Genomic DNA, 115,343 nt, shown 5'->3' on the forward strand with positions numbered 1-115,343 from the left:
TTTTGCCTGTGGAAAGCCGCGGTTTCCGGCCGACGGGTGATGATGTCGCCGGCTTTGACCATTTCCCGGGTGGCATCGGTGAGCGTTGCCCATGCACCGCTCGCCACAGCGCCGCAAATGGCCGCGCCGAGAGTGACGGCATCTTCTTCGGCTAAGAGATGAATATCGCAGCCCGTGGCATCGGCATACTCCCGCAGCCAGAGCCGGTTATGGGTGGCTCCTCCACAAATGACAATGCGCGACAAGGTGTGCCCGTGATGTTTCAGGGTATCCATAATATGTCGTGTGCCATAGGCTATGGCCTGTAGCGTGGCCAGATAGAGCCTCGCCAGCGCACGTTCACCGGTTTCTAATGTCAGACCGACCACGCTGCCCCGCGCATCCGGACGCGAACGCGGCGAGCGGTTGCCGTGGTGATCGGCCAGAATGTGCAGGTTGCGGGTGGGATATTTTTCTTCCTGTTCAAGCGCGGCTACCCAGTCGTTGAGCAGCGCCACCGGATGGCGTTGCGCCGCTTCTGCTTTTGCAAACAGGTCTGCGCTGGCTCCGTGCTCGCGCAACGTCCAGTCGACCAGCGCCCCGGCAGCACTTTGCCCGCCTTCCGTCAGCCAGTAGCCCGGCAGCATGGCGCTCCAGTAAGGCCCCCAGACGCCGGGCGTATGGATCTCCGTCTGACTGGCAAGCATATGGCAGTTCGAGGTTCCGCTGATGAGCGCCAGCGTGCCCTCCGGGTGTGAGCCCGTCAGCGCCACGCCACCCGCGTGGGCATCGATCATGCCGCTTGCCACAACCACCTCTTCGGGCAACCCCAGAGCTTGCGCTGCCTGTGGGCTGAGTTTCCCGACGCATTCAGCGACGTCCAGAATAGTATCGGGAATTTTTGTCAGTAAGGTCTCCAGCCCCACCTCCCTGAGCAGCGATTCGCTGAACTGCGCCTCATGCGCAAGGTAGTTCCATTTGCAGGTGAGGGTGCACAGGCTGGCGGCGTCCTGGCCCGTTGCTTTCCAGACCAGAAAATCGGCAAGGTCGAAAAAGCGCCAGGCCTGATTCCATGTTTCAGGATGATGTCGCTGCAACCACAGCAGTTTTGGCAGTTCCATTTCAATACTCACCTCGCCGCCCACGTAGCACAGGGCCGGATCGCGTGTGGCATTGATGCGAACAGTTTCTTCGTGAGCACGATGATCCATCCACATAATGATGTCCTGCGAAGCCGGACTGTCGGGGGACACGCTCAGGCCGTTACCCTCAGCATCCAGCGCGACCAGCGAGCAGGTGGCGTCGAAGCCAATCGAACGAATGGCGTCGGGTGAGATCCCAGAGGAGTCGACGGCTTCCCGCACCACCGCGCAAACCTGCTGCCAGATCTCCGCGGAGGACTGTTCCACGCGCGCGTTGCTGGCGTGAAACTGCGAAATCGGACGGGTCGCGAAGCTCAAACGCTCGCCTTGCGCAGAGTAAAGCCCAGCACGAACGCTGGCTGAACCCACATCGACCCCGAGGAAATAGCCGTCACTCATCATGAACTTCCTTATTTTTTACCAAACGGATGTAACAGTTTATCAATTTCAGGGGTGTTGATATTCTGCGCATTGACATATTTCACTGGAATATCAATTTCTTTAGCCACCGTCTGTCCGGAAATCACCGCGTTCAGCGCCTTTATGCCCTGATAACCAATCTGGTACGCGTCCTGCACCACGAAGCCCTGAATCACGCCGTTTTTGAGGAAGTTAATGATGGCTTCGGTGCTGTCAAAACCGATGACTTTCACTTTGCCCTTCAGATTCTGGCTGTCGATAGCGTTCGCAACGCCCAGGGTTGAGCCTTCGTTGGTGGCATAAATACCGGCGATATCTGGGTTGGCCTGAACCATATCAATGGTTTTATCCATCGCTTTTTGCGGGTCGCCATCGCTATATTGCACCGGCAGTACCTGAATATTCGGGTACTTCTCTTTCATTCGCTCGCTGAATCCTTCAGAGCGCTCAATGGCGGACGTCGTTCCGGCTACGTGGGCGATAATACCCACTTTCCCCTTCTGGCCTACCTGCTCCGCCAGCGCATCCGCAGCCTGTGCGCCCGCCTTACGGTTATTGGTGGCGACAAAGCTGGCCGGGATATCGGAGTTCACGCCCGAGTCGAAGGTCACCACTTTGATCCCCCGGCTGTTGGCGGTTTCGACCAGCGGGGCAAGGGCGTTTGCATCAAGCGCGGCCAGCAACAGGCCGTTTGGCTTTTGTGCCATGGTGTTTTCGACTAACTGGATCTGCTCGGCGATTTGCGTTTCATCGGCAGGGCCAACGTAGCTGGTTTTGTCACCCAACTCTTTTGCGGCAGCTTCCGTCCCCATTTTGACCGTCTGCCAGAATTCGTGCTGGTAACCTTTACTGACTACCGGCAGGTTCAAATCTTTTGCCAGCGCGCTGCTGGACAGGATGGCAACGAGCGACAGGGCGCTCAGGATATGGCTGGTTTTCATTATTTTGCTCCGTTGTAGGGTTGGCAGGGCTTGTTGTATCGAGAACCTAACGCATTCTTTTACGTAACGTGTCCAGGTAGACGGCGGCAACGACGACCACGCCCATCGCCACCATCTGCCAGAACTGGGACACGCCCATGAGATTGAGGCCGTTTTTCAGCACGCTCATAATGAACGCGCCTATGATGGTGCCGCCAATCGTGCCCACGCCGCCCATCAGACTGGTACCGCCGATCACTACCGCCGCAATGGCTTCCAGCTCATAACCCACGCCTACGGTTGGCTGGCCTGAATTGAGACGAGAGGCGAGGATCACCCCGGCCACGCCGGTTAACAGGCCGCATAAGGCGTAAACGAAAATTTTCACTCGCTGGACTTTGATCCCGGAAAGATGTGCCGCCGTTTCATTGCTGCCGACAGCGTAGATATAGCGGCCCATCACCGTTTTCTTCAGGATCCACATGGCGATCAGTGCCACGATGACCAGGTAGAACACCGGGTAAGGCAGGACGTCGAACAGGCGACCCTGCGCTAGCAGCTTGAACTGCGGGTAGTCAGAAAAATAAATCGCGCGGCCATCGGTCATCACCATATTGATGCCGCGTACCGACATCATTAAGCCGAGGGTGGCAATAAACGGGGGTATGGTCATTTTGGTGACCAGAAACGCGTTCACATAGCCGCAAAGCCCGCCGGCGAGCACGCCTGCCAGAATACAGACCGGCAGCGGCATACCAAACCCGGCGGCGATGCCCACCGCAACCCCTGAGAACGCCACCACCGATCCGAGCGACAGGTCGATCCCGGCGGTAATAATCACAAAGGTTACGCCAATGGCCATGATGCCAATCACCGCCGTTTGCAGGGCGATAGTCATGATATTTTCAGTATTAAAGAAGAACGGTGAGCTGAAGCTGAAAAACAGAACCAGCAATACCAGGCTAAAAAGAGGCGCCAGACGCATCAGGAGCGCTTTATTTATTTTCATCGTATGACTTCCGCTTTGCGGCGATGGAACGGTAACGGACATGATTAATCCTCCAGCGTGGCGTATTGCATGATTTTTTCCTGGGTGGCGTGCTCAGCCTCTATTTCGCCGGCAATGTGGCCGCTGCGCATCACAAGTATGCGGTCGCACATTCCTAATACTTCCGGCAGTTCGGATGAAATCATGATGATCGATTTACCTTTAGCGACAAGGCGGTTCATTAGTTCATAAATTTCCAGCTTGGCGCCAACATCAATTCCCCGGGTTGGCTCATCAAAAATTAAAATATCGGTATCTTTACAGACCCAGCGGGCAATAATGATCTTCTGTTGATTACCGCCGCTTAAATTCAGTGCCGCCTGTTCCAGATGCGGCGTTTTTATTCGCAGCGCATCCACCAGTTTCTGGCTGGACTCCCGGCAGCGTTTTTCATCGACATTACCCGCGGCGCCGGCGTAGTCCGGGTAATTGCCGAGCATAATGTTCATCTCAACGGAAAGGCCGAGGGCGAGTCCCTCTTTTTTGCGGTCTTCTGTTAAATAGCTGATGCCTTTCTCAATGGCGTCAGCCACGTCTTTAATCCGTGTGGGGGTGCCGTTCAGCGTCAGGGTACCGGCGTCGATCGCATCGGCGCCAAACAGGGCCCGGCCCAGTTCCGTTCGGCCTGCGCCCATTAAGCCAGCGAGGCCGAGGATCTCACCGCGCCAGAGGGTAAAGTTGATGTCGTGCAGTACACCATTTCGCGTCAGGCCATTCACCTCCAGCACTTTTTCTCTGCGCTGATGCGGCGGGCGTTTTGGGTAGATGTTATCGAGATTGCGGCCAACCATCATGGCGATAAGCTCGCCGATCTGAACCGTTTCATAATCTACGGTGGCGATGTATTGTCCGTCGCGCATGACGGTCGCGCGATCGGCGATCAGCGCCAATTCTTCCAGACGGTGCGAGATGTAGACTATCCCCGTGCCCTGAGCCTTGAGCATCCGCGTGACGTCAAATAAACTCTCGATTTCACTTTCGGTCAGCGCGGCGGTGGGTTCATCCATGATTAGCACTTTGGCATTGACCGAAATCGCTTTGGCAATTTCCACCATCTGCTGCTGGGCTACGGTTAATTCACTGACGCGGGCGTCCGGGGCGATTTTTAAATTCAGCGTGTGCAGTATTTTCTCAACCGCCTGTCGCTGGGCGCGTTTATCTAACTGCCAGCGACTATTTTTGCAGAATTCACGGCCAATAAAGATATTCTCTTCCACGGTTAAATCGGGAAAGAGATTAAATTCCTGATGGATAATCGTAATACCTGCGTGCTGAGCACTTAGCGGATCGCTGAATGATACGGATTGCCCTTCAAAGCGAATTTCACCGGAATCGGGTTGGTAAACACCGGATAATATTTTCATCAGCGTCGATTTGCCGGCACCGTTTTCACCTAACAGGGCATGAACTTCGCCGCGGCGTAAATCGAAATCAACCTGATTCAGCGCCAGCACGCCGGGAAAGCGTTTGGTGATGCGCGTCATCTGAATAAGAGTCTCTGACATTGCAAAATTCCTGTGTTGGAAAGGCAATGAATCACAAGCCACAGTGATTTAGTTATTAAGCTAACTCGACTTAGCTTTCGTCCTTAAAAGCTATTTTAGGGTCATAATTTAGCCAAATCATTTGTATTCAAATTGTGACGTCGTGCAAAGGTATTTTGTTATTTAATTGAATTCAAACGATATGTTTAGATTTTGCTGAATCGTAATACCTGACACTGATCGAATTTTGACTTCTCATCGTGAAACTGCTCACAGATCCTGCACATTTATCTTGTCTCATTTTTAGTGAAAACCCTAAGCTAATTCGAGTTAGCAAATTTCACCGCTTTCCGTTCACGGTGCTGCCCGGGCGCTTTTTCACGGCTATGCCCCTGAGACGGATAGGTTAACCAACGTGAGGAAGGGCTATGAAAACGATAAAAGCGTTACCCCGGATTGGCATTCGACCTGTTATTGATGGCCGCCGAATGGGCGTACGCGAGTCTCTGGAAGAGCAGACCATGAACATGGCGAAAGCCACGGCGGCGCTACTCAGTGAAAAATTACGCCACCCCTGCGGTACGCCCGTAGAGTGCGTAATTGCCGACAGCTGCATTGCCGGAATGGCGGAATCCGCCGCTTGCGAAGAGAAGTTCAGCACGTGCCACGTTGGTCTGACGATCACCATCACCCCCTGCTGGTGTTACGGGAGTGAAACCATTGATATGGATCCGCTGCGCCCGAAAGCGATCTGGGGCTTTAATGGCACCGAGCGTCCGGGGGCGGTATACCTCGCAGCGGCGCTGGCAGCGCATAACCAGAAAGGGATCCCGGCGTTTTCCATTTACGGCCACGATGTACAGGATGCGGGCGACGAGACCATCCCGGCAGACGTTGAGGAAAAATTGTTGCGCTTCGCCCGGGCGGGCCTGGCGGTCGCCAGCATGAAGGGGAAAAGTTATCTGTCGGTGGGCGGTGTCTCAATGGGGATCGCGGGCTCGATTGTCGATCACAACTTCTTTGAATCCTGGCTGGGGATGAAGGTGCAGGCGGTGGATATGACCGAACTGCGTCGCCGCATCGATCATAAGATTTACGACGAGCAAGAACTTGAGCTGGCCCTGAGCTGGGCGAAGGCACATTTCCGTTTCGGCGAGGATAAAAACGCAGAGCAGTATCGTCGCAATGAACAGGAAAATGCTGCGATCCTGCGGGAGAGCCTGCTAATGGCGATATGCATCCGCGACATGATGCAGGGCAACCCTAAACTCGCTGCGATGGGCCGCGTGGAGGAATCGCTGGGCTATAACGCCATTGCGTCCGGTTTCCAGGGGCAGCGCCACTGGACGGATCAGTATCCAAATGGCGATACCGCAGAGGCGCTGCTGAACAGCTCTTTCGACTGGAACGGTATTCGCCAGCCGTTGGTAGTGGCGACGGAAAATGACAGCCTTAACGGGGTAGCGATGCTGTTTGGGCATCTGATGACCGGCACCGCGCAGATTTTTGCTGATGTACGCACCTACTGGTCGCCGGAGTCGGTTGAGCGTGTTTCCGGCCAGAAGCTCACTGGACGGGCTGAGCACGGCATTATTCATCTGATCAACTCCGGCTCGGCGGCGCTGGACGGTACAGCGGAGCAGAAAGACGCCGAGGGGAAACCGACCCTGAAACCACACTGGGACATTACTGAGCAGGAAGCCAACGCGTGCCTGGCCGCAACCCACTGGTGTCCGGCGGTGCATGAATACTTCCGCGGGGGCGGTTTCTCATCAAACTTCCTCACCCGGGGTGGCGTGCCATTTACCATGACCCGCGTAAACCTCATCAAGGGTGTGGGTCCGGTATTACAGATAGCGGAAGGCTGGAGTGTTGAGCTGCCGGAACACGTACATGACATTCTGAATAAGCGCACCGATTCAACCTGGCCCACCACCTGGTTTGCCCCACGCCTGACCGGTAAAGGCCCGTTCAGCGACGTCTATTCAGTGATGGCGAACTGGGGCGCTAACCACGGGGTATTAACCGTCGGGCACGTCGGTGCTGATTTCATCACCCTGGCGTCCATGCTGCGCATCCCTGTATGCATGCATAACGTACCGGAGGCGCTGATTTATCGGCCGACGGCCTGGGGCGCTCACGGTATGGATCCGGAAGGGCAGGATTACCGCGCCTGTGAAAATTACGGACCGTTATACAAACATTAATCCGGCCTGCCAGCCTGCTCCGGCGGGCTGGCAGCCTGTGGGGACCGCGATGAAAAAATGTTTTCTGGTTCTCGATTGTGGCGCGACGAACGTGCGCGCCATTGCGCTGGATCCCGAAGGGAATATTGTGGCGCGCGCCGCGGTGGCGAACGAAAGCGAAAGCGCCGCTGAAAATCCGGCCTGGCACCAGTGGTCGCTCGACGCCATCATGCAACGGTTTGCCGTCTGTTGTCAGAAAATCAGCGCAGCGCTGAGCGAGCATCACCTGTGCGGAATGAGTGTGACGACCTTTGGCGTGGATGGCGCACTGGTAGATGAGCGGGGAGAACTGCTTTACCCGATCATTAGCTGGAAGTGCCCGCGAACCGTGCCGGTGATGGAAGCGGTTGCCCGTTCATGCTCCCCGGCAGAACTACAGCAGATCACCGGCGTTGGGCAGTTTAGTTTTAACACGTTGTATAAGCTAGGCTGGCTTCAGGACAACCATCCCGATCTGTTACAGCGTGCTCACGCCTGGCTTTTTATCTCCTCGCTAATCAACCATCGCCTGACCGGAAAGATGACGACCGATCTCACGATGGCCGGTACCAGTCAGATGTTCGATCTGCATCAGCAGCGCTTCAGTGAAACGATCTTAAGCAAGATCGGCGTGCCTCATTCCCTTTTCCCGACGCTGGTTTCCCCCGGAGAAAGGATTGGTGAATTGCGGCCCGACGCTGCATCCAGGCTCGGATTGCCTTGCGGTGTGCCGGTGATCTCCGCCGGGCACGACACGCAGTTTGCCCTTTTTGGCGCCGGGGCGGGAATTAATGAGCCAGTTCTCTCTTCGGGTACCTGGGAGATTTTAATGGCGCGCACCACGCAGGTTGATACCGCTTTGCTGGGGCAATACCCGGGCGCAACCTGCGAACTGGATAGCCGGACGGGGCTCTATAATCCGGGAATGCAATATCTGGCGTCTGGCGTACTGGAGTGGATCCGCGCGCTGTTCTGGTCGCCTGATACCGACTGGGACACTATTCTGGCTCAGGCGGCGGCAATTCCGAACGGCGCGGATGGCGTCACGATGAATACCCAACTGCTCGATTCTCCACTCGCCGGCTGGCAGGGCGTAACGCTCACCACCACGCCAGCCCATTTTTACCGCGCAGCCCTGGAAGGACTCACGGTGCATCTGCAAGAAAAATGCCTGGCGCTGGAGGCGATCGCGCAATTTAAGGCGCGTGAACTCCTGCTGGTGGGGGGAGGTAGCCGCAATATGCTGTGGAATCAGCTCAAGTCCAATGCGCTTGGGATCCCGGTGAAGGTTCTTGAAGAGGCTGATACGACCGTGCTGGGGGCGTCTTTGTACGGATGGTGGGGCGTCGGAGAAACGGCCAGCGCTGAGGCTGCTCGCGATCGGGTCCACTATCGTTACCGTTATTTCTATCCTGAGGAGCAACCTTGTGCTTAAAACGATATCCCCTCTGATTTCACCCGAGCTGCTGAAAACGCTGGCAGAGATGGGTCATGGTGACGAGATTATTTTTGCAGATGCTCACTTTCCCGCGCATAGCCTGGGGCCAAAGACGATCCGCGCAGATGGCCTGCTCATCAGCGATTTGCTGGCCGCGGTGATACCGCTGTTTGAACTGGACAGCTATGCGCCACCGCTGGTGATGATGGCCCCTGTCGACGGGGATACGCTCGATATACAGGTAGAAGCGCGCTATCGCAACGCACTCTTTGGTGAGGCGGAAGGGGAGGGGGTTACGCGTATTGACCGTTATGCGTTTTATGCGCGGGCACAGAAAGCGTACGCCATCGTGGTGACGGGCGAGACCGCGAAATACGGCAATATACTGTTAAAGAAAGGGGTTACGCCGTACCAATAAAAAACGCCGGGCTAAACCCGGCGTTTTTACATCAGTCTTCTTACCAGACGTAAGTCAGCAGGTGTTGTGAATCTGGCACCATGAAGTCTACGGACATCATCACGGACAGTGAGGTGATGGCGACAATCGAGAACACAAACAGCTTGCGTGCCCAGACCTTGTCATCTTCCACTTTATAACCGCGCAGGGCCATGCCGAGCCACCATACGCTCACCGCAGCTGCTACCACCAGATATTTATATCCGGCGTAACCGCCCAGAGAGAGCATCAGCGTTGCCACGGCAAAAGCGATGATGTAGAGCGTGATGTGGTTCTTGGCAACCGAAATGCCTTTCACGACCGGCAGAACCGGAATGTTCGCCGCCTGATAATCCTTAAAGCGGAAAATCGCGATGGCGTAGGAGTGCGGCATCTGCCACAGGCTAAAGATAGCCAGCAGGATGAGCGCACCGCTGTCGAACTCGTTCGTGACGGCGCAGTAGCCAATCACCGGCGGCGCCGCGCCGGAGAGAGAACCAATCAGCGTGCCGTAGACGGAGTGACGTTTCATATACAGGCTGTAGACGCCCACATACACCACGAACCCCATCACCCCCAGCCAGCAGGCCAGCGGGTTAGCACCAAACCACAGCAGCATAAAGCCAGCAATACCCAGCAAGGTGGCGTACACCAGCGAGACGGAAGGAGCAATCAGGCCTTTAACCAGCACCCGATTTTTGGTCCTTTCCATCTTCTTGTCGATATCCATGTCGATGTAGTTGTTAAATACACAACCGGACGCAACCACCAGTGACACACCGACCAGCGTGTAAATAAAGAGGGTGTAATCAATGCTGCCTTTAGAGGCCAGCAGGAACCCTCCGATTACGGAGATCAGGTTGCCAAAGATGATGCCTGGTTTCGTGACTTGCAGGTATTGCTTAAACATACTCGCCGCTCTTAGTGAACCATCATGTTGTAGTTAAGGTTCCACATAATCCAGATGGAACCGACTACCAGGATAGCGATGATAATCACGGTAAAGATAAAGGCCGTCATGTTCCAGCCTTCATCGGACTTGGTGTTCATGTGCAGGAAGCAAACCAGATGCACCAGAATCTGAATCACCGCGGTCACCAGGATTGCGCCCAGGATAACCGGCTTAGATGCAGAACCGTTCATCACCATCCAGAACGGGATCACCGTCAGAATGATCGACAGGATGAAACCTGTCATGTAGGTTTTTACGCTGCCGTGGGAAGCGCCATGATCGTTAGAATGACTCATTACATCGCCCCCATCAGATAGACAACAGAGAACACACAGATCCATACCACGTCCAGGAAGTGCCAGAACAGGCTCAGGCACATAATACGGGTACGGTTAGTACTGGTCAGGCCGCGACGGGAGATCTGGAACATCAGCACCGCCATCCAGATCAGACCCGAGGTCACGTGCAGACCGTGGGTGCCTACCAGCGCGAAGAACGCTGACAGGAAGCCGCTACGATCCGGGCCGAAACCTTCCATGATCAGGTGATGGAATTCATAGATTTCCATCCCGATAAAGCCAGCACCAAACAGCCAAGTCAACGCCAGCCAGGAGACAACCTGGCTCTTGTTGTTTTTGTACATGGCGATAGCCGCCATGCCGTAGGTGATGGAGCTGAATAACAGCAGTGCGGTTTCAACCAGAACGAACGGCAGTTCAAAGATGTCCTTACCGGTCGGGCCGCCCGCTGTGCCGTTCACCAGAACGGCATAGGTTGCGAACAGACAGCAGAACAGGATGCAGTCGCTCATCAGGTAGATCCAGAAACCGAAGACTTTCGTCGGTCCTGTATCATGGTGCGCATGTTCATGCGCGTGGGCAGTTGAGTGCGCCAGAGTATCAGTTGCCATTTTTCAGCCCCGCTTTAGAAATCTCGTCAAAATGCTGGTTTTCCAGCTTTTCAACTTCACGGACTGGTACGTAGTAGTCCACGTCCTCGTCAAAGCTCTTCACAATCCAGCTGATTACGATGCCAGCGAAGCCAACAATCGCCATCCACCAGATGTGCCAGATCATTGCGAAACCAAATACCGTTGCGAAAGCGGCAATAACCATGCCCGCGGCGCTGTTTTTCGGCATATGGATCTCTTCGTAATGCTCAGGTTGCTTGTACGCTTCACCTTTTTCTTTCATTTCCCAGAATGCATCACGCTCGTGAATGTGCGGCACTACGGCAAAGTTATAGAACGGAGGCGGAGAAGAGGTCGCCCACTCCAGCGTACGGCCACCCCACGGGTCACCGGTCAGGTCGCGGTTCAGGTTACGGTCACGGATAGACACGTAGTACTGAATCAGCTGGCACAGAATACCGCAGGCAATCAGCGCTGCGCCGCCCGCTGCAACCATCAGCATTGGGTGGAACTGCGGATCGATCTGCTGGCTCAGACGACGGGTCATCCCCATGAAGCCCAGCACGTACAGCGGCATAAACGCCACGAAGAAGCCGATGATCCAGAACCAGAACGCGCGTTTACCCCATTTTTCGTTCAGGGTGAAACCGAACGCTTTTGGCCACCAGTAGGTCACACCAGCGAAGCAGCCGAAGACCACGCCACCGATGATAACGTTATGGAAGTGCGCAATCAGGAACAGACTGTTGTGCAGAACGAAGTCAGCACCTGGTACCGCCAGCAGTACGCCGGTCATCCCACCTACGGAGAAGGTCACGATGAAGCCGATGGTCCACAGCATAGCTGAGTGGAACACGATACGACCCTGGTACATGGTGAACAGCCAGTTGAAGATCTTAACCCCGGTCGGGATCGCGATAATCATGGTGGTAATACCGAAGAAGGCGTTTACGTTGGCACCCGCACCCATGGTGAAGAAGTGGTGCAGCCAGACGATGAACGACAGGACGGTAATACATACGGTTGCCCACACCAGAGAGGTGTAACCAAACAGGCGTTTACGCGAGAAGGTTGCCGCGATTTCGGAGAACACACCGAACACCGGCAGAACCAGGATGTACACTTCCGGGTGACCCCAGGCCCAAATCAGGTTGATGTACATCATCATGTTGCCACCCATATCATTCGTGAAGAAATGGGTACCCAGATAGCGATCCAGGGTCAGCAGCGCGATGGTGACGGTCAGAATTGGGAACGACGCGATAATCAGGACGTTGGCGCACAGAGATGCCCAGGTAAATACTGGCATCTTGAACATCGTCATACCTGGTGCACGCATCTTCAGGATGGTCACGAAGAAGTTAATACCGGTCAGGGTGGTACCGACACCGGAGAGCTGAAGCGCCCAAATCCAGTAGTCAACGCCCACGCCCGGACTGTACTCAATTCCCGACAGCGGCGGGTAGGCCAGCCAGCCGGTCTGAGCAAATTCGCCCACACCCAGTGACAGGTTAACCAGGATAACGCCGACAACCGTGAACCAGAAGCTCAGGTTGTTCAGGAACGGGAACGCAACGTCGCGCGCGCCGATTTGCAGCGGAACGACCACGTTCATCAGACCGATTACCAGCGGCATCGCCACGAAGAAGATCATGATAACGCCGTGGGCGGTAAAGATCTGATCGTAGTGGTGCGGTGGCAGGAAGCCGGCTTCGCCCGCAGACGCAAGCGCCTGCTGGCTACGCATCATGATTGCATCCGCAAAGCCACGAATTAACATGACGATACCGACGATGCAGTACATGATACCGAGTTTTTTGTGGTCAACCGAAGTCAGCCACTCATTCCACAGGTAGCTCCACTTACCGAAGTAAGTGATCAGGCCAACTAAGGCCGCGCCACCAATGATAATTGCAGCCACCGTAACCATAATAATCGGTTCATGGTAGGGCACTGCATCCAGTGTCAATTTTCCGAACATTTTCTTCCTCGGCCCCTTAGTGAGCGGTTTCCGCGTGGCTCATGTCCATGCCTTCCATACCCTGGTGCGTGTTGTGCTCGCCTTCAGGCTGGGTCATGTCCATGCTCATGCCGTGATCCATAAATTTGCCAATAACGTCTTTGAACAGATTCGGTTTCACGTTAGAGAAGTACTCCACCTTGTTGTATTCGCTAGGTGCAGCCACTTTTTCGAACGCCGCCATGTCAGACATGGTGTTTGGAGACTGCTTCGCTTTTGCAACCCACTGGTCGAAAGTCGCGCGGTCTGGCGTAGCGATAGCTTTGAACTTCATACCCGAGAAGCCCGGGCCACTATAGCTGGCGGAGATACCGTCGTAGGTGCCTGCTTCATTCGCGATCAGGTGCAGGTTAGTCTGCATACCGGCCATCGCGTAAATCTGGCTGCCCAGACGTGGGATGAAGAAGGAGTTCATTACGGAGTTGGAGGTCACTTTGAACTGAACCGGAGTGTTCGCCGGGAAGGCGATTTCATTCACGGTAGCAATGCCCTGTTCTGGATAGATGAAGAACCATTTCCAGTCCATGGAGACCACTTCAATGGTAATAGGTTTTTCATCGTGAACCAGCGGTTTGCTCGGCTCAAGTGCGTGAGTGGTTTTCCAGGTCAGTACAGCAAGGAACAGGATGATCAGAATAGGTACCGTCCAGACCACAGCTTCCACTTTATTGGAGTGTGACCAGTTAGGGCTATACTTCGCATCTTTATTGCTCGCACGATACTTCCAGGCGAAACCAACAGCCATCAAGATGGCAGGAATAACCACAATCAACATCAGGCCAAAAGCCGTCAGTATCAATGAACGTTGTTCCAGTCCAATCTGTCCTTTGGGGTCTAGTAGTGCAGAATCGCAGCCACTGAGTAATACAGTGCCTGCGAATAATGACAACCATCCCAAACTTTTATTGTATTTCCTGAGTCTCATTTAACGACCTCAATTCCACGGGAGTCTGGTGGCGTTTAAAGTGTGGGGGCATTTTACGGGAAGGTTACATTACTGTAAACATCATTAGCCCTGTGTCAGGAAGGTGTTACCGGGTTCTGCCGCACATGTCACAAGTGTTGCAAATTATGTCGCGTTTTCCGGGGGAAGCCGCACGGAGCGGGCGTTATAACGAAAGGGTGCCCCAGCATACCGCAAAAGGGATAATTGGTATAACCATTGTGAAAAACACACAAATAATTAACAATTAATTATCAATAAAAAGACAACTAAAAAACGAAAATTCAATCTTTCGAATGCTGAATCGTTTAACGGAAAATAGCGTATCGAAATAAGCTCCAATAATTTCCGAATGCTATCCCGCACAAAACAACAAATATTTTTTTTGCCGATGGCGGTTATTTCGCCGTTATAATTTCGTGTCGTTATTACAACGGGAAATAACCTTTCGCTTTTTACTTCATGTCATCTGCGTTTTCCGCAATGACATGAAATCCAGCATCCCACCGGTCAGGATACCCACAATGGCGAGTAACACCCCTGCATCAAGCAGCTGGGTTTCAAACGGAAGCGACAAGGTGGTCGTCGCATTCAAGATGAGTACCGCGAGCCACACTACCAGCGCAAGACAACCAGCCATCAGCAGACGCAGGGCAAACCGATAGGCAGCCTGATATTCCGTGCGCGGCATGAAGTGTTCCGTCCGCTGGGTATATTCCAGCGTCTGGCGACAGACCAGCAGCAATAAAATCCCCGGCACCGCCGCCACCACCGAGAAGAGATAAAACGTCGGCCAGCCGTGAGCTTCAACAAACCAGCCCGCGACGGGGCCAACGTATACGCGCCCGACGGCAGAAAGGGCAGATAGTAGCGCAAATTGGGTGGCGGAAAATGACTTATTGCACAGCGTCATCAGCAGGGCGACAAATGCCGCAGTACCCATACCGCCACACAGGTTTTCAAAGAATACCGCCGTCGCCATGCTGATCATATGCTTGTCGGTGATCGACAGCAGCCAGTAACCGGCATTCGATGCGCCCTGAAGGATGCCGAAGATCAGCAGAGCGCGGAACAGCGTCAGGCGCTGCATCAATACACCGCCGTACAGCGCGCCGACGATCGTGGCAAACAGCCCCAGGGTTTTGTTCACCACGCCGACTTCGCCCGCATCAAACCCGACGCCGCGGATCAGGAAGGTGGTGGTCAGACTCATGGCGAAAGCGTCGCCAAGCTTATAAAGGACAATCAGCAGCAGGATCAGCCAGGCATTATTGCGACCAAAGAAATCGCGGAGCGGTGCGGCGACGGCCTGCTCCAGCGAGCGGGGGACCGGAATCACATCGCTCGGTTCAGGCGCGAATAGCGTGGCAATAATGCAGGGGATCAGCAGAGCGGCCATCAGCCAGTACATTCCCTGCCAGCCGAGATAGCGGTCGGCAAGCCAGAGGGCCAGCCCGCCGGAAACCAGCATACCCAGGCGGTAGCCAAGCACGCTGATTGCCGCACCGGCGCCACGCTCTTCTGCTGGCAGGACGTCCGTCTTCCAGGCGTCAAAAACAATGTCCTGCGAAGCGGAGCAGAAGGCGATGACCACCGCAAGCGCGGCCATCCAGCGCAGCTGTGTTGACGGCTCAAGGAAACCCATTGCGGCAATGGCCAGCAACAGCAGCACCTGCGTCATCACTAACCAGCCGCGACGGCGCCCGAGGAACGGTGGGGTATAGCGATCCATCACCGGCGACCACAGGAACTTAAAGACGTAAGCCTGGCCGACGAGCGAGAAGAAACCAATGGTTTTAAGATCGATGTTCTCAACCGTCATCCACGCCTGTAACGTGCCGGAGGTGAGCGCAAGGGGTAAACCGGAGGCGAAACCAAGGATCAGCAGAATAGCTGATTTCGGTTGCTGGAAAATACGTAAGTAGTGACTGGACATGTTCTTATGAACTGACCCGGTGAAGCACCGGGTCAGTCAGCAGGATTAACGGGCGTTCTGCTTGATGAAGTCGTGAATGCTGGTGTCCTGTGCCATGTCGGCAATGGTGTCAGTCAGCACACTGTTAACCGCGTCAGCGATATTTTTGTTGGAGGCCTGGAATGCGCCTTCAACGGAATAGCTTGCACGGTAGTTTTTGTTCATTTTATTGCCGTTCTTCGCGGTAGCAATGAGGGCGATATCGGCTTTGGTCGCAATGTTGTAGCGAACGTTACCCTGGGAGACATCAGCGTACAGGTTGTTCACGATGATTTGCAGATCAACCGCGCCGCTTGGGCCAATCATGTAGCCACGGGAGGTCATCTGTTTTTCCAGCACTTCCTGCAACAGGAAGCGCAGGTCGCGGGAGGCGGTCAGCGTGACCTGCTGGTTGTCGCGAGTCACTTTCGCCAGCGCCTGGTCCTGACGCTGATCGGCGCCATTAATGCTGACTGTGACGCCCATCAGGCTTGGATCCTGCTGAGGCAGGGTAATTTTTGGTGAAACGTCAATGGTCGTCGGCGGAGTCGCGCAGCCGGCGAGCATAAAGAGTGCTACCAACGGAAAGAAGAGTTTTTTTAACATTTTCGGGTTCTCAACGAATCGTAAGCAAAGAGAGAAAAATTGCCGCCATCATAACATCGCTAACGGCCAGGGGAAGTGGTCAACGCATGTAAATTCATCGCCTTGTCCGAAAACTGACCACCTTTCCGCTTTTCTCTGCCTGTAAGTGACAAAACGTATGAACCTCATAGTGAACTTCATTCGTTTGGATGAGAAAATCAGACGAAAGCTAAATATTTGTTGTCAAGGTGTAATGGAACCGGTAAAAGCGGCTAATATTTAAAGGGATGGGTGACACCTTAGCGTTGTCGGAGGAGTGATTTCATGATGATACGTGAACAGATAGAAGAAAAATTAAGGGCAGCGTTCAACCCTGTGTTTCTCGAAGTTGTCGACGAAAGCTATCGTCATAACGTGCCGGCAGGTTCTGAAAGCCACTTTAAAGTGGTTCTGGTCAGCGATCGCTTCACGGGAGAACGTTTCCTGAACCGACACCGCTTGATCTACAGCACCTTGACGGAAGAACTCTCCACAACCGTACATGCGCTGGCGCTGCATACCTACACCATTAAGGAATGGGAAGGGCTACAGGATACGGTATTCGCATCACCGCCTTGTCGGGGTGCAGGCACCATCGCCTGATAAATCGGATTTGCAACCGCCGGAGTTTTTCCAGTATGTTGCTTACAGATTTCGTCAAAACGGCCTTCAGGCCGTTTTGTTTTGTCTGAGTTTTGAGCGGATGGCGCGTTTTTAAGGCTAAAAATAGCCTTAAAGTGTGAAAAAAGCCGCAGCAACATGCTCCAACCGTTCTCGACTCACCTAAGTGATGCCGCTATAATGCCGCGTCTTATTGAATGTCTTCGGGATGATTCTGGCGACAGGGAATGTGAATCTGCACATAAGAGAGCATCCCGGTATAACAGACAGATTCAGAGTTGACCGAGCACTGTGATTTTTTTGAGGTAACAAGATGCAAGTTTCAGTTGAAACCACTCAAGGCCTTGGCCGCCGTGTAACGATTACTATCGCTGCTGACAGCATCGAAACTGCTGTGAAAAGCGAGCTGGTCAACGTAGCAAAAAAAGTACGTATTGACGGCTTCCGCAAGGGCAAAGTACCAATGAATGTTGTTGCTCAGCGTTATGGCGCTTCCGTGCGTCAAGATGTGCTGGGTGAACTGATGAGCCGCAACTTTATCGACGCGATCATCAAAGAAAAAATCAATCCAGCCGGCGCGCCGAACTACGTTCCAGGTGAATACAAGCAGGGCGAAGACTTCACCTACTCCGTAGAGTTCGAAGTGTACCCGGAAGTTGAGCTGAAAGGTCTGGAATCTATCGAAGTTGAAAAACCGATCGTTTCCGTGACTGACGAAGACGTTGACGGCATGCTGGATACCCTGCGCAAGCAGCAGGCGAACTGGAAAGAGAAAGAAGGCGCTGTTGACGCGGAAGACCGCGTAACCATCGACTTCACCGGTTCTGTAGACGGCGAAGAGTTCGAAGGCGGTAAAGCGTCTGACTTCGTACTGGCGATGGGCCAGGGTCGTATGATCCCAGGCTTCGAAGACGGTATCAAAGGCCACAAAGCGGGCGAAGAGTTCACCATTGACGTGACCTTCCCTGAAGAATACCACGCTGAAAACCTGAAAGGTAAAGCAGCGAAGTTCGTTATCAACCTGAAGAAAGTGGAAGAGCGCGAACTGCCAGAACTGACTGAAGAATTCATCAAGCGTTTCGGCGTGGAAGATGGTTCTGTTGCGGGCCTGCGTACCGAAGTGCGTAAAAACATGGAGCGCGAGCTGAACGGCGCTGTACGTAACCGCGTGAAGTCTCAGGCGATTGAAGGTCTGGTGAAAGCGAACGACATCGACGTTCCTGCTGCCCTGATCGACAGCGAAATCGACGTTCTGCGCCGTCAGGCTGCACAGCGCTTCGGTGGCAACCAGCAGCAAGCGATGGAACTGCCACGCGAGCTGTTCGAAGAGCAAGCGAAACGTCGCGTTGTTGTCGGCCTGCTGCTGGGCGAAGTGATTCGTACCCACGAACTGAAAGCAGACGAAGAGCGTGTGAAAGGCCTGATCGAAGAGATGGCTTCTGCATACGAAGATCCATCAGAAGTGATCGAGTTCTACGGTAAGAACAAAGAGCTGATGGACAACATGCGCAACGTCGCGCTGGAAGAGCAGGCTGTTGAAGCGGTACTGGCGAAAGCGAAAGTGACCGAAAAAGAGACCTCTTTCACCGAACTGATGAACCAGCAGGCGTAATTTCGCCCCGACGGTTTAAAGTTTGAACAAAAAACCCGTTGCCCTCCGGCGACGGGTTTTTTTTATCACAGCTTTAGTCCTGGAAGGGTGCTAAAACGCCCTTTCAGTGTTAGCGTTACAACAAAACGTTGTTATGCTTGAAATAGGGCATGACGACCCCCATTAGTATGTAATCACGATGATTGAGACTGGCTGATAATCCGTCCATAAGGTTACAATCAGTACAGCAGGTGTTTTCAATTTTGAACCAGGAGACGGAAATGTCATACAGTGGCGAACGAGATAACTTTGTACCCCATATGGCGCTGGTGCCAATGGTTATTGAACAGACCTCACGCGGTGAGCGTTCTTTCGATATCTATTCCCGTCTGCTCAAGGAACGCGTTATCTTTCTGACCGGCCAGGTGGAAGACCATATGGCTAACCTGATCGTGGCGCAGATGCTGTTCCTGGAAGCGGAAAACCCGGAAAAAGACATTTACCTGTACATCAACTCGCCAGGCGGTGTGATTACGGCGGGCATGTCAATTTATGACACCATGCAATTCATCAAGCCGGATGTCAGTACCATCTGTATGGGGCAGGCGGCGTCCATGGGGGCTTTCCTGTTAACCGCAGGGGCGAAAGGTAAGCGTTTCTGCCTGCCTAACTCCCGCGTGATGATTCACCAGCCGCTGGGTGGTTACCAGGGCCAGGCGACGGATATTGAAATCCACGCCCGAGAAATTCTGAAAGTAAAAGCGCGCATGAATGAACTTATGGCGCAGCATACGGGTCAACCTCTCGAGCAGATCGAGCGCGATACCGAGCGCGATCGCTTCCTCTCTGCACCAGAGGCAGTTGAGTACGGCTTAGTCGACTCCATTTTGACCCATCGTAATTGATGCCCGCGACGCGAGTGTGCCGCTATACTAAGGTAGGGCGGAACGTTGCCTGTAAGCAGCTTGCGTCTGAGAATGGCATTTGCGTCGTCATGTGCGGCACATAGAACTTAAAAAGAGGTTTGGACTCATGACAGATAAACGCAAAGATGGTTCGGGCAAACTGCTGTACTGCTCTTTTTGCGGCAAAAGCCAGCATGAAGTGCGTAAACTGATTGCCGGGCCGTCCGTGTATATCTGCGACGAATGCGTCGATTTATGTAACGACATCATTCGCGAAGAGATTAAAGAAGTCGCGCCGCACCGTGAGCGCAGCGCGTTACCAACGCCACACGAGATTCGCCACCACCTGGACGACTATGTCATTGGTCAGGAGCAGGCGAAAAAAGTGCTGGCGGTGGCGGTATACAACCACTACAAACGTCTGCGTAACGGCGATACCAGCAATGGCGTAGAGCTGGGCAAAAGTAACATTCTGCTGATCGGGCCTACGGGTTCTGGTAAAACCCTGCTGGCGGAAACGCTGGCGCGCCTGCTGGATGTTCCGTTCACCATGGCGGATGCCACCACCCTGACCGAAGCCGGTTATGTGGGTGAAGACGTTGAAAATATTATCCAGAAGCTGCTCCAGAAGTGCGATTACGACGTACAGAAAGCCCAGCGCGGGATCGTCTATATCGATGAGATCGACAAAATCTCCCGTAAATCAGACAACCCGTCGATCACCCGTGACGTCTCGGGCGAGGGCGTGCAGCAGGCGCTGCTGAAGCTGATTGAAGGTACGGTTGCGGCTGTTCCACCGCAGGGTGGACGTAAACATCCGCAGCAGGAATTCTTGCAGGTTGATACCTCCAAGATCCTGTTTATCTGTGGTGGTGCGTTTGCAGGCCTGGATAAAGTGATCTCTCACCGTGTGGAAACCGGCTCTGGCATTGGTTTTGGCGCAACGGTGAAAGCCACGTCTGAAAAACCAAACGAAGGCCAGCTGCTGGCGCAGGTTGAACCGGAAGATCTGATCAAATTCGGTTTGATTCCGGAATTTATCGGCCGTCTGCCGGTTGTGGCGACCCTGAACGAACTGAGCGAAGACGCGCTGATTCAGATCCTGAAAGAGCCGAAAAACGCGCTGACCAAGCAGTATCAGGCGCTGTTTAATCTGGAAGGCGTTGAGCTGGAATTCCGTGACGAAGCACTGGACGCGATTGCCAAGAAAGCGATGGCGCGTAAAACCGGTGCCCGTGGCCTGCGTTCTATCGTAGAAGCAGCATTGCTCGACACGATGTACGATCTTCCTTCTATGGAAGACGTTGAAAAAGTCGTGATCGACGAGTCCGTCATTGGTGGCCAGTCCAAGCCGTTACTGATTTACGGTAAACCGGAAGCGCAGCAGGCATCTGGCGAATAATTCACCATTTCATACAATCAGTTAATCAAAAAGGGGGGATTTTATCTCCCCTTTACTTTTTCCGTATTCATGGCGTTGAATGTATGGGAAACATCCCCATATACTGGATTACATGTTAATGGTTGTGTGAAGCACAGTTACATGACCAGTTTACCTGGCGGACACTAAACTAAGAGAGAGCTCTATGAATCCTGAGCGTTCTGAACGCATTGAAATCCCCGTATTGCCGTTGCGCGATGTGGTGGTTTATCCGCACATGGTCATACCCTTATTTGTAGGGCGGGAAAAATCTATCCGTTGCCTCGAAGCCGCCATGGATCATGATAAAAAAATCATGTTGGTCGCGCAGAAGGAAGCATCAACGGATGAGCCGGGTGTAAACGATCTTTTCACCGTCGGGACCGTGGCCTCTATTTTGCAGATGCTGAAGCTGCCAGACGGCACCGTGAAGGTGCTGGTGGAAGGCTTACAGCGTGCGCGTATTACCACTCTGTCAGACGATGGCGAGCACTTCTCTGCGAAGGCAGAGTACCTTGATTCACCGGAACTTGATGAGCGCGAACAGGAAGTGCTGGTACGCACCGCGATCAGCCAGTTCGAAGGCTACATCAAGCTGAATAAGAAAATCCCACCTGAAGTGCTGACGTCGCTGAACAGCATCGACGATCCTGCACGTCTGGCGGATACCATCGCTGCGCACATGCCGCTGAAGCTGGCTGACAAACAGTCCGTGCTGGAAATGTCCGACGTTAACGAACGTCTGGAATACCTGATGGCGATGATGGAGTCTGAGATCGATCTGCTCCAGGTTGAGAAGCGCATTCGCAACCGCGTCAAAAAGCAGATGGAAAAATCGCAGCGTGAGTACTATCTGAACGAGCAAATGAAAGCCATTCAGAAAGAGCTCGGCGAGATGGACGATGCGCCGGATGAAAACGAAGCGCTGAAGCGTAAGATCGACGCGGCGAAGATGCCGAAAGAGGCGAAAGAGAAAGCCGAAGCTGAGTTGCAGAAGCTGAAAATGATGTCTCCGATGTCGGCAGAGGCGACCGTCGTGCGCGGCTATATTGAGTGGATGGTGCAGGTTCCGTGGAATGCCCGCAGCAAGGTCAAAAAAGACCTGCGTCAGGCGCAGGAAATCCTCGATACCGACCACTACGGCCTGGAACGCGTGAAAGACCGCATTCTTGAGTACCTCGCGGTACAGAGCCGTGTGAACAAAATCAAAGGCCCAATTCTGTGCCTGGTAGGGCCTCCAGGCGTGGGTAAAACCTCTCTGGGCCAGTCCATCGCCAAAGCGACAGGACGTAAGTATATCCGTATGGCGCTGGGCGGCGTACGCGATGAAGCGGAAATCCGCGGCCATCGTCGCACCTATATCGGTTCCATGCCGGGCAAGCTGATCCAGAAGATGGCGAAAGTGGGGGTTAAAAACCCGCTGTTCCTGCTCGATGAGATCGACAAAATGTCTTCGGACATGCGTGGCGATCCGGCGTCGGCGCTGCTGGAAGTGCTTGATCCAGAACAGAACGTGGCGTTCAGCGATCACTACCTGGAAGTGGACTACGACCTGAGCGATGTGATGTTCGTGGCGACCTCCAACTCCATGAACATTCCGGCCCCGCTGCTGGACCGTATGGAAGTGATCCGTCTCTCCGGTTATACCGAAGATGAGAAGCTGAACATTGCTAAGCAGCACCTGCTGCCGAAACAGATTGAGCGTAACGCGCTGAAAGCCAACGAGCTGACCGTCGAGGACAGCGCGATTATTGGCATCATTCGCTATTACACCCGTGAAGCGGGCGTTCGTAGCCTCGAGCGTGAGATCTCTAAGCTGTGCCGTAAGGCGGTGAAACAGCTGCTGCTGGATAAGAGCCTGAAGCACATTGTGATTAACGGCGACAATCTGCATGCGTACCTTGGCGTTCAGCGCTTCGACTACGGTCGTGCGGACAACGAAAACCGCGTTGGTCAGGTGACCGGTCTGGCATGGACGGAAGTGGGCGGCGATCTGCTGACCATCGAAACCGCCTGTGTCCCGGGCAAAGGCAAGCTGACCTACACCGGTTCACTGGGTGAAGTGATGCAGGAGTCCATCCAGGCGGCGCTGACCGTGGTGCGCGCGCGCGCGGAAAAACTGGGTATCAACCCGGATTTCTACGAAAAACGCGACATTCACGTTCACGTTCCGGAAGGGGCGACGCCGAAAGATGGCCCAAGCGCGGGTATTGCCATGTGTACGGCGCTGGTTTCCTGCCTGACAGGGAACCCGGTTCGTGCTGATGTGGCCATGACCGGTGAAATTACGCTGCGTGGTCAGGTACTGCCTATCGGCGGGTTAAAAGAAAAACTGCTGGCGGCACACCGCGGTGGGATCAAAACCGTATTGATCCCTTACGAAAATAAACGCGATCTGGAAGAGATTCCGGACAACGTTATTGCCGATTTGCAGATCCATCCGGTGAAACGCATTGAGGAAGTTCTGACTCTCGCACTGCAAAATGAACCGTCCGGAATGCAGGTTGTAACCGCAAAATAGTGACCTCGCGCAAAGAGCGCCAATAAAAACAAGGCTGGTAAGTCATTTCGTACTTGCCAGCCTTTTTTTGTATAGCTAATTTAGATTGCTGATTGGGTTAGCCATCAACAACGGGTGTTGTAAGGTCATAGCAGGACTGATATAACTGCTGCGCGGTCGCGCTGTGAAGGATTCAGGTGCGATATAAATTATAAAGAGAGGAAGAGAACAGTGAATAAATCTCAACTGATTGACAAAATTGCTGCGGGTGCTGATATTTCTAAAGCTGCAGCGGGACGTGCTTTAGATGCTTTAATTGCTTCTGTTACTGAATCTCTGCAAGCTGGGGACGACGTTGCACTGGTAGGCTTCGGTACTTTTGCGGTTAAAGAGCGTGCAGCCCGTACTGGCCGCAACCCTCAGACCGGTAAAGAGATCACCATTGCTGCCGCTAAAGTGCCGGGTTTCCGTGCAGGTAAAGCGCTGAAAGACGCAGTAAACTGATTGCTTTCCCGCTCTAGGGAAGCTGAAAAGTACAAGGGCGCATCGTTTGATGTGCCTTTTTTGTTTGTCCAGACCTGATTTGTGCGAGTTTATGCGAGTTGTGGGCTGACAATTGCCCTGTTTTCTTGTCACAATACGCCTTTACGCGCGACGGTCAGGATTTTCCGTCAGCGTCAGGTAACCAGTCACCTACAGCGGAGTGTTGTTACACCATGATGGACAGCTTACGCACGGCTGCTAACAGTCTCGTGCTCAAGATTATTTTCGGTATCATTATCGTGTCGTTCATATTGACCGGTGTGAGTAGTTACCTCATCGGCGGTGGCGCGAACTACGCCGCAAAAGTGAATGGCCAGGAAATTAGCCGTGGGCAGTTCGAGAACGCTTTTGCTGGTGAACGTAACCGCATGCAGCAGCAACTGGGCGACCAATACTCTGAACTTGCAGCCAACGAAGGCTATATGAAAAACCTGCGTCAGCAGACGCTGAACCGCCTTATCGACGAAGCGCTGCTGGATCAGTACGCGAAAAGCCTCGGTCTGGGCATCAGCGATGAGCAGGTTAAAAAAGCCATCTTCTCGACGCAGGCTTTCCAGTCTAATGGGAAGTTCGACAACGCGCGTTACAACAGCATTGTTAACCAGATGGGTATGACGGCTGACCAGTACGCTCAGGCGCTGCGTAACCAGTTGACCACGCAACAGCTGATCAACGCGGTGGTGGGCACCGATTTCATGCTGAAAGGCGAAACTGAAGAGCTGGCGGCACTGGTGGCGCAGCAACGCGTGGTGCGTGAAGCGACGATTGATGTCAACGCACTGGCAGCGAAACAGCAGGTTAGCGACGCTGAAGTTAATGCTTACTACGAGCAAAACAAGAACAACTTCATCTCTCCGGAACAGTTCCGCGTAAGCTATATCAAGCTGGATGCAGCTGCGATGCAGGAAAACGCGACTGACGCCGAGATCCAGTCTTATTACGACCAGCATCAGGATCAGTTCACTCAGCCGCAGCGTAACCGTTACAGCGTGATCCAGACCAAAACGGAAGCAGAAGCGAAAGCCGTGCTGGACGAGCTGAACAAAGGCGCTGATTTCGCCACCTTAGCGAAAGCAAAATCCACCGACATTATTTCTGCCAAAAACGGCGGTGATATGGGCTGGCTGGAAGAGTCCACTACCCCGGACGAGCTGAAAAATGCAGGCCTGAAAGAGAAAGGCCAACTGTCTGGTGTAATCAAATCCTCCGTTGGTTTCCTGGTGGCGCGTCTGGACGATGTTGTGGCGGCGAAAACCAAGCCGCTGGCTGACGTTCGTGATGATATCGCTGCGAAAGTGAAGCAGGAGAAAGCGCTGGACGCCTTCTATGCTCTGCAACAGAAAGTGAGCGATGCCGCAAGCAACGACAATGAATCACTGGCGGGTGCTGAGCAGGCTGCTGGCGTTAAAGCGGTTGAGACGGGCTGGTTCAGCCACGAAAACCTGCCGGAAGAACTGAACTTCAAACCAGTTTCAGATGCCATTTTCAATGGTGGTCTGGTCGGTGAGAACGGTACGCCGGGCAGCAACTCAGACATCATTACCGTTGACGGTGACCGTGCGTTCGTACTGCGCGTCAGCGAGCACAAAGCCGAGGCAGTGAAGCCCCTGGCGGAAGTGAAAGATCAGGTGGTGGCGCTGGTCAAACACAACAAAGCGGCACAGCAGGCAAAACTGGATGCAGAGAAAATTCTGGCCGATCTGAAAGCCGGTAAGAACGATGCGCTGAAAGCGGCTGGCCTGAGCTTTGGCGAAGCAAAAACGCTGAGCCGTACCGGTCAGGATCCTGTCAGCCAGGCGGCGTTTGGCCTGAGCCTGCCGGCGAAAGACAAACCTGTCTTTGGCACCACGACCGATATGCAGGGTAACGTGGTGCTTCTGGCGCTGGATGAAGTAAAAGCCGGTACGCTGCCAGACGCGCAGAAGAAGGCCATGGTTCAGGGAATTACCCAGAACAATGCCCAGATTGCTTTCGAAGCGATGATGAGCAACCTGCGTAAAGAAGCCAAAATCAAACTGGGTGATGTGGTCACTCAGGAGCAATAATTACGTATCTGCTCGCAGATTTTAGTAACGCTCTGCAAAAACTAAAGGCCGCTTTCGCGGCCTTTTCCATTTCTGCAATCTGTTGTTTGTCCCTGTTTTCCCGTGCGGTTATCGTGGCGTGGCTGTCAACAAACAAGGAGAAAACAGCATGAAATGTGGAATCAAAGCACTGTTAATTACACTGGCTATTGCCACTTCCGGGATGAGTGCGGGCGCGCTGGCGGCGTCCCCCTCGGTTAAAGCGCAGGCTGCACAAAACCAGGCCGATGCAACGTCACAAGGTCATGTTAAAGCCAACGCGACGGCCAGCACGAAAGCCATTGAGGACGAGGGTACGCGGGTCAGTATCAATACTGCCTCTGCGGACGATCTTGCTCGCGTTATGAATGGTGTGGGTCTAAAAAAAGCGCAGGCCATCGTCAGCTATCGTGAAGAGTATGGCCCTTTCAAAACCCTTGACGATCTCAAGCAGGTGCCGGGTATGGGCAGCGCGCTGGTTGAGCGCAATCTCGCACACCTGACGCTGTAATCGCGTAATCACTTGCACTGCGGCAAAAATTTGCCAGGATAAAGAGGTCATACCAGTTATGACCTCTAAACCTATAACAACGAAAGGCTATTGCGCTATGCAGACACAAATCAAAGTCCGTGGTTATCACCTCGATGTTTACCAGCACGTCAATAACGCCCGCTACCTTGAATTTCTTGAAGAGGCGCGCTGGGACGGCCTGGAGAACAGCGAAAGCTTCCAGTGGCTGACCGCACACAACATCGCGTTTGTGGTCGTCAATATCAACATTAACTACCGCCGCCCGGCAGTGCTGGGGGATGTGCTCACCGTGACCAGTGAGGTCCAACAACTGAATGGCAAAAGTGGTGTATTGAGCCAGGTCGTTACGCTGGAGCCAGAAGGGCAGGTGGTGGCCGATGCGCTGATCACTTTTGTCTGTATAGATCTCAAAACTCAGAAAGCGTTGCCGCTGGAAGGGGAGTTGCGCGAAAAGCTGGAGCTGATGATCGCGTAAGAAATGTTCAGGAATAACTGTGCTGTCGACACTTACCGTTCGACAGCACGGTCAGGTAGCCCTTATTTCAGCCCGGTCTTTTTCTGCATCGCGGCCATCACGCCCGCTTTATCCGCAAAATAATGATTCAGACCGTTCGCGCGCAGGTTACAGGCGGCACACTGCCCGCAGCCGTCCCCTTTAATGCCGTTGTAGCAGGTCAGGGTCTCGTTGCGAATAACATCCAGCTTGCCCCAGTAGTCGGCCAGGGCCCAGGTTTCAGCCTTATCCAGCCACATCAGCGGCGTTTCGAAGCGGGTCTCTTTTGCCATTCCCAGATCGACGGCGTGATTGAGTGCTTTCACGAATTCATCCCGGCAGTCCGGGTAGCCAGAGAAGTCGGTCTCACACACGCCCGTGATCACCGCTTCGGCTTTCACCTGGTAGGCATAGATCGCCGTCAGGGTCAGGAAGAGAATGTTGCGGCCCGGTACGAAGGTGTTCGGAATGCCGCTGGCATCCGGTTCGTAATCAGGCACCGGAATGCTGTCGCGGGTGAGGCTGCTGACGGCCAGTTCATTTAACAGCGTCACGTCCAGCACTTTATGAGCGCGGGCGCCCAGTTTGAGGGCCAGTTCACGAGCGACATCGATTTCAGCGCGATGACGCTGACCATAATCAAAAGTGACGCAGTGCACTTCATCATACTGGTGAAGCGCCTGAATCAGGCAGGTTGTGGAATCTTGTCCTCCGCTGAACACGACGACGGCACGTTTCATAGATCATCTCGACAGTTACAGTAAAAGCGTCATGTTAACGCCTGGCTAAAGCGGCGACCAGCTTCTTCACGCGTTTGGGGGAGGAAGCCAGGCTTCGGTGAAGTCAAACCAGCCGCGAGTGTTAAGGCGTATGCCGTTGACGCCCGGAGGCGCGCTGATTTGATACTGGTAGTTAAAGAGTGGCGTCAGGACGGCTGTCTCCATTAACCGGCTGAAGATAGCCTGAAGTCCTGCGTGTCGGTCACGTTCGTCGGCCTGCGTCTGCACCGCATCCAGCGTGGCCTGCAAATGGGCGTATGCCGGTGCGCTCAGCAGATGCGGCCAGAGCGCATCGCAGCGGAGCCACTGCTCAAGCGTGTACGCTGGCGCTTCGCCAATCAGTCTGTCTCCCATCATGATGTCTGCATCGGCAAGCTGCTGGCACCCGTCCCACGTTTTGGCGTCGTGAAAGATGACGGTCAGTTCACAACCCTGCCGCGCAAGGTATGCTTTTAACTGGCTGGCCATGGTGTGAAGCTCAACCGGCAGGTGGTAGACGAGCATCAATGCCTCTGGCAGCGCAACGTCGGTTAAATCAGGCCATTGGGGGATCGCCCAGCCGGGAAGCAGTTCCTCGGTAGGGGTGATGAGCCCTTCGTTCAGGGGAAGCGTGTGCAGCAGCGTTGAGAGGTGAATGATATTAATCAGCCGCTTTGCCTGAAGTTCGCTCAGACGCGGACTCTGTTTCAGCGTGAGGTAGCAGAAGCCCAGACTGGTGCTGTTACTCACCAGCCGCAGGCTGGCCAGCTCGTCGGCCTCGCCAATGGCGATTTGCACCGGGTGGCGACAGCTGGTGCCCAGACTGTAGTCAAAAAGCTGGGGCGTGATCCAGTACTCGATAGCCTTAAGCAACGGATGGCCAAGGTGATACTGCTCGTGGCTTTCCAGACGCACCAGTTCAGGCTCAAAAACGCTCAGCCGGAAGGGACCGCTACCCACCACGGGGTAATCGGGATGCGCCAGACGGCTACAGTAGGTTGCCAGCCTGTGCGCCAGCCAGTAGTCAGGTTGATGGAGAATAAACGTCAGGCACTGCGGATGCGTGGTTTCGATACGTAAGACGCTGCGGAAAAGCGTGCCCAAGCCGGGCTGCGATAACAGCGCCGTCAGGCTTTGCCGGAGCTGTGCCGTCTCTATTTTATCGCCGTTATGCCAGTGCAGGGTGGAGCGAATGTAGAAATGCCAGCGCAGGCCGTCAGCGGAGACTTCCCAGTGATGCGCCAGATCGCCCGTGGGTTCACTGCTGTTACCATTAAAACGCGTCAAACCAGAGAATACCTGTCCCGCCAGATGCTGCTCCGCCCGGCCAGGGAGAAACCCCGGCTGAAGCGGCTCCAGCGAGCGATAGTAGGGAATACGCAGCGTCGGCGTATCGTTCTGCCACTGCCCGCCCATAAACGGATGCAGCAGCGATCGCAAATCTTCAGGCGCGAGCTGGGCCAGCTCCAGCGCGTTGTGCTGCTGTCCACTTTTCAGGGCCTCTTCCATCATCGTATTACGCAACGAGTCCGGGGTGACGTGAAAGCGTAATTCCCCACGCTTACCTCGTCCGGAGCGGGCGTGCCAGCTTAGCCAGCCCGCCTCCTGCGCCTGGCGCAGCAGGGTGCGAACATGTCGCTCGCTGCAAAAGCAGCGGCTGGCAAGTTCACTGATGGTAACCTGCTGCGGTGCGCCGGCGGAGGGGTGCCACAGACGCTGATACTGGTTAAGACGATTAAGCTGGCGCATGAAAAACCCGGAACAATAATTATCATCTATTCACTATTACTTCCGTATATCTCACGTAATACTGATGCACAAGTTAACCGCATCACATTTCGGGAGTAATTATGGCTCGGCTCGCTGCATTTGATATGGACGGCACGCTGTTAATGCCGGATCACCGTTTAGGGGAGAAAACCCTGAACACACTTAAGCGCCTGCGCGAGCGTGAAGTCACCCTGACGTTTGCCACTGGTCGTCATGTTCTCGAGATGCGCCATCTGCTGGGAACATTTGCCCTCGATGCGTTCCTGATCACCGGCAATGGGACGCGCATTCACTCCGTCGACGGCAATATGCTGCACCGTCAGGATCTGAATCCGGAAGTGGCGGACATTGTCCTGCACAGCACCTGGGATACGCAGGCCAGCGTGCATGTTTTTAATGATGAAGGCTGGTTTACCGGGCGTGAGATCCCGGCCTTGCTGCACGCTCACGTTTACAGCGGCTTTAAATATCAGCTTATCGATTTGCGCCGCATTCCGGCACACAAGGTGACCAAGATCTGCTTCTGTGGCGATCACGACGATCTCTGCCGCCTGCGTATTCAGCTTAACGAGGCGCTGGGCGACCGGGCGCACCTGACCTTCTCGGCGGTGGACTGCCTTGAAGTGCTGCCGGTGGGCTGTAACAAAGGATCTGCGCTGGCGGTGCTGAGCGATCATCTGGGGCTGACGATGCAGGACTGTATGGCCTTTGGTGACGCCATGAACGACCACGAGATGCTGAGCAGCGTGGGTCGTGGACTGATTATGGGGAACGCGATGCCGCAACTTATCGCCGCGCTCCCGCATTTACCGGTTATCGGACACTGTCGTAACGAAGCGGTGTCCCATTTTTTGACGCATTGGCTGGACAAAAATAACCTCCCATATTCCCCCGAATAGTGAGACCCTTCCAGCAAGCCAGGCTAAAGCCTGGCTTTTTTTTATTTCACCAGCTGTGAAATCTGCGCTTTCCACGGTTCTACATCGCCAATATTGGCCTGTACCCATTCTGCGTTGTAATAGGTGTCCAGGTAGCGCTCCCCGCTGTCGCACAGCAGCGTGACGACAGAGCCGGTACGGCCTTCTTCGCGCATCCTCGCGGCCAGCTGTAGCGCGCCCCACATATTGGTGCCGGTGGAAGCCCCGACTTTACGGCCAAGCTGTGTCTCCAGCCAGTGCGCCGTCGCGACGCTGGCGGCGTCCGGCACGCGGAGCATCTCATCCACAACGTCCGGAATGAACGAGGGTTCGACGCGCGGGCGACCAATCCCTTCGATCTTGCTCCCCACGGGGCTGCGCAGGCTGGCATCGCGGGATTGCCAGTAATCGAGGAACACCGAGTTTTGCGGGTCAACTACCATCAGCTGCGTATCATAACCCTGACAGCGGATATAACGTCCGATGGTGGCGGAGGTTCCGCCCGTGCCCGCGCTCATGACAATGTAAGAGGGAACAGGATGCGGCTCGTGGGTCATCTGGCGGAAAATGCTGTCCGCAATGTTATTATTGCCGCGCCAGTCGGTGGCGCGCTCGGCGAAGGTAAACTGGTCCATATAGTGACCATTCAGTTCGCGGGCCAGCATTTCGGAGGCCGCATAGATTTCGCAGGCGCTTTCCACAAAGTGGCAGCGTCCGCCGTAAAATTCGATCTGTTCGACTTTACGTTTCGCCGTGCAGGAGGGCATCACGGCGATAAACGGGAGGCCCAGCAGGCGGGCAAAGTAGGCTTCGGAGACGGCAGTTGATCCGGACGACGATTCAATAATCGTGGTGCCTTCTTTAATCCAGCCGTTACATAAACCGTATAAAAAGAGTGAACGCGCCAGGCGATGCTTCAGGCTGCCGGTAGGATGGGTGCTTTCATCCTTCAGGTAAAGCTGAATGCCGGGAAATCCAGGCAGAGGCAGGCGGATCAAGTGGGTGTCTGCCGAGCGCTGATAGTCGGCATTTATTTCGCTGATGGCATGTTTAACCCAGGTGCTATTCATCGTAGTTATCCGTTTGTCATTTTGTGCCCAGCATAGCGAAAAGCACAGAAAAAATTGTTGCTATCTGACCTTTAAAATAGAATGTAAGGAGAATAATTTTCTCTTCGAGGTGGCTATGTTAGATAAAATTGATCGTAAGCTGCTTTCTTTGCTGCAAAGCGACTGCACCCTCTCTTTGCAGGCGCTGGCAGATGCCGTTAATCTGACCACCACACCGTGCTGGAAGCGCCTCAAGAAGCTGGAAGATGATGGCATTCTGCTGGGACGCGTGGCGTTGCTGGATCCCGAAAAACTGGGGCTTGGACTGACCGCCTTCGTCCTGATAAAAACGCAGCATCACAGTAGCGAATGGTACTGCCGCTTCGTCACCCAGGTTTCCGACATGCCCGAAGTGCTCGGCTTCTGGCGCATGGCGGGGGAATACGACTATCTGATGCGCGTTCAGGTGGCAGACATGAAGCGCTACGATGATTTCTACAAGCGGCTGGTCAATAGCGTACCAGGCTTGTCCGATGTCACCTCCAGTTTCGCCATGGAACAGATTAAATACACCACAGCGTTACCCATTGAATAACTTCTTAAAATACCTTCAGGAAAAGACCGCGTGCGATTATTTGCCCAATTAAGCTGGTACTTTCGTCGGGAGTGGCAACGCTACCTCGGCGCGGTGGCCCTGCTTATTATCATTGCCATTCTGCAACTGATCCCGCCCAAAGTGGTGGGTTACGTCGTGGATGGCGTTACGGAACAACATTACACCGCCGCACGGGTGATGATGTGGGGCGGTACGCTGGTGCTGACGGCCGTGGTGGTTTACCTGCTGCGTTATGTCTGGCGCGTGCTGCTGTTCGGCGCGTCCTATCAGCTTGCCGTTGAGCTGCGCGAGGACTTTTACCGCCAGCTGAGCCGCCAGCACCCTGAGTTTTATCTGCGTCACCGTACCGGGGATCTCATCGCCCGCGCCACTAACGATGTAGACCGCGTGGTGTTTGCCGCCGGTGAAGGGGTGCTAACGCTGGTGGATTCCCTGGTGATGGGCTGTGCGGTACTGATTGTGATGTCTACGCAAATTAGCTGGGAGCTCACGCTGCTGGCGCTGCTGCCGATGCCGCTGATGGCGCTGGCAATTAACCGCTACGGCGAGCAGCTCCATGAACGCTTTAAGCTGGCGCAGGCGGCGTTCTCGTCGCTGAACGATCGCACTCAGGAGAGCATGACCAGCATCCGCATGATCAAAGCGTTTGGTCTGGAAGACCGCCAGTCCGCGCTGTTTGCCGCCGACGCTGCCGATACCGGCGCGAAAAACATGCGCGTGGCGCGTATTGATGCCCGTTTCGATCCGACAATTTATATTGCGATTGGCATGGCGAACCTGCTGGCAGTGGGCGGCGGCAGCTGGATGGTGGTGCAAGGCACGATGACCCTCGGGCAGTTAACCAGCTTTGCGATGTACCTTGGGCTGATGATCTGGCCGATGCTGGCGCTGGCCTGGATGTTTAATATCGTTGAACGCGGGAGCGCCGCTTACAGCCGTATCCGCGCCATGCTGGCGGAAGTGCCGGTCGTGAACGATGGCAGCGAGCCGGTGCCGGAAGGTCCGGGTATTCTCAAGGCTGATATCCGCGCCTTTATCTACCCGCAAACGGAACATCCGGTGCTTGAGAACGTCAGTTTCACGCTGCGTCCTGGTCAGATGCTGGGCATCTGTGGCCCGACGGGTTCCGGTAAAAGCACCATTCTGTCACTGATTCAGCGCCATTTTGACGTGAGCGAAGGCGATATCCGTTTCCACGACGTCCCTCTGCCACGTCTGCTGCTGGATGACTGGCGCAGCCGCCTGGCGGTCGTCAGCCAGACGCCGTTTTTGTTTTCAGACACCATTGCCAACAATATCGCGCTCGGGTGTCCGACGGCGACACAAGACCAGATCGAGCACGTGGCGCGTCTGGCCAGCGTCCACGAGGATATTCTGCGCCTGCCGCAGGGCTACGACACGGAAGTGGGGGAGCGGGGCGTTATGCTCTCCGGCGGACAAAAACAGCGTATCTCTATTGCCCGCGCGCTGCTGCTGGACGCTGAGATCCTGATACTGGATGATGCGCTGTCCGCGGTTGACGGACGTACTGAACATCAAATTTTGCATAACCTTCGCCAGTGGGGAGAGGGGCGCACGGTCATCATCAGCGCGCACCGTCTGTCGGCCCTTACCGAAGCCAGCGAAATTCTGGTGCTTCAGCACGGGCATATTGCTCAGCGTGGTCAGCATGAGCAGCTTGCCGGGCAGACCGGATGGTATCGGGATATGTACCGCTATCAACAGCTTGAAGCCGCGCTGGATGAGGAGGTCGCCGATGCGTAAGTTTGGACAGATGTGGCCGACGTTAAAACGGCTGCTGGCCTATGGCTCACCGTGGCGCAAACCGCTTTCCATCGCCGTGCTGTTGCTGTGGATCGCCGCGATTGCGGAGGTGACCGGTCCGCTGCTTATCAGCTATTTCATCGACAATATGGTGGCGAAAAACTATCTGCCGCTGGGGCTGGTGGCGGGGCTGGGCGTGGCGTATGTCGGCCTACAGCTGACGGCGGCGGGGCTGCACTATGCGCAGTCGCTGCTGTTTAACCGGGCCGCCGTGGGCGTGGTCCAGCAGCTACGCACGGATGTGATGGATGCCGCGCTGCGCCAGCCGCTGAGCGAGTTTGATACCCAGCCGGTCGGACAGGTTATTTCGCGCGTCACCAATGACACCGAGGTGATCCGCGACCTCTATGTAACCGTTGTCGCAACGGTTCTGCGCAGTGCCGCGTTAATTGGCGCGATGCTGGTGGCGATGTTCAGCCTGGACTGGCGTATGGCGCTGGTGGCGATCGCTATTTTCCCGGCGGTGCTGATTGTGATGGTAATTTACCAGCGCTACAGCACGCCGATTGTTCGTCGCGTGCGCGCTTACCTCGCAGATATCAATGATGGCTTCAACGAAGTGATCAACGGCATGAGCGTTATCCAGCAGTTTCGCCAGCAGGCGCGTTTTGGCGAGCGAATGGGAGAAGCCAGCCGCTCGCACTATATGGCGCGGATGCAGACGTTACGGCTGGATGGCTTCCTGTTACGCCCGCTGCTGAGCCTCTTCTCTGCGCTGGTGCTGTGCGGGCTGTTGATGCTGTTTGGCCTGACGACGCGCGGAACCATCGAGGTGGGGGTACTGTACGCATTTATCAGCTACCTTGGACGCCTTAACGAACCGCTGATTGAACTCACCACGCAGCAATCGATGCTGCAACAGGCAGTGGTCGCGGGCGAACGTGTATTCGAGCTGATGGACAGGCCGCGTCAGACCTATGGCGATGACGAACGCCCGCTGGAAAGTGGATCCATAGCGTTTGATCATGTCTCGTTTGCCTACCGCGACGACCAGCTTGTCTTGCAGGATATTAACCTCGAGGTACCGTCGCGCGGTTTTGTCGCCCTGGTTGGGCATACCGGTAGCGGCAAAAGCACGCTCGCCAGTTTGCTGATGGGCTACTATCCGTTGACGCAGGGGGAGATCCGTCTGGACGGACGGCCGCTTGCCGCGCTTAGCCACAACGCGTTACGTAAGGGCGTCGCGATGGTGCAGCAGGATCCGGTGGTACTGGCGGATACCTTTTATGCCAACGTGACGCTGGGACGACCTTTCACGCCTGAGCAGGTATGGGAGGTGCTGGAAACGGTACAGCTTGCGGATCTGGCGCGCGGGTTAAGCGAGGGGATCCATACCCGGCTGGGTGAGCAGGGCAATAATCTCTCGGTCGGGCAAAAGCAACTTCTTGCGCTGGCGCGCGTGCTGATTGAGACGCCGCAGGTGTTAATTCTGGATGAAGCGACCGCAAGCATTGACTCCGGTACCGAGCAGGCGATCCAGCAGGCGCTGGCTGCCGTGCGGGATCGCACTACGCTGGTGGTAATCGCCCACCGCCTCTCAACCATCGTCGATGCCGATACCATTCTGGTGCTGCACCGTGGCCAGGCCGTTGAACGGGGGACGCACAGAGCGCTGCTTGAGGCAAAAGGACGCTACTGGCAGATGTATCAGTTGCAGCTGGCAGGCGACGAACTGGCCGCCAGCGCGCGCGAGGAAGAGTCACTCAGCGCCTGATGCACCATAACAAGGCAATGCGCTAACAGACTTAACCGTTGGTGCAAAACTGAAACGCACCCTGCACTGCCATGGTGCGTTTTTTTTCGCCTCTTCCCGGCGCATCCGCGCCGCGGCGCTTTCCTCCTCACCTTTCACTTCTGGCACACCCTTTGCAATATCCCTTTCGTGTTAGCTGCGGCCATTACCGAATTCTGACTGGAGGGGATATATGAAGCTGGTTACGGTGGTAATCAAACCATTCAAACTCGAAGACGTGCGTGAAGCGCTGTCTTCCATGGGTATTCAGGGACTGACTGTCACCGAAGTGAAAGGCTTTGGGCGTCAGAAAGGTCATGCCGAGCTTTATCGCGGGGCGGAATACAGCGTTAACTTCCTGCCAAAAGTGAAGATTGATGTGGCGATTGCCGACGATCAGCTTGATGAGGTGATTGATGTCGTCAGCAAAGCAGCCTACACCGGAAAAATTGGCGACGGCAAAATTTTCGTTGCCGAACTACAGCGCGTCATTCGCATCCGTACCGGCGAATCTGACGAAGCGGCGTTGTAAGTAACTCCTGGCACACAGTGATAGGGATCGAGAAAATGAAGAAAGCAACAATGAAAACAGGTCTGGGTTCGCTGGCACTGCTGCCGGGCCTGGCAATGGCTGCACCTGCTGTGGCAGACAAAGCCGATAACGCCTTTATGATGATTTGCACCGCGCTGGTGCTGTTCATGACGATTCCGGGGATCGCGCTGTTTTACGGCGGCCTGATCCGCGGCAAGAACGTACTCTCCATGCTGACGCAGGTTGCCGTCACGTTCGCGCTGGTGTGTGTGCTGTGGGTGGTTTACGGTTACTCGCTGGCCTTCGGGGAGGGCAACGCCTTCTTCGGCAACGTTAACTGGGCGATGCTGAAAAATATCGAACTGACCGCGGTGATGGGCAGTTTTTATCAGTATATTCATGTCGCGTTCCAGGGCTCATTCGCCTGCATCACCGTGGGGCTGATTGTGGGCGCGCTGGCTGAGCGTATCCGCTTCTCTGCGGTACTGATTTTCGTGGTGGTCTGGCTGACGCTCTCCTATATCCCGATTGCGCATATGGTCTGGGGAGGTGGTCTGTTGGCTTCCCATGGCGCGCTGGACTTTGCGGGCGGTACCGTTGTGCACATCAACGCCGCGGTAGCAGGTCTGGTAGGCGCATACCTGATTGGTAAGCGCGTGGGCTTCGGGAAGGAAGCATTTAAGCCGCACAATCTGCCGATGGTCTTTACCGGCACCGCCATCCTCTATTTTGGCTGGTTCGGCTTCAACGCAGGTTCAGCCAGCGCCGCTAACGAAATCGCCGCGCTGGCCTTCGTGAATACCGTTGTGGCAACCGCCGGCGCTATCCTCTCATGGGTATTTGGCGAGTGGGCCGTTCGCGGCAAGCCATCGCTGCTGGGTGCCTGTTCCGGGGCTATTGCCGGTCTGGTAGGTATTACACCAGCGTGCGGTTACGTGGGCGTGGGCGGTGCGCTGCTGATCGGTATCGTCGCAGGACTGGCGGGGCTGTGGGGCGTTACCGCACTGAAACGTGTTCTGCGCGTTGACGATCCGTGTGATGTATTCGGCGTACACGGTGTGTGCGGCATCGTCGGCTGTATCATGACCGGTATCTTTGCTGCCCAATCTCTGGGCGGTGTGGGTTACGCAGAAGGCGTGACCATGATGCATCAGGTGCTGGTACAGCTGGAAAGCATCGCGATCACCGTTGTCTGGTCCGGTGTTGTGGCCTTTATCGGTTACAAGCTGGCTGATATGACCGTTGGGCTGCGCGTGCCGGAAGAGCAGGAGCGCGAAGGCCTGGACGTCAACAGCCACGGCGAGAATGCCTATAACGCATAATTTGAGTGCCTTGCCGGGCGGCGGCTTCGCCTTACCCGGCCTGAAAAAGCACAATTCGCAGGCCCGGTGAGCGCAGCGCCACCGGGCTTTTTACATCACCCGCGATTACGCATCACACCTTCCTGCACGGTAGAAGCCACCAGCACGCCATCCTGAGTGTAAAACTCCCCGCGTACAAAGCCGCGCGCGCTGGACGCAGAGGTACTTTCCACGCTGTAAAGCAGCCATTCATTCATATCGAATGGACGGTGGAACCACATGGAATGGTCAATTGTGGCTACCTGCATCCCTTTTTCGAGGAAGCCCACACCGTGCGGCTGTAGCGCAACCGGCAGGAAGTTGAAATCCGACGCATACCCCAGCAGGTACTGATGCACGCGTAAATCTGCGGGTACGCTGCCGTTGGCGCGGATCCACACCTGACGGGCGGGCTCAGCGGTATGCCCCTTCATTGGGTTATGAAATTCGACCGGGCGGATCTCCAGCGGTTTATCGCACAGGAACTTCTCTTTTACCTGCGGCGGCAGCAGATGCGCGAGAGCGCGGGCAATTTCGGTTTCCGATTTCAGATCGTCCGGCGACGGGGCAGACGGCATCTTTTTTTGATGCTCATAGCCCGGCTCTGGCGCCTGGAACGAGGCGGTCATGTAGAAGATGGGTTTGCCATGCTGGATGGCCGCCACGCGACGGGCGCTGAAGCTTTGACCGTCACGCAGAACTTCCACGTCGTAAACAATCGGTTTAGCACTGTCACCGGGGCGTAAAAAGTAGCTGTGAAACGAGTGCACCAGACGGTCTGCCGGGACGGTCTCCTTGGCGGCATACAGCGCTTGCCCCACGACCTGGCCGCCAAAAACCTGGCGTAAGCCTAAATCTTCGCTCTGTCCGCGAAATAGCCCTTCTTCTATTTTTTCCAGGTTCAGTAATGTCAGCAGATTGTTCAGTGCCTGACTCATAGTGGTCCTCAATAAACGCCGTGGCGAAAGATACGCTGAGTATAACCCAGAAATGAAAGTGGTCCGATGGGTAGAATAATCTTAATATCCGGACGAAATTAGGCATAAATCCGTGATTTGTGCCACACTTGTATTCGTTATGTGAATAAAACGACATCAGATGGGATCGATCCCGCTGGTGCATTGATGATAAGGAGACTTCAATGAAACTCGTGCCTATGCTCAGTGGTGTAGCAATTGCGGTAGCGTTGTCCGCCTGTGCTGGTAAGAGTGCCGATGTACCGGTGCCAACAGCAAACGCAAACGGGATTAACACCCTTTCACAGCAAGCTATTCAGCAGCCAAATGTTTCCGGTACGATCTGGATCAAACAGAAGGTTGCGCTGCCGCCGGATGCGGTTTTAACGGTCACGCTGTCTGATGCTTCCCTGGCGGATGCGCCGTCCAAAGTGCTTGCGCAGCGCGCGGTTCGTACAGAGGGTAAACAGGCGCCGTTCAGCTTTGTGCTGCCGTACAACCCGTCTGACGTGCAACCCAATGCGCGTATCCTCCTGAGCGCGGCGGTAACGATCAACGATAAGCTGGTCTTTATCACCGATACCGTGCAGGAAGCGGTCAACAAAGGCGGCACCAAAATCGACCTGACCCTGGTACCGGTGCAGCAAACTGAAGTACCTGTTGCAACGCAGAACAATCAGCCGACTCTGCCTACACCGCCAACACAGCTGTAATTCTCTTTCGCCCTCTCCATGTTGACGGGAGAGGGCGTCAGTACTCCCAGCGATACTTCTGCATATCAATTTGTCCTGCCCCGGACACCTGCACCCCTTCTGAAAGTAAAGCCTGACGCTGGCGCTGCAAGTCTGGCCCGGTGAGGGAAATGGCGCCATGGCGATTGACGACCCGGTGCCACGGTAACGTGCTTCCTTCCGGTAGCCTCCTCAGCACGCCGCCTACCTGACGCGCCGCGCGCGGAGAACCCGCCAGCCGGGCGACTTCCCCATAGGTCGTGACACAGCCTTCCGGGATCGAGGCTACGATTTGCCACACTCGCTGTGGGAAAGTGTCATGTTCGTCCATTGTTTCTCCTGCGGGAAATCAGCGAAGGGTAATGTTATACGAAGATAAAGAAGATTGTCGGGGCAGTTTGCGCAATAATCCAGCATCCGGTTGCCAGCGGCTTGCAATTGAGGTGCTCCGCAGGGATAATGCGCCAGCGCGTTGGTTATCAACGCTCTCAATGGGGGCTCTGTTGGTTCTCCCGCAACGCTACTCTGTTCACCAGGTCAGGTCCGGAAGGAAGCAGCCAGGGCAGACGACGTGGGTGCCGGGATGTAGCTGGCAGGGCCCCCACCCATTTGAGCTCCTCTCCAGTCGTTCCCCTGAATAAACCTTCTAAATTATGTGACTATTGTATTTTTTGTAATGCAACCTTCATTTAACTGAAATAATAATGTCATAAACCTGTAATAATAGACTGTCATTTTATTTTTCGATGCCTTTATTCTGCCATAAGCTAAAAAATATATATCTGGATAACAAACTTATCTTCGTGTATTAAATTAAACACGTGTTCCGAAAGGATGTGACAATCATGGTTACTGCGGTTTTAAACGTTAAAATTGATGAAGCGCTAAAAGAAAGACTTCGCCACTATGCGGAAGACAATAATGAGAATTTAAGCGTGACCACAGAGAAACTGCTGCTGCTGGCATTTGAAGCAGTAGAAGAGGCGGGAGTATCGGAAGAGGATGTTGATAATCAGCATACGGAAGAAGAGAGCGTAACTCCATTTACTCCTAAAGAAATCAAAGCACTACGTAAACTTCTGAAGAAGAGAAAATGAAACAACAACTATCGACTGCCAGTGACTACAACGAGGCCTGCAATCTGTTACGTTCCGGCTACGTGAAACATGTTCGTCTTGGCTGGAATGTAGGAAGTGATGAGTTCTTTCGTATTGCGTCTGACTGGTGTGATACCGGTGCAAAAATAAAGAAAGAAGGGGGTAATTTCATTATTTCGCTGAAAGGCTTCCCGATTCCACCTCAACATTAAGTTGTTCTTCATGAAAACTGCTGACTGCATGCGATACAGTCAGCAGTTTTTATTGTTTCTGGCGAATAATTTACACCAGGCTCCGTTTTACTGGCGCTACACTTTTATTTAATGCACACCACAGCGGTTTGATCCGCAATAATGCCTCTTCAAGTTCTGGTGAACTGAGTGAGAAGGGCATACGCAGGTAGCGGTCAAACGCGCCTGATATTCCAAAACGCGTGCCGGTGCCCATAATGATGCCTGTCGTTTCGGCGCGTGCCGCCAGCTGTGTCGCCAGCATGCCGGGTAATTCAATCCAGTATGAAAGCCCTCCCTCCGCTTCCTGAAACCGCCATTCGGGGAAATGTTCCCGCAGCATCTGGCCGCAGCGGTCGCGCCGTTCTGCCAGCATTTGCCGCCGGGCAGGCAGGAAGGTTGCACTGTTTTCGATAAGCCACAGCGTGGCCAGCTGTTCCAGCACCGGAGAGCCCAGATCCAGCGTGTCGCGCGTTTGCGCGAGGGTGGCGATAGTGCGTGACGAGGCGCGGATCCAGCCGAGACGCAGCCCACCCCAAAAGCTTTTGCCTGCGGAACCCAGCGTCATCACCGTGGCCTCCGGGTTAAAGGCGGCCAGCGGCGGCGGCGGGGGAGCATCGAACCAGAGATCGACCATGGTTTCATCCACCACCAGCGTGGTGCGGGTCTGCGCGGCGATGTCGGTTATGGTCTGGCGCGTCACGGCATCCATGCAACGTCCGGTCGGATTATGAAAATCCGGCATCAGATAGGCCAGACGCGGGGCGGTCTGGGCAAGCGTTGCGGCAAAACCATCGGTATCCCAGCCCGTTTCAGGCAGCGAGACGCCCACGGGCCGGCATAGCGCCCCCTCAATAGCGGCTATCGCCAGCGGGTAGGTGGGATGATCCACCACCACGCGATCCCCGGGACCGGTCATCATTCTTAAGATCAGGGCGAAGCCGCTGACGGCGCCGTTCACCACCATCACTTCGTCTGCCCGGGTGGGCAGACCCCGTGCGGTGTAGCGGGCGGCGATAGCTTCACGCAACGCCGGAAGCCCAAGCTGATCGTACCCGGTCAGCGCCAGATTCGGCGTGATGGCCGTCGGCGCGTGGGCGTAGGCCTGGTGGATCTCTGGCCCCGCGTTGAGCGCGGCGGTTGAGAGATCCAGCGCCGCGCTGGCAGTAGAAAGCGTGGGCACGGCGCGGCTGTCTGGCAGGATCGCCCGCGAACCGCTGCCGTGACGGCTCTCCAGATAACCCTCTTCCCGCAGATGCGCCAGCGCGCTGCTGATGGTGGTGCGGCTTACGCTCAGAGCGGCGGCCAGTTCCCGCTCTCCGGGCAGGCGCGTGTTTAACGCCAGCCTGCCATCCAGAATTAACAGGCGTAACGCGTCAGCCAGCTGGCGCCACAGCGGGGTGCGGGAAGAGGCTTGCTGCCAGTGCCCTAACAGGCGTACCAGAGACTGGCTTCCAAAACGACGTGATGACATGTGCAGTCCACTATTTGAAAACTGGACATTAATCATAGTGCCATTTTCACCGAAGATGGAACCTGGTTCTTCGGAGAAGAGAAAATGGTACGTCGTCTGGTACAACTTTATGTCGGTTTAGGCCTGTACGGGCTTTCAACCGCGATGTTTATTCGTTCGGATCTGGGTGTCGACCCGTGGGATGTCTTTCACCTTGGCGTCGCCATCCAGACCGGGATGAGCATCGGCACGGTGATTATTTTAACCGGGGCCGCGGTGCTGCTGCTGTGGATCCCGCTGCGTCAGCTGCCGGGACTGGGTACTATCAGTAATGTGATTTGTATTGGTCTGGCGGCCGATGCGTCAATGGCGCTGATCCCTGAGCTCACCTCGCTGCCCGTGCGCATCACCCTGCTGGTTTCCGGCATTGTGGTTAACGCCCTTGCCACCGGGATGTATATCGGCGCGGGTTTTGGCGCAGGCCCGCGCGACGGTCTGATGACCGGCATACATGCCCGGCTGGGCTGGTCGATCCGCAGCGTGCGTACCGCGATCGAGGTGACCGTGTTGATCGTCGGCTACCTCCTCGGGGGAGCGTTTGGCGTTGGAACCGTACTGTATGCATTAACCATCGGCCCGCTGATCCAGCTCTGTTTGCCGTGGTTTCGTCAGGGACCGCGCATTCAGAAAGCCGCGCGGCCGGAGCGGATTGTTTAATTTTGCGAAGCGCTCACAGGCTATGATGGCGTAACTGTGTCAGAATAGAGACTTCTCTTTTTACGACGCCAGAATGTATGAAAGCGATCACTCTTTATGACGTTGCCCGCGTGGCGGGCGTTTCCTATCAGACCGTTTCCCGGGTGATTAACGACGCAGAACACGTTTCTGCCCGTACGCGGGAAAAGGTCCGGCAGGCCATGGCGGCGCTACACTATGTGCCTAACCGTGGCGCGCAGCAGCTGGCCGGGAAACGTACCCGCACGCTGGGGCTGATGACCAGCGATCTGGCGCTGCATGCGCCGTCGCAAATCGCCTCAGCTGTAAAATCCCGGGCAGTGGAGCAGGGGGCTAGCGTACTCATCTCCATGGTGGAGCAACCCGCGCAGTGTCAGGCTGCTTTGCAGGAATTACTGGCGCAGCGCGTGGAGGCGCTGCTGGTGAACGTTCCGCTGGAAGATGCACAGGCAGAAATGCTTCAGGAAATGGCCTCGCCGACCCCGGTTCTTTTTCTCGATGTTTCCCCCACAGCTCGGGTTAACAGCCTTGTTTTCAATGCCGAACAGGGCGCTGGCCTGGGGGCAGAGCATCTGCTTTCGCTGGGGCACCAGCGAATTGCGCTGCTCGCCGGGCCGGAAAGTTCTGTCTCTGCCCGGGCTCGTCTGGCGGGATGGAAAACCACGCTGGCCCGGGCCGGCGTGGAGGCGTTTGCGGTGGCGCAGGGCGACTGGAGCGCGGCCTCGGGCTATGAGAAAGGGCATCAGCTCCTGGCGGGCGCGCAGCTGCCGGAGGCGATCCTCGTCGCTAACGATCAGATGGCGCTTGGCGTTTTACGCGCCTGTGCGGAAAAAGGCGTTGCGGTACCGGGGCAGATCTCGGTTGTCGGGTTTGATGATACGGCTGACAGCGCGTGGTTTTCACCTCCGCTCACCACCGTTCGGCAGGCGTTCCGCGAGGCCGGTGAGCGCAGCGTGGAGTGGCTGATGGCACCTGACCATCACGACGAATGCTGGCAGGAACAACTTCCCGTTACGTTGATAGTACGTCATTCCACCGCGCCGCGCGCCGCACAGCAGGCCGATCGTGAAGATCTGGCGCAACAGCTCAGAACGCTGGCGCTGCTGGCGGAGAAACTGGCGCGCAGCTAGCACTTTTGTGATCGTGTTCGCCTGGTGACGATCAAAGTCTTTACCGCCACCGTTTACCAGGGCATGTTGGCTGAAATTGTGAGCGCTTCGCAAAGAGGTTGATATGTCTTCTACATTGCCGCTGACCCTCAGCGCACTTCTGGCGCGTCGTGACTGGGAAAACCCGGGCGTGACGCAGTGGAATCGTCTGGCTACACACGCGCCTTTTCATAGCTGGCGCGATGAAACCTTCGCCCGCGAGGATAAACTTTCGCTAAGCAAGCGTCTGCTTAACGGCGTCTGGCGATTCAGCTTTTTCCCGGCGCCAGAGCAGGTTCCCGAGGCATGGATAACGGACGATCTGGCTGACGCCGTTGGGATGCCCGTGCCGTCGAACTGGCAGATGGAGGGATTTGACACTCCCATCTATACCAACGTCACCTATCCGATAAATGTGAACCCGCCGTATGTTCCGGCTGAAAACCCAACTGGTTGTTACTCGCTCACATTTGAGATGAATGACGCCTGGCTGTGCAGCGGGCAAACCCGCATTATTTTTGACGGGGTGAATTCAGCTTTTCATCTGTGGTGTAACGGCCAGTGGGTGGGCTATTCGCAGGACAGCCGTCTGCCTGCGGAGTTCGATCTTAGCGCGGTGCTGCGACCGGGGCAGAACCGTCTGGCGGTGATGGTGTTACGCTGGTGCGACGGAAGCTACCTGGAAGATCAGGACATGTGGCGGATGAGCGGCATTTTCCGTGACGTCTCGCTGCTGCACAAGCCGGAAACGCGAATTGCCGATTATCAGATCGTGACCGATCTGAATGCCGAATGCGATCGGGCGATACTCCGGGCTGACGTTGCGCTGGAAGGCTCACGCTACGCCGAATGCGAGGTGGCGTTTACCCTGTGGCGTAACGACGAAGCCTGCGCGCAAACCACGCAGCAGCCCGGATCGGCCATCGTGGACGAACGCGGCAGTTGGGCAGAACGGCTCACGGTGGCGATCCCCGTGAACGCTCCCGCGCTGTGGAGCGCTGAAACACCGGAATGCTATCGGCTGACAATGTCGCTTCGGGATGCGCAGGGTAACGTGCTGGAGACTGAAGCCTGCGATGTCGGTTTCAGACGCGTCGAAATCAGCAACGGCCTGCTGAAGCTTAACGGCAAACCGCTGCTTATCCGCGGCGTGAACCGTCACGAACATCATCCTGAGAAGGGGCAGGTGATGGATGAGGCGACCATGCGCCGCGACATCGAACTGATGAAGCAGCATAACTTCAACGCCGTGCGCTGCTCGCATTATCCGAACCATCCTCTGTGGTACACGCTTTGCGATCGCTACGGCCTGTACGTGGTCGATGAGGCGAATATTGAAACCCACGGCATGGTGCCGATGAGCCGCCTGGCGGACGATCCGCGCTGGTTGCCTGCCATGAGCGAACGCGTAACGCGTATGGTGCAGCGGGACCGGAATCATCCGTCCATCATCATCTGGTCCCTGGGGAATGAGTCCGGGCATGGGGCGAATCACGATGCGCTGTACCGCTGGCTGAAAACCGCCGATCCCACGCGGCCGGTGCAGTACGAAGGCGGTGGCGCCAGTACGGCCGCTACCGATATTGTCTGCCCGATGTATGCCCGCGTCGATCAGGATCAGCCATTCCCGGCGGTGCCAAAGTGGTCGATTAAAAAGTGGATCGGCATGCCGGACGAAACCCGTCCGCTGATCCTGTGCGAGTATGCCCACGCGATGGGCAACAGCTTTGGCGGCTTTGCCAGCTACTGGCAGGCATTCCGCAGCCATCCCCGGTTGCAGGGCGGGTTTGTCTGGGACTGGGTCGATCAGGCGCTGACGAAAAAAGCGGAAGACGGCACGGCATACTGGGCCTACGGCGGCGATTTTGGCGATAAGCCCAACGACCGTCAGTTCTGCCTCAACGGGCTGGTGTTTCCCGATCGCACTCCGCACCCCGCCCTTTACGAGGCGCAGCGTGCCCAGCAGTTCTTTACCTTTACGCTGGTGAGCACCGTTCCGCTGGTCGTCGATATCCAGAGCGATTATCTGTTCCGTCATATTGACAACGAGCATCTGCGATGGTCAGTGGCGCGTGACGGTGCGGTATTGGCTTCCGGCGAAACCCCCCTTTCTGTTGCGCCTCAGGAGACGCAGCGCGTTGAGATCCCGCTGCCTGAGCTTGATGCTGAGCCGGGCGAGGTCTGGCTCAACGTGGAGATCGTTCAGCCGCATGCCACGCCGTGGTCGCCGCCCGGCCACCGTTGTGCCTGGGATCAGTGGCCGCTCCCGGCTCCGCTGTACCTTGCGCCACCGAAAGCAGGCGGAACCCCTCCGCAGCTAACGGTGCAGGACGAAGCGCTGGACATTACTCATCAGCAGCAGCGCTGGCAGTTTAGCCGTCTCACCGGAAACCTGACCCAGTGGTGGAACGAGGGCGCTGAAACGCTCCGTTCCCCGCTAACGGATAACTTCACCCGCGCGCCGCTGGACAATGACAATGGCGTCAGCGAGGCGACCCGCATCGATCCGAACGCGTGGGTGGAACGCTGGAAAGCGGCGGGGATGTATGAGATGTCCTCGCGCCTCCTCCAGTGTGAAGCGGAGCAGCATGCCCGTGAGGTGGTGGTGACCACGCAGCACGTCTGGGAACATCAGGGAAAAGCGCTTTTTATCAGCTGCAAGCTCTGGCGGATTGATGACCACGGGGTGCTGCACGGTGATGTGCAGGTGACGGTGGCGTCTGACATTCCTGAGCCCGCTCGCGTGGGCCTGAGCGTTATGCTGGCGGATATCCCGGAAACGGTGCGCTGGCTGGGGCTAGGCCCGCTGGAGAACTATCCGGACAGAAAACTGGCGGCGCAGCAGGGGCGTTGGGCGTTACCGCTGGAAGAGATGCAGACGCCGTATATCTTCCCGACGGAGAACGGTTTGCGCTGCGACACCCGCGAGCTGACGTTTGGCTCCCATCAGTTGCAGGGACAGTTCCATTTCTCCCTGAGCCGTTATAGCCAGCGGCAGCTGCATGAGACAACGCATCAGCATTTGCTGCGGGAAGAGGCTGGCTGCTGGTTGAATCTTGATGCGTTTCACATGGGCGTAGGGGGGGACGACTCATGGAGCCCGAGCGTAGCCCCGGCCTTCATTCTGCAAAACCGCCGGCTGCGCTACACGTTTAGCTGGCAGCAGAACGGCTGAGCCGACACGTGCGGCCACTGCCGTGGCCGCAATGCTTATCTCAGGATCCCGCTTGCGCCGTGAATGCTCATATAAATCCCGACTACCGCGATCAGTGCCGCTGAGATCCACGGCGCCTTGCGCGAAAAGGCGCTAAAGCCGGGCCAGCGCTTCGCCGCATGTTTCATGCTTAATGCGGCAATTGCGCCAGAGGCGACGAGAGTGAGCGCCAGTCCGATACTGAAACTGAACACCAGCGTGGCGCCGAGCGCGAAATGTTTCAGTTGCAGGCAGATCAGCAGCACCGTAATGGAGGCCGGACAGGGGATAAGCCCACCGATCAGGCCGAATAGCGCGATTTGCCCGGTGGTGACCTCTTTACCGTTGAAGCGTCGGTTAATGTCCTGGGCGTGTGCGCGCTGGTGGGCATCCTGCCACTCCTCTTCAACCAGAGGAGACATGTGGTCGTGATGATGCGCGTGGTCGTGATGATCATGATGGTGATGATGATCATCATGGTGGTGATGCGGCTGGCTCTCATGCCAGGTTCGCCACGCCATCCACAGGGCGATCAACACGATCAGAACCCCGGAAATCAACTGAAACCAGGGCTCAGAAGTATCTGCATCCCATCCCCGACCAAACCATAAACCCGCCATCGCAATGATCCAGACGACCGCCGTATGAGACAGCGTTGCGGACAACCCAAGCAACACAGCCTGTTTCAGCGTACCGCGGATCGCCACAATGAAAGCCGCCATCATTGTTTTTGAATGGCCTGGCTCAAGGCCATGGAGCGCGCCAAGCAGGATGGCGCTGGGGACAAACAGCCAGGCGTTACCCTGCTGTAGAAGAGAAGAAAAATCGTTCATTGAACATTCCGGGGTGGAAAACATGCCGAGAATACTACTCCCCCCCAGTAGTATAATACTACCCCCCAGTAGAAAAATACCCAGGGGGAGTAGAGCGTGATATGCTTTTTACGCCACCAAAGAGGAGCTAAGCGATGTCACACACAGTTCGTGATAAAAAGAAGTTATTGACCCGCCTGAAAAAAATACAGGGGCAAAGCGCTGCGCTGGAAAAAATGCTCAACAGCGATCATGAATGCGCCGAGGTGTTACAGCAGCTGGCGGCGATCAGGGGCGCGGTAAACGGCATGATGATGCAAGTAATTGAGGGACATTTAACCGATCACGTGGTGAAAGAGCCAGAGGAAGCGCAGCGCGAGGCCGATCTCGGGGTCGTGATGCAGGTGATCAAATCGTACCTTAAGTAATGTGCTTCTCCAGGTTGTGCCCGGCCCAGAGAATGAAATCCTCTTTAGGCAGTGCCTTGCTGAAATACCAGCCCTGGCCGTACTGCACGCCGTGGCGATGCAACCATTCAATCTGCCCTTCAGTTTCAATGCCTTCTGCGACCATCGCCAGTTTAAGCGATTTGGCCATTTCGATGATGTGGGGAGTCACGTTCTTGTACTCCAGCGCATCCACAAAGGATTTATCAATCTTCAGGGTATCAACATCCAGATCCTGCAAATAGCTCAGGCTGGAGTAACCCGTACCAAAATCATCAATGTAGATAGCGTGCCCGGCGCGGCGAAACGCAGCGATGGCAGGCACGCTGACGGCGGGATCGGCAAAGCCGCGCTCGGTCAATTCAAGGGCGATCTGGCGCGGGTGGACGCCCCATTTGTTGAGCAACTGACTCAGCTGGCGAGGCAGCTCGGGGGACGTTAAATCGGATGGCGCAAGGTTGACAGAAATGTGCAGTTCCGGGTGATGATGCAGCCAGGCGCCTAAATCCTCAAACACCTTATTCACCACCAGCTGCGTCAGCGTTGAAATAAGCCCCGTCTGCTCAGCCAGCGGCACAAAGAGATTGGGCGACAGGTGACTGCCATCTGGCTGCGGCCAGCGCATCAGCGCTTCAGCACCCACCAGTTTTCCACTGCACAGCGCCACGATGGGCTGATAGTAAACTTCGATCTCCCGGTTGTTGATCGCGTCGATCAGGCGGTTACGCGGGGATAACAAACGGCGGAGGATGCGCAGGACAATAAGGGCAGCAGCCAGGCTTAGCAAGATGCCAGCCGGTAGCCAGATGATCAGCTGCTGGTGCCAGGATTCCGCCAGCGGTTTTAACGACGCCCACGCGATCACCGTAAACCCCAGTTCGGGTACAGGTTTCAACACGTACATCGAGCCGTTGTATTGTACGCGCGTAACGTCCTGCTGCTCCTTAACGACAGAAAGAATATACGGGTCGACAATATTGCTTCTGGCAAATATCCGATGGGTTTCACTGCCCACCAGGGCGGCATCCATCGAAATTTCACCAAACGGGACAACATCCACAAGTGAGGCAGGATCAACCATCACCAGATAATGTCCTTTCCCCAGAACGGCCATATAGCGGTGAATGCCGAGGTCGTTTTGCGAGGTGAGCCACGCGCTATACCTGTCTGCGGTGATCCGCATCGGGGGCGGTAAGATCGCCGTATTACTGGATTGTTCAAGGGATGAGCAGAGCGGCTTCAGGTTATCGATATACATCACTTCCTGAATATAGCGCCAGGAGAACGCGACCCGGCGCATTTCGCGTAAATGCGGGGGAGTGCAGGGTGGGGCGTGGAATGTCTGTAGGTGCGTGAGCGCCTGTTTTGCCTGCGCAACGACTCTGTCGGTACGGATCAGGACGCGCGAGGCATAGCTGTCCAGAGCTTCCACAAATTTATCCTCTGCCTGACGATGCGCCAGCCAGATACTGAGGCACACAGGGACCAGCACAGAGAAGATCAGTATGCCTGTTACCAGGCTGACCAGATGTCGGGTTCGCATGCTGCTTTATCCTTTCCATATGCCCACCTTGGGCCTGGAGTTTGCGCGCCAGAAGAAAAAGTTTTTTATCGCTAAATGATATAGTTATAGCATGTGACAGTCTCAGGCAGGTATCTGAATCAACCTTTCAAAAACAGGCTGTGCGTGACAGGGGTTGTTTTTGCAGTAAAGCTCAGATAGTATTTTGTTATGTTATAACAATACATGAAGGCCAGAGATGAAACCGAATATCCATCCAACCTATCGCACCGTTGTGTTTCACGACACCACGGCGAATGAATACTTTAAAGTCGGCTCAACGATTAAGACAGACCGTGAAATTGAGCTTGAAGGGAAAACGTATCCCTACGTTACCCTTGATGTCTCCTCTAAATCACATCCGTTTTATACCGGGAAGCAGAAGACCTTCTCGACGGATGGCAGCGCGGCACGCTTCCGCAAGCGTTTTGGCGGCTTTCTTGATGCGAAGCGAGGCTAATCATGCAGGTGCTGAACTCATTGCGCAGTGCAAAACAGCGTCACCCGGATTGCCAGATAGTCAAACGCAAGGGACGCTTATACGTGATTTGCAAATCTAACCCGCGCTTTAAGGCGGTGCAGGGACGTAAAAAAAGACGCTAGACGCGCGTCTCTCGCCAGCTTTCCAGGGATCTTTTCTGTTTGCCATCGGCGGTAAAATTGTCGGTGGCAAGCCAGCTTTCAAACGCGCTCGCCAGCGCTGGCCACTCTTTGTCGAGAATTGAAAACCAGTCGGTGTCCCGGTTTCGGCCTTTAATGACCAGCGCCTGGCGAAAACGCCCTTCAAACTGAAAGCCCAGACGCAGAGCCGCTTTGCGGGATGGTTCGTTCAGGCTGTTGCACTTCCATTCATAACGCCGGTAGCCCAGGGTATCGAACACGTACCGCATCAGCAGATACTGCGCTTCTGTCGACATGGGCGTCCGGCTTAACAGTGACGAGAAGTGAACATGTCCCACTTCCACAACGCCGTTTTTAGGATCGATCCGCATCAGGGACAGCGTCCCGACAGGAGACTGGGTCTGGTTATCGATAACGGTAAAGTGGATGGGATCGGCTAATTCGCTCACGCTCGCCACCCATTCGGCAAACTCCTCTGCGGTGGCATCTGGTTCACGCAGCAGCCACGTCCAGCTTCGGGTATCTCCGGCCAGGGAATACGCAGAGAACAACGCCGGGGCATGCTCCACGCGCAGCGGCTCAAGCCGACAATAGCGACCCTGAAGTATCACCCGGGACGGGTGCGGGCGAGGCTGCCAGTCGAAAAGGCTTTCGCCTACAGGTTGTCCAAACTCATTGAATGTATTCATCTTTATTCCCGTCAAATTGAAAAGATCTCCAGATTAATGAATTGCTGGTTCCTTAAAAAGAACCACCAGGCTATGTTTTTCTGGTACCACGAGGAGGAAAGATGAATATACCGGGTGATGAGCTTTACACCTTGCTCCATGCTGCGCTGAAAAAACGTGGGGAAGAGACGCTCCAGCGTGCGCTCTATCTTGCTTTGCGGGAGGCCATACTGTGCGGAAGGCTCCGGTCCGGCAGCCATTTGCCCGGCTCGCGGACGCTGGCGCAGCAGATCTCGGTGTCCCGAAACACCGTCAATGCCGCGCTGGACCAGCTCACGCTCGAAGGTTATTTGCTGCGTAGCCGCCAGGGCACGCGGGTGGGGCAATTCGCTCCTCGTACGATTACCCGGACATTACCGGACCCGGACGTCAGGCTGACAAAACGTGTCGCCCTGCTGCCCGCGCCTGTGCCGCGCGACACTCCGGTGATGGCGTTTACGCCGGGAACGCCTGCCATCAACTATTTCCCCTTGCCGCTGTGGCGGCGGTTGTACGATCGCGTCCTGCGCGAGGAGGGAAGCGCCCTGTTAGGGTATGGCGACCCGGCCGGCGAGCCGACGCTGCGGGCCGCCATTGCCCGCCATCTTGCGCTCTCCCGCGGCATTGACTGCGATGCCAGCCAGATAGTGATAACCGAAGGGGCGCTGGAGGGCGTCAATCTGTGCACGATGCTGTTAAGCGAGCCGGGGGATGTCGCCTGGGTGGAAAATCCCGGCTATAGCGGCGCCAAAAGCGCTTTCGTCAAAACCGGCCTGGCGATGACCGGCATACCGGTGGATGACGAGGGGATGTGCTGGGAAGGGCTGTCTGCGCCTTCACCCACGCTGATTTTTACCTCGCCATCGCATCAGTTCCCTTGCGGAAGCGTGCTCAGCGCGCGGCGGCGTCTGGCGCTGCTGGAACTGGCCCGGCAGCACAGCGCGTGGATCATTGAGGATGATTACGACAGCGAATTTCGTTATACCGGTGAGCCCGTCCCGGCGATGCTCGGAATGGTCAACAATGCGCCCGTTGTGTATCTGGGGACGTTCAGCAAAACGCTGTTTCCATCGCTCCGGATGGGGTTCATGGTGTTACCGCCAGCGCTGGCGAAGGCGGCGCGTCCGGCCATCGGCTCGCTGCTGCGCGGCGGGCATCGCGCTGAACAGCGCACCCTGGCGCTGTTTATTGAGGAAGGCCACTATGCACGACATCTTGCCGCCATGCGCCGCCTTTATCGTAAGCGTTACCGCCAGCTGCGGGAGGTGCTGAGCGCAGAGCTTCATACGCCGCACCGTGTTCTTGCCGGGGAAGGGGGAATGCACCTGACGCTGGCGATTGACGGTATCGACGACCAGCGGCTGGTGGAGCAGGCGAGAGCGTTTCAGCTGGCACCCGCTGCGCTGAGCGGGTATTACCTTGAGACGAAGCAGGGGCAAACCGGTCTGGTTTTAGGTTACGGTAATACCTCTGCTTCGCAGTTTGCACCGGGTATCCGACGTCTTCAGGCGCTCATTACACAGCAGTGGGGCGGGAAAGGGTAAAGACATCATAAAAAGAGAGCTGGCCCTTAGTGATGACCATTTTCTGCAACTTCTCTTTTTGCCCGGCTTCGACGGCCGGCGAGAGCAGGATATTGTCGATCAGCTCCTTCGGCACGTAACGCGTGTTGTACCACTCCCCGTTGTAGCACACGCGGAAATCGAGTACGTCGATATCTTCATACCGGTAACGCGGATTGACGTCGAAAAAGAAAAACGCGTTAAACACCACGAACAGCACAACCAGTAGCCAGACGGAATCGACCAGTGTTTCAGACTTCAGCATGACGATAAGCGTTGCCAGCCAGGCGGCGTACATGGCGACGAACAATCCGGGGTGTTTGCGAATAAAGCTGATGCTAAAGCGCGGGCGATTGTCGCGCTTTTCGCGGGTATTGAGATCGTCGATGGTGGCGGTAAGCAGGCGCTGTATCTCTGTCATTTTTTGCCTTTATGATTGTTAAAAATACAGGTGATCTGCCTATTTTATGAGAGGGGTTTAGGCGATGAAAGTAACAGTTATGCCAGGAAAAAGCATAACAGTTACTCAGGATGCGCTTAGATCATTTTAATGATTTTCGCCGGATTCCCGCCCACTACCGCATTGGCCGGCACGTCTTTGGTCACTACCGCGCCGGAAGCGATAACCGCATTATCGCCAATGGTCACGCCTGGATTAATCACCGCGCGTCCGCCGATCCAGACATTATCACCAATGGTGACCGGTTTACCGTACTCCAGCCCGCTGTTACGTTCGGTCGCATCCAGAGGATGCGTGGCCGTATAAATGTGCACTCCCGGCGCAAGCATACAGTTATCGCCAATGCGGACAGGGCAGACGTCCAGCATGACGCAATCGAAGTTAGCGTAAAAATTGTTGCCCAGATAGATGTTATACCCGTAGTCGCAGCGGAAGCTTGGCTCTATATAGGCACCTTCGCTTTGACCCAGCAGGTCAGCTAATAAGGCGCGACGTTCGGCCTTCTCATCGGGTGCGGTATGGTTATAGCGGTGAACAAGATGACGCGCGCGTAAACGGTCAGCCCTCAGCGTGTCATCGCCAGGGCGGTAATATTCACCTGCAATCATCTTCTGTTTTTCTTCACTCATGGGAACCTCTCTGGAATCGTTTTACGCAGCGTAAAGAGGATTAACCAGAAAGGGAACGTTCCCTAAAAGTGGCTGTGACGGGAGTCACAACATTCTTGCGCATAAATACGTTTTATACGGGAACCTGGCGTTTGCATTTGAAGCGTAATTCGAAAGGTAAATTCAGCTTAACAACGGGCGTAATGCCTTTACAGTCTCTCTTCAACGATTAACGAACAAATTTCCACACCGAAGAGGGGATCTTGTCATACAGTTTATTCATGGTCAGCTCAGCAAGACGATGGTCGGCAGCTGAATAAAATACCGCCAGTTCATTATCAGACAGCTCGTATTTATTTTTCTCAATAACTCGTTCAAGGGTGTCAATTGACTGGCAGCGTCGCAGGCGCATCAAATAATCGACTTTTGTTAATGGTTTATCAGACATAAATTCACCTTAGTAATTGTAATAATTTTAACAGGAAAGACTAACCGGATTAGCTCTGCTGACATTAGTGAAGCAGCGAAATAGACGGTTTCCTGATTTACGCCATTTCTGCAAATCCTGTGCGTTAATGCCGTAGCTGCTGAACAACATAAAGGTGTCGTCCAGGTATTCATCAATTTGCTCTATCAACTTATTATCTTCATTGTACTTAATTTTATAATTAAGTGCGAAGGTGGCGATATGCTCGATCAGCTCGTTGAGCTGTAAATTGATAGCAGACGTTGGATCGTTCACCCAGCCATGGTTACTTTCTTCAAGATTGGCAAGGCAGTCATGGTACAAGGATTCGCAGAGAAATTTCAACTGCGCGATATCATGCCTTTTTGGCGAGTACTCGTCCATAGCGCATCCCCTTCTGAGTGATTTTTTACTCACCGAACATCATGTCGGGATGGATACAACTTGCTTAGCCACACGGGAGCTGTGTTCCTGATAACTCTAACTATAAGCCACTCTGATCAAGATTTCACCGCGCTATTACGAAAAATTACAATTAAATCGTTACTGTTCGAGCCTTTACGCAAATCTACCTTTTGCAGCGAACGCGTTAATCAATAAAAAAGACGATTTTTATCGGTTCCTTAGAATTCATTGAGTTAGCGCAAAGTTTCATGTGAAGTCCGAAACCAGATATCTTCAGATATTTTCCATTGCTTAGGAATAGTCCGAATAATTTACGTCACGAAATGATAATAAAAGAATGCTGAGTTCCTGGTGTAAGTTATCGGCCTATTATGATAGGCCTTATTAAAAAGGAGGAAAATAAATAGAAAGGCAATAGGTCTATTTTATGATTTTTTCTGAAAAAGAAAAAGGCCGCAAATGCGGCCTTTTTATCATGTGAAACCGGTATCAGTGATGTTCTACCGAATGATTGTGCTCAACGTCTTCATTCTTACGGCTGAAGCGGCGGCGAACCACCACGAAGAACACCGGTACGAAGAAGATCGCAAGAACGGTCGCGGTTACCATCCCACCCATTACGCCGGTACCTACTGCGTTCTGTGCGCCGGAGCCCGCGCCGGAGCTGATAACCAGCGGCATAACGCCGAGGATAAACGCCAGGGACGTCATCAGGATTGGACGCAAACGCATACGAACGGCTTCCAGCGTTGCTTCAATCAGGCCTTTTCCTTCTTTCTCCATCAGATCTTTGGCGAATTCGACGATTAGTATCGCGTTCTTCGCCGACAAGCCAATGGTTGTCAGCAGGCCCACCTGGAAGTAAACGTCGTTGGTCAGCCCACGGAACGTTGCGGCAAGCAGCGCACCGATAACCCCCAGCGGAACCACCAGCATAACGGAGAATGGAATCGACCAGCTCTCATACAATGCCGCCAGACACAGGAACACCACAATCAGTGAAATGGCGTACAGGGCAGGGGCCTGGTTACCGGACAGACGTTCCTGATAGGACATGCCGGTCCAGTCGTAGCCGACACCCGCAGGCAGTTTGCTGGCCAGTTCTTCCATCAGGTTCATGGCTTCACCGGTGCTTCGGCCCGGGGCTGCCTGACCGAGGATTTCCATCGATGGCAAGCCGTTATAACGCTCCAGACGCGGTGAACCGTATTCCCAGCGCGAGGTTGAGAAGGCGGAGAACGGCACCATCTGGCCATCGCTGCCGCGAACATACCAGTTGTTGATATCGTTCGGCAGCATACGGTATTGCGCTTCGGACATCACGTAGACTTTCTTCACGCGACCACGGTCGATGAAGTCGTTGACGTAGCTGCCACCCCAGGCTGCACCCAGCGTGGTATTAATGTCGCTGATGGAAACACCCAGCGCCTGCGCTTTTTCCTGGTCGATATCGATCTTGTACTGCGGCGTATCTTCCAGACCGTTAGGACGTACGCCCACCAGCAGGTCAGGGTGTTTTGCCACCTCGCCAAACAGCTGGTTACGCGCCTGAGTCAGTTTTTCGTGGCCCAGACCGCCCTGGTCAATCAGCTGGAAGTCGAAGCCGGTCGCCGTACCCAGTTCAACAATCGCTGGCAGGTTAAAGGCGAAGACCATCGCATCTTTAATCTGTGAGAAGGTGCCCATCGCGCGGCCGGTAATGGCTTCTACCTTGTTCTCTGCGCCCGGACGTTCAGACCAGTCTTTCAGAGAAACGAAGGCGATACCGGTGTTCTGACCACGACCCGCGAAGCCAAAGCCGTTAACCGCAAACACGGATTCGACGTTGTCTTTCTCTTTGGTCAGGAAGTAGTCGGTCATCTCATCCAGCACCTTTTGCGTACGCTCTTGCGTCGCACCGGCCGGAAGCTGCGCCATACTCAGGAACACGCCCTGGTCTTCATCTGGCAGGAACGAGCTTGGCAGACGAACGAACAGGAAAGCCATGCCCACCACGATGATGATATAGAGCAGCAGGTAACGACCGGTGCTGCGCAGGATGTTACCCACGCTGTCGGTGTAGTGGTGCGTACTCTTATCAAACATGCGGTTGAACCAGCCGAAGAAGCCTTTATGCTCGCCGTGACCGCCTTTCTGAATCGGCTTCAGCATCGTCGCGCACAGGGCTGGCGTCAGGATCAGTGCAACCAGTACCGACAGCGCCATCGCCGAAACTATGGTGATGGAGAACTGACGGTAAATCGCACCGGTAGAGCCGCCAAAGAAGGCCATCGGAATAAATACCGCAGACAGTACCATCGCGATACCGACCAGCGCGCCCTGGATCTGGCCCATTGATTTACGGGTTGCTTCCTTCGGCGGCAGGCCTTCTTCCGCCATGACACGCTCGACGTTTTCGACCACCACGATGGCGTCATCCACCAGCAAGCCGATGGCGAGCACCATCCCGAACATCGTCAGGGTGTTTATCGAGTAGCCAAATATCGCCAGCACCGCGAAGGTCCCGAGCAGTACAACCGGCACGGCGATGGTTGGGATCAGCGTTGCGCGGAAGTTTTGCAGGAACAGGTACATCACCAGGAAGACGAGAATGATCGCCTCAACCAGGGTTTTCACCACTTCGTGAATCGAAATTTTAACGAATGGCGTGGTGTCATACGGATAAACGATTTTCAGACCTGACGGGAAGAACGGTTCCATCTTCTTCAGTTCTGCACGGATAGCCGTCGCGGTGTCCAGGGCGTTCGCGCCCGTCGCCAGTTTGATACCCAGACCGGAAGCCGGTTTACCGTTGAACTTCGCAATGATGTCGTAGTTCTCACCGCCCAGCTCAACCTTCGCCACGTCACGCAGGCGAACCTGCGAACCGTCCTGATTCACCTTCAGCAGAATTTTGCTGAACTCATCGGCGGAGGTCAGACGCGTTTGCGCGATGATCGACGCGTTAAGCTGCTGGCCTTTCACCGGCGGTGTACCACCCAACTGACCGGCGGCAACCTGGGCGTTCTGCGCTTTAATTGCGCTGATCACGTCAACCGGCGTCAGCTGGAAGTTGTTCAGTTTATTCGGATCCATCCAGATACGCATCGCGTACTGGGAACCGAACAGCTGAACGTCACCCACACCAGACGTACGGCTGATGGCGTCCTTCATGTTGGCGCCCACGTAGTCGGAAATATCCTCCTGCGTCATGGTGCCGTTGGTGTTGATCACGCCGACAACCATCAGGAAGCTACTGGACGATTTCTCGACGCTCACGCCCTGCTGTTGTACTTCCTGCGGCAGCAGAGGCATCGCCAGCTGCAATTTGTTCTGCACCTGAACCTGTGCAATGTCCGCATCCGTACCGGATTCAAAGGTCAGGGTGATCTGAACCGTACCGGTTGAGTCACTGTTTGAGGACATGTACATCAGGTTATCGATACCGTTCATGTTCTGTTCGATAACCTGCGTAACGGTATCCTGCACCGTTTTGGCATCAGCGCCCGGATAGGTTGCGGAGATCGTCACTGCCGGCGGCGCAATCGTTGGATATTGCGCGACAGGCAGCTTCAGGATCGCAAGTCCCCCGGCCAGCATGATGATTATGGCGATCACCCACGCAAATATGGGGCGATCGATAAAGAAATTAGGCATGTCTTAACGGCTCCTGTTTAAGTTAAGACTTGGTTTGTTCTGACTGGCCAGCGGCCGACGCTTGTTGTTTGTCGTCAGATTTCACTTCCTGAGCTTTGACCTGCGCACCAGGACGAACTTTTTGCAAACCAGTAATAATTACGCGATCGCCATCTTTCAGACCTTCCGTTACCAGCCACTTGTCGCCAATCGCCTGCGTTGCAGTGATATTGCGTGTTTCGACTTTGTTATCGGCACCCACAACCAGTGCGCTCGCATCACCGCGTGGCGTACGGGTCACACCTTGCTGAGGAACCAGAATGGCGCTTGGGTTAGTCCCTTCCTCAAGACGGGCGCGTACGAACATACCGGGCAGCAGGGTTTTATCCGGATTGGGGAAAATGGCCCGGATGGTGATAGAGCCGGTGGTCTGATCGACGGTCACATCAGAAAATTCCAGTGTGCCAGTCTGTGAGAACTTGATACCGTCGTTGGTAACCAGTTCCACTTTGGCTTTACCGTTTTCCTGTTTCAGGGTGCCGTTAGCCAGCTCCTGTTTGAGACGCAGGAAATCGTTGCTGGACTGGGTGACGTCAACGTAGATCGGGTCGAGCTGCTGCACGGTGGCCAGCGCGTTGGTTTGACCGTTCTGCACCAGCGCACCTTCGGTGACGGCTGATTTACCAATGCGACCGCTGATAGGGGAGGTCACTTTGGTGTAGGCCAGGTTAATACGCGCGGTTTCTACCGCCGCTTTCGCCGCCACAACGGCTGCGTTGGCTTGCTGTGCATCGGCCAGGGCAGAATCGTAATCCTGTTGGCTGATGTACTGCGTGCCGAGCAGTTTCTTGTAACGATTCAACGTCAGCTGCGAGATTTTGGCTGCCGCTTCGGCTTTGGCCAGATCGCCCTTAGCGCTCTCATAAGACGCCTGATAGGTTGCTGGATCAATCTGATACAGAGACTCGCCTGCCTTGACATCACCGCCTTCGGTGAAGTTACGTTTCAGGATGATACCGCTCACCTGCGGACGCACTTCCGCAATGCGGTAGGCGCTGGTGCGGCCCGGTAGTTCTGTTGTCATCTGGAGAGGTTCGGATTTGAGCGTCACGACGCCAACTTCTGGCACCTGCTGAGCTCCTTGTTGAGCCTGTTTGTCGTCACATCCTGTAAGCGCTAAGCTGCCTGAGAGCATCAGAACGACCGCCAGAGGCGTTAACCCTCTGTTTTTGTTCATATGTAAACCTCGAGTGTCCGATTTCAAATTGATCAAGGGTCCTGAGTCTAAAAACCCATTGCTGCGTTTATATTATCGTCATGCTATGGTACATACATTCATAAATGTATGTAAATCTGACTCCTGTAAATTCATCAACGTATGGCACGAAAAACCAAACAACAAGCGCTGGAAACCCGACAACACATTCTGGATGTGGCAATGCGTTTGTTCTCACAGCAGGGTGTTTCGGCAACCTCGCTGGCACAGATTGCTCAGGCCGCGGGCGTCACGCGGGGAGCGATTTACTGGCATTTCAAAGACAAGTCCGATCTGTTTGGTGAAATCTGGGAGCTTTCAGAGTCCAGCATTAGCGATCTTGAGAGTGAGTATCGGGCAAAATTCCCTCACGATCCACTCTCAGTGTTAAGAGAAATTCTAGTATATATCCTTGAAGCGACGGTTGTTGAAGAGCGTCGTCGTCTGATGATGGAAATCATCTTCCATAAATGTGAGTTCGTTGGTGAAATGGCGGTGGTTCAACAGGCGCAGCGCGACCTGTGTCTGGAAAGCTACGATCGCATCGAACAGGTCCTCACGGAGTGCATGCAGGCCAAAATGCTTCCTGCCACATTACTCACCCGCCGGGCGGCGATCCTGATGCGCAGCTATATTTCCGGCCTGATGGAAAACTGGCTTTTTGCTCCGGAGTCGTTCGATCTCAGATCAGAGGCGCGCAGCTACGTCGAAATTTTTCTTGAGATGTGCCAGCTCTGTCCGACCCTTCAAAGTAAACTTAGCCCGCGCTCTGCCTGATCGGGCATGGGAAAAATCGTAGACCCTTTCCGTCGTACTATTCTGCTTCAGCCGGGCGTGATATCCTTCATGCCCGACTATTTCCGGTCATTTCTCACATCACATTCACAACTATGCTGCACATCAATCGCTCGCAACATCCTGTTCTGGCCCTGTTTTTGATCCTGCTGTTTTACTTTGCAGCCGCGCCGCTTTCATGGGCCCGTGCAGACAACGGCAGTGACATTCCCACGCGTGCTGATGTTCAGTCGCAACTCGACACCCTGAATAAGCAAAAAGATCTCTCCGCCCAGGAAAAACTCGTTCAGCAGGATCTGACGGAAACCCTGGAAACGCTGGACAAGATCGATCGCATCAAAGCCGAAACGGCCCAGCTACGGCAGAAGGTCGCTCAGGCGCCGGAGAACATGCGTAAGGCAACGGAGGCGCTGAGTGCGCTCAGCGACGTCGATAACGACGATGAAACCCGAAAAACGCTTGCCACGCTGTCGTTGCGCCAGCTTGAGTCGCGCGTGGCGCAGCTGCTGGACGATCTGCAAACGGCGCAATCCGATCTCTCAACCTACAACAGCCAGCTGGTTTCGCTGCAAACCCAGCCTGAGCGTGTGCAGAACGCCATGTACTCGGCGTCGCAACAGCTACAGCAGATACGTAACCGTCTGAATGGCATCACCGTGGGGGAAGGGGCGCTTCGTCCCACCCAGCAAACGCTGCTGAACATCCAGCAGACGCTGCTAAACGCGGAGATTGAACAGCAGCGTAAGAGCCTGGAAGGCAACACGGTGCTACAGGATGCGCTGCAAAAACAGCGTGACTACGTGACCGCGAATATCAACCGGCTTGAGCATCAGCTTCAGCTGTTGCAGGAAGCGGTGAACAGCAAGCGCCTGACGCTGACTGAAAAAACGGCGCAAGAAGCGGTTTCGCCAGACGAGACGGCCCGTATTCAGGCCAACCCGCTGGTGAAGCAGGAGCTGGAGATTAACCAGCAGCTGAGCGAGCGTCTGATTCAGGCGACTGAAAACGGCAGCGCGCTGGTGCAGCAGAATATTAAGGTCAAAAACTGGCTGGATCGCGCTTTGCAGGCCGAGCGCAACGTCAAGGAGCAGATTGCCGTCCTGAAGGGCAGCCTGCTGCTGTCGCGCATTCTCTACCAGCAACAGCAGACGCTGCCGTCCGCCGACGAGCTGGAAGACATGACCAACCGCATTGCGGATTTGCGTCTTGAACAGTTTGACGTTAACCAGCAGCGCGATGCGCTATTCCAGAGCGATACCTTCGTTGCCAAAGTGGAAGAGGGCCATTCAGGTGAAGTGAACGCTGAAGTTCACGACGCGCTGTTGCAGGTGGTGGACATGCGCCGCGAATTGCTCGATCAGCTTAACAAGCAGCTGGGCAACCAGCTGATGATGGCGATTAACCTGCAAATCAACCAGCAGCAGCTGGTGAGCGTTTCTAAAAGCCTCCAGGAGATCCTGACCCAGCAGATTTTCTGGGTGAACAGCAATAAACCCATGGACTGGGACTGGTTTAAATCTTTCCCGGAAACGCTGAAATCCCAGATCAAAAGCATGAAAATTACCGTGAACTGGGAGAAAGCCTGGCCTGCGGTGATGATTGCCTTCCTGACGGGGCTGCCTTTGCTGCTCATCGCTGGCGTCATACGCTGGCGTTTGAAATGGCTGAAACAGTACCAGGCGAAGCTGGCCTCGGAAGTGGGGCAACTGCGTAACGACAGCCAGCTGCACACCCCGAAAGCGATCCTGATCGATCTGATCCGTGCTCTGCCGGTCTGCCTGTTGATACTCGCCGTGGGCCTGATCCTGCTGACCATGCAGCTGAATATCAGTGATCTGCTGTGGGCGTTCAGCAAGAAGCTGGCGCTGTTCTGGCTGGTGTTTGGTCTGTGCTGGAAAGTGCTGGAAAAAGATGGCGTAGCGGTACGTCATTTCAACATGCCAGCTCAACTGACCAGCCACTGGCGTCGCCAGATTGTGCGTATCAGCCTCGCGCTGCTGCCGCTGCACTTCTGGTCCGTTGTGGCCGAGCTTTCGCCGCTGCATCTGATGGATGACGTACTGGGCCAGATCGTCATTCTGCTGAACCTGCTGCTGATTGCCGTCCTGATGTGGCCGATGTGCCGCGACAGCTGGCGGGATAAAGAGTCCCACAATCTTCGTCTGGCTACCGTAACGGTGCTGGCGATCATTCCGCTGGCGCTGATGGTGCTGACGGCAACGGGTTACTTCTATACCACGCTGCGTCTGTCAGGCCGCTGGATCGAAACGGTTTATCTGGTGATTGTATGGAACCTGCTGTTCCAGACCGTGCTGCGTGGTTTGAGCGTGGCGGCGCGCCGCATTGCTTATCGTCGTGCTGTTGCCCGTCGGCAGCATCAGGTGAAAGAGGGGGCTGAAGGGGCAGAGCCGCAGGAAGAGCCGACCATTGCTCTGGAGCAGGTTAACCAGCAAACGATGCGTATTACCATGCTGGTGATGATCGCCCTGTTTGCGGTGATGTTCTGGGCCATCTGGTCTGATTTAATTACCGTCTTCGCCTACCTCGACAGTATCACCCTCTGGCAATACAACGGTACCGAAGCGGGCGCTGCGGTCATGAAAAGCGTCACTATGGGCAGCCTGCTCTTTGCGCTGGTGTCGTCAGTGGTTGCCTGGGCGTTGATCCGCAACCTGCCGGGTCTGCTGGAAGTGCTGGTGCTCTCAAGGCTGAACCTGCGTCAGGGGGCGTCGTATGCCATTACTACCATCCTGAACTACGTCATTATTATTGTCGGGGCGATGACGGTATTCGGCTCGCTGGGCGTCTCGTGGGATAAACTTCAGTGGCTGGCGGCAGCGTTGTCGGTGGGTCTCGGCTTCGGCTTGCAGGAGATCTTCGGTAACTTTGTTTCTGGCCTGATTATCCTGTTCGAACGTCCGGTGCGTATCGGCGATACCGTCACCATCGGCACCTTCTCCGGGACCGTCAGCAAGATCCGCATTCGTGCGACCACCATTACCGACTTCGATCGTAAAGAAGTGATCATCCCGAACAAAGCCTTTGTGACCGAGCGCCTGATCAACTGGTCGCTCTCGGATACCACCACTCGCGTGGTGATCCGACTCGGGGTGGCCTATGGCTCGGATCTGGACAAGGTGAAAGAGGTACTGCTGAAGGCGGCAGCCGACCATCCAAAAGTGATGCACGATCCTGCGCCAGCGGTATTCTTCACCACCTTCGGGCCGAGCACTTTGGATCATGAGCTGCGCCTGTACGTACGCGAACTGCGCGATCGCAGCTACACCGTCGATGAGCTGAACCGCACCATTGACCGTCTGTGTCGTGAAAACGATATTAATATCGCCTTTAACCAGCTTGAGGTTCATCTGCGCAACGAGAAAGGCGATGAGCATACGGAAGTGAAGCGCGAGATTAAGGGGGACGACCCTACTCCCGCCTAATCTATTTCCCTCTCCCCTCTGGGGAGAGGGTAGGGTGAGGGGGAAGTTTCCCCTCAAAATCTCGTCGCACAATCTCCAGCGCTTTCAGCACCGTCTCCGCCGGGATCGCGTGATTCTCCAGCAGCATAATTAAATCGACGGCCAGCTTGACCTCGTCGGGGGCATTTTCCAGTGACATCAGTGGCTCCTGTTAACGGGTCAGGCGTTCAATGACGCGTTCAATCTCATCCAGCGCCTGACGGCAGCGGACGATGCGGCCTTCCAGCGCGCTGATTTCACGCATTAATAACTGCTGCTCTTCCAGCGTTTCGCTGGTGTTCAGGCGGGCTTCGCGCTCGCGCTTCATCTCAAACAGACGGCGCTCAAACTCCTGGTTCTCCAGCCGCTTGCGCTGCCATTTTCCGAGTCCCGGCGAGGCGCTGTCCCACGCCCGTAACGGCCAGGCGGCGATTTCCCGGTGCAGGGCGGTGATCTGCTCGGTAAGATGCTCCGCAAGCCACGCGACCTGTTCCTGCTGTTCACTCTCAACCGCGTGACGAAGCTCGTCGAGATTGGTCTGCGCTTCAGCAAGATAATCCTCAATGACGGTGCTGCGGGTGCGGAAGAGCTGTCGGTCAAAGCGCGGTTTCAGCGTGGCGTGGCCCATCAACGGCGTGGCCTGCGCCCGCAGCGCGATCAGCTGATTTTGCAGCCTCTCAAGAAGCAGTGCTGTTTTCAAGGCGCTCTCCAGTGGTAAAGTAGCCGTTCAGTTTGATAACGATTCGCATTATGCAGCGTACTATTTTAATCATCATTGGCTGGCTCGCGGTAGTGCTGGGCACGCTGGGTGTGGTTTTACCCTTGCTGCCGACCACCCCGTTTATCCTGTTGGCCGTCTGGTGCTTCGCCCGCTCGTCGCCGCGTTTTCACCACTGGCTTCTGTACCGCTCGTGGTTTGGCGGCTACCTGCGGCACTGGCAAAAACACCGGGCCATGCCGCCCGGGGCTAAGCCGCGCGCCATTGCCTTCATCCTGATCACCTTCGCCGTCTCGTTATGGCTGGTGAAAATGATGTGGGTGCGCATTCTGCTGCTGGCGATCCTAGTTTGCCTGCTGATCTTTATGTGGCGGATCCCCGTGGTTGATGAAAAGCAACAAAAGCACTGAAGCCTCATCATGGCGGTTGCAATTATGGCGCACAGCCAGTAAATTCGACCGTTTTCGAGCACAGGTGCGCCTGGTCAAAGGTTAAACAACTGTTACTTTGACCGACTCGTCGCGCGCCGTGAGTAACACTGTTTCATTTAGGCACAAACCGATGACCGCAACTGCACAGCAGCTTGAATATCTGAAAAATAGCATCAAAAGTATCCAGGACTATCCAAAACCTGGCATTCTTTTCCGCGATGTCACCAGCTTGCTGGAAGACCCGAAAGCGTACGCCCTCAGCATTGAACTGCTGGTTGAGCGTTATAAAAACGCCGGGATCACCAAAGTAGTAGGTACTGAAGCCCGTGGCTTCCTGTTTGGCGCACCGGTTGCGCTGGCGATGGGCGTGGGTTTTGTGCCGGTGCGTAAGCCGCGCAAACTGCCGCGTGAAACCATTGCTGAGAGCTATGAGCTGGAATACGGCACCGATCAGCTGGAAATTCACGTTGATGCCATCAAGCCAGGCGACAAAGTGCTGGTGGTGGACGATCTGCTGGCAACCGGCGGCACCATCGAAGCGACCGTGAAGCTGATCCGTCGTCTGGGCGGGGAAGTGACCGACGCGGCATTCATCATCAACCTGTTCGATCTCGGCGGCGAGCAGCGCCTGGAAAAACAGGGTATTACCAGCTACAGCCTGGTGCCATTCCCGGGACATTAATCCCGTATCTCACAACCTCGCTCAATGGGTGAGGTTGTGATAGCATTCCCCTCCATTAATTCACCTTCCAGCGTTGCAGAGCCTGCCCATGAGTTATCAGGTGTTAGCCCGTAAATGGCGACCACAAACCTTTGCTGACGTTGTCGGTCAGGAACATGTGCTGACGGCCCTGGCGAACGGCTTGTCGCTAGGTCGCATCCATCACGCCTATCTTTTTTCCGGCACCCGCGGCGTCGGTAAAACCTCTATTGCCCGTCTGCTGGCAAAAGGTCTGAACTGCGAAACCGGGATCACCGCCACCCCGTGCGGCGTGTGCGACAACTGTCGTGAGATCGAGCAGGGGCGTTTTGTCGATCTGATTGAGATCGACGCCGCCTCGCGCACCAAAGTGGAAGATACCCGCGATCTGCTCGACAACGTGCAGTACGCCCCGGCGCGCGGCCGCTTCAAGGTCTATCTGATCGATGAAGTGCACATGCTGTCGCGCCACAGCTTCAACGCCCTGCTGAAAACGCTGGAAGAGCCGCCTGCGCATGTCAAATTCCTGCTGGCGACCACCGATCCGCAAAAGCTGCCGGTCACGATCCTCTCGCGCTGCCTGCAATTCCATCTGAAGGCGCTCGACGTTGAGCAGATCCGCGCTCAGCTTGAGCATATCCTCGATGAAGAGAGCATTGTCCACGAGCCGCGTGCGCTGCAACTGCTGGCCCGTGCCGCGGACGGCAGCCTGCGCGATGCGTTGAGCCTGACCGATCAGGCGATTGCCAGCGGTGACGGTAAACTCTCCACCGACGCGGTCAGTACTATGCTCGGCACGCTGGATGACGATCAGGCGCTGTCGCTTATTGAAGCGATGATTGCCGCCAACGGTGAGCGGGTAATGACCCTCGTCAACGACGCCGCTGCCCGTGGCATTGAGTGGGAAGCGCTGCTTGTCGAGATGCTCAGCCTGCTGCACCGCGTGGCGATGCTGCAACTGTCTCCGTCGGCCATTGGCGCGGACATGGCGACCATTGAACAGCGGATGCGTGAACTTGCGCGCACCGTGCCGCCGGCTGACGTTCAGCTTTATTATCAGACGCTGCTGATTGGCCGCAAAGAGCTGCCGTTTGCACCGGATCGCCGGATGGGCGTTGAAATGACGCTGCTGCGCGCGCTGGCCTTCCATCCGCGCAAGCCATTGCCGGAGCCGGAAACGCCCCGGCAGTCCTTTGCGCCGGTTGCGCCGACCGCGGTAATGTCACCGCAGCAGGTGCCACCGCAACCGGCATCGCCGCCGCCGCAAAACGTGCCGCTGTCGGATGCCACCAGTTCGGTGCTTGCCGCACGAAGCCAGTTGCAACGTGCGCAGGGAGCAACCAAACCAAAAAAGAGTGAACCGGCAGCGCCTGCAAGAGCGCGGCCGGTGAACAACGCCGCGCTTGAACGACTGGCCTCGGTAACGGAGCGCGTGCAGTCGCGTCCGGCACCGTCCGCGCTCGAGCAAAAAGCCCCGGCGAAAGAAGAGGCATACCGCTGGAAGGCGACCACCGTTGTTGAAACGGTCAAGGAAGTAGTCGCCACGCCAAAAGCGCTGAAAAAGGCGCTGGAGCATGAAAAAACGCCGGAGCTGTCCGCGAAGCTCGCGGAAGAATCCATTGAGCGCGATGCCTGGGCCGCCGAGGTCAGCAAACTGCAACTGCCGAAGCTGGTGGAGCAGGTCGCGCTGAACGCCTGGAAAGAGCAGGACGGTAATCAGGTGCGTCTGCACCTGCGCCCTGGCCAGCGGCACCTCAACTCCCCTGGCGCGCAAAAGGCGCTGGCCGAGGCGCTTACCGCATTACAGGGTGTACCGGTTGAATTGACTATCATTGAAGATGATAATCCGGCGGTGAAAACGCCGCTCGAGTGGCGTCAGGCCATTTATGAAGAGAAGCTCGCGCAGGCGCGCGAGGCGATAATTGCGGATAACAACATCCAGACCCTGCGCCGGTTCTTCGACGCCGATTTGGATGAAGAGAGTATTCGCCCCATTTGATCGTGAGTCTGACTTACGGTTGTAATCCTTAACGTGAAAGAAGAGAGAAGCCTATGTTTGGTGGAAAAGGCGGTCTGGGTGGCCTGATGAAGCAGGCTCAGCAGATGCAGGAAAAAATGCAGAAGATGCAGGAAGAGATCGCTCAGCTGGAAGTCACGGGTGAATCCGGTGCCGGTCTGGTCAAGGTGACCATCAACGGTGCGCATAACTGCCGTCGCGTTGAAATCGACCCGAGCCTGCTCGAAGACGACAAAGAGATGCTGGAAGATCTGGTTGCAGCCGCGTTTAACGATGCCGCTCGCCGTATCGACGAAACCCAGAAAGAGAAAATGGCCTCTGTTTCCAGCGGTATGCAACTGCCGCCGGGCTTTAAGATGCCATTCTGATGCAAACCAGTCCGCTGCTCACGCAGTTAATGGAAGCACTGCGCTGCCTGCCGGGCGTTGGCCCGAAGTCGGCGCAGCGTATGGCGTTTACGCTATTGCAGCGCGACCGCAGCGGCGGGATGCGCCTGGCGCAGGCTCTGACCCGCGCCATGTCAGAAATTGGTCACTGTGCGGATTGCCGGACCTTTACCGAGCAGGACGTATGTAACATCTGCACGAACCCGCGTCGTCAGGAAAACGGTCAGATTTGCGTGGTGGAGAGTCCGGCGGATATCTACGCCATCGAACAAACCGGGCAGTTTTCCGGCCGCTATTTCGTGCTGATGGGGCATCTCTCCCCGCTGGATGGCATCGGCCCGGACGATATCGGTCTCGATCGCCTGGAGCAGCGCCTGGAGTCGGAAACCATCAAAGAGGTGATCCTCGCCACCAACCCGACGGTGGAAGGGGAGGCAACCGCCAACTACATCGCCGAGCTGTGCGCGCAGTACGGCGTTGACGCCAGCCGCATCGCCCACGGCGTGCCGGTCGGCGGTGAGCTGGAGATGGTCGACGGCACCACGCTGTCACACTCGCTGGCCGGACGTCACAAGATTATTTTCTGACCAAACGGAGGCTGCGCGCGCGGCCTCCGCTTGAAAATTCCTCCCCTTATCCCCATCTCTCACTCAACGTTTTACAACCCCATTAAATGGCATTGTTGAGGTCGACTTAGATGAAAGGACAAGAAACCCGTGGTTTCCAGTCAGAAGTAAAACAGCTTCTGCACCTGATGATCCATTCCCTGTATTCCAACAAAGAAATCTTCCTGCGTGAGCTGATTTCCAACGCCTCTGATGCGGCGGACAAGCTGCGCTTCCGCGCGCTGTCTAACCCGGATCTGTATGAAGGCGACGGCGAGCTGCGCGTGCGCGTCTCGTTTAATAAAGAGAACCGCACCCTGACCATCGCCGATAACGGCATCGGGATGAACCGCGACGAGGTGATTGACCACCTCGGAACCATCGCCAAATCCGGCACCAAAGCGTTCCTTGAGTCCATGGGCTCTGACCAGGCGAAAGACAGCCAGCTGATCGGTCAGTTCGGCGTAGGCTTCTACTCGGCGTTCATCGTGGCGGACAAAGTCACCGTGCGCACCCGCGCCGCGGGCGACAGCGCCGAGAACGGCGTGCTGTGGGAGTCTAAAGGTGAAGGTGAATACACCGTTGATGACATCACCAAAGCGGATCGCGGCACAGAAATCACCCTGCACCTGCGTGAAGGCGAAGACGATTTCCTGAACGACTGGCGCGTACGCTCCATCATCAGCAAATATTCCGACCATATCGCGCTGCCGGTTGAGATTGAAAAACAGGAAGAGAAAGACGGCGAAACCGTGGTTTCCTGGGAGAAAATCAACAAGGCGCAGGCGCTGTGGACGCGCAACAAGGCTGAAATCAAAGACGACGAGTACAACGAGTTTTACAAGCACATCGCCCACGACTTCACCGATCCGCTGACCTGGAGCCACAACCGTGTGGAAGGGAAACAGGAGTACACCAGCCTGCTGTACATTCCGGCGCAGGCGCCGTGGGACATGTGGAACCGCGATCACAAGCACGGCCTGAAGCTGTACGTGCAGCGCGTGTTCATTATGGACGACGCCGAGCAGTTCATGCCGAACTACCTGCGCTTTGTGCGTGGCCTGATAGACTCCAACGATCTGCCGCTGAACGTCTCCCGTGAAATTCTTCAGGACAGCACCGTCACCCGTAACCTGCGCAACGCCCTGACCAAACGTGCGTTGCAGATGCTGGAAAAACTGGCGAAGGACGATGCGGAAAAATACCAGACCTTCTGGAAACAGTTTGGCCTGGTGCTGAAAGAAGGTCCGGCGGAAGATACTGCGAACGTGGAAGCTATCGCTAAACTGCTGCGCTTCGCCTCTACGCACAACGACTCCTCCGCCCAGACCGTGTCGCTGGAAGAGTACGTCTCCCGCATGAAAGAAGGGCAGGAGAAGATCTACTACATCACCGCCGACAGCTATGCGGCAGCGAAGAGCAGCCCGCATCTGGAACTGCTGCGTAAGAAAGGCATCGAAGTGCTGCTGCTGTCTGACCGCATCGACGAGTGGATGATGAACTACCTGACCGAGTTCGACGGTAAATCCTTCCAGTCCGTTGCCAAAGCCGACGAGTCTATCGATAAGCTGGCGGATGAAGTGGACGACAGCGCGAAAGAAGCCGAGAAGGCGCTGGAGCCGTTCGTTGAGCGCGTTAAAACGCTGCTGGGCGACCGCGTGAAAGAGGTGCGCTTCACGCACCGTCTGACCGATACGCCAGCCATTGTCACCACCGATGCGGACGAAATGAGCACCCAGATGGCGAAACTGTTCGCTGCGGCGGGCCAGGCCGTGCCGGATGTGAAATATATCTTTGAGCTTAATCCGGATCACCCGCTGGTGAAACGCGCGGCGGATACCCAGGACGACGCCCGCTTTGCGGAGTGGGTTGAACTGCTGCTGGATCAGTCCCTGCTGGCCGAGCGCGGTACGCTGGAAGATCCTAACCTGTTCATTAAACGTGTGAATGCGCTGCTGCTGGCGTAATCTTCCCTCACCCCGGCCCTCTCCCACAGGGAGAGGGTGAAAGAGTTCCCTCTCCCTGTGGGAGAGGGTTAGGGTGAGTGCACCAGACCGCACTCTCCCAAATTATCTCCCCCCGTTAACCGTTTCAGCCTTCCCGCCTTCCTTGAGCCATACCCGTTCTGGTGGTATTGTTTAGCGCTTTTTGAAAAATTGAATCGACTTTTGAGGGGATTTTCGCAATGCGTATTATTCTGCTTGGCGCTCCGGGCGCGGGTAAAGGAACTCAGGCTCAGTTCATCATGGAGAAATACGGTATTCCGCAAATCTCCACCGGTGACATGCTGCGCGCCGCTGTTAAATCTGGCTCCGAGCTGGGTAAACAAGCGAAAGACATCATGGACGCAGGCAAACTGGTGACCGACGAACTGGTTATCGCGCTGGTTAAAGAGCGCATTGCTCAGGAAGACTGCCGTAACGGTTTCCTGCTGGACGGCTTCCCGCGCACCATTCCTCAGGCTGACGCCATGAAAGAAGCGGGCATCAACGTGGATTACGTGCTGGAGTTCGACGTACCAGACGAGCTGATCGTTGACCGTATCGTTGGCCGTCGCGTACACGCTGCTTCTGGCCGCGTTTACCACATCAAATTCAACCCACCTAAGGTTGAAGGCAAAGACGACGTGACCGGCGAAGAGCTGACCACCCGTAAAGACGATCAGGAAGAAACCGTGCGTAAACGCCTGGTGGAATACCATCAGATGACCGCACCGCTGATCGGCTACTACACCAAAGAAGCGCAGGCGGGTAACACCAAATACGCGAAAGTGGACGGCACCAAAGCCGTGGCTGACGTACGTGCAGAGCTGGAAAAAATCCTCGGCTAAGCGCACCTCTCTCACCCGGAGCCCCGGGTGAGAAAAATTCTCATCTTACCTATTACAGCAATGGGTTTCGTTTAAACGCATTTCCGCTACAATTGACAGCCTATCAAATGGTTAAGAGGCGTGAATGAGTCAGGCGAAAACCGGCATCCTGCTTGCCAATCTGGGCACCCCAGAAGCACCTACTCCAGCGGCGGTCAAACGCTACCTGCGACAATTTTTAAGCGACACGCGCGTCGTGGATACCCCAAGACTGCTGTGGTGGCCACTGCTGCGTGGCGTCATTCTGCCGATTCGTTCCCCGCGTGTGGCAAAGCTCTATCAGTCCGTGTGGATGGAAGAGGGCTCGCCGCTGATGGTGTACAGCCGTCGTCAGGAGAAGGCGCTGGCCGCCCGCCTGCCGGACATGCCCGTTGCGCTCGGCATGAGCTACGGTAAGCCGTCCCTGGAAAGCGCCGTCGACTCTTTGCTGGCGCAGGGCGTTGAACACATTGTGGTGCTGGCCCTTTATCCGCAGTATTCGTGCTCCACGGTAGCTGCCGTCTGGGACGAACTGGCGCGCATTCTGGCGACCCGCCGCCGTATACCGGGTATCACCTTTATCCGCGACTACGCCGATAACGAGCTGTACATTCAGGCGCTTGCCAGCAGCGCGCGCGCGTCGTTTGAAAAACACGGCGAGCCGGATCTGCTGCTGCTCTCCTATCACGGTATTCCGCAGCGTTTCGCGAACGAAGGGGATGATTACCCCCAGCGTTGCCGCGATACCACCCGCGAGCTGGTCTCCGCCCTCGGCCTGCCGCCTGAGAAGGTGATGATGACCTTCCAGTCGCGCTTCGGCCGTGAACCGTGGCTCACCCCGTATACTGATGAAACGCTTAAGATGCTGGGCGAGAAGGGCGTGAAGCACATTCAGGTGATGTCGCCGGGCTTCTCGGCGGACTGTCTGGAAACGCTGGAAGAGATTGCTGTCCAGAACAAAGAGTTCTTTATGGAGGCGGGCGGAACGAAATACGAATACATTCCTGCGCTTAACGACTCCCCTGAACACATCGACATGATGGTCTCACTGGTCACCACCCGCCGCTGATCGCGTTACGGGCCGGGTTTGTGCTACCATTCCCGGCCCGTATTCTTTGCACAGTTCAGACCATGAAATTTCCCGGTAAACGTAAGTCCAAACACTATTTCCCCGTCGATGCCCGCGATCCGCTGTTACAGCAAATTCAGCAGGAAAGCGAAACCAGCGCTGCCTGGGTGGTCGGTATCGATCAGACGCTGGTGGACATTGAAGCCAAAGTGGATGATGCGTTTGTCGCACGTTACGGTCTGAGCGCCGGGCACTCGCTGGTGATTGAGGATGACGTTGCTGAAGCGCTGTATCAGGAGCTGGTGCGCGAAAATCTTATCACCCACCAGTTTGCCGGCGGCACCATCGGCAACACCATGCACAACTACTCCGTACTGGCAGACGACCGCTCGGTGCTGCTTGGCGTGATGTGCAGCAATATCGAAATCGGTGGCTATGCCTACCGCTACCTGTGCAATACCTCCAGCCGCACCGATCTGAACTATTTGCAGGGCGTTGACGGGCCGATTGGCCGCTGCTTTACGCTGATAAGCGATTCCGGCGAGCGTACCTTTGCCATCAGCCCCGGCCATATGAACAAGCTGCGCGCTGAAAGTATCCCGGAAGAGGTGATCGCGGGCGCGTCTGCGCTGGTACTGACCTCCTATCTGGTGCGCTGCAAGCCGGGCGAACCAATGCCGGACGCAACCATGAAGGCAATTGAGTACGCGAAGAAATACAACGTGCCTGTGGTTCTGACGCTGGGCACCAAATTCGTCATTGCCGACAACCCGGAGTGGTGGCAGGCCTTCCTGAAAGAACACGTCTCGATTCTGGCGATGAATGAAGAAGAAGCCGAAGCGCTGACCGGCGAAAGCGATCCGCTGCTGGCGTCTGATAAGGCGCTGGACTGGGTAGATCTGGTGCTCTGCACCGCCGGGCCGGTCGGGCTGTATATGGCGGGCTTCACGGAAGAAGAGAGCAAGCGGAAAACCCAGCACCCGCTGCTGCCGGGCGCAATCGCCGAATTTAACCAGTACGAGTTCAGCCGCGCCATGCGTTATAAAGACTGCATCAACCCGCTGCGTATCTTCTCCCACATCGCACCGTATATGGGTGGCCCCGAGAAGATCATGAACACCAACGGCGCGGGCGACGGCGCGCTGGCCGCGCTGCTGCACGACATCACCGCCAACGCCTACCACAAAACCAATGTGCCGAATTCCAGCAAGCACACCTTCAACTGGCTGACCTACTCCTCGCTGGCGCAGGTGTGCAAGTACGCGAACCGCGTGAGTTATCAGGTGCTGAACCAGCATTCACCGCGCTTAACGCGGGGGCTGCCGGAACGGGAAGACAGCCTCGAAGAGGCGTATTGGGACAGGTAAAAGCAAAACGGCAACCTGTGGTTGCCGTTTTTAGTGTTTGTTCCCTCTCCCTGTGGGAGAGGGCCAGGGTGAGGGCATCAGGCCGCACAAAACTTACCCCGTCATCGCCTCTTCAACCGGCGGTTTCGTCAGCATTGTCAGCATCGTATTCGCAATCTCACGCTCACCCATCACCACCTGGTTCGCGCCGCGCTCGGTGATGTACTCCACTTCGTCATCATAATGGGCGCGGGCAATGATTTCGATATGCGGGCATTTTTCACGGGCTGTGGCGACAATCTCGCCAGCCTCGTAACCGTTCGGGATAGTGAGTAACAGCCAGCGAGCGCAGTCCAGATGCGCCAGATTCATAATCTCTTCGTTAGCCGCGTTGCCCAGCACCGCGCGGATGCCGCGCTCGCGAAGCTCGTCGACGCGAGTGCGGGAGGTTTCAATCACTACCAGGGGGATCCCCTGGGCCATCAGCTTCTCACCGAGCAGGCTGCCGACGCGGCCAAAACCGACCAGCAGCGCGTGGTTGCAGATATCTACGGGGATCTGTTTCTCCTCCTCAATCGCTTCTTCCAGGGTTTGCTCTTCGAGGGTTTCGGTCTTCTCGAGATATTTCTCCAGCAGGGCAAACAATACCGGGTTTAGCATGATGGAGAGGATCGCCCCCGCCAGCACCAGATTTTGCCCCGCCTGTGGCAGCAGGTTCAGGGCCATCCCCAGACCGGCAAGAATAAAGGCGAACTCGCCAATCTGCGCCAGGCTGGCGGCGATGGTCAGCGCCGTGCGCGGCGAGTGACCGAACATCCGTACCAGGAAGAAGGCGGCAACGGACTTACCAAAGATGATGATTGCCAGCGTACCCAGCACGGCCAGCGGCTGCTGAATGAGGATCAGCGGGTCGAACAGCATCCCGACGGAGACAAAGAACAGCACCGCGAATGCATCACGTAGCGGCAGGGTATCGTGCGCGGCACGGTGGCTCAGCTCGGACTCGTTCAGCACCATCCCGGCGAAGAACGCGCCCAGCGCAAAGGAGACGTCAAACAGCTCGACGGCGCCAAAGGCAATGCCCAGCGCCAGCGCAAGGACCGAAAGCGTGAACAGTTCACGCGAGCCCGTGGCGGCGCTGCGGGACATGATCCACGGCACCAGACGGCGGCCCACCAGCATCATGATGGCGATAAACGCTACAACCTTACCGATGGTAATGCTCATATCCAGCGCCAGCGAGGCGAAGCCGATATTCTCTTTTTCCATCATCCCGGCAACGGCAGGCAGCAGAACCAGCGTCAACACCATTACCAGATCTTCAACAATCAGCCAACCTATCGCGATTTGTCCGCGCTGGCTGTCTATCAGCTGTCTCTCTTCAAGCGCGCGCAGCAGCACCACGGTACTGGCGGTTGAAAGACACAGCCCAAATACGATACCGGTCATGATTGACCAGCCCAGCACCGCCGAAAGCGCCATGCCCAGCAGCGTCGCCACCCCTATCTGGGCGATCGCTCCCGGTATGGCGATCGACTTTACCGCCATCAGATCCTTCAGGGAAAAATGCAGTCCGACGCCAAACATCAGCAGGATCACGCCCAATTCCGCCAGCTCAGGCGCCAGTTTGGTATCAGCGACAAAACCCGGCGTAAAGGGCCCTGCCAGCACGCCCGCCAGTAAATAGCCTACCAGGGGCGAAATACGCAGTTTATTGGCAATCATGCCGAGAATAAAAGCGAGCACAAGTCCACCAACAATGGTGGTGATAAGCGGTGTGGCGTGGTGCATTCCGTCTCCTTTCGCGATGGGTGATCCATTTTTGGTGCAAATACCAAAAAGCCGATTAATAGTTTATGACAATTTTTACGCTTATGTTTATGAATAATTGTTGAAATCACAATAAAAAGGCAATAAGCATGAAAAAAGGCAGATTTTGATAAATTTGCTGAGGGGAGGGAGAGGAAAGCCTTATGGCATCAGGTTATCCGGCTGCCAAAGTTTAACTTTGGCAGCCGTGAAGTCACGCTTTATGACGATTGTCAGGCAGGAATATGGTCAACATCCCCAGAAGTGGCAGGAAAGCGCAGATTTTATAGACCAGGAAGATGCTGGTGTGGTCTGCAACCATCCCCAACACGGCTGCGCCAAGGCCGCCCATGCCAAAAGCAAAACCGAAAAAGAGACCGGAAACCATACCGATACGTCCCGGCAGCAGCTCCTGCGCGTAGACCAGGATGGCTGAAAATGCCGATGCGAGAATAAAACCAATAATCACCGTCAATATTCCGGTCCATTCCAGCGTTGCGTACGGTAAAACAAGCGTAAACGGCGCGACGCCGAGGATAGAGCCCCAAATCACATATTTACGTCCTATTTTATCCCCTACAGGGCCGCCTATCACCGTGCCTGCCGCCACCGCAAACAGGAAGGCAAAGAGGTGGAACTGGGCGTTTTGTACTGATAATCCGAATTTTTGCATCAGATAGAAGGTGTAATAGCTGCTGATGCTCGCCATATAGAAATATTTCGAGAAAATCAGCACCAGCAGCACGCTGACGGCAAGGATCACCTTATTGCGCGGAAGGGGATTGGTTATCTTCGCGGCAGGTTTTCCCTTATTTACGCGATGCTGCGCGGCATACCAGCGGCTGATTTGCGCCAGGACGACAATCGCCAGCAGCGCGGCCAGCACAAACCACGCCACGTTGCCTTTGCCGTAAGGCGCGATAATTACCGCCGCCAGCAGAGGACCGAGGGAGCTACCAAAGTTACCCCCCACCTGGAACAGAGACTGCGCCAGCCCGTGACGTCCGCCTGAGGCCATACGTGCCACGCGGGACGATTCCGGATGGAACACCGATGAACCGGTTCCCACCAGCGCCGCGGCAACCAGTACCGCCTCAAAGCTGCCCGCCATGGCCAGCAGCACCAGCCCGCTCAGGGTGAAGCACATGCCAATGGGCAGCGACCATGGCATCGGGTATTTGTCCGTCCAGTAGCCCACCACCGGCTGTAGCAGCGAAGAGGCCAGCTGGAAGGTCAGGGTGATCATCCCGATCTGCACGAAGGTTAATGAGAACTCAGATTGCAACAGCGGGTAGATCGCCAGAATCAGCGACTGGATCATGTCGTTGAGCAGATGAGAGAGACTGATTGCGCCTAATACTTTAAAGGAAGTGCGCGATTTCGGCGGCGACGCCGGAGCGCCCTGGACGGGCTGGGTTGATTCACTGATTGCCATAAATACCACGTCGATTTGTTATTAGAGATGCAGGGAGTAATTATTATCCGACTAACATACCCGTCCGTGACATTTGAAGAAAGTCGCAATTCTGAAAACTTATTTGTCTATTCTTGTGAGTCACTGTAATTTTTGCGTTTGTCTATGGGTCAGGGAGAGAGAAGATGAAGTTAATGAAGCGTGGCGTCGCGCTGGCGCTCATCGCCGCATGGGGGCTGACAAGCCTGCCCGCGCAGGCGTATGAAAAAGATAAAACCTATAAAATTACCATTCTGCATACTAACGATCATCACGGCCATTTCTGGCGCAGCGAATACGGTGAATATGGCCTGGCGGCGCAAAAAACGCTGGTGGACGGCATTCGTAAAGAGGTCGCGGCCCAGGGCGGCAGCGTCCTGCTGCTGTCGGGCGGGGATATTAATACCGGGGTACCGGAATCTGATTTGCAGGATGCCGAGCCTGATTTCCGCGGCATGAATTTAATTGGTTACGACGCGATGGCGGTCGGAAACCACGAGTTTGATAATCCGCTGAGCGTGTTGCGCCAGCAGGAGAAGTGGTCCAAATTCCCGTTCCTTTCCGCCAATATTTATCAGAAAAGCACCGGCGAGCGCCTGTTTAAACCGTGGGCGCTGTTTAAGCGTCAGGATCTGAAGATCGCGGTCATCGGCTTAACCACCGACGATACGGCCAAAATTGGCAACCCTGAATTTTTCACCGACATCGAATTTCGTAAACCGGCGGACGAAGCGAAGCTGGTGATCCAGGAGTTGCAGCAGAATGAAAAACCGGATGTGATTATCGCGACCACCCACATGGGGCATTACGATAACGGTCAGCACGGCTCTAACGCGCCGGGCGACGTGGAGATGGCGCGCAGCCTTCCTGCGGGCTCGCTGGCGATGATTGTGGGCGGTCACTCACAGGATCCGGTCTGCATGGCTTCTGAGAATAAAAAGCAGGCAGATTATGTGCCCGGCACGCCGTGCGCGCCTGATCGTCAGAACGGGATCTGGATTGTACAGGCTCACGAGTGGGGTAAATACGTTGGCCGCGCGGATTTCGAATTCCGTAACGGCGAAATGAAGCTGGTGCACTATCAGCTCATCCCGGTCAACCTGAAGAAGAAAGTGACCTACCCGGATGGCAAAAGCGAGCGGGTGCTCTACACGCCAGAGATCGCTGAAAACCAGCAGATGCTCTCTCTGCTGACGCCGTTCCAGAGCAAAGGGAAAGCGCAGCTGGACGTGAAGATTGGCACGCTTAACGGACGACTGGAAGGGGACCGCAGCAAAGTCCGCTTTGTACAGACCAACATGGGGCGTCTGGTGCTGGCCGCGCAGATGGCGCGCACGAATGCTGATTTCGGCGTGATGAGCGGCGGCGGTATTCGTGATTCCATTGAAGGCGGAGACATCACCTATAAAGACGTGCTCAAAGTGCAGCCGTTTGGCAACGTGGTGGTCTATGCGGACATGAGCGGGAAGGAGGTGATTGACTACCTGACCGCCGTGGCGCAGATGAAGCCGGATTCCGGGGCGTATCCGCAGTTTGCTAACGTCAGCTTCGTCGCGAAGGACGGCAAGCTTAACGATCTCAAAATCAAAGGCGAACCGGTTGATCCGGCGAAAACCTACCGCCTGGCAACGTTAAGCTTTAACGCCACCGGCGGCGACGGCTATCCGCATATCGATAACAAACCGGGCTATGTAAATACCGGGTTTATTGATGCGGAAGTGTTGAAGCAGTTTATCCAGCAAAATTCACCGATTGACGTGAACATGTATGAGCCGAAAGGCGAGGTGAGCTGGCAGTAGTGCGTTTTTTTGCCGGGTGGCGGCTTCGCCTTACCCGGCCTACATTTGAATCGTAGGCCCGGTAAGCGCAGCGCCACCGGGCAATTTTCTCAATCCCGGCGCGCAATATCCGCAAATTTCGCGTCCAGCATTTTCGCCAGATCGCCTGCGGCCAGTTCGATATCCAGCCCGCGTTTGCCGCCAGAAATATAGATCGTCTCAAATTCCTGCGAAGGCGCATCGATCAGCGTCGGCAGACGCTTTTTCTGGCCGAGCGGGCTGATCCCGCCGACCAGATAACCCGTTGTGCGTTGCGCAACCATCGGGTCAGCCATATCGACCTTTTTCGCTCCCAGCGCTTTGGCCACTTTCTTCAGATCAAGCTGTCCGGCGACGGGCGTCACTGCCACGGCGAGGTGCTTCATATCGCCGTTCACCGCGACCAGCAGCGTTTTGTAGACCTGGTCCGCGTTCAGCCCCAGCTTGCGCACCACTTCATCACCAAAGTTGGTTTCGTTCGGATCGTGATCGTAGGTGTGGATCCGGAAAGAAATTTTGTTTTTTTCGAGTAATTTAACGGCGGGAGTCATGGCTATCCTTCTTACGACAGACGATTCATACCAGCAGCATACGCCTGACGTTTGTCTAAAAAATAGCACCATCTTGCGCAATAGTATTGGCAGTGATGGTTACTTTGAGCGACAATCGGCGTAGCCGAAGGTCACTTCGGTATAATAAAAACGATGAAATTCCTCTTTGACGGGCCAATAGAGATATTGGCCATTTTTTTATTTCAGCAGCGACGGCAAATTCCCTTCTCCGTACAAATGCAACGCGCCAACCGCGACAACATAACGACCGGCAGGCAGGGCATATAGTGTCTCCCGCCACGCCTGGTTGCGCGCGTTCATCAGCACATCATACAACGATTCACTGAACGTCGACGGTAACGCCAGCTTACCGTCTGCGGGCGGCGCATCCAGCCACCAGCCAATCATCGTTTGCAGCAGACGCGCGTTGGTGTGCCAGTGGGTCAGGGTATCATCCAGCAGCATGAGGCCGTCATCGGGAAGCTGGCGAAGAAGCGCAATCTGGCTGTCCGTGCCTTCCAGTTCAATGACGGACAGGTTGCGCGCCCTTGCCGCATTCAGCAGTTGATAATCGATACCGTAATCGCCGCGCAGCCCCAGGCGCTGCGCCTGGGTGGCCTGTAGCACCATGGCAATTTGCCACAGGGGCAGAGTGTCGAGCATTGAGAGCGAGACGCCGGTCTCATCCGCAAGACGGGTAAGCTCAGCCAGCTGCGTCCCGTTAAGACGTTCCGCCAGGGGGCGATCGCTTTCCAGCCCTGCAAACGGCGATTCATGGCCGGAGATGTCGGCTTCGACGATCAGCGCGTCGGCGCGCTTCAGCAGTTTAATCAGGCCGGAGGGCAGGGGGGACATGTCCTGCGTGCCCATATGAATGCTTCCCACCAGGTGCAGATGCTGCCCGCCCGGAAGCGAAATATCCATACCGGGCCAGGCATAACGGCGGGGAAAAAGGGCGCGAAACGATGTTTTTAGACGATTAAACAGACCCATACGCGCTCCATGATCGGAAAGGTTCATGCTAGCGCGTACGGGTACAAGGTTCAATCCTTCGGTTTAAACCGCAGCAGACGGTTAGCGTTGCTCACCACGGTAATTGACGAGAGCGCCATCGCCGCACCCGCAACAACCGGGTTCAGCAGGGTACCGGTCAGCGGCCACAAAATCCCGGCGGCAATCGGAATGCCGAGCGAGTTATAGACGAAGGCCCCCAGCAGGTTCTGCTTCATGTTGCGCAACGTGGCTTTCGAAATCGCCAGCGCATCCGCCACCCCCATCAGGCTGTGGCGCATCAGGGTGATCGCCGCGGTTTCAATGGCGACATCGCTCCCGCCGCCCATCGCAATGCCTACGTCAGCCTGCGCCAGCGCCGGGGCGTCGTTGATGCCGTCGCCCACCATCGCCACCTGGCGACCCTGACTTTGCAGGTTCTTGATGGCGTCCGCTTTGCCGTCCGGCAGGACGCCCGCGATCACCTCATCAATACCGGCTTCTTTCGCAATGGCGTTGGCGGTGGTCGGGTTGTCCCCGGTCAGCATCACCAGACGATAGCCCGCGCGGTGCAGGCGCTGTAAGGCATCTACGCTGTCCTGGCGTAACGGATCGCGCACGGCCAGCAGCGCCGCCACCTGACCATCCCTCGCCAGCAGAACCGGCGTCGCGCCCTGAGAGGCCTGCGCGTTTAGCTCTGCGTCCAGCGCGGACGTATCAACGCCGTGTTCAGTCAGCAGTGCCTGGTTGCCCAGCAGCAGCGTATGGCCTTCGGCTTCACCGCTGACCCCTAAACCGCGCAGGGTGCGGAAGTTGCTGACCTGCGGCAGACGGCCATCACCGGCTTTCTCCAGGATGGCGCGCGCCAGCGGGTGGCTGGAACCTTGTTCCAGCGCGGCGGCAAGGCGCAGGGCGTCCGTCTCCGTACAGCCAACGGTACTGACGGCCACCACCTGCGGTTTGCCCTCGGTGAGCGTGCCGGTTTTATCAAAGACAAGGGTGTCCAGCGTGCTTGCCCGTTGCAGGGCGTCAGCATCCCGGACCAGTACACCAAATTCGGCGGCGCGTCCGACGCCAGAGATAATCGACATCGGCGTGGCCAGGCCAAGGGCACAAGGGCAGGCGATGATCAGCACCGTGGTGGCGATCACCAGGGTGTAGACAATCTGCGGCGCCGGGCCGAAGAAATACCAGATCGCCGCGCTCAGCAGGGCAATACCGACGACCACCGGCACAAAAATGGCGGAGATTTTATCGGCAAGCTGACCAATCTCCGGCTTACTGCTCTGCGCCTGGCGGACCATGCGAATGATGCGTGACAGCGTGGTATGGCTCCCGACCGCGCTGGCGCGGAACAGTACGCTGCCGTCCTGTACCACCGTACCCGCATGCACCGCATCGCCCTGAGATTTCTGCTGGGGTATCGGCTCGCCGGTCAGCATCGCTTCATCCAGCCAGGCATCGCCCTGGGTGATTTCACCGTCGACGGGCACGCGGTCGCCGGTGGTCAGGCGCAGCGTCATTCCCGGCTGTACCTCTGAGAGCGGAACGCTTTTTTCCCCGTCGTCCGTGACCACGCGGGCCGTCGGCGGGGTTAAATCGAGTAATCTTTCCAGCGCTTTCGACGAGCGCTGACGCGCGCGGGCTTCGAGCATATGGCCTAAGTTAATCAGACCGATAATCATCGCACTCGCTTCATAATAGAGATGGCGCGCCTCCATCGGGAACCACTGCGGCCAGACGTTCACGCTCATCGAATACAGCCACGCCGCGCCGGTACCGAGCGCGACCAGCGTGTCCATCGTCGCGGTGCGGTTTTTCAGGCTCTTCCAGGCGCTGGTATAGAAATGTCCGCCAGCAAACACCATCACCGCAAGGGTAATCAGACCAATCACCAGCCACAGGGTGCGGTTGTCAGCGGTGACCATCATGTTGTCACCCATCATGCCCCACACCATCACCGGAATACCGACCAGCAGGGCGACAATCGCCTGCCAGCGGAAACGCTTCATAGTGGCGACAGCCGTTTCCTGCTGGCGCTCGCGGCGCTCGGCATCATCTTCGATGGCCTCCGCCCCGTAGCCCGCTTTCTCCACGGCCTGCACTAACTCTGCGGCGGAGGCGCTGCCCATCACCAGCGCAGTACGCTCCGCCAGGTTTACCCGTGCCTGTGCGACGCCCGGTACCGCCTGTAAGGCGTTTTGTACCCGGGAGACGCAGCTGGCGCAGCTCATGCCGTTGATCAGCAGCTGTTGGCTGTCATCAATATCATCAGCTACCGGAAGCTCAGGAGTGGCCGCTGTCAGTGCTTCCGACGGGGATGATGACTCTGCCAGCGGTTTAGCCTTTGGGTGGCTTAACTCCGCCCCGTAACCGGCCTGTTTAATGGTATCAATCAGCGCGTCGGCGCTGGCGCTGCCGGTCACGGCGGCATGATCGATACTCACCTCAGCGCTTTCCACGTCAGGACGCTGCTCCAGGCTTTCTTTAACGCGTTTGACACAGTGGCCGCAGGAGAGGCCGTCCAGTGTCAGGTCAATAGTGTGAGACATAACAAAACTCCCGTATAATGTTCTGGTCAATTGTTGACCTTCACTCTGCTTTTCGCTAACTGTTATGAAGGTTAAACCTTCCATCAAGGGGAAGGTCAAGGGGGAAATGTGAATATCAGCGATGTTGCGAAAAAAACCGGCTTAACCAGCAAAGCGATTCGCTTTTATGAGGAAAAAGGGCTGGTGACGCCACCGTTGCGCAGTGAGAACGGCTACCGCAGCTATACGCAGCTGCATCTTGACGAACTGACGTTACTGCGCCAGGCAAGACAGGTAGGATTTAACCTTGAAGAGTGCGGCGAGCTGGTTAACCTGTTTAACGATCCGAAACGCCACAGTGCCGACGTGAAAAAACGTACGCTGGAAAAAGTGGCGGAGATCGAACGCCATATCATCGAATTACAGGCGATGCGTGAGCAACTGTTACAGCTGGCAGAATCCTGCCCGGGAGATGACAGCGCCGAGTGCCCGATTATCGACAATCTTTCCGGCTGCTGCCACCGTAAAACCCACGCCTAACAGGCTTTAACCCGCAGGGTAATGCCTTCCACCGCAATGACCTCAACCCGCGTGCCGGCGCTGAGGTCATCGTCGGCCACCACCGGCCACGAACTGTCCCCCACGCGCATATGACCGCGTCCGTTGATCAGCGCGTTATCAAGCGTAAAGCGTCTACCCACGATCTGCTGCCCACGCTGGTTGAGGTGCGCGTCGACCGGCTTCTGCGCCTTCACCCGTTTGTTCAGCCAGCGCCACCACAGCCAGGCGGCCAGCAGCGTCAGCACGGCAAACAGCGCGCCCTGCCACTCCCAGCCGACAGGCAGCAGCCAGACGACCAGCCCGGTAATCACCGCGGCAACCCCGCTCCACAGCAGATAACCGTTGCCGCCAAGCATCTCAGCGGCCAGCAGTAAACCGCCAAGGCTTAGCCAGAACGCATGAGGATGTGCAACGATGAGCTCAATCATTTTTTACGCTCGTTTCCGCCGTCTTTGATCAACTCGGCAATTCCGGCGATAGATCCCATCAGACTGCTGGCATCCAGCGGCATCATTACCACCTTGCTGTTGTTCGCGGAGCCGATCTCCTTCAGCGCATCGGTATATTTTTGCGCGACGAAGTAGTTCACAGCCTGGATATCCCCGGCGGCAATCGCCTCGGAGACCATTTGCGTCGCGCGGGCTTCCGCTTCTGCCGAACGTTCACGCGCTTCCGCCTGGAGGAAGGCAGACTGACGGTCGCCCTCGGCTTTCAGGATCTGCGACTGTTTTTCCCCTTCCGCTTTCAGGATTTCAGCCTGACGCACCCCTTCGGCTTCAAGAATATAGGCACGCTTGGTACGCTCGGCCTTCATCTGCGCGTTCATGGAAGCAATCAGCTCTGCCGGTGGGCGCACGTCGCGGATCTCAATGCGTGTCACTTTGATCCCCCACGGATTGGTGGCTTCATCCACAATGTGCAGCAGGCGGGTATTAATGCTGTCGCGCTGGGAGAGCATTTCGTCCAGCTCCATTGAGCCCAGCACGGTACGGATGTTGGTCATGGTCAGGTTAACGATCGCCAGCTCCAGGTTGCTCACCTCATAGGCCGCTTTCGGCGCATCAATCACCTGAATAAAGCACACCGCATCGATGGTGACGTTGGCGTTATCCTTGGAGATGACTTCCTGGGAAGGGATATCCAGCACCTGCTCCATCATATTGATCTTACGCCCAATCCTGTCCATGAACGGGACGATCAGGCTTAAACCCGGCTGAAGGGTATTGGTGTAGCGACCGAAGCGTTCGACGGTCCACTGGTAACCCTGCGGGACAATTTTGACGCCTGCGCCCACGATAACCAGCGCAACGAAAATAAGGACAGGAACAACGATGAGCATAAAAACCTCCTGTTTTGCATGCCGTAACGAGAAAAACTGCGTATTTGTTGAACGTAAGTATATCGGCTAACGAAGAGGATTTCGCCCCTGTAAAGAGGTGGGAACCGGACTGGCAGAAATAAAACGCCCCGTTCGGAATGCGGGGCGCAAAACGTTACTTTTCAGACCAGGTATAGCTGAAGTCGGTGATAAACCCATCCCCGGCGTCAGCGATGGCTTTTGATAAGCCCTGATAGTATTTTTCCAGGCCGATGGCCTCTATCTGCTGGATCTGCTCGCGAACGGGAGCGCAGAACAATACCGCATTGCCCGCCCCGACACGTTTGTTGTTCGGCGGCAGATCGCCGGTAATCGCCTTAAACCAGGTTCTGATCCCTTGCTTTAAGCTGTGCGGCGCTTTTGTAAGATCCTCCTGGCCGGTCAGCACCTGTAGGGTAGGGAATTCATTAGCATTGACGGCGGTTTTCATACGCGCAAAGAACGCGGTAAAAAGCTCAAAAGAGCCGAGATCCGTGACGCGAGGCTTGGTGGTTTTTCCGTTTTTATTGCCCATTTTTCCGGCAGGGGCTGTAGGCGCCGGAACCACATTGACCTTATGCAGATCCAGACCAAACAGCAGATTGCAGTGCGCCCGGCGCTCTTTAAGCGGATAGGACATCAGCACGTCAATAAACGCCGTCGCCTTCACATCGGCCAGATCATGGTTAATCAGCCATTGCGAGCGGGCAAATTCCGCAGGGGAAACGAACCAGTCCGGCACCTCAGTAAAGCGTCTGGATTTACCCTTGCCGTCAAACTCGAGAAAGTACGCTCCATCATCGAAAGCAAAATAGCAGTTTTTAAAGCTACCGATTGTGGTGTTAACGATGAGCGCCTTCTTAACAAAATCGACCACCTCTGCACCCATGACAAAACGCGTGAGTTCAGAAGAATTGATGACTTCCATTAATGTTTCCACATCAGGAACACCAGGCTTCAGGGAAGAGAACTCATAAAAGATATGTGTCATGTTGCTGACTTCCTGTAGTTATAGAGGTGACAATTAGCGAGCAAAAAGTTTAACACTTGCTATAGGTTAAGGCTATTCGCGCTGCGTAGCGGAAAGGATTATGCTAAAGGCTGTTCTTATTACAGCGGTTAATGGAATCGGAATGAATAATAAAAAAAATCTTCTGGATATCAGGGATGTTGGCTTTCGTGTGGGTGATAACACCATCCTTCAGCACGTTGATTTTTGTCTCTCTCCGGGCGAATTTAAACTGATAACTGGCCCCTCCGGCTGCGGCAAAAGCACCCTCCTGAAAATCGTGGCTTCGCTACTGAGCCCAACGGAGGGAACCATCCTGTTTGCAGGAAAAGATATCGCCACGCTTTCACCGGAAAGCTATCGCCAGCAGGTGTCATACTGCGTGCAAACGCCGTCCCTGTTTGGCGACACGGTGTACGACAATCTGGTTTTCCCCTGGCACATCCGCAACCAAACGCCTGATCCAAAAAAGTTTACCGACGATCTGACTCGGTTCGGGCTTTCGCCGGAGACGCTGACCAAATCGATCGCCGAACTGTCGGGAGGGGAAAAGCAGCGCGTCTCGCTGATCCGTAACCTGCAATTCTTGCCGAAGGCGCTGTTGCTGGACGAAATCACCAGCGCGCTGGATGACGCTAACAAGCGCAACGTCAATGACATTATCCATCGCTACGCCCGGGAGCAGAATATTGCCGTGCTGTGGGTGACGCATGATTCAAATGAAATTACCCATGCGGATGATGTCATCACGCTCAGGCCGCAGGGCGGGAAAATGGAGGAGGCTCATCGTGGGTGAACATAACATAACCAACGAATCGCTGGCGCTGTCGATGGTCCTGGTGCTGGTGGCGATTGTGGTCAGCTACCGGGAAAAGCTGGGGCTGGAAAAAGATATTCTTTGGAGTATCGCCCGCGCGGTCATTCAGCTCATCATCGTCGGCTATGTGCTGAAATACATCTTCAACGTCAATCATGCCGTGCTGACCCTGTTGATGGTGCTGTTTATCTGCTTTAACGCGGCATGGAACGCGCAGAAACGCAGTAAATACATCGATAAAGCGTTCATTTCGTCGTTGATCGCCATCACTACCGGGACCGCGTTAACGCTGGCGGTACTGGTACTCTCCGGCTCGATAGAATTTACGCCGATGCAGGTGATCCCCATTTCCGGGATGATTGCGGGCAATGCGATGGTGGCGGTCGGGTTGTGCTACAACAATCTGGGGCAACGGTTCAGCAGTGAACAGCAGCAGCTTCAGGAGAAGCTAAGCCTGGGCGCGACGCCGAAGGTGGCCTCGGCGCGGTTGATCCGCGACAGCATTCGCTCTTCGCTGATCCCAACGGTGGATTCCGCCAAAACGGTGGGTCTGGTGAGCCTGCCGGGCATGATGTCGGGGCTGATTTTTGCCGGTATCGATCCGGTAAAAGCGATTAAGTACCAGATTATGGTGACGTTTATGCTGCTCTCTACGGCGAGCCTGTCCACCATCATTGTCTGCTACCTGACCTATCGGAAGTTTTACAACGCGCGCCACCAGCTGGTGGTGACGCAGTTGAAAAAGACGGGGTAATATCGGCTTTTGTAGGCCCGGTAAGCGTTAGCGCCACCGGGCATTTTTTTGCTAGTAGAGCAACGCGTACAGCTGACGACGATATTTCGACGCCAGCGCGTCACCGGTACCCAGCGCGGCCAGGATCTCCTGGAACATCTTCCGCGCCTGTCCGTCTGCGGCGCCCAGGTCCTTCTGAAGATGGCTAAACAGCAGCTCCAGCGCCTCTTCGTTACGCCCCACCTGATGAAGCTGAAGCGCCAGCTGGCTTGCCAGCGCGGCATCCTGCGGGTTGTCCGCAACCTGCTGCTGAAGCTGTTGAATTTCAGGGGTATCGGCCGCCTGTTTCAGCAGGTCAATCTGCGCCACCAGACCCTGATAACGGGTATCCTGATCCTGCATCGGCACCGTTTTCAGCACGGCTTCCGCGTCTTCAGGGCGGTGCAGCGCAATCTGGGTCTCTGCCAGCAGCAGACCAATCTGGCTGTTCTGGTTCGACAGCTGCCACGCGTCTTTTAAAAGCGGCAGCGCCTCGTCGTACTTGCCTTCCTGCATCAGCGCCATGGCTTCCTGCGCTTTCAGCTCTTCTTCGCGCGGCAGAACTTTATCCAGCAGGGCGCGGATCGCCTCTTCCGGCTGCGGCCCCTGGAAGCCATCCACCGGCTGACCGTTCTGGAACAGGTAGACGGTTGGGATCGCGCGCAGGCCAAACTGGGAAGCCACCATTGGTTCGGCGTCACAATCCAGCTTCGCCAGAATAAACTGACCGTTGTACTGCGCGGCAAGGCTTTCCAGGACCGGCGTCAGTTGCAGGCAGTGTTGGCTGCGTTCAGACCAGAAGTAGAACAGCACCGGTTTAGTCATTGACTGTTCGAGCGTCTGTTGCAGGTTAGCTTCAGTTATGTTGACGATATTCTGTACGGACATGCGGCATTCTCTTTTATCGGTTTACTCTTTACATGGGGGTAAGCGTCGTCGCTTCAACTCAACCCTGCAAAATTTTGTCCATCATCCGCCCCGGCAGCAGGCGTTTCAACCAGCCGACGGCATGGGTTACCAGCGTGACCGGATAGCGCATTTTAGGGGTATCGCTCTCAAACGCGTGGCGCACTTTGGCAACGACGGCTTCTGGCCCAAGCGTAAAACGCGCCGCGATGCCGGGGTTTTCGACCGGTTTGTCCGCCTGCGTCTGGTTAACGTTTTCCGTAAAGCGGGTGCGGATCGGGCCCGGTTCAATCAGGCTGACCTTAATACCGCTGTGGCGCAGCTCCATGCGCAACGCATCGGACCAGGCTTCAAGCGCATATTTGCTGGCGGCGTAAGCCCCGCGGCCCGGCGTGGAGATCAGGCCCATGACCGAGGAGGTCATCACGATGCGCCCTTCGCCGTGCGGCAGCATGGCGGGGAGAAGGCGCATGGTAAGCTGATGCGCCCCGAAAAAGTTTGCGGAGAACTGCTGCTCCAGCTGTTCCCGTGAGAGAGTCTGTAGCGGGCCGTACACGCCGTAGCCCGCATTGTTGAACAGACCGTAAAGACGGTTGTTGGTCAGGGCGATAACCTCATCGGCGGCCTGCTCTACGCTCTCTGGCGAATCGAGATCCAGCAGAATGCCGGTAAATCCCAGCCCTCGCATGCGTTCGACATCCTCGGGTTTGCGGCAGGCTGCCAGTACCCAAAACCCCTGACGTTTCAGTTCAAGGGCGCTTTCAAGGCCAATTCCGCTGGAACATCCTGTTATTAAGACCGATTTTTGCATAACTTTACCTGTCAGGTTCTCAGCTGTTTGACGAGTCATGTTTTACTAAAGGAGCCAGCCGGGTTGCCATCCAGTCGGCAATGAACGGCTGGGCATCGCGATTGGGGTGAATGCCATCATCCTGCATCCACTGGGGTTTCAGATAGACCTCTTCCATGAAAAATGGCAGCAGCGGAATATCAAACTCTTTGGCAAGCTTAGGATAGATCGCGCTAAACGCCTCATTATACCGACGGCCGTAGTTGGCGGGCAGGCGAATTTGCATCAGCAGCGGCTGGGCATTGGCGGCCTTAATGGTCTGCAAAATGGTCCGCAGCGTTTGCTCCGTTTGCTGAGGCTGGAAGCCGCGCAAACCATCATTACCGCCCAGTTCAACCAGCACCCAACGCGGTTGATGCTGCTTAAGCAGGGCAGGCAGGCGCGATAAGCCTTGCTGCGACGTATCGCCGCTGATGCTGCCGTTCACGACAGACGCCCGGGACTGCCATTTATCATTGAGCAGGGCGGGCCAGGCCGCACTGGCGGCCATACGATAGCCCGCACTCAGGCTGTCGCCCAGAATCAATAACGTGTCCGCAGCCGCCGCGCGGAAGGTCATCAGCATCAAAAACAGGAAGGGCAAATGCCAGCGGAAAACATTGTTGAAGTTCATCGTCTTAAGAAGTCCGTCGGTCAGGGAGAACACGAGCTTTCCATCCTCACCGGAGTTGAACTCGTTGTCAAACGTGCCGAAACCATCGCCCTGATTGGTGAATCCGGTTCCGGTAAGTCCACGCTGCTGGCCATTCTCGCCGGTCTGGACGATGGCAGCAGTGGGGAAGTGAACCTGGTCGGCCAGCCCCTCCACGCGCTTGATGAAGAGGCCCGCGCCGCGCTGCGTGCCCGGCATATCGGGTTTGTCTTTCAGTCATTCATGCTGATCCCGACGCTGAACGCGCTGGAAAACGTTGAGCTGCCCGGCCTGCTGCGCGGTGACAATACTCGTGAAAGCCGCGATCACGCGAAGGCGTTGCTGGAACAGCTGGGGCTGGGCAAACGTCTCGACCACCTTCCGGCACAGCTTTCCGGCGGTGAGCAGCAGCGCGTGGCGCTGGCCCGGGCGTTTAACGGCCGCCCGGAAGTGCTGTTTGCCGATGAGCCAACGGGCAATCTCGACCGTAAAACCGGGGACAAAATTGCCGATCTGCTGTTTTCCCTCAACCGCGAGCACGGCACCACGCTGATTCTGGTTACCCACGATCCGCAGCTGGCCGCCCGCTGCGACCGCCGCCTGCGGCTGGTGAACGGTATTCTTCAGGAGGAAGCATGATTGCCCGCTGGTTCTGGCGCGAGTGGCGCTCGCCCTCGCTGCTGATTGTCTGGCTGGCGTTGAGCCTGGCGGTGGCCTGCGTGCTGGCGCTCGGTAGCGTCAGCGATCGTATGGAGAAAGGGCTTAGCCAGCAGAGTCGGGAATTTATGGCCGGGGACCGGGCTCTGCAAAGTTCTCGCCCCGTGCCGCCGGGCTGGATTGAGGAAGCGCGCAAAGAGGGGCTGAAGGTAGGGGAGCAGATCACCTTTCAGACTATGACCTTTGCGGGCGACACGCCGCAGCTTGCAAGCGTAAAAGCCGTGGATGACATCTACCCGATGTACGGTGACTTACAAACCAGCCCGCCGGGGCTAAAACCGACGGCCGGTACGGTCCTGCTGGCATCGCGACTGATGGCGCTGCTGAACCTGAAACCCGGCGACAGTATCGACGTCGGCGACGCGACACTCAAAATTGCCGGGGAAGTGGTGCAGGAGCCCGACTCTGGATTTAATCCGTTCCAGCTTGCGCCGCGCCTGCTGATGAACAGCGCTGATGTGGCGAAAACCAACGCCGTCCAGCCGGGAAGCCGTGTCACCTGGCGGTATAAGTTTGGCGGGACGCCTGCGCAGCTGGAGGCGTACGAAAAATGGCTCCTGCCGCAGCTCAAGCCGGAACACCGCTGGTACGGGCTGGAGCAGGATGACGGGGCGCTCGGCAAATCCCTCGAACGTTCCCAGCAGTTCCTGCTGCTGTCGGCGCTGTTAACTCTGCTGCTTGCCATTGCGGCGGTTGCCGTGGCGATGGGGCACTACTGCCGCAGCCGTTACGATCTGGCGGCGATCCTCAAAACCCTCGGCGCGGGCCGCGCGCAGCTGCGCAAGCTGATTGTCGGCCAGTGGCTGATGGTGCTGGCGTTGTCGGCTCTGACCGGCGGGGCGATAGGGCTGCTGTTTGAAAAGCTGCTGATGGTGCTGCTCAAACCGGTACTCCCCGCCGCATTACCGCCTGCCAGCCTCTGGCCGTGGCTGTGGGCCATCGGCGCGATGACGACGATCTCCCTGCTGGTAGGGTTACGCCCGTACCGGCTGCTGCTCGCCACCCAGCCGCTGCGCGTGCTGCGCCGCGATGTGGTGGCCAGCGTCTGGCCGCTGAAGTTCTACCTGCCGGTGATTATTGCGGTGGCGGTCGGGCTGTTGGCCTGGCTGATGGGCGGCAGTACGTTGCTGTGGGCGGTGCTGGCGGGCGCGGTGGTGCTGGCGCTGCTGTGCGGCGTAGTGGGCTGGATACTGCTTAATGTCCTGAGAAAGCTGACAGTTAAATCACTCCCCATACGGTTAGCGGTTAACCGACTGCTGCACCAGCCGTGGTCTACCCTCAGCCAGCTCTCGGCATTTTCGCTGTCGTTTATGCTGCTGGCGCTTCTGCTGGTGCTGCGCGGGGATCTGCTGGATCGCTGGCAGCAACAGCTTCCGCCGGAAAGCCCGAACTATTTCCTGATCAACATTGCTCCCGAACAGGTGACGCCGCTGAAGGGTTTCCTGTCTGAGCATCACATTATTCCGGAATCGTTCTATCCGATCGTGCGCGCCCGCCTGACGCAGATCAACGGCCAGTCGACGGAGGGAAATAAGGATGAATCGCTCAATCGCGAACTCAACCTGACCTGGCAGGCGAAACGTCCGGACCATAACCCGATCGTTGCCGGCACCTGGCCGCCGAAAGCGGGGGAAGTGTCGATGGAAGAGGGGCTGGCGACACGCCTGAACGTGAAGCTCGGAGACAGCGTGACCTTCACCGGCGATACCCAGGATTTCACCGCCAAAGTCACCAGCCTGCGCAAAGTGGACTGGGAAAGCCTGCGACCAAACTTCTTCTTCATCTTCCCGCCGGGTGCGCTGGACGGACAGCCGCAGAGCTGGCTCACCAGCTTCCGCTGGGAAAACGGCAACGGCATGCTGACGCAGCTTAACCGGGAATTTCCGACGGTGAGCCTGCTGGATATCGGCGCGATCCTCAAACAGGTCGGGCAGGTGCTGGAGCAGGTGAGCCGCGCGCTGGAGGTGATGGTAGTGCTGGTGACCGTCTGCGGCGTGCTGTTGCTGCTGGCGCAGGTGCAGGTGGGCATGCGTCAGCGTCATCAAGAGCTGGTGGTCTACCGCACGCTGGGAGCCAGTAAACGGCTGCTGCGCGCCACGCTGTGGAGCGAATTTGCTCTGCTCGGTCTGGTGGCGGGCCTGGTGGCGGCCATCGGGGCGGAAACCGCGCTGGCGGTACTCCAGAGCAAAGTCTTCGACTTCCCGTGGGAGCCCGACTGGCGGCTGTGGCTCACGCTGCCCGTCTGCGGCGCCGTGCTGCTGTCCCTGTGCGGCGGCTGGCTCGGAACCCGGCTGTTGAAAGGTAAAGCGCTATTCCGCCAGTTTGTCAGCTAGTTTACTGACGTGATGATGACGCACCGGCATTTCTGCTGGTGCGTCATTGCTTAACGGCACAAATCGTTAATGCCCCTGCATTTAGTAGCACAAAACATTAAAAAACCGCCCACACAGCCCGAATTTTTCCGGTTAATATTCACCAGCTAAATATTTAGCAGCGTGTCTATCAAGGAAAAAGAATGACTATAAGAAAAACAGCGCTGGCGACAACGATCGGCGCAGCAGTGGCATTGGCTTCTTTCGCATCTCAGGCGGAAATCACCCTTCTGAAACAGGATCCGCAGGCGGGTAACCCGCTGAGCCGCCTGAACTTTACCGTTGGCGGCAGTATTCGTCCTCAGTTCCAGAATATGACCGGTGATGACGGCAAAAACAGCTACAAGCGCAACGGCTTTGACGGCGGCACCCGCTTCCGTTTCGCTGCGGATTACTACCTGTTCGATGACATCAGCTGGATCAGCTACTACGAGCTGGGTGTGAACATTCCGGCGCAGTTCAACTGGGATCATCACTACGCCGACGGCGCGCACGACACCTCTCGTCGTATGCTCTACACCGGTCTGAAGAGCGACACCTGGGGTACGCTGACCTTCGGCCAGCAGAACAGCGTGTACTATGACGTAGTGGGCGCAAAAACCGATATCTGGGACTACGACATGATTGGTCAGGCGCCAGGTAACGGGATCAACGGCGACTATGACGGCTCTTACCGTTCACGCCAGATGCTGAAGTACAAGAAAACCGTGGGCGATGCTGACATCTACGCCTCTTACCTGTTTGAAGACAGCGAATACCTGCCGGGCAACGGCCTGCGTTACAAACGTAAAGGCGGCGGTTCACTGGGTATCGATTATCACCTGACTACCGATCTGACCTGGGGCGCAGCGTGGAACTACACCCGCGCGGACATGCGTAACCCGGACAACGGCGACAGCAAATCCTACGACCAGAATATCCTTGGTACCGCCCTGAGCTGGACGCCGGATAACTGGACCTTCTCCGCAGGCGGCGGCTGGTATCAGAACTTCCTGACCACCAAAAAAGTGTCCGTTAACGACTACTTCGCCGGTGATGCATGGGGTATTGAATACTTTGCGGGTTACAAGTTCCCGGTTGGTCAGTATGCGGTGAAATCCATCCAGCCGTACTTCATGGGCGACCGTATTGAGTACGTGAATGGCCGTAACTACCAGCGCATCGACAACGGTGTGGGTATCAGCTTCCAGCTGGATTACGGTTTCCGCGTGGATTACGAACACGTGTTCACCTCCAGCACCGACAACCTGGGCGATATGAACCTGGTGCGTCTGCGTTACGACTTCTAAGTTGTCATGTAGGGTGCGGCCTGATGCCCTCACCCTGACCCTCTCCCACGGGGAGAGGGAAAAAACATTAAAAACGGCAACCCAGGTTGCCGTTTTGCTTTTACCTCGCCACCCGGCTTTATTTTTCAGCGATCGAGCCACTCAGCAATTTCTTCGTACGTCCCGCGATACACAATCTTCTCCGCCTTTTTCTCCAGCTGATAGCCGTACATCGGGTCGTAATAGTCCTTCAGCAACGGCACAAGCCAGCTGAAGTGCGCGTCAGTGCTGCCAGTACGCTGTTGCTCGACAAGCGCGGCATCCAGCAGGGCGGTAAATTCCGCAAAGCGTTGCAGCCCCAGACGGCGACGAATGGCGTACAGGCCGTGATGCAGATATTCGCTGTACGCTTTCCAGCCCGCCTCTTCACCGTAGGCGGCAGAAAAGTCGGCCCACATGTGGACGAAATACTCTTCGCGCAGGCGCTCAAGACGGATCTCAAACGGATCCTCGACCACTACGACAGGCGCTTCAGCCATGCGGTCGCGCAGGCACTCCGGCAGGTGGTTAGAGCCAATCATCCGGCCCTCGTCTTCAAGCACCCAGCGCGCGGCGTCTTTTTTCAATAGCTCAACCGCAAGGTGATTCTCGAAGCTCGCCTGAGAAAGCTGCGGGGTGAGCGTGCGACCAAACGACGAGCCGCGATGGTGCGCCAGCCCTTCCAGATCGATGCCCTGCGCATGCTGCTTCACCAGCAGCGTTTTACCGTTACCGGTACAGCCGCCGATAAGCACCATCGGCTTTTGTGACTGCTCAATGGTCACCTGAATCGCCGTCTGACGCAGGGCCTTATAGCCGCCGCGGATCAGCGGATAATCGATTCCCGCCTCTTTCAGCCAGGCCTGGGAGATGTGTGAGCGCTGGCCACCGCGCGCGCAGCAAAGGTAGCCCTCAGGATGGGCAAGGCTGGCTTCCCGCCAGGCGCTGATGCGCGCCTCGCGCGTCTCGCCGTTGACCAGGCTATGGCCGAGCGCCAGCGCGGCGTCCGGACCCTGGCGTTTATAGCAGGTGCCGACGGCGGCACGCTCATCGTCGTTCATTAATGGCCGGTTGAGTGCGGCGGGCATCGCACCCTGGGCAAATTCGATCGGCGCGCGAACGTCGATTAAAGGGGTATCGGACGCGAGGATCGCGCGATAGTCCGTTCCATCGTTCATGGTGGTTCCAGAAGAAAACTGAGCAGCAATGGGCGGGGATTGTACGCCGGGGAAGGGGAAGGTCAACTCCCCGGCGAGGGATACTTACTTCAGTTTTGACTGCGCCCAGACAATACCGCTCGCATATTCTGGCGGCAGCAGGGGAACAATCGCTTCCAGCGTGGCGCTCAGTCGGTCCGTGTCGGTATCGTTCAGGTTCAGGTGGCCGACCTTACGTCCCGGACGCACCTCTTTGTCGTACCAGTGCAGGTGCACCAGCGGTAGCTTCAGCCAGTTGTAGTTCAGATCGGTGCCGATCAGGTTGATCATCACCGAGGGGCTGGTCACCACCGGCTGCGGCAGCGGCAGATCGGTGATGGCGCGCAGGTGCAGCTCGAACTGGCTGATGGAGGCGCCGTTTTGCGTCCAGTGGCCGCTGTTGTGCACGCGCGGCGCAAGTTCGTTGATCAGCAGACCCGACGGCGTGATGAAACACTCCATCGCCATCACGCCCACATAGCCCAGCTCATGCATAATGGCAGAGAGCATCTCTTCCGCCTGCGCCTGCTGGTCAGCATTGGCCTGCGGGAAGGCGACGCTGGTGCGCAGAATCCCGTCCTGATGCAGGTTATGCGTTAGCGGGTAAAAAACGGTGTGCCCGTCATGCCCGCGCGCGCCAACCAGCGACACTTCACCGCTAAAGTTTATGCCCTGCTCAACAATGCACTCGCCGTAGCAGTCGTCCGGCAGCTCGGCGGTGTCGTTCGCGCGCAGGCGCCACTGCCCGCGGCCGTCGTAGCCGCCGACGCGACGCTTCACAATAGCCAGGTCTCCCAGCATCGCAAACACGTCATCCCACTCGCGCTTATCGGAAAGCAGCTGCCACGGCGCGGTCGCGAGGCCGAGCTTGTCGAAAAGCTGTTTTTGCGTGAGACGGTCGGCAATGATCGGGAAGACGTCGCGGTTCACAAAGGCGTTATGGCGCGCCAGCTCGCGGGTCAGGGCGGTTTCCGGCCAGCGTTCAATTTCGGCGGTGATCACGCTCTGATGGAACGGCACGGCTTCCGGCTCGGCATCCAGCCCGACGGGCCAGACGGCAATACCCAGCGGCTCACCGGCCTGACGTAGCATCCGGCCAAGCTGACCATTACCAAGAACGCAAACCTGCTTCATGCTGCACCCCGCGGATCCGGGTTATCCAGCACCTCATCGGTCTGGGCTTTACGCCACTCCGCCAGACGCTGATGTAACTCTTTATCATGCGTCGCCAGGATCTGCGCGGCCAGCAGGGCGGCATTTGCCGCACCTGCTTTACCAATCGCCAGCGTACCGACAGGAATACCGCGCGGCATCTGGACGATAGAGTAAAGGCTATCCACCCCGCTTAACGCGGCGCTTTGCACGGGAACACCCAGTACCGGCACCAGCGTTTTGGCGGCAATCATGCCCGGCAGATGTGCTGCGCCGCCCGCACCGGCAATGATCACCTCGTAACCGTTCTCTTCGGCGCTTTCGGCGAAGCTGAACAGTTTATCCGGCGTACGGTGCGCGGAAACCACTTCGACGTGGTGCGGAACATTCAGGATTTCAAAGATTTCGGCGGCGAACTGCATGGTAGCCCAGTCGCTTTTGGACCCCATCACGATGGCGACACGCGCCGGATTATTGCGGGAAGACATGCGTCTTAAAACTCCTGTGGTGCGGAACACACTGCTTTCGAGGGCACAGAGAATAGCATGTAATACCGGCAAGGAAAACGGTTGCGTGGTCGGGAAATGAGCGAAAAGACGGGGAGGCGTTAAAACGGGAAGGCGATCAGTTCGACACCTTCCGGCGTAACTTTGACCATCGATCCTTCGCTGTGCCAGGCGCCTAAAACCACGCGATGGGCGGGCTCGCCGTTGGCGATAAGGGAATGCACATCGGGACGATGGGTATGGCCGTGGATCAACCACTGAACGCGATGCTTCTCCATCACCTTCACCACCGCCTGCGGATTGACGTCCATGATGGTCATCGATTTGCTGCTGTTGGCGGCCTTGCTGCCCGCGCGCATTCTGGCGGCGATGCGGTTGCGGATAAACAGCGGCAGGGCGAGAAACACTTTCTGGATCCACGGGGTGTGAACTTTGGCGCGAAACGCCAGGTAGCCGGTATCGTCAGTGCAGAGCGTGTCGCCGTGCATGATCAGAATATTGCGGCCATAGAGGTTTAGCACCTGCTCTTCCGGCAGCAGCGTCATACCGCTCTCGCGGGCGTAGCGCTGGCCGATCAGGAAATCACGGTTGCCGTGAATGAAATAGCAGGGGACGCCGGAATCCACCAGCACTTTAATGGCCGCAGCTATCTCACGGTGCAGCGGGTTCGAATCGTCGTCGCCTATCCAGGCCTCAAACAGGTCGCCCAGAATGTACAGCGCGTCGGCGCTTTTCGCTTCACCGCGTAAAAAACGCAGAAAACCGGCGGTTATCGCCGGTTCTTCTGTTTGCAGATGCAGATCCGCAATAAAGAGTGTCGCCACGAATTACTCGCTGACGGTCACGCTTGTGATCACAACGTCTTCTTTAGGAACGTCCTGGTGCATACCGCTGCGGCCAGTAGAAACGGCTTTGATCTTGTCGACCACGTCCATTCCTTCAACCACTTCTGCGAATACGCAGTAGCCCCAGCCTTGCAGACTTTCGCCAGAGAAGTTCAGGAAGTCGTTGTCCGCTACGTTGATGAAGAACTGTGCGGTCGCAGAGTGTGGCGCCTGAGTACGGGCCATTGCCAGCGTACCACGGGTGTTTTTCAGGCCGTTGTTCGCTTCGTTTTTGATCGCTTCTTTCGTCTCTTTCTGGCGCATGCCAGGCTCGAAACCGCCGCCCTGGATCATAAAGCCGTTGATCACACGGTGGAAAATAGTGTTGTTGTAGAAACCTTCGCGGCAGTAGTCCAGGAAGTTTTTAACTGTTTCAGGCGCTTTGTCATCAAAGGTTTTGATTACGATATCGCCATGATTAGTGTGGAAAGTAACCATTTTTGCATCCTGTTCCGTTATTGTGGTGCGTCGACCCGTGCTCGGGTCACATATAGGGGCTTGTTATAGCATAACCACAGGACACGATCACCTTGCATTGTGTGCTGACCGTACTCCGAATTATGGGTATTATAAGGAACAAACAATCCACACACGTGTTTACATGGAATCTTCGATGTTAAAAATCTTTAATACAATGACGCGCCAAAAAGAGGAATTTAAACCTATCCATGCCGGGGAAGTCGGCATGTACGTGTGTGGTATTACGGTTTACGATCTCTGTCATATCGGCCATGGCCGTACCTTTGTCGCGTTCGACGTGGTGTCACGCTACCTGCGCTTCCTGGGCTATAACCTGAAGTACGTGCGCAACATCACCGACATCGACGACAAAATCATTAAACGTGCTAATGAAAATGGCGAAAGCTTTGTCGCGCTGGTGGATCGCATGATCGCCGAAATGCACAAGGATTTTGATGCCTTAAATATTCTGCGCCCGGACAGCGAGCCGCGTGCGACCCACCATATCCATGAAATCATTGATATCACCCAAAAGCTGATCGAGCGCGGTCACGCCTATGTGGCGGACAACGGCGACGTGATGTTCTCGGTGCCGACGGACCCAACCTACGGTGCGCTTTCCCGCCAGGATCTGGACCAGCTCCAGGCCGGCGCGCGCGTGGACGTGGTTGACGTGAAGCGTAATCCGATGGACTTCGTGCTGTGGAAGATGTCCAAAGCGGGCGAACCGAGCTGGCCATCCCCGTGGGGCGAAGGGCGTCCGGGCTGGCACATTGAATGTTCCGCGATGAACTGCAAGCAGCTGGGCAACCATTTCGACATCCATGGCGGCGGTTCGGATCTGATGTTCCCGCACCATGAAAACGAAATCGCGCAGTCCACCTGTGCACACGGCGGCGAGTACGTGAACTACTGGATGCACTCCGGGATGGTGATGGTTGACCGCGAGAAGATGTCGAAATCGCTGGGTAACTTCTTCACCGTGCGCGACGTGCTGAAGTATTACGACGCGGAAACCGTGCGCTACTTCCTGATGTCTGGCCACTATCGCAGCCAGCTGAACTACAGCGAAGAGAACCTGAAGCAGGCGCGCGCTGCGCTGGAGCGTCTGTATACCGCCTTGCGCGGCACCGATAAATCTGTTCCGGCCGCAGGCGGTGAGGCGTTCGAGGCCCGCTTCGTTGAGGTCATGAACGACGACTTCAACACCCCGGAAGCCTACTCCGTGCTGTTCGACATGGCGCGTGAGGTGAACCGCCTGAAGTCAGAAGATATGGCGGCGGCCAATGCGCTGGCGTCTCATCTGCGTAAGCTCTCTTCCGTGCTCGGCCTGCTGGAGCAGGAGCCGGACCTGTTCCTGCAAAGCGGCGCGCAGGCGGACGACGGTGAAGTGGCGGAAATTGAAGCACTGATCAAAGCACGTCTCGAAGCGCGTCAGGCGAAAGACTGGGCGGCGGCGGATGCGGCGCGTAACCGTCTGACCGAGATGGGCATTATTCTGGAAGACGGCCCGCAGGGAACCACCTGGCGTCGTAAGTAGGTCCGTAACGCCCGGTGGCGCTAACGCTTACCGGGCCTACAAAATCACGACCGTAGGCCGGGTAAGGCGTAGCCGCCACCCGGCTTTTCTTTTACCTCCGCCTCCACCACAGCAACCCCATCAGCACCATCCCCGGCAGCCACACCCACAGCAGTTCCGAGATAATGACCTCATGCCCGTAGGGCGTGGCGTAGCGCGACAGCGCAAACGGCACGACCTTGATCACCTGCCACGGCGCAAAGAAGCGCTCATCTGACCAGGGCCACAGCCAGCCGACGCCTTTCCCGCCTGTCGTTATTGAATCCAGCAGGCTGTGCGACAGCAATGATACGGTTAAAAACAGCCAGCACCGCGTCAGGCTGGCCCTGAACCAACATCGGCCTGCCAGCACGCAGAATATCGGCACCACCAGGGCAAACAGTAGCGAATGAGTGAAACCGCGGTGGCCGAAAATATTTCCGTAGGCGACACCGAATTTAAACGCCAGTACGTCGGCATCGGGCAGCATGGCGAGGACGATCCCGGCAAACAGCAGGCGGGGTGGGATGACTTTGGTTCCGAGCCCTAAGCCCAGACACAGAGGTACGGCAGCGTGGGTGATAATGGTAGGCATTGCATTTATCCATGGCAAATCATGGGAATATAGCAGCAGATCCGCCGCAGCAAACCTGTGCTAAATTCTGATTTTACGCCGATTCCCGCGCGATAAGCTGCCCGGAGAGGGTAATGCGCTGCGTTTGCAGATCCGGCTCTTTCAGCCTGCGGATCATCAGCCCTGCCGCCTGGCGGCCGGTCTCTTCGCTGGCAGACGAAACGTAAGTCAGTGACGGCGACGTGAGATTAACGTGGAGCATATCTTCAAAACCAATCAGCGCCACCTGCTGGGTTAAAAACACGTCTTTACCCACCGTGCGCCCCACCTGGTGAATACCTGAGATTGAACCGATCATCGCGTCCGGTGAATGGCAGAGCAGGGCGGTAATCGTGTTGTTCTTCTCCAGCAGCTGACGAGTCGCCATGGCCGCCGCCTGCGTGTCATCGGTGCAGGCGGGAGAATATTCCTCACGCCAGACCAGGCCGCTCTGCGTCATCGCGCTGCGAAAACCAAGCAGGCGCTGCTCGCGGATACGGCACCCGTCGCGCCCGCCAATGTAGGCGATGTTACGGTGCCCGCGCTCGATAAGATAACGCGCGGCCAGGTTCGCCGCCTGGCGGTTATCGCGCATCACCAGGTTGCATTTCTCTTCCAGCAACGACTGCGAAACCGCCACAAGCGGCAGCGGGCAGTGACGAATGTGTTCCGGAAGAGAGGCGGCGCGGGTGTCCGACGCCAGGTAGATGACGCCCGCCACGCCCTGCTGCTTAAATGAGAGCAGAGTACGCTCAAGATGTTCGCCGTCGTTCAGCGGCTGACCGAGAAATACCATATAACCCTGTTTCTCCAGCTCCTGAACGATGCTCGCCATCACCTTGATGGAAAAGCTGTCGCTGAAGTCGCGCAGGATCAGGCCGATTAAGTTGGAGGTGTTGGCGCGAAGATTGGCAGCGGCGACGTTATGAACATAGCCCAGCGTTGTGATGGCGGCATTGACCTTCCCGATCGTCGCCTCTGAGATCTTCCCTTTCTGGCGCAGCACCAGCGAAACGGTAGAAACCGACACGCCCGCATGCTTTGCGACATCAATAATGCTGACTTTCTTCAAAACCGCTCCCTGAAATTTCCCGATTATCAGCCAGATAAGAGACGTCCCCCAGCGTACAGGAGACGCCTCCTTCAGGCATCTTATTATTTGCCAATCATCGTGGACATGGTCTGGGCGATAAACTGTGCTCTGGCCCCGAAAATCACCTGTATTCCGTTATCGCCAACGAACACCACGCCGCGCGCGCCAAGCCCGTTCAGCCCGTCCCGGTCCACAGCTTCGCTCTTCGCCACTTCCAGACGCAGACGTGTGATGCAGGAGCCGACGGAATCAATGTTCTGCGCACCGCCCAGCAGGCCGATGATTTCGGTGGCAAGTTCGGAATCGGACTTGTCATTCGCGCTGGCGGTCACTTCGGTGCGGCCCGGCGTTTTCACGTCGAAGCGACGGATCACGAAGCGGAAGGTGAAGTAGTAGATCAATGCCATCGGAATGCCGATGATAATGGCGCTCAGGAAGTTGGTCTGATAGCCGTTAAACGACGGCAGGATCCCGAACGACAGGTAGTCGATAAAGCCCGCCGAGAACGACTTGGCGATGTGCGCATGCAGCAGGTACATGGTCATGTACGCCAGGCCCGCCATGATGGCGTTGAAGACGTAAAGGATCGGCGCCACGAAGATAAAGGTGAACTCTACCGGCTCGGTGATGCCCGTCAGGAAGCAGGTGAGGGCCGCAGAGAACAGAATACCGGCCGCGATTTTCTTATTCTTCGTGTGCGCTTCGTGGTACATCGCCAGACACGCTGCGGGCAGTGCGAACAGCATCAGCGGGAACTCGCCCTGCATGAATTTCCCGGCGTTCTGGTAGGTGTCGCTGCTGAAGGATTTCACTCCCTCTTCCAGCATCTTGAACCAGATGGTCTGGTCACCGTGGATCACCTGGCCCGCCTGGGTGGTGTAATCCCCGAACGAATACCAGAAGGAGGGATACCAGATATGGTGCAGGCCGAGCGGGATCAACGCGCGCTCCACCAGCCCGAAGATAAAGGTCGAGGCCGCCTGGTTATCGCCGTTTACCACCACGGACAGGGCGTCGATCCCGGATTGAATATGCTGCCAGACGTACGGCAGCAGCAGGCCGAGCAGGAACGACAGAAACGCCGTCGCAATCGCCACAAAGCGCTTGCCGGAGAAGAAGCCGAGGAACTCCGGCAGCTGCATGGTGTGGAAGCGGTTGTAACACCAGGCCGCAAGAATACCGCAGATCAGGCCGCCAAAGACGCCCATCTGCAACGTCGGAATGCCAACGACCATGGCGTATTTGCCGCCCTGAGAGGCCATTTCCGGCGTGATGCTCAGCACGGTGCTGATGGTGATGTTGGTGACAAACACGGAGACCGCCGCAGAGAGTGCGGCAATGCCGGATTCCGAAGCCAGTCCGACGGCAGAGCCGATGGCGAACAGCATCGGCAGGTTATCAAAGATAACCCCGCCGGCGTTCATCATCAGCGGCAGATGGAACTTATCGCCGAAGGCCAGCAGCAGGCCCGCAGCGGGAAGCAGTGAAATTGGCAGCATTAAGGCGCGACCAATCATCGATAACTTAGACAGCGATTTAACAAACCCTGATATCAGGCTCATGCTGATTTCCCCCGAGTAGCGCTTTTTTCGCGCTGTTATTGTAAGTAGAACGTTTTAGTAGAACGTTCTACTTATCGTGCGGAAAGTCTGAAAATCGCGCAACTTAATTTTCACATTTCGCCAGAGGGAATAGTGATTATTTGAAGTTGATCGATAATTAACCGTGATGGGTGTGAGGGGATTGTGAGAGAAATTGCCGGGTGGCGGCTTCGCCTTACCCGGCCTACAAACGGAGACAGTACGTAGGCCCGGTAAGCGCAGCGCCACCGGGCATCAGACAGCTCAGGCCGTCACGGTCACGCTCTGTCCTGCGAAGCTCACGGTCTGACCCGCGACAATTTTGCAGCGCTTGCGGGTTTCCACCGAGCCGTCTACTTTTACCTGCCCGTCGGCGATGACGATCTTCGCCTGCGCGCCGCTTTCGCTCCAGCCTTCCAGCTTCAGCAGATCGCACAGTTCAACGTGCGGGTGTTTACCTAAAGAAAAAGTTGCCATGATTACGCGTCCTCTACGTCGTGATACTCCTCGCACGCCTGCAAGGTATTCTGAATCAGTGTTGCTACCGTCATCGGGCCTACGCCGCCCGGGACCGGAGTGATATAGGATGCGCGCGCTGCGGCATCTTCATACACCACGTCGCCGACCACTTTGCCGTTTTCCAGACGGTTAATACCCACGTCCACGACGATTGCGCCCTCTTTGATCCACTCGCCCGGAATGAAGCCCGGCTTGCCGACCGCAACGATCAGCAGATCGGCGTTTTCGACGTGGTGACGCAGGTTTTTAGTGAAGCGGTGGGTAACGGTGGTGGTACAGCCCGCCAGCAGCAGCTCCATGCTCATCGGGCGGCCCACGATGTTGGAGGCGCCAATCACCACGGCGTTGAGGCCATAGGTATCGATGTTATAACGCTCCAGCAGCGTCACGATGCCGCGCGGGGTGCACGGACGCAGGCGCGGCGCGCGCTGGCACAGTCGGCCTACGTTATACGGATGGAAACCGTCAACGTCTTTGTCCGGCGCGATGCGCTCCAGCACCTTCACGTTGTCAATGCCCGCAGGCAGCGGCAGCTGAACCAGGATGCCGTCGATCTCTTTATCGGCATTCAGAGTGTCGATCAGTTCCAGCAGTTCCGCTTCGCTGGTGGTTTCCGGCAGATCGTAAGAGCGGGAGACGAACCCCACCTCTTCACACGCTTTGCGTTTGCTGCCGACATAAATTTGCGAAGCCGGGTTGCTGCCAACCAGCACAACGGCCAGCCCGGGGGCGCGAAATCCGGCGGCTTTACGCGCCTTCACTTTTTCCGCAACCTCAGAGCGCACCTGCTGCGCAATCGTTTTACCGTCAATAATCTTTGCTGCCATCAGAGAGAAGATTCCGTCTGTAACGTTAGAAAGGAGGGATTGCCTGTATTTTGTCAGAAGCGAGCGCCGCTGTCAGTCACCCTTTACGAGATTTCATCGATGTCCCGCAAAATCCCTTCTCAGGGCATGGTCAATTTCTTAGAGGTGATTAGGATGTGACCTGGCAAAATGGCAGCGTTTTGACATATTACAAAATAAATTCCTGAGCTACTTTGTCCTCTCCGAAATAAGCCTTCAATTTTTTAATTGATCGTATTTCTTATTCCCGAATATGCGCGGGAAGGGTTATTTACATTTTAAAGGAATAGACATGAAACTCAGCAACATTGCTTCTACTGTTATTGCAACTCTGGCCCTGGTCGCGGGTGCCGCTCACGCAGAAGATACTACCACGCCTGTATCTGTAAACGGTGGTACGGTGCATTTTAAAGGTGAATTAGTGAATGCCGCGTGTTCAGTGAATACTGACTCTTCAGAGCAGACGGTTAATCTTGGCCAGTACCGTACCGCGAAATTCACTAAAGTAGGTGACACCACCTCCAATATTCCGTTCACCATCGAACTGAACGACTGCGATCCTGCGGTAGCGAAAACCGCTGCTGTCGCGTTTACCGGCCAGATCGACGCCACCGACAAAACGCTGCTGGCGGTAAGCTCCGGTAACAACGACAACTCCGCGAAGGGCGTGGGTATTGAGATCCTCGACAGCAAATCCTCCACGCTGACCCCGGACGGCGCCACCTTCTCTGCGGCGCAGAACCTGATTGAAGGGACTAACACCCTGAACTTCACCGCGCGCTATAAAGCCACGGCGGCGACCACCGAGCCAGGCCAGGCAAACGCGGACGCAACATTCGTAATGAAATACGAGTAATGCCTGAGTACAGGGATGTGGCTGGCCTCAGGGAAGAGGTCTTTTGATCGCCTATACCGGGAGCGAAGGATGACAAGGACTGGAATACTGCTGTGTGCCCTTGCGATTGCCTCAGCGGTAAACGCACATACCGTGGTCATAGACGGCGGCAAAGTACACCTCAGGGGAGAACTGGTTAACGGCGGCTGCGCCGTGGCCCCGGACAGCCAGAATATGCGCGTGGATATGGGGCAATACCGCACAAACGCCTTTTCCGGCGTCGGCAGCTTTTCCACGGTTAATGTGCCTTTCACCGTACGTCTGCTGGATTGCAGCGTGGACGTCTCCCGCACCGTGGGGATCCAGTTCCAGGGAGTGACACCGGCAGAAGACCCGCAGGTTTTCCTGGCGACATCGCGGCCGGGGGAAAATGCGGTCAGCAGTGGTGTCGGGCTGGCGCTGTTTGACGAACAGCAACGTCAGATCATCCCGAACGCGACGGCGGTGAGCTGGTTACCCATTGACACCCGCGAGCTGGTATTTCATTTCAGCGCCCGCTACCGGGCAATTTCCGAACACCTTGTACCAGGCACTATTCAGTCGAATGTCTGGTTTACGTTGATTTATCCCTGACGCCTGCGAACTAATTATTAAAGGTACGGTTGTGATGAACACCCTGATTAAACCTGGACTGTTTTTAGCTTTTATTTTGATGATGGTTTCTGCCAGCGCGAATGCGTCCGGCGGGATTGCGCTGGGCGCGACGCGCGTTATTTATCCGGCCGATGCCAAACAAACGTCGCTGGCGATCACCAACAGCAATAAACAAGAGCGCTATTTAATTAACGCGTGGATAGAAAATGCCAACGGGCAAAAGGAAAAAACCTTTGCCGTCACGCCGCCGCTGTTTGTCAGCGAGCCGGCCAGCGAAAACACCCTGCGCATTATCTACGCAGGCCCGGCGCTGCCTGCCGATCGCGAATCGCTCTTTTACATGAACGTCAAAGCGATTCCCTCCGTCAGCAAAAAACATCAGGACGGCAACAACGTCCTGCAACTGGCTATTCTGTCACGTATCAAGCTGTTTGTTCGCCCGGCTAACCTGGCGATGCCGCCGGAAGAGGCGCTCTCACAGCTGCGCTTTGAGCGCGTCGGCAACCATCTTAAGGTGAGCAATGCCTCGCCGTATTACGTCACGCTGGTCAATCTGAAGCTCGGCGGTCAGACGCTGGATAACCTGATGGTTGCCCCTAAAAGCTCGGCGCAGCAGGTGCTGCCTGCCGCTGCGAGCGGCACGCTCTCCTGGCAGAGTGTGAATGACTATGGCGCCATTACGCCGGCGCGTAGCGTCAGCCTGTGAGCAGAGACAGGGCGATGAACACTCAATGGCGTTACTGCCCGGTTGCGCTGGCACTGATGGCAACGCTCTGGCCACTCGCTGGCTGGGGCGAAAGCTACTTTAACCCGGCGTTTCTCTCCGATGACACGGCGAACGTGGCGGATTTGTCGCGTTTTGAAAAAGGCCACCAGCAGGCACCGGGCGTCTATCGCGTCGATATCTGGCGTAACGATGAGTTTATCGGCACGCAGGACGTGCGGTTTGAGCAAGCTGACAACACGCCGCCGGTCGCGGGCGGTTTGTCGCCGTGCATTACGCGCGCGATGCTCGATCGCTTTGGCGTCAATATCGCCGCCTTCCCGGAACTGAGCAACGTGCAGGGCGATACCTGCGTTCCGCTCACCACGGCTATTCCGGGCAGCGAAACGGCGTTCAACTTCGCCTCGTTGCGCCTGAACGTCAGCCTGCCTCAGGTGGCGATGCAAAACAGCGCCCGCGGGTATATTCCACCTGAACAGTGGGATGAAGGCATCCCCGCCGCGCTGCTGAACTACAGCTTTACCGGCAACCGGGGCAGCGACGACGACAGCTACTATCTGAACCTGCAAAGCGGGTTGAACTATGGCGCCTGGCGATTACGCAATAACGGCGCGTGGCGTTATACCGAAAGCAACGGCCAGCGGCACAGCAGCTGGCAAAATATTGGTACCTGGGCGCAGCGTACGATCATCCCGCTGAAAAGCGAGCTGGTGCTTGGCGACAGCAACACCGGTAACGATGTCTTCGACAGCGTCGGTTTTCGCGGTGGTCGCCTCTATTCGTCCGACAGTATGTACCCGGACAGCCTGCAAGGTTACGCGCCTACCGTGCGCGGAATCGCCCGCACCCCTGCCAAAGTGGTGATCCGCCAGAACGGATACGTGATTTACCAGAGCTATGTGCAGCCGGGGGCTTTTGCGATAACTGATCTTAACCCGACCTCCTCAAGCGGTGACCTGGAGGTGACGGTGGAAGAGAAGGACGGCAGCCAGCAGCGCTACACCGTCCCGTATTCCACCGTTCCGCTGCTCCAGCGTGAAGGACGCTGGAAATACGATCTGGTGGCAGGGGACTATCGCAGCGGCAACAGCGAGCAGGACACGCCGTTCTTTACTCAGGGTACGATGATTGCGGGTCTTGCCGACGGCTACACGCTGTACGGCGGAACGCAGCTGGCCTCGCGCTATACCGCCATCGCCATTGGCGCGGGTAAAAACCTCGGTGACTGGGGGGCGGTTTCACTTGATCTCACCCATGCCCGCAGCCAGCTTGCCGATGACAGCCGCCATGAAGGGCAGTCCCTGCGGTTCCTGTACGCAAAATCCCTTAACGGATTCGGCACCAACTTCCAGCTGCTGGGCTATCGCTACTCGACCAAAGGCTTCTACACCCTCGACGATGTGGCCTGGCGCACAATGGAAGGCTACCAGTATGGCGACGATCAGGACGATGACGGCGTGCCGGACGTGCAGAGCTATCACAACCTGACGCTGAATAAAAAAGGGCGTTTCCAGCTCAATATCTCCCAGTCTCTCGGCGATTACGGCTCGGTGTACGTGTCGGGCAGCCAGCAGAGTTACTGGGGCACCAGCGAATCCAACGTCTGGTATCAGCTTGGCTACGCGGGCGGGGTGAAAGGGGTCAGCTACGCCTTATCCTGGTCGTGGAACAAGGCCGTCGGCATTGACGGAACCGACCGGATCGCCTCGTTCAACGTCTCCGTCCCGTTCAGCCTGTTCACCCGTCACGGCTACCGTCGCGATAACGCGATCGACCGGGCCTATGCCACAGCCTCTGCCAGCCGTAACAGCGACGGTGATACCAGCTGGCAGACCGGGATCAGCGGAACGCTGCTCCAGGATCGTAACCTGAACTACAGCGTCACGCAGGGTCACACCAGCAATAACGGTGCCAGCGGCAGCGCCAGCGCTAACTGGCAGGCGACGTACGGCACGCTGGGCGTGGGCTACAACTACGCCCGGGATCAGCACGACCTCAACTGGCAGCTCTCCGGCGGCGTGGTAGGGCATTCAGACGGCATCACATTCAGTCAGCCGCTGGGCGATACCAACGTCTTGATCAAAGCGCCGGGCGCGTCAGGCGTGAGCGTCGAAAACCAGACCGGCGTCAAAACAGACTGGCGTGGCTATGCGGTGATGCCGTACGCCACGGTGTACCGTTACAACCGCGTGGCGCTCGACACCAACACTATGAGCAACAACACCGACATTGAAAATAACGTTTCCAGCGTCGTGCCGACGAACGGTGCGCTGGTGCGCGCCAGTTTTGACACCCGCATCGGCGTGCGTGCGCTGCTCACCGTGAAGCGTGATAGCCAGCCTGTACCGTTTGGGGCGGTGGTGCGTGAGACGCAGAGCGGCGTAACCAGCATGGTGGGAGATGACGGTCAGATTTACCTGAGCGGGCTGCCGCTGAGCGGAGAATTGCTGATTCAGTGGGGAGACGGGAAACAGTCCCAGTGTCGTGCGCCCTACAGCCTGCCAGAACAAAGCCTGCAACAGGCGATCACACTTAAGGGGATCCGCTGTGAATAAAATCCATTATCTGGGGCTATCCCTGCTGGCGTTTTTTCCGCTATCTGAGGCCTTCGCCACGGTCTGCGTCAATGAAAATGGCGTGCCGACGGAGGTGTATTACGACCTGACGGATAAATTTAACAGCTCCAATAACCAGGTGGGGCAGATTGTCACGCTCAGCGAGAAGTCCCAGTGGGTGGGCGTCAACGCCGTCTGCCCTAAGGGAACGTCCGGGAACACCACCAAGCGCAGCTATGTTACCGATTTCCCTGTTACGGGCACCAGCGATGGCTACCAGTATCTGAAGCTAAACGACTATCTGGACGGGGCGATGAAAATTACCGACAGCTACGCTGGCACGTTTTATCCGCCCAAAAGCTACATCCAGATGGGGAGCCACCCGAATGTGTCTAAAAACAAACCGTTTGGCGTACAGGATTCCAGCCTCGTCTTCCGGCTTAAAGTGACCCGACGCTTTATCAATATGGTGGTGATCCCCCGGGCGACCATGTTCCGGGTTTACGTCACCACGACCTCCTCGGATCCGCTCACCACGCCGGTTTATACCATCAGCTACAGCGGGACTATTCAGGTGCCTCAGAGCTGTGAAATTAATGCCGGGAATGTGGTGGAGTTCGATTTCGGAGACATCGGCGCCTCCCTGTTCAGTAAAGCAGGCATCGGGAATAAGCCGGAGGGGATCTCAGCGCAAAGCAAAACCATCGGCATCAAATGCACCAACGTCGAGGCGAACGCCATGCTCACGATGCGTGTTGAAGCGGAGAAGGTTTCAGGCAGTGCGCTGGTTTCCGATAACGCGGATGTGGGTTTTGTGATTGCCAACAGTAATGGCGTGCCGCTGACGCCCAACAACCTGACCAGCAAAATCCCGTTCCGTCTGGACGACAGCGCTCAGGCGCAGGTGGGGATCCGCGCGTGGCCCGTCAGCGTAACCGGTAAAAAACCTGCCGAGGGGCGTTTTACCTCTCGCGGCTATTTACGCGTCGACTACGACTAAGGAGCAGGTATGCGAAACGGAATGCGGTATTTAGCCGTCGCGCTCTTTGCGCTTTGCTCCCCTGCATACGCAGAGACGGCGCTTGGGGAAATTAACATTCAGCTCTACGGCAATATCGTGGATTTTACCTGCGTGGCGGAGGGGGACGACAGCAATAAAACCGTCACGCTCGGCACCTGGCCCACGAAACAGCTTCGCACAACGGGGAGCCGGACGCAGCCTGTACCGTTCACCCTGAAGCTGACCGGATGTCCGCCGGGGGCGGCTTCGGTCACATTTACGGGGAAGATGGACGGGCATGATAATAGCCTGCTGGCGCTGAATGATGCCAGCGCGGCCAGCAACGTGGCCGTGGAGATCCTCGACCGGGATAAAACGCGCCTCGCGTTGCAGCAGACCAGCCAGACGGTGGCGGTAGATGCGCAGGGAAATGCCGAACTGTCGTTTTATGCCAATTATATCGCCACGGCGGATAACCCGCAGCCGGGACGGGCTGACGCCGATGCAACTTTCATGATTAATTATAATTAATCGTATCCACTCTCCCTGTAACGGTTATATGTTGCAGGGAGAGGGTAGGATTATAGTAATTCGTGCGCCTTCGCGTAATCAATTAATTCAACGATACTTTGCACGCCCAGCTTGGAAAAGATATTAGACTTATGGGCGCTAATTGTTTTGTTGCTAAGTAATAATTGATCCGCAATCTCCTTATTAGATAATCCGTTCGCCAGATATCGCAGAACCGTCACTTCACGATTTGATAATGGCATATCCACAGCGGCGCCCGTCCGCGAGCCCAGATGGTTTATAAAACTCAATGTTTCTGAGGGGAAGAAGGAATAGCCCGTCAGGATCATTTCCACCGCGTTATAAATTTCCCCCAGATCTTTTCGCTTACTGACAAAACCATTTGCCCCGGCGCGGATGGCGCGTCCTGCGTAGAAGGCTTCAGATTTCGAAGAGAGGAAAAGAACCTTAATGTCTTTATTTAAGTTCCTGATTCTTTTCAGTAATACGAACCCATCCGTGCCCGTCATTTCAATATCGAGAATGACCAGGTCAATGGGGTGGTTGCGTATACAGTCAAGCACCTCGTGGCTGTCGCCTGACTTCAGTTTGACCTGGATGTTTTTATTTTTCTGTAGCAGGACTTCTATCGACATTCTGACGATAGGGTGTTCGTCCATAATGATAACGGATGCCGGTTTCATTTTTTATGCCTCAGATTGTTAAAAGCGTTATGCTGAGTTTTGTTAAAACTCTCGAAAAGCCGGAAGGATAATTGCGCAGATCCTTGTACGGTAAATGTCCCTGGGAAGAGCGAAAGCATCCTTGTTTACGTAGTGGTGATATCAATGCCTCAGCGCAGTTATCTCATAAGGCTGGTTATGGCAAAATGATTTTTCTTATTCGCGTGTCAAACACGTCTTATTATACCGTTTAAGTATTGTCCGAAAAGCCTGTAAATTAATATCCATATATTGCTGATTATTATGTTCTGGATCTGAATCACTAACTTTTTAAAATTAGCAAAAATGTCCTGATATTGCATTTACCACACACTTTCATCTTTATGTAATAACAAAAAATAAACGATTTTACTGTATGTTAAATGAATGTTAACAGCGAGCAGGCTGTGACAACCAGCATCCCGCCTGCCTGCCATCCATGAAATCCGCCATTTCGTGCGTCATCTCTCCGTTTCAAACGCCTCCTGGCAAATTGCCGTTCCCAACAACAGAACAGTACTATCTGCTGTTTTCTTCACCTCTCATCGCATTCTTTTACAGGTGAATCGCTTGTTTTTACACCATTATCATCCTGTTAACTGAAGCGCCAGAACCTTAACGCATGGATAAAATCACTCTCGTTGAGCGTACCGGCAGCATTTCGCATGGTTTAAGACCTGGAATTAGGAATAGTTATAAAATCGAAAGTTTTGTTAAAAAACACAAAAATTTAACATGCATCCTAAGTAATTTCCTAAAGGTCTTTAGGAATTAAGAAGTTACTGAATACGTTAATACGTGAAATCTGAGAGGTTGTTGAGAAGATGTAGCAACTCATGACGATGATTCAGCCCAAGTTTCGCCAGGATGCAGCTGAGACGGTAAATAATGCGGCTGTAGGGGCGGTTCTGTAACTGCGCGATCTGCCGCAAGGAGCTCCCCTGCGACAGCGCCTGTAAGATCGGCCATTCATCCCGTGAAAACCACTCTTTGCGGTTGCCGGCGGGTGACGGTGCTTCCAGCAAGGTTTGTTGCATAGCCAGCGCCGTTACCTGGCGTTCAAGCACATGAAAAGGGCCAGCCGCTTTACAAAACAGGCGAGCATCATAATCATCGGCGCGGACGAGCAGGTAGGGTGTCAGGTAGGGGGCGAACAGGCTGTGGCGGCGTAATCGGTCCAGCAGGTCGATGAGCGGCGAGGCGCGGCTCTCAATGTCTATTACCAGACGCGATGAAGGCCAGTGATTTAAATCACTGAGGGCGGCTTCCAGCGTGGAATAGTCGCAGCAATTGCTCAGGGGCGACTGCCCGCTCAGTAAACCGGAACGGAAAAAATTATCCTGTGTGACCAGAATGATAAAGGGAGCATCGGTTTTGCGGGTCTGGTTGATTGACTGGCTCAAATATTCGAGACGATCAAAAAATGGGAGAGCAAAAGGCGAGTGCGTAGAACCCAGTGAATCACTTCCTGTCCGACGACGCCGGTAACGGCGCACTGTCATTCGCATAGCTTCCCTCTTGGCGATGACCGTTCAGTCCTCCTGCCATCTCCAGGATGGCCAATAATATCCCTGACCGAAGCGCGCGCCAGCATGAAGCGCGCAAGTACGGTCCCGTTCTGTTTCAATGCCTTCAATAAGCACATTCGCAGCGATTTTTGAACAAAGGGTGACCAGCTGTGTCAGCGCCGGCGTTTCACGTAAACGCCAGAAAGCGATCTTATCGATTTTTATTCCGCTTAATGGCAGGCGGCAGGATAAAAATGCTTGTCCTGACGCTTCATCAATATCATCCAGCCAGATCCGGTGTCCTCGCGCGGTCAACTGCTGAAGCGCACAACTCACCCTCAGACGCGCCGGGTCTGAGAGTGTAAAGAACGAGGCAGGCTCCACGAGTTCAATGTTCAGCGGTGGGCTGTTAAGTTGCAGTAAACGCTGAAACATTTCCGGTATGGTCAGAACGGTTATCGGCAAATTTATGAAAAGGTTGTCACAGGGGCAGGGGTTTTTTAACGCGGCGATCTGTGCTTCCAGCAGCATAAGCGCCCGGGCGGCGGACCAGTCCTGGAAAAAGCTTTCGTTTTGCTGATGCGGCGACAGCACGCTGAGCACTTCGGCCCCCACCGTGCGCGAAGATAAGAGGGCGACAATGGGTTCAAGCTTAATGCCTGTAATATCGTGTGAGATGTGCTGCACGCACGAGGGAAAACCTGTCTGGTCTGGCGCTGTCACTCCGTCGTCCTGTTCACTTCCAGCCTCCAGGCGGCCGGGTTACCGCAGGACAGTGTGAAGGTGAAGTAAACAGGAAAACAGCAGGCGTTACTTAAAAGCGGCTAAGCCTTTTCGCAGCCCGTAAAAGAGGGATAAATGTTGAAAAAACAGCCGTATTTACAATCAGCTAGTCATTATCGCCAGAGAAGGCGGAAAAGGCATTGACTCACTACGCATTGACCGTATAATTCCAGGCGTTTCACCACCGCGAAGTACACTCTTCTCCGTGCGCCCTTAGCTCAGTTGGATAGAGCAACGGCCTTCTAAGCCGTAGGTCGTAGGTTCGAATCCTACAGGGCGTGCCATTAAATTTCACAGATTGCCGCCTGCGCGACGTCCTGCTGATTTTCTCCATGAAATACCCCTCGCGAAAGTAGCGTTAACGCACATTTTTCACAGCACAATTGACTGTTATAACAGTATTTTTCTTACCCTATGGCAATTTTGCTATTCCTCTACCATGCTCATATCACCTCACTCTTACTCGTGGGGCTTTTCGTAGTTGCTGATTAATCTCAAGGAAAAAGGTTATGAAAAAAACGACTGCTATTTTGATGGGCGCTGCATTTCTGTTTACCACCAATACCTTTGCGGCTGAACTGCTGACGAAAAACGAGTTTGAGAAAGTGGAATCACAGTATGAAAAAATCGGTACGGTTAGCACTTCCAATGAAGTCTCGGTAGACGACGCGAAAAAAGAGCTGATCGAGAAAGCCGATAAAGAAGGTGCTGATGTTCTGGTGCTGACTTCCGGTAATACCAACAACAAAATTCACGGTACCGCCGATATTTTCAAGAAAAAATAATGCCTTAGCAACCACCCCTGTTTCGGGGTGGTTGCGCGCCATACCTCCCGCCAGCCTTGTTTCTTGTCTCTTCTCGCTCAGAGATGTCCGTTGACACTTGATTACGCATTCATAATGCGTATAGTTCTCATTTGCATTTCTTTTAATAACTTTTAAGGCCCGACAACGGGTCATTTTTGCGCGCACGTTAAGAGCTCATTATGAACAACACCACAATGCACAAAACGCTGCTGGCGATTGCCATCGGCGCGGTTACACACTCCGCTTTTGCGGC

107 protein-coding genes, 1 tRNA gene, 1 other RNA gene and 1 other annotated feature (2 of these 110 only partly in view) are annotated in these 115,343 nt (G+C 55.8%); of the genes, 57 read left to right on the forward strand and 52 right to left on the reverse strand.

Translation table 11 applies throughout. The annotated features are described in order from the left end of the window. The 4 genes in view from SK50_RS07335 to SK50_RS07350 are tightly spaced (at most 46 nt apart) and all read right to left on the reverse strand, a layout consistent with a single transcriptional unit that may run on beyond the window. Nucleotides 1-1,520, reverse strand: the 5' portion of a protein-coding gene (locus SK50_RS07335; protein WP_017694416.1) for an FGGY-family carbohydrate kinase. Its footprint begins 70 nt before the window's first position; only the first 1,520 of its 1,590 coding nucleotides appear in the window; it begins with the start codon at nt 1,518-1,520; its stop codon lies off the left edge, out of view. Nucleotides 1,521-1,531: 11 nt separating this feature from the next. After that, nucleotides 1,532-2,482, reverse strand: a complete 951-nt coding sequence (locus tag SK50_RS07340) for an ABC transporter substrate-binding protein (protein WP_000858088.1) — start codon at nt 2,480-2,482, stop codon at nt 1,532-1,534. Nucleotides 2,483-2,528: 46 nt separating this feature from the next. Then, nucleotides 2,529-3,512, reverse strand: a complete 984-nt coding sequence (locus tag SK50_RS07345) for an ABC transporter permease (protein ID WP_017383183.1) — start codon at nt 3,510-3,512, stop codon at nt 2,529-2,531. Between the two features lie 2 nt (nt 3,513-3,514). After that, complete coding sequence (locus SK50_RS07350; protein ID WP_017383184.1) at nt 3,515-5,014, reverse strand: sugar ABC transporter ATP-binding protein; 1,500 nt, start codon at nt 5,012-5,014, stop codon at nt 3,515-3,517. 407 nt (nt 5,015-5,421) lie between these two features. Here SK50_RS07350 and fucI point away from each other — a divergent pair, with 407 nt between their 5' ends. From fucI to fucU, 3 genes are read left to right on the forward strand one after another with little or no spacing between them, the layout of a single operon-like run. Then, on the forward strand, nt 5,422-7,200 hold the full coding sequence (gene fucI, locus SK50_RS07355) for an L-fucose isomerase (protein ID WP_045344598.1): 1,779 nt from the start codon (nt 5,422-5,424) through the stop codon (nt 7,198-7,200). Between the two features lie 49 nt (nt 7,201-7,249). After that, on the forward strand, nt 7,250-8,653 hold the full coding sequence (gene fucK / locus SK50_RS07360; protein WP_045344618.1) for an L-fuculokinase: 1,404 nt from the start codon (nt 7,250-7,252) through the stop codon (nt 8,651-8,653). Beyond that, a complete protein-coding gene (fucU, locus tag SK50_RS07365; protein WP_017694412.1) occupies nt 8,646-9,074 on the forward strand; it encodes an L-fucose mutarotase in 429 nt (142 codons plus the stop codon). The genes fucK and fucU overlap by 8 nt, the downstream gene beginning before the upstream one ends. A 40-nt stretch (nt 9,075-9,114) precedes the next feature. On the opposite strand, the gene cyoE is transcribed toward fucU, so the two are convergent. The 7 genes from cyoE to SK50_RS07405 all read right to left on the reverse strand — a co-directional run bounded on the left by cyoE (nt 9,115) and on the right by SK50_RS07405 (nt 16,477). Beyond that, nucleotides 9,115-10,002 (reverse strand): heme o synthase, encoded by an 888-nt coding sequence (cyoE, locus tag SK50_RS07370; protein WP_017383188.1) that lies wholly within the window; start codon nt 10,000-10,002, stop codon nt 9,115-9,117. Nucleotides 10,003-10,013: 11 nt separating this feature from the next. Then, entirely contained in the window at nt 10,014-10,340 is a 327-nt protein-coding gene (locus SK50_RS07375; protein ID WP_006809888.1) for a cytochrome o ubiquinol oxidase subunit IV, read from the reverse strand. Next, nucleotides 10,340-10,954, reverse strand: coding sequence for a cytochrome o ubiquinol oxidase subunit III (locus tag SK50_RS07380; protein WP_003859057.1), 615 nt, complete (start codon nt 10,952-10,954; stop codon nt 10,340-10,342). The genes SK50_RS07375 and SK50_RS07380 overlap by 1 nt, the downstream gene beginning before the upstream one ends. Further along, on the reverse strand, nt 10,944-12,935 hold the full coding sequence (gene cyoB, locus SK50_RS07385; protein WP_017383189.1) for a cytochrome o ubiquinol oxidase subunit I: 1,992 nt from the start codon (nt 12,933-12,935) through the stop codon (nt 10,944-10,946). The genes SK50_RS07380 and cyoB overlap by 11 nt, the downstream gene beginning before the upstream one ends. Nucleotides 12,936-12,951: 16 nt before the next feature. Further along, complete coding sequence (gene cyoA / locus SK50_RS07390; protein ID WP_006809886.1) at nt 12,952-13,899, reverse strand: cytochrome o ubiquinol oxidase subunit II; 948 nt, start codon at nt 13,897-13,899, stop codon at nt 12,952-12,954. A gap of 478 nt (nt 13,900-14,377) precedes the next feature. Continuing rightward, nucleotides 14,378-15,853: a muropeptide MFS transporter AmpG gene (ampG, locus tag SK50_RS07400; protein ID WP_017383190.1), complete on the reverse strand. Its 1,476-nt coding sequence runs from the start codon at nt 15,851-15,853 to the stop codon at nt 14,378-14,380. 45 nt (nt 15,854-15,898) lie between these two features. Further along, nucleotides 15,899-16,477 (reverse strand): lipoprotein, encoded by a 579-nt coding sequence (locus SK50_RS07405; protein WP_048229257.1) that lies wholly within the window; start codon nt 16,475-16,477, stop codon nt 15,899-15,901. 303 nt (nt 16,478-16,780) lie between these two features. Here SK50_RS07405 and bolA point away from each other — a divergent pair, with 303 nt between their 5' ends. The 9 genes from bolA (at nt 16,781) to SK50_RS07450 (ending at nt 27,145) form a co-directional block, all read left to right on the forward strand. After that, entirely contained in the window at nt 16,781-17,098 is a 318-nt protein-coding gene (bolA, locus tag SK50_RS07410; protein WP_003859051.1) for a transcriptional regulator BolA, read from the forward strand. 331 nt (nt 17,099-17,429) lie between these two features. Further along, nucleotides 17,430-18,728 (forward strand): trigger factor, encoded by a 1,299-nt coding sequence (gene tig / locus SK50_RS07415; protein ID WP_015571277.1) that lies wholly within the window; start codon nt 17,430-17,432, stop codon nt 18,726-18,728. Nucleotides 18,729-18,988: 260 nt separating this feature from the next. Beyond that, nucleotides 18,989-19,612, forward strand: a complete 624-nt coding sequence (gene clpP, locus SK50_RS07420) for an ATP-dependent Clp endopeptidase proteolytic subunit ClpP (protein ID WP_048229259.1) — start codon at nt 18,989-18,991, stop codon at nt 19,610-19,612. Between the two features lie 127 nt (nt 19,613-19,739). Beyond that, complete coding sequence (clpX, locus tag SK50_RS07425) at nt 19,740-21,014, forward strand: ATP-dependent protease ATP-binding subunit ClpX (protein WP_015571275.1); 1,275 nt, start codon at nt 19,740-19,742, stop codon at nt 21,012-21,014. Between the two features lie 184 nt (nt 21,015-21,198). Beyond that, nucleotides 21,199-23,553: an endopeptidase La gene (gene lon / locus SK50_RS07430; protein WP_014882775.1), complete on the forward strand. Its 2,355-nt coding sequence runs from the start codon at nt 21,199-21,201 to the stop codon at nt 23,551-23,553. Between the two features lie 210 nt (nt 23,554-23,763). Beyond that, nucleotides 23,764-24,036 (forward strand): nucleoid-associated protein HU-beta, encoded by a 273-nt coding sequence (gene hupB / locus SK50_RS07435; RefSeq protein ID WP_002444653.1) that lies wholly within the window; start codon nt 23,764-23,766, stop codon nt 24,034-24,036. Nucleotides 24,037-24,248: 212 nt separating this feature from the next. After that, nucleotides 24,249-26,120, forward strand: coding sequence for a peptidylprolyl isomerase (gene ppiD / locus SK50_RS07440; RefSeq protein ID WP_017383192.1), 1,872 nt, complete (start codon nt 24,249-24,251; stop codon nt 26,118-26,120). A gap of 148 nt (nt 26,121-26,268) precedes the next feature. After that, complete coding sequence (locus SK50_RS07445; protein WP_017383193.1) at nt 26,269-26,649, forward strand: helix-hairpin-helix domain-containing protein; 381 nt, start codon at nt 26,269-26,271, stop codon at nt 26,647-26,649. A 97-nt stretch (nt 26,650-26,746) separates the two neighbouring features. Beyond that, on the forward strand, nt 26,747-27,145 hold the full coding sequence (locus tag SK50_RS07450; RefSeq protein ID WP_017694410.1) for a YbgC/FadM family acyl-CoA thioesterase: 399 nt from the start codon (nt 26,747-26,749) through the stop codon (nt 27,143-27,145). A gap of 62 nt (nt 27,146-27,207) precedes the next feature. Here the strand turns inward: SK50_RS07450 and queC are convergent, their stop codons facing one another. After that, nucleotides 27,208-27,903 (reverse strand): 7-cyano-7-deazaguanine synthase QueC, encoded by a 696-nt coding sequence (queC, locus tag SK50_RS07455; protein ID WP_045344597.1) that lies wholly within the window; start codon nt 27,901-27,903, stop codon nt 27,208-27,210. A gap of 66 nt (nt 27,904-27,969) precedes the next feature. After that, nucleotides 27,970-29,670, reverse strand: coding sequence for an SgrR family transcriptional regulator (locus SK50_RS07460; RefSeq protein ID WP_045344596.1), 1,701 nt, complete (start codon nt 29,668-29,670; stop codon nt 27,970-27,972). Between the two features lie 101 nt (nt 29,671-29,771). Here SK50_RS07460 and cof point away from each other — a divergent pair, with 101 nt between their 5' ends. Beyond that, complete coding sequence (gene cof / locus SK50_RS07465; protein ID WP_017383195.1) at nt 29,772-30,590, forward strand: HMP-PP phosphatase; 819 nt, start codon at nt 29,772-29,774, stop codon at nt 30,588-30,590. 41 nt (nt 30,591-30,631) lie between these two features. On the opposite strand, the gene SK50_RS07470 is transcribed toward cof, so the two are convergent. Then, a complete protein-coding gene (locus SK50_RS07470) occupies nt 30,632-31,678 on the reverse strand; it encodes a PLP-dependent cysteine synthase family protein (protein ID WP_017694408.1) in 1,047 nt (348 codons plus the stop codon). Nucleotides 31,679-31,793: 115 nt separating this feature from the next. Between SK50_RS07470 and SK50_RS07475 the strand changes: the two genes are divergently transcribed. The 5 genes from SK50_RS07475 (at nt 31,794) to amtB (ending at nt 37,683) form a co-directional block, all read left to right on the forward strand. Continuing rightward, a complete protein-coding gene (locus SK50_RS07475; protein WP_015571267.1) occupies nt 31,794-32,252 on the forward strand; it encodes an Lrp/AsnC family transcriptional regulator in 459 nt (152 codons plus the stop codon). 30 nt (nt 32,253-32,282) lie between these two features. Beyond that, on the forward strand, nt 32,283-34,037 hold the full coding sequence (locus SK50_RS07480; protein WP_017383197.1) for a SmdA family multidrug ABC transporter permease/ATP-binding protein: 1,755 nt from the start codon (nt 32,283-32,285) through the stop codon (nt 34,035-34,037). After that, on the forward strand, nt 34,030-35,811 hold the full coding sequence (locus SK50_RS07485) for a SmdB family multidrug efflux ABC transporter permease/ATP-binding protein (protein WP_015571266.1): 1,782 nt from the start codon (nt 34,030-34,032) through the stop codon (nt 35,809-35,811). Before SK50_RS07480 ends, SK50_RS07485 begins: the two co-directional genes overlap by 8 nt. Before the next feature lie 211 nt (nt 35,812-36,022). Continuing rightward, complete coding sequence (glnK, locus tag SK50_RS07490) at nt 36,023-36,361, forward strand: P-II family nitrogen regulator (protein WP_006809867.1); 339 nt, start codon at nt 36,023-36,025, stop codon at nt 36,359-36,361. A gap of 35 nt (nt 36,362-36,396) precedes the next feature. After that, on the forward strand, nt 36,397-37,683 hold the full coding sequence (gene amtB / locus SK50_RS07495) for an ammonium transporter AmtB (protein WP_015571265.1): 1,287 nt from the start codon (nt 36,397-36,399) through the stop codon (nt 37,681-37,683). A gap of 95 nt (nt 37,684-37,778) precedes the next feature. On the opposite strand, the gene tesB is transcribed toward amtB, so the two are convergent. Then, complete coding sequence (gene tesB, locus SK50_RS07500; protein ID WP_015571264.1) at nt 37,779-38,639, reverse strand: acyl-CoA thioesterase II; 861 nt, start codon at nt 38,637-38,639, stop codon at nt 37,779-37,781. Between the two features lie 203 nt (nt 38,640-38,842). Here tesB and SK50_RS07505 point away from each other — a divergent pair, with 203 nt between their 5' ends. Next, nucleotides 38,843-39,370, forward strand: coding sequence for a YbaY family lipoprotein (locus SK50_RS07505; RefSeq protein ID WP_045344594.1), 528 nt, complete (start codon nt 38,843-38,845; stop codon nt 39,368-39,370). Nucleotides 39,371-39,407: 37 nt separating this feature from the next. Here the strand turns inward: SK50_RS07505 and SK50_RS07510 are convergent, their stop codons facing one another. Continuing rightward, nucleotides 39,408-39,719 carry an MGMT family protein gene (locus SK50_RS07510; protein ID WP_003859016.1) on the reverse strand — a complete coding sequence of 104 codons (312 nt, stop codon included), beginning with the start codon at nt 39,717-39,719 and terminating at the stop codon, nt 39,408-39,410. A 170-nt stretch (nt 39,720-39,889) separates the two neighbouring features. Here SK50_RS07510 and ffs point away from each other — a divergent pair. The 3 genes from ffs to SK50_RS07520 all read left to right on the forward strand — a co-directional run bounded on the left by ffs (nt 39,890) and on the right by SK50_RS07520 (nt 40,697). Next, nucleotides 39,890-39,986: signal recognition particle sRNA small type (gene ffs / locus SK50_RS23115), an RNA gene on the forward strand. A gap of 247 nt (nt 39,987-40,233) precedes the next feature. Further along, a complete protein-coding gene (locus SK50_RS07515; RefSeq protein ID WP_006809862.1) occupies nt 40,234-40,485 on the forward strand; it encodes a hypothetical protein in 252 nt (83 codons plus the stop codon). Next, nucleotides 40,482-40,697, forward strand: a complete 216-nt coding sequence (locus tag SK50_RS07520; RefSeq protein ID WP_023303197.1) for a hypothetical protein — start codon at nt 40,482-40,484, stop codon at nt 40,695-40,697. The genes SK50_RS07515 and SK50_RS07520 overlap by 4 nt, the downstream gene beginning before the upstream one ends. A 70-nt stretch (nt 40,698-40,767) precedes the next feature. On the opposite strand, the gene SK50_RS07525 is transcribed toward SK50_RS07520, so the two are convergent. Further along, the gene (locus tag SK50_RS07525) at nt 40,768-42,189 is read right to left on the reverse strand and encodes a MocR-like transcription factor YczR (RefSeq protein WP_048229261.1); all 1,422 of its coding nucleotides are present in this window, start codon (nt 42,187-42,189) and stop codon (nt 40,768-40,770) included. A gap of 84 nt (nt 42,190-42,273) precedes the next feature. Here SK50_RS07525 and SK50_RS07530 point away from each other — a divergent pair, with 84 nt between their 5' ends. The 3 genes from SK50_RS07530 to SK50_RS07540 all read left to right on the forward strand — a co-directional run bounded on the left by SK50_RS07530 (nt 42,274) and on the right by SK50_RS07540 (nt 47,226). After that, complete coding sequence (locus SK50_RS07530) at nt 42,274-42,885, forward strand: membrane protein YczE (RefSeq protein WP_015571261.1); 612 nt, start codon at nt 42,274-42,276, stop codon at nt 42,883-42,885. A 77-nt stretch (nt 42,886-42,962) separates the two neighbouring features. Further along, on the forward strand, nt 42,963-44,033 hold the full coding sequence (locus SK50_RS07535; RefSeq protein WP_015571260.1) for a LacI family DNA-binding transcriptional regulator: 1,071 nt from the start codon (nt 42,963-42,965) through the stop codon (nt 44,031-44,033). Between the two features lie 103 nt (nt 44,034-44,136). Further along, nucleotides 44,137-47,226, forward strand: a complete 3,090-nt coding sequence (locus tag SK50_RS07540; protein WP_045344592.1) for a beta-galactosidase — start codon at nt 44,137-44,139, stop codon at nt 47,224-47,226. Between the two features lie 35 nt (nt 47,227-47,261). On the opposite strand, the gene SK50_RS07545 is transcribed toward SK50_RS07540, so the two are convergent. Next, entirely contained in the window at nt 47,262-48,077 is an 816-nt protein-coding gene (locus tag SK50_RS07545; RefSeq protein WP_048229263.1) for a nickel/cobalt efflux protein RcnA, read from the reverse strand. A gap of 134 nt (nt 48,078-48,211) precedes the next feature. On the opposite strand from SK50_RS07545, the gene SK50_RS07550 reads away from it, so the two are divergent. Then, nucleotides 48,212-48,484: a metal-sensing transcriptional repressor gene (locus tag SK50_RS07550; protein ID WP_015571258.1), complete on the forward strand. Its 273-nt coding sequence runs from the start codon at nt 48,212-48,214 to the stop codon at nt 48,482-48,484. Here SK50_RS07550 and SK50_RS07555 read toward each other — a convergent pair. Next, a complete protein-coding gene (locus SK50_RS07555; RefSeq protein ID WP_048229264.1) occupies nt 48,477-50,045 on the reverse strand; it encodes an EAL domain-containing protein in 1,569 nt (522 codons plus the stop codon). The two genes, SK50_RS07550 and SK50_RS07555, sit on opposite strands and share 8 nt — an antisense overlap. A gap of 217 nt (nt 50,046-50,262) precedes the next feature. Between SK50_RS07555 and SK50_RS07560 the strand changes: the two genes are divergently transcribed. Continuing rightward, the gene (locus tag SK50_RS07560; RefSeq protein WP_015571255.1) at nt 50,263-50,523 is read left to right on the forward strand and encodes a type B 50S ribosomal protein L31; all 261 of its coding nucleotides are present in this window, start codon (nt 50,263-50,265) and stop codon (nt 50,521-50,523) included. Nucleotides 50,524-50,525: 2 nt separating this feature from the next. Beyond that, nucleotides 50,526-50,666 (forward strand): type B 50S ribosomal protein L36, encoded by a 141-nt coding sequence (ykgO, locus tag SK50_RS07565; protein ID WP_003859006.1) that lies wholly within the window; start codon nt 50,526-50,528, stop codon nt 50,664-50,666. Here the strand turns inward: ykgO and SK50_RS07570 are convergent. After that, complete coding sequence (locus SK50_RS07570) at nt 50,663-51,373, reverse strand: GNAT family N-acetyltransferase (protein ID WP_045344589.1); 711 nt, start codon at nt 51,371-51,373, stop codon at nt 50,663-50,665. The two genes, ykgO and SK50_RS07570, sit on opposite strands and share 4 nt — an antisense overlap. Before the next feature lie 101 nt (nt 51,374-51,474). On the opposite strand from SK50_RS07570, the gene SK50_RS07575 reads away from it, so the two are divergent. Beyond that, nucleotides 51,475-52,935, forward strand: coding sequence for a MocR-like pyridoxine biosynthesis transcription factor PdxR (locus SK50_RS07575; protein ID WP_045349927.1), 1,461 nt, complete (start codon nt 51,475-51,477; stop codon nt 52,933-52,935). On the opposite strand, the gene SK50_RS07580 is transcribed toward SK50_RS07575, so the two are convergent. The 6 genes from SK50_RS07580 to acrA form a co-directional block, all read right to left on the reverse strand. Continuing rightward, entirely contained in the window at nt 52,907-53,374 is a 468-nt protein-coding gene (locus tag SK50_RS07580) for a YlaC family protein (protein WP_023296041.1), read from the reverse strand. The two genes, SK50_RS07575 and SK50_RS07580, sit on opposite strands and share 29 nt — an antisense overlap. A gap of 116 nt (nt 53,375-53,490) precedes the next feature. Next, nucleotides 53,491-54,042, reverse strand: a complete 552-nt coding sequence (gene maa, locus SK50_RS07585; protein WP_015571251.1) for a maltose O-acetyltransferase — start codon at nt 54,040-54,042, stop codon at nt 53,491-53,493. Between the two features lie 208 nt (nt 54,043-54,250). After that, nucleotides 54,251-54,469, reverse strand: coding sequence for an HHA domain-containing protein (locus SK50_RS07590; protein ID WP_015571250.1), 219 nt, complete (start codon nt 54,467-54,469; stop codon nt 54,251-54,253). 27 nt (nt 54,470-54,496) lie between these two features. Next, on the reverse strand, nt 54,497-54,871 hold the full coding sequence (tomB, locus tag SK50_RS07595; RefSeq protein ID WP_006809850.1) for an Hha toxicity modulator TomB: 375 nt from the start codon (nt 54,869-54,871) through the stop codon (nt 54,497-54,499). Nucleotides 54,872-55,381: 510 nt separating this feature from the next. Next, nucleotides 55,382-58,528 (reverse strand): multidrug efflux RND transporter permease subunit AcrB, encoded by a 3,147-nt coding sequence (acrB, locus tag SK50_RS07600; protein WP_015571248.1) that lies wholly within the window; start codon nt 58,526-58,528, stop codon nt 55,382-55,384. Nucleotides 58,529-58,550: 22 nt separating this feature from the next. Further along, the gene (acrA, locus tag SK50_RS07605) at nt 58,551-59,744 is read right to left on the reverse strand and encodes a multidrug efflux RND transporter periplasmic adaptor subunit AcrA (protein WP_017694395.1); all 1,194 of its coding nucleotides are present in this window, start codon (nt 59,742-59,744) and stop codon (nt 58,551-58,553) included. 141 nt (nt 59,745-59,885) lie between these two features. On the opposite strand from acrA, the gene acrR reads away from it, so the two are divergent. Beyond that, nucleotides 59,886-60,539 (forward strand): multidrug efflux transporter transcriptional repressor AcrR, encoded by a 654-nt coding sequence (acrR, locus tag SK50_RS07610; protein ID WP_015571247.1) that lies wholly within the window; start codon nt 59,886-59,888, stop codon nt 60,537-60,539. Nucleotides 60,540-60,652: 113 nt separating this feature from the next. Beyond that, nucleotides 60,653-64,000, forward strand: a complete 3,348-nt coding sequence (mscK, locus tag SK50_RS07615) for a mechanosensitive channel MscK (protein WP_048229266.1) — start codon at nt 60,653-60,655, stop codon at nt 63,998-64,000. 1 nt (nt 64,001) lies between these two features. On the opposite strand, the gene rsmS is transcribed toward mscK, so the two are convergent. Both rsmS and priC read right to left on the reverse strand, forming a co-directional pair. Beyond that, a complete protein-coding gene (gene rsmS, locus SK50_RS07620; protein ID WP_045334449.1) occupies nt 64,002-64,178 on the reverse strand; it encodes a pleiotropic regulatory protein RsmS in 177 nt (58 codons plus the stop codon). 12 nt (nt 64,179-64,190) lie between these two features. Continuing rightward, nucleotides 64,191-64,718 carry a primosomal replication protein N'' gene (gene priC, locus SK50_RS07625; protein ID WP_017383213.1) on the reverse strand — a complete coding sequence of 176 codons (528 nt, stop codon included), beginning with the start codon at nt 64,716-64,718 and terminating at the stop codon, nt 64,191-64,193. A 50-nt stretch (nt 64,719-64,768) separates the two neighbouring features. Here priC and SK50_RS07630 point away from each other — a divergent pair, with 50 nt between their 5' ends. The 9 genes from SK50_RS07630 (at nt 64,769) to SK50_RS07670 (ending at nt 74,159) form a co-directional block, all read left to right on the forward strand. Beyond that, nucleotides 64,769-65,146 (forward strand): DUF454 family protein, encoded by a 378-nt coding sequence (locus SK50_RS07630; protein ID WP_048229267.1) that lies wholly within the window; start codon nt 64,769-64,771, stop codon nt 65,144-65,146. Between the two features lie 151 nt (nt 65,147-65,297). Beyond that, on the forward strand, nt 65,298-65,849 hold the full coding sequence (gene apt / locus SK50_RS07635; RefSeq protein ID WP_000127359.1) for an adenine phosphoribosyltransferase: 552 nt from the start codon (nt 65,298-65,300) through the stop codon (nt 65,847-65,849). A gap of 88 nt (nt 65,850-65,937) precedes the next feature. After that, on the forward strand, nt 65,938-67,866 hold the full coding sequence (dnaX, locus tag SK50_RS07640; RefSeq protein WP_048229268.1) for a DNA polymerase III subunit gamma/tau: 1,929 nt from the start codon (nt 65,938-65,940) through the stop codon (nt 67,864-67,866). Next, nucleotides 67,196-67,260, forward strand: a sequence feature (DnaX frameshifting element). Its footprint overlaps the gene before it by 65 nt. A 53-nt stretch (nt 67,867-67,919) precedes the next feature. Continuing rightward, entirely contained in the window at nt 67,920-68,252 is a 333-nt protein-coding gene (locus SK50_RS07645) for a YbaB/EbfC family nucleoid-associated protein (protein ID WP_003858972.1), read from the forward strand. After that, nucleotides 68,252-68,857: a recombination mediator RecR gene (gene recR, locus SK50_RS07650; protein ID WP_006809843.1), complete on the forward strand. Its 606-nt coding sequence runs from the start codon at nt 68,252-68,254 to the stop codon at nt 68,855-68,857. Before SK50_RS07645 ends, recR begins: the two co-directional genes overlap by 1 nt. A 110-nt stretch (nt 68,858-68,967) precedes the next feature. Further along, nucleotides 68,968-70,842 carry a molecular chaperone HtpG gene (gene htpG / locus SK50_RS07655; protein ID WP_032670453.1) on the forward strand — a complete coding sequence of 625 codons (1,875 nt, stop codon included), beginning with the start codon at nt 68,968-68,970 and terminating at the stop codon, nt 70,840-70,842. A gap of 218 nt (nt 70,843-71,060) precedes the next feature. Beyond that, nucleotides 71,061-71,705: an adenylate kinase gene (gene adk / locus SK50_RS07660; RefSeq protein WP_006809841.1), complete on the forward strand. Its 645-nt coding sequence runs from the start codon at nt 71,061-71,063 to the stop codon at nt 71,703-71,705. A 124-nt stretch (nt 71,706-71,829) separates the two neighbouring features. Next, nucleotides 71,830-72,792, forward strand: a complete 963-nt coding sequence (gene hemH, locus SK50_RS07665) for a ferrochelatase (RefSeq protein WP_017383216.1) — start codon at nt 71,830-71,832, stop codon at nt 72,790-72,792. A gap of 62 nt (nt 72,793-72,854) precedes the next feature. Next, nucleotides 72,855-74,159, forward strand: coding sequence for an inosine/guanosine kinase (locus tag SK50_RS07670; protein WP_032647466.1), 1,305 nt, complete (start codon nt 72,855-72,857; stop codon nt 74,157-74,159). A gap of 93 nt (nt 74,160-74,252) precedes the next feature. Here the strand turns inward: SK50_RS07670 and ybaL are convergent, their stop codons facing one another. Continuing rightward, nucleotides 74,253-75,929, reverse strand: a complete 1,677-nt coding sequence (gene ybaL / locus SK50_RS07675) for a YbaL family putative K(+) efflux transporter (protein WP_045344585.1) — start codon at nt 75,927-75,929, stop codon at nt 74,253-74,255. Between the two features lie 232 nt (nt 75,930-76,161). Beyond that, on the reverse strand, nt 76,162-77,382 hold the full coding sequence (locus SK50_RS07680; protein ID WP_015571242.1) for an MFS transporter: 1,221 nt from the start codon (nt 77,380-77,382) through the stop codon (nt 76,162-76,164). 164 nt (nt 77,383-77,546) lie between these two features. Between SK50_RS07680 and ushA the strand changes: the two genes are divergently transcribed. Beyond that, nucleotides 77,547-79,199, forward strand: a complete 1,653-nt coding sequence (gene ushA / locus SK50_RS07685; protein ID WP_017383219.1) for a bifunctional UDP-sugar hydrolase/5'-nucleotidase UshA — start codon at nt 77,547-77,549, stop codon at nt 79,197-79,199. A gap of 89 nt (nt 79,200-79,288) precedes the next feature. Here the strand turns inward: ushA and ybaK are convergent, their stop codons facing one another. The 3 genes from ybaK to copA all read right to left on the reverse strand — a co-directional run bounded on the left by ybaK (nt 79,289) and on the right by copA (nt 83,310). Beyond that, nucleotides 79,289-79,768: a Cys-tRNA(Pro)/Cys-tRNA(Cys) deacylase YbaK gene (gene ybaK, locus SK50_RS07690; RefSeq protein ID WP_010428207.1), complete on the reverse strand. Its 480-nt coding sequence runs from the start codon at nt 79,766-79,768 to the stop codon at nt 79,289-79,291. Between the two features lie 198 nt (nt 79,769-79,966). Next, a complete protein-coding gene (locus SK50_RS07695) occupies nt 79,967-80,761 on the reverse strand; it encodes a TraB/GumN family protein (protein WP_017383220.1) in 795 nt (264 codons plus the stop codon). Nucleotides 80,762-80,811: 50 nt separating this feature from the next. Beyond that, entirely contained in the window at nt 80,812-83,310 is a 2,499-nt protein-coding gene (gene copA / locus SK50_RS07700; RefSeq protein ID WP_017694389.1) for a copper-exporting P-type ATPase CopA, read from the reverse strand. A 108-nt stretch (nt 83,311-83,418) separates the two neighbouring features. On the opposite strand from copA, the gene cueR reads away from it, so the two are divergent. Beyond that, nucleotides 83,419-83,829 carry a Cu(I)-responsive transcriptional regulator gene (gene cueR / locus SK50_RS07705; protein WP_017383222.1) on the forward strand — a complete coding sequence of 137 codons (411 nt, stop codon included), beginning with the start codon at nt 83,419-83,421 and terminating at the stop codon, nt 83,827-83,829. Here cueR and SK50_RS07710 read toward each other — a convergent pair. From SK50_RS07710 to SK50_RS07720, 3 genes are all read right to left on the reverse strand, one after another. Beyond that, nucleotides 83,826-84,278 (reverse strand): NfeD family protein, encoded by a 453-nt coding sequence (locus SK50_RS07710; protein WP_015571238.1) that lies wholly within the window; start codon nt 84,276-84,278, stop codon nt 83,826-83,828. The two genes, cueR and SK50_RS07710, sit on opposite strands and share 4 nt — an antisense overlap. Next, the gene (locus SK50_RS07715) at nt 84,275-85,189 is read right to left on the reverse strand and encodes an SPFH domain-containing protein (RefSeq protein ID WP_003858941.1); all 915 of its coding nucleotides are present in this window, start codon (nt 85,187-85,189) and stop codon (nt 84,275-84,277) included. The genes SK50_RS07710 and SK50_RS07715 overlap by 4 nt, the downstream gene beginning before the upstream one ends. Before the next feature lie 154 nt (nt 85,190-85,343). Continuing rightward, nucleotides 85,344-86,198: a hypothetical protein gene (locus SK50_RS07720; RefSeq protein WP_015571236.1), complete on the reverse strand. Its 855-nt coding sequence runs from the start codon at nt 86,196-86,198 to the stop codon at nt 85,344-85,346. A 142-nt stretch (nt 86,199-86,340) separates the two neighbouring features. On the opposite strand from SK50_RS07720, the gene fetA reads away from it, so the two are divergent. Further along, nucleotides 86,341-87,012, forward strand: a complete 672-nt coding sequence (gene fetA / locus SK50_RS07725) for an iron efflux ABC transporter ATP-binding subunit FetA (RefSeq protein ID WP_015571235.1) — start codon at nt 86,341-86,343, stop codon at nt 87,010-87,012. Continuing rightward, a complete protein-coding gene (gene fetB, locus SK50_RS07730) occupies nt 87,005-87,787 on the forward strand; it encodes an iron efflux ABC transporter permease subunit FetB (protein ID WP_045344583.1) in 783 nt (260 codons plus the stop codon). Before fetA ends, fetB begins: the two co-directional genes overlap by 8 nt. Nucleotides 87,788-87,838: 51 nt before the next feature. Here the strand turns inward: fetB and SK50_RS07735 are convergent, their stop codons facing one another. The 3 genes from SK50_RS07735 to tesA are packed head-to-tail and all read right to left on the reverse strand — an operon-like array spanning nt 87,839 to nt 90,174. Next, nucleotides 87,839-88,693: a co-chaperone YbbN gene (locus tag SK50_RS07735; RefSeq protein WP_003858935.1), complete on the reverse strand. Its 855-nt coding sequence runs from the start codon at nt 88,691-88,693 to the stop codon at nt 87,839-87,841. A gap of 58 nt (nt 88,694-88,751) precedes the next feature. Then, entirely contained in the window at nt 88,752-89,561 is an 810-nt protein-coding gene (locus tag SK50_RS07740; RefSeq protein WP_006809829.1) for an SDR family oxidoreductase, read from the reverse strand. After that, nucleotides 89,542-90,174 carry a multifunctional acyl-CoA thioesterase I/protease I/lysophospholipase L1 gene (gene tesA / locus SK50_RS07745; RefSeq protein ID WP_003858933.1) on the reverse strand — a complete coding sequence of 211 codons (633 nt, stop codon included), beginning with the start codon at nt 90,172-90,174 and terminating at the stop codon, nt 89,542-89,544. Before tesA ends, SK50_RS07740 begins: the two co-directional genes overlap by 20 nt. Between tesA and ybbA the strand changes: the two genes are divergently transcribed. The 3 genes from ybbA to SK50_RS07760 all read left to right on the forward strand — a co-directional run bounded on the left by ybbA (nt 90,145) and on the right by SK50_RS07760 (nt 94,570). After that, on the forward strand, nt 90,145-90,831 hold the full coding sequence (gene ybbA, locus SK50_RS07750; protein WP_017383226.1) for a putative ABC transporter ATP-binding protein YbbA: 687 nt from the start codon (nt 90,145-90,147) through the stop codon (nt 90,829-90,831). The two genes, tesA and ybbA, sit on opposite strands and share 30 nt — an antisense overlap. Further along, the gene (gene ybbP / locus SK50_RS07755; RefSeq protein ID WP_017383227.1) at nt 90,828-93,242 is read left to right on the forward strand and encodes a putative ABC transporter permease subunit YbbP; all 2,415 of its coding nucleotides are present in this window, start codon (nt 90,828-90,830) and stop codon (nt 93,240-93,242) included. The genes ybbA and ybbP overlap by 4 nt, the downstream gene beginning before the upstream one ends. Nucleotides 93,243-93,424: 182 nt before the next feature. Then, nucleotides 93,425-94,570 carry a porin gene (locus SK50_RS07760; RefSeq protein WP_017383228.1) on the forward strand — a complete coding sequence of 382 codons (1,146 nt, stop codon included), beginning with the start codon at nt 93,425-93,427 and terminating at the stop codon, nt 94,568-94,570. Nucleotides 94,571-94,695: 125 nt separating this feature from the next. Here SK50_RS07760 and mnmH read toward each other — a convergent pair whose 3' ends face one another. The 5 genes from mnmH to ppiB all read right to left on the reverse strand — a co-directional run bounded on the left by mnmH (nt 94,696) and on the right by ppiB (nt 98,764). Then, nucleotides 94,696-95,766, reverse strand: a complete 1,071-nt coding sequence (mnmH, locus tag SK50_RS07765; protein WP_023303211.1) for a tRNA 2-selenouridine(34) synthase MnmH — start codon at nt 95,764-95,766, stop codon at nt 94,696-94,698. A gap of 84 nt (nt 95,767-95,850) precedes the next feature. Beyond that, nucleotides 95,851-96,918 carry a 5-(carboxyamino)imidazole ribonucleotide synthase gene (gene purK, locus SK50_RS07770; protein ID WP_017694383.1) on the reverse strand — a complete coding sequence of 356 codons (1,068 nt, stop codon included), beginning with the start codon at nt 96,916-96,918 and terminating at the stop codon, nt 95,851-95,853. Further along, entirely contained in the window at nt 96,915-97,424 is a 510-nt protein-coding gene (gene purE / locus SK50_RS07775) for a 5-(carboxyamino)imidazole ribonucleotide mutase (RefSeq protein WP_003858921.1), read from the reverse strand. The genes purK and purE overlap by 4 nt, the downstream gene beginning before the upstream one ends. 119 nt (nt 97,425-97,543) lie before the next feature. Further along, the gene (gene lpxH, locus SK50_RS07780; RefSeq protein ID WP_048229269.1) at nt 97,544-98,266 is read right to left on the reverse strand and encodes a UDP-2,3-diacylglucosamine diphosphatase; all 723 of its coding nucleotides are present in this window, start codon (nt 98,264-98,266) and stop codon (nt 97,544-97,546) included. Nucleotides 98,267-98,269: 3 nt separating this feature from the next. Next, on the reverse strand, nt 98,270-98,764 hold the full coding sequence (gene ppiB, locus SK50_RS07785; RefSeq protein ID WP_000256009.1) for a peptidylprolyl isomerase B: 495 nt from the start codon (nt 98,762-98,764) through the stop codon (nt 98,270-98,272). Between the two features lie 175 nt (nt 98,765-98,939). Between ppiB and cysS the strand changes: the two genes are divergently transcribed. Then, complete coding sequence (gene cysS, locus SK50_RS07790) at nt 98,940-100,325, forward strand: cysteine--tRNA ligase (protein ID WP_017383232.1); 1,386 nt, start codon at nt 98,940-98,942, stop codon at nt 100,323-100,325. A gap of 91 nt (nt 100,326-100,416) precedes the next feature. Here the strand turns inward: cysS and SK50_RS07795 are convergent, their stop codons facing one another. The 5 genes from SK50_RS07795 to folD all read right to left on the reverse strand — a co-directional run bounded on the left by SK50_RS07795 (nt 100,417) and on the right by folD (nt 104,975). Then, on the reverse strand, nt 100,417-100,938 hold the full coding sequence (locus tag SK50_RS07795) for a metal-dependent hydrolase (protein ID WP_048229271.1): 522 nt from the start codon (nt 100,936-100,938) through the stop codon (nt 100,417-100,419). Nucleotides 100,939-101,011: 73 nt separating this feature from the next. Beyond that, nucleotides 101,012-102,028, reverse strand: a complete 1,017-nt coding sequence (gene malI, locus SK50_RS07800; protein ID WP_023303216.1) for a Mal regulon transcriptional regulator MalI — start codon at nt 102,026-102,028, stop codon at nt 101,012-101,014. An 83-nt stretch (nt 102,029-102,111) separates the two neighbouring features. Continuing rightward, the gene (locus SK50_RS07805; protein ID WP_003858916.1) at nt 102,112-103,611 is read right to left on the reverse strand and encodes a PTS transporter subunit EIIC; all 1,500 of its coding nucleotides are present in this window, start codon (nt 103,609-103,611) and stop codon (nt 102,112-102,114) included. A 282-nt stretch (nt 103,612-103,893) separates the two neighbouring features. Next, on the reverse strand, nt 103,894-104,106 hold the full coding sequence (ybcJ, locus tag SK50_RS07810) for a ribosome-associated protein YbcJ (protein ID WP_015571224.1): 213 nt from the start codon (nt 104,104-104,106) through the stop codon (nt 103,894-103,896). A gap of 2 nt (nt 104,107-104,108) precedes the next feature. After that, nucleotides 104,109-104,975: a bifunctional methylenetetrahydrofolate dehydrogenase/methenyltetrahydrofolate cyclohydrolase FolD gene (folD, locus tag SK50_RS07815; protein ID WP_006809817.1), complete on the reverse strand. Its 867-nt coding sequence runs from the start codon at nt 104,973-104,975 to the stop codon at nt 104,109-104,111. Between the two features lie 310 nt (nt 104,976-105,285). On the opposite strand from folD, the gene fimA reads away from it, so the two are divergent. The 6 genes from fimA (at nt 105,286) to sfmF (ending at nt 111,292) form a co-directional block, all read left to right on the forward strand. After that, a complete protein-coding gene (gene fimA / locus SK50_RS07820; protein ID WP_015571223.1) occupies nt 105,286-105,849 on the forward strand; it encodes a type 1 fimbrial major subunit FimA in 564 nt (187 codons plus the stop codon). Between the two features lie 69 nt (nt 105,850-105,918). Then, the gene (gene fimI, locus SK50_RS07825) at nt 105,919-106,461 is read left to right on the forward strand and encodes a type 1 fimbrial protein subunit FimI (protein WP_017383235.1); all 543 of its coding nucleotides are present in this window, start codon (nt 105,919-105,921) and stop codon (nt 106,459-106,461) included. Between the two features lie 34 nt (nt 106,462-106,495). Continuing rightward, nucleotides 106,496-107,188 (forward strand): type 1 fimbria chaperone FimC, encoded by a 693-nt coding sequence (fimC, locus tag SK50_RS07830; RefSeq protein WP_015571222.1) that lies wholly within the window; start codon nt 106,496-106,498, stop codon nt 107,186-107,188. A 14-nt stretch (nt 107,189-107,202) separates the two neighbouring features. Continuing rightward, nucleotides 107,203-109,761 (forward strand): fimbrial biogenesis usher protein, encoded by a 2,559-nt coding sequence (locus SK50_RS07835; protein WP_023303218.1) that lies wholly within the window; start codon nt 107,203-107,205, stop codon nt 109,759-109,761. Beyond that, nucleotides 109,754-110,761 carry a type 1 fimbria D-mannose specific adhesin FimH gene (fimH, locus tag SK50_RS07840; protein WP_047063265.1) on the forward strand — a complete coding sequence of 336 codons (1,008 nt, stop codon included), beginning with the start codon at nt 109,754-109,756 and terminating at the stop codon, nt 110,759-110,761. Before SK50_RS07835 ends, fimH begins: the two co-directional genes overlap by 8 nt. 9 nt (nt 110,762-110,770) lie before the next feature. Beyond that, entirely contained in the window at nt 110,771-111,292 is a 522-nt protein-coding gene (sfmF, locus tag SK50_RS07845; RefSeq protein ID WP_048229273.1) for a fimbria assembly protein, read from the forward strand. Nucleotides 111,293-111,342: 50 nt separating this feature from the next. Here the strand turns inward: sfmF and fimZ are convergent, their stop codons facing one another. The 3 genes from fimZ to SK50_RS07860 form a co-directional block, all read right to left on the reverse strand. After that, entirely contained in the window at nt 111,343-111,975 is a 633-nt protein-coding gene (fimZ, locus tag SK50_RS07850; RefSeq protein WP_003858901.1) for a fimbria biosynthesis transcriptional regulator FimZ, read from the reverse strand. Nucleotides 111,976-112,784: 809 nt separating this feature from the next. Continuing rightward, nucleotides 112,785-113,501, reverse strand: a complete 717-nt coding sequence (locus SK50_RS07855; RefSeq protein WP_048229275.1) for a helix-turn-helix transcriptional regulator — start codon at nt 113,499-113,501, stop codon at nt 112,785-112,787. Nucleotides 113,502-113,525: 24 nt separating this feature from the next. After that, a complete protein-coding gene (locus tag SK50_RS07860; protein ID WP_045344580.1) occupies nt 113,526-114,188 on the reverse strand; it encodes an EAL domain-containing protein in 663 nt (220 codons plus the stop codon). A gap of 303 nt (nt 114,189-114,491) precedes the next feature. On the opposite strand from SK50_RS07860, the gene SK50_RS07865 reads away from it, so the two are divergent. The 3 genes from SK50_RS07865 to SK50_RS07875 all read left to right on the forward strand — a co-directional run. After that, nucleotides 114,492-114,568: transfer RNA gene (locus SK50_RS07865), tRNA-Arg, on the forward strand. A gap of 225 nt (nt 114,569-114,793) precedes the next feature. Continuing rightward, complete coding sequence (yahO, locus tag SK50_RS07870; RefSeq protein WP_015571217.1) at nt 114,794-115,069, forward strand: DUF1471 family periplasmic protein YahO; 276 nt, start codon at nt 114,794-114,796, stop codon at nt 115,067-115,069. A 200-nt stretch (nt 115,070-115,269) separates the two neighbouring features. Further along, nucleotides 115,270-115,343: the 5' end (the start) of a TonB-dependent receptor gene (locus tag SK50_RS07875; protein ID WP_017382561.1), read on the forward strand. The gene runs 2,110 nt beyond the window's last position; only the first 74 of its 2,184 coding nucleotides appear in the window; it begins with the start codon at nt 115,270-115,272; its stop codon lies off the right edge, out of view.

Origin of the sequence: Enterobacter sp. BWH64, from assembly GCF_001037645.1 — a bacterium.
Classification (GTDB): Bacteria; Pseudomonadota; Gammaproteobacteria; order Enterobacterales; family Enterobacteriaceae; genus Enterobacter; species Enterobacter hormaechei_C.

Coding starts and splice junctions, on each gene's coding strand:
- SK50_RS07630 (WP_048229267.1), top strand. CDS start 64,769: ATGCAGCGTACTATTTTAATCATCATTGGCTGGCTCGCGGTAGTGCTG.
- folD (WP_006809817.1), bottom strand. CDS start 104,975: ATGGCAGCAAAGATTATTGACGGTAAAACGATTGCGCAGCAGGTGCGC.
- SK50_RS07760 (WP_017383228.1), top strand. CDS start 93,425: ATGACTATAAGAAAAACAGCGCTGGCGACAACGATCGGCGCAGCAGTG.
- SK50_RS07405 (WP_048229257.1), bottom strand. CDS start 16,477: ATGTTAAAAAAACTCTTCTTTCCGTTGGTAGCACTCTTTATGCTCGCC.
- bolA (WP_003859051.1), top strand. CDS start 16,781: ATGATGATACGTGAACAGATAGAAGAAAAATTAAGGGCAGCGTTCAAC.
- SK50_RS07450 (WP_017694410.1), top strand. CDS start 26,747: ATGCAGACACAAATCAAAGTCCGTGGTTATCACCTCGATGTTTACCAG.
- copA (WP_017694389.1), bottom strand. CDS start 83,310: ATGTCTCACACTATTGACCTGACACTGGACGGCCTCTCCTGCGGCCAC.
- fucK (WP_045344618.1), top strand. CDS start 7,250: ATGAAAAAATGTTTTCTGGTTCTCGATTGTGGCGCGACGAACGTGCGC.
- SK50_RS07805 (WP_003858916.1), bottom strand. CDS start 103,611: ATGAGCCTGATATCAGGGTTTGTTAAATCGCTGTCTAAGTTATCGATG.
- htpG (WP_032670453.1), top strand. CDS start 68,968: ATGAAAGGACAAGAAACCCGTGGTTTCCAGTCAGAAGTAAAACAGCTT.
- SK50_RS07525 (WP_048229261.1), bottom strand. CDS start 42,189: ATGTCATCACGTCGTTTTGGAAGCCAGTCTCTGGTACGCCTGTTAGGG.
- dnaX (WP_048229268.1), top strand. CDS start 65,938: ATGAGTTATCAGGTGTTAGCCCGTAAATGGCGACCACAAACCTTTGCT.
- adk (WP_006809841.1), top strand. CDS start 71,061: ATGCGTATTATTCTGCTTGGCGCTCCGGGCGCGGGTAAAGGAACTCAG.
- yahO (WP_015571217.1), top strand. CDS start 114,794: ATGAAAAAAACGACTGCTATTTTGATGGGCGCTGCATTTCTGTTTACC.
- clpP (WP_048229259.1), top strand. CDS start 18,989: ATGTCATACAGTGGCGAACGAGATAACTTTGTACCCCATATGGCGCTG.
- SK50_RS07835 (WP_023303218.1), top strand. CDS start 107,203: ATGAACACTCAATGGCGTTACTGCCCGGTTGCGCTGGCACTGATGGCA.
- SK50_RS07710 (WP_015571238.1), bottom strand. CDS start 84,278: ATGATTGAGCTCATCGTTGCACATCCTCATGCGTTCTGGCTAAGCCTT.
- SK50_RS07475 (WP_015571267.1), top strand. CDS start 31,794: ATGTTAGATAAAATTGATCGTAAGCTGCTTTCTTTGCTGCAAAGCGAC.
- SK50_RS07340 (WP_000858088.1), bottom strand. CDS start 2,482: ATGAAAACCAGCCATATCCTGAGCGCCCTGTCGCTCGTTGCCATCCTG.
- SK50_RS07545 (WP_048229263.1), bottom strand. CDS start 48,077: ATGAACGATTTTTCTTCTCTTCTACAGCAGGGTAACGCCTGGCTGTTT.
- SK50_RS07470 (WP_017694408.1), bottom strand. CDS start 31,678: ATGAATAGCACCTGGGTTAAACATGCCATCAGCGAAATAAATGCCGAC.
- SK50_RS07575 (WP_045349927.1), top strand. CDS start 51,475: ATGAATATACCGGGTGATGAGCTTTACACCTTGCTCCATGCTGCGCTG.
- rsmS (WP_045334449.1), bottom strand. CDS start 64,178: ATGTCACTGGAAAATGCCCCCGACGAGGTCAAGCTGGCCGTCGATTTA.
- fucI (WP_045344598.1), top strand. CDS start 5,422: ATGAAAACGATAAAAGCGTTACCCCGGATTGGCATTCGACCTGTTATT.
- SK50_RS07350 (WP_017383184.1), bottom strand. CDS start 5,014: ATGTCAGAGACTCTTATTCAGATGACGCGCATCACCAAACGCTTTCCC.
- ykgO (WP_003859006.1), top strand. CDS start 50,526: ATGCAGGTGCTGAACTCATTGCGCAGTGCAAAACAGCGTCACCCGGAT.
- SK50_RS07510 (WP_003859016.1), bottom strand. CDS start 39,719: ATGGACGAACATGACACTTTCCCACAGCGAGTGTGGCAAATCGTAGCC.
- SK50_RS07505 (WP_045344594.1), top strand. CDS start 38,843: ATGAAACTCGTGCCTATGCTCAGTGGTGTAGCAATTGCGGTAGCGTTG.
- SK50_RS07645 (WP_003858972.1), top strand. CDS start 67,920: ATGTTTGGTGGAAAAGGCGGTCTGGGTGGCCTGATGAAGCAGGCTCAG.
- SK50_RS07580 (WP_023296041.1), bottom strand. CDS start 53,374: ATGACAGAGATACAGCGCCTGCTTACCGCCACCATCGACGATCTCAAT.
- SK50_RS07560 (WP_015571255.1), top strand. CDS start 50,263: ATGAAACCGAATATCCATCCAACCTATCGCACCGTTGTGTTTCACGAC.
- tesA (WP_003858933.1), bottom strand. CDS start 90,174: ATGAACTTCAACAATGTTTTCCGCTGGCATTTGCCCTTCCTGTTTTTG.
- glnK (WP_006809867.1), top strand. CDS start 36,023: ATGAAGCTGGTTACGGTGGTAATCAAACCATTCAAACTCGAAGACGTG.
- SK50_RS07795 (WP_048229271.1), bottom strand. CDS start 100,938: ATGCCTACCATTATCACCCACGCTGCCGTACCTCTGTGTCTGGGCTTA.
- ppiD (WP_017383192.1), top strand. CDS start 24,249: ATGATGGACAGCTTACGCACGGCTGCTAACAGTCTCGTGCTCAAGATT.
- ybcJ (WP_015571224.1), bottom strand. CDS start 104,106: ATGGCAACTTTTTCTTTAGGTAAACACCCGCACGTTGAACTGTGCGAT.
- fimC (WP_015571222.1), top strand. CDS start 106,496: ATGAACACCCTGATTAAACCTGGACTGTTTTTAGCTTTTATTTTGATG.
- SK50_RS07570 (WP_045344589.1), bottom strand. CDS start 51,373: ATGAATACATTCAATGAGTTTGGACAACCTGTAGGCGAAAGCCTTTTC.
- ampG (WP_017383190.1), bottom strand. CDS start 15,853: ATGTCCAGTCACTACTTACGTATTTTCCAGCAACCGAAATCAGCTATT.
- acrB (WP_015571248.1), bottom strand. CDS start 58,528: ATGCCTAATTTCTTTATCGATCGCCCCATATTTGCGTGGGTGATCGCC.
- purE (WP_003858921.1), bottom strand. CDS start 97,424: ATGTCTTCCCGCAATAATCCGGCGCGTGTCGCCATCGTGATGGGGTCC.
- fetA (WP_015571235.1), top strand. CDS start 86,341: ATGAATAATAAAAAAAATCTTCTGGATATCAGGGATGTTGGCTTTCGT.
- fimI (WP_017383235.1), top strand. CDS start 105,919: ATGACAAGGACTGGAATACTGCTGTGTGCCCTTGCGATTGCCTCAGCG.
- SK50_RS07515 (WP_006809862.1), top strand. CDS start 40,234: ATGGTTACTGCGGTTTTAAACGTTAAAATTGATGAAGCGCTAAAAGAA.
- SK50_RS07670 (WP_032647466.1), top strand. CDS start 72,855: ATGAAATTTCCCGGTAAACGTAAGTCCAAACACTATTTCCCCGTCGAT.
- SK50_RS07520 (WP_023303197.1), top strand. CDS start 40,482: ATGAAACAACAACTATCGACTGCCAGTGACTACAACGAGGCCTGCAAT.
- recR (WP_006809843.1), top strand. CDS start 68,252: ATGCAAACCAGTCCGCTGCTCACGCAGTTAATGGAAGCACTGCGCTGC.
- ybbA (WP_017383226.1), top strand. CDS start 90,145: ATGCCAGCGGAAAACATTGTTGAAGTTCATCGTCTTAAGAAGTCCGTC.
- acrA (WP_017694395.1), bottom strand. CDS start 59,744: ATGAACAAAAACAGAGGGTTAACGCCTCTGGCGGTCGTTCTGATGCTC.
- clpX (WP_015571275.1), top strand. CDS start 19,740: ATGACAGATAAACGCAAAGATGGTTCGGGCAAACTGCTGTACTGCTCT.
- SK50_RS07530 (WP_015571261.1), top strand. CDS start 42,274: ATGGTACGTCGTCTGGTACAACTTTATGTCGGTTTAGGCCTGTACGGG.
- SK50_RS07485 (WP_015571266.1), top strand. CDS start 34,030: ATGCGTAAGTTTGGACAGATGTGGCCGACGTTAAAACGGCTGCTGGCC.
- ybaL (WP_045344585.1), bottom strand. CDS start 75,929: ATGCACCACGCCACACCGCTTATCACCACCATTGTTGGTGGACTTGTG.
- ushA (WP_017383219.1), top strand. CDS start 77,547: ATGAAGTTAATGAAGCGTGGCGTCGCGCTGGCGCTCATCGCCGCATGG.
- cyoB (WP_017383189.1), bottom strand. CDS start 12,935: ATGTTCGGAAAATTGACACTGGATGCAGTGCCCTACCATGAACCGATT.
- SK50_RS07695 (WP_017383220.1), bottom strand. CDS start 80,761: ATGGGTCTGTTTAATCGTCTAAAAACATCGTTTCGCGCCCTTTTTCCC.
- SK50_RS07445 (WP_017383193.1), top strand. CDS start 26,269: ATGAAATGTGGAATCAAAGCACTGTTAATTACACTGGCTATTGCCACT.
- cyoA (WP_006809886.1), bottom strand. CDS start 13,899: ATGAGACTCAGGAAATACAATAAAAGTTTGGGATGGTTGTCATTATTC.
- SK50_RS07345 (WP_017383183.1), bottom strand. CDS start 3,512: ATGTCCGTTACCGTTCCATCGCCGCAAAGCGGAAGTCATACGATGAAA.
- ppiB (WP_000256009.1), bottom strand. CDS start 98,764: ATGGTTACTTTCCACACTAATCATGGCGATATCGTAATCAAAACCTTT.
- purK (WP_017694383.1), bottom strand. CDS start 96,918: ATGAAGCAGGTTTGCGTTCTTGGTAATGGTCAGCTTGGCCGGATGCTA.
- SK50_RS07540 (WP_045344592.1), top strand. CDS start 44,137: ATGTCTTCTACATTGCCGCTGACCCTCAGCGCACTTCTGGCGCGTCGT.
- SK50_RS07590 (WP_015571250.1), bottom strand. CDS start 54,469: ATGTCTGATAAACCATTAACAAAAGTCGATTATTTGATGCGCCTGCGA.
- queC (WP_045344597.1), bottom strand. CDS start 27,903: ATGAAACGTGCCGTCGTCGTGTTCAGCGGAGGACAAGATTCCACAACC.
- tig (WP_015571277.1), top strand. CDS start 17,430: ATGCAAGTTTCAGTTGAAACCACTCAAGGCCTTGGCCGCCGTGTAACG.
- ybbP (WP_017383227.1), top strand. CDS start 90,828: ATGATTGCCCGCTGGTTCTGGCGCGAGTGGCGCTCGCCCTCGCTGCTG.
- tomB (WP_006809850.1), bottom strand. CDS start 54,871: ATGGACGAGTACTCGCCAAAAAGGCATGATATCGCGCAGTTGAAATTT.
- maa (WP_015571251.1), bottom strand. CDS start 54,042: ATGAGTGAAGAAAAACAGAAGATGATTGCAGGTGAATATTACCGCCCT.
- mnmH (WP_023303211.1), bottom strand. CDS start 95,766: ATGAACGATGGAACGGACTATCGCGCGATCCTCGCGTCCGATACCCCT.
- SK50_RS07855 (WP_048229275.1), bottom strand. CDS start 113,501: ATGCGAATGACAGTGCGCCGTTACCGGCGTCGTCGGACAGGAAGTGAT.
- ybaK (WP_010428207.1), bottom strand. CDS start 79,768: ATGACTCCCGCCGTTAAATTACTCGAAAAAAACAAAATTTCTTTCCGG.
- lon (WP_014882775.1), top strand. CDS start 21,199: ATGAATCCTGAGCGTTCTGAACGCATTGAAATCCCCGTATTGCCGTTG.
- SK50_RS07715 (WP_003858941.1), bottom strand. CDS start 85,189: ATGCTCATCGTTGTTCCTGTCCTTATTTTCGTTGCGCTGGTTATCGTG.
- sfmF (WP_048229273.1), top strand. CDS start 110,771: ATGCGAAACGGAATGCGGTATTTAGCCGTCGCGCTCTTTGCGCTTTGC.
- SK50_RS07380 (WP_003859057.1), bottom strand. CDS start 10,954: ATGGCAACTGATACTCTGGCGCACTCAACTGCCCACGCGCATGAACAT.
- fimZ (WP_003858901.1), bottom strand. CDS start 111,975: ATGAAACCGGCATCCGTTATCATTATGGACGAACACCCTATCGTCAGA.
- cof (WP_017383195.1), top strand. CDS start 29,772: ATGGCTCGGCTCGCTGCATTTGATATGGACGGCACGCTGTTAATGCCG.
- SK50_RS07535 (WP_015571260.1), top strand. CDS start 42,963: ATGAAAGCGATCACTCTTTATGACGTTGCCCGCGTGGCGGGCGTTTCC.
- cysS (WP_017383232.1), top strand. CDS start 98,940: ATGTTAAAAATCTTTAATACAATGACGCGCCAAAAAGAGGAATTTAAA.
- SK50_RS07550 (WP_015571258.1), top strand. CDS start 48,212: ATGTCACACACAGTTCGTGATAAAAAGAAGTTATTGACCCGCCTGAAA.
- acrR (WP_015571247.1), top strand. CDS start 59,886: ATGGCACGAAAAACCAAACAACAAGCGCTGGAAACCCGACAACACATT.
- SK50_RS07460 (WP_045344596.1), bottom strand. CDS start 29,670: ATGCGCCAGCTTAATCGTCTTAACCAGTATCAGCGTCTGTGGCACCCC.
- apt (WP_000127359.1), top strand. CDS start 65,298: ATGACCGCAACTGCACAGCAGCTTGAATATCTGAAAAATAGCATCAAA.
- tesB (WP_015571264.1), bottom strand. CDS start 38,639: ATGAGTCAGGCACTGAACAATCTGCTGACATTACTGAACCTGGAAAAA.
- fimA (WP_015571223.1), top strand. CDS start 105,286: ATGAAACTCAGCAACATTGCTTCTACTGTTATTGCAACTCTGGCCCTG.
- SK50_RS07680 (WP_015571242.1), bottom strand. CDS start 77,382: ATGGCAATCAGTGAATCAACCCAGCCCGTCCAGGGCGCTCCGGCGTCG.
- SK50_RS07735 (WP_003858935.1), bottom strand. CDS start 88,693: ATGTCCGTACAGAATATCGTCAACATAACTGAAGCTAACCTGCAACAG.
- hemH (WP_017383216.1), top strand. CDS start 71,830: ATGAGTCAGGCGAAAACCGGCATCCTGCTTGCCAATCTGGGCACCCCA.
- SK50_RS07375 (WP_006809888.1), bottom strand. CDS start 10,340: ATGAGTCATTCTAACGATCATGGCGCTTCCCACGGCAGCGTAAAAACC.
- SK50_RS07555 (WP_048229264.1), bottom strand. CDS start 50,045: ATGCGAACCCGACATCTGGTCAGCCTGGTAACAGGCATACTGATCTTC.
- SK50_RS07740 (WP_006809829.1), bottom strand. CDS start 89,561: ATGACTCGTCAAACAGCTGAGAACCTGACAGGTAAAGTTATGCAAAAA.
- mscK (WP_048229266.1), top strand. CDS start 60,653: ATGCTGCACATCAATCGCTCGCAACATCCTGTTCTGGCCCTGTTTTTG.
- SK50_RS07720 (WP_015571236.1), bottom strand. CDS start 86,198: ATGACACATATCTTTTATGAGTTCTCTTCCCTGAAGCCTGGTGTTCCT.
- cyoE (WP_017383188.1), bottom strand. CDS start 10,002: ATGTTTAAGCAATACCTGCAAGTCACGAAACCAGGCATCATCTTTGGC.
- amtB (WP_015571265.1), top strand. CDS start 36,397: ATGAAGAAAGCAACAATGAAAACAGGTCTGGGTTCGCTGGCACTGCTG.